Raw genomic sequence first — 115343 nt, forward strand, 5'->3', positions numbered from 1 at the left:
GCTCGCACTGGCGTGATCATTTCAATATCAGCTCTCTTCATTTCTTGTTTAAATTCAGTGCCTAAATAGCCTTTGTCACCGAGTAAATAGCCAGTGATTGGCGCGACCAAATCCCAGGCCGCTTCACGCTCACTGACGCTCGCAGGTGTTAACGTGAGCCCCGTGACTACGCCGGTTTCATCTATCATCAGATGCCCCTTAAAGCCGTAGTATGTTTCGTTCTTGGCGGCACAATATCCATAATCCGCTTGCCCTTTAAAGTTGGCGCTGCCTTTCGCTCTTTTGAATCCACAGACGGGCAGGGGAAATCCGTCGATAATATGCACCGGTCTGTCGAGCGCGCCCAATAACGTCGCCAGCTGCTCTTGCAGCTTTTGTTTGACAACCCAAAGATTCGCCGCCTGTTTAGCAAAATTGGCGCGTGAGCCCAGTCCCGGAAACCACTCGCGCCAGTGGTCAAAAAAGTATTTCCAAATCCCTTTATCTGTTGAAAACCCTAAGAATTCACCAATCACTTCCATCGTGATGACTTCGGCATCGCTCATCTTAGGTGGGGGGCCCCGGCTTCGTAATCGTGTGCCTTGCTGTAACGCCGTTAAATTATCGTCTACCCAACAAAACACCCAAATGATAAAATCTTGCTGTGACATAGCCTTTTGTTCCTTTATTTCTCTATTTTTGGCGATTTAAAGTTATAAAGGAGCGGCTATGTATTTCAACTCAACTCATCTAAAAGTCGAGCATCTCGTTAAAGTATTTAAAAAATTCGATGGTGATTTGAAGGTGGATAATAACATCCCGCATATAAAATCGATTCCAGCACCATTCCCTGACAGTGAGCTAAATAAACAACATTACAATAAACCTCCTAAAAAAACACTACCACAAATAATACTTACTCAAACAGATAGCAATGAAACAGATATTAAAATCAGCTAAATGAAAATACTGGTCACGTATTCAAAATGTTGATTGGTCTTAAATATAATATTCTCTTTCGATAAAAGTCCCGATGACTTTGTCATGCATTTCCGGTGATTTTGAATAGCCTAATGTTTTACGATTCAGCCGCTTAATTCGGTTTCTAAGGGTGAGGTTTTCACGTTCAATACGCTGCGTAAAACTTTTTCCGATGAGGTGTTTATCCGTGGGCAACAAGATGTAAGCCTTGAATTTATCGGTACACCAAAAAGCGACGTTAAAGTGCGATAATTTTTTGAGCAGTTTCTTCAACGTCTTTTTGCTTCGTCGGCCGAAAGTATGGGCAATAATACGCTTCAGACGAGGCTCCCAAGCATACCATAACCAACGTTGTTGCTTTTTATTCCCAACAAATGACCACATCTCATCGACTTCACAGATGAGCTCAATTTCCACCTGTTCCAGCGGTAATGTGGTTACACATCGTGGGGACAATTTTTTAAAGTGCGAACGACAGCATTAATACTGATATGTAGTGCCCGTGCAGTGTCACGGATACCGGCATTATTCATGGCAAGATCCACAACTTGTTCTTTTATGCCCGTCCGGCAAGCACGATAAGCATATTCAAGCTGAAAAGTACGGCGACAAGACAGGCAACGATAACGCTGACGTTCACCTTGACCCGTGCCATGTTTTCTTACCGATTCGGTTTGTTGACAAAATCGACATTTCACTTCTACCGTTGCCATCTGATTTCCTGAAAAAGTGAGGAGTATACATGAGAAACAACAAATTGAATACGTGACCTAATTTTTATGTTAAGCCCTGGGCGCGAAATTGCAGCCGAATTTGACCATTTTTAACCCTCACGGCTTTTTTGCTTTAAGTGATAATAAACAGTTCCTCCGAAAATTAGGCTTAATCCCATCATTTATTGTGGTAAATAATCACATTATTTATTATAAAGTAACCAGAATAGCCATAAAATTGAAATCTGAAAATCCTCTACTATCATTTCTTAAAACGGAATGGAGAGTGGAAAGTGGCGAAAAGAGAAGCGCAAACAGATTTATGGGTTCATGGTTTACTAAAAGAAGCTGGAATTAAACACGATGCTCAGGGAAGCACAATACTTGAGATTAACAGCGCTTTGAAAACCGCTTCCAAAAACGGGTCTGGAAAAGTTGGTTTTCCTGAATTTGTTGGTGTTGTTAAAGATTTTATTCTTGTTATAGAGAATAAAGCGGATATATCCAAACACGTAAAACTAAATGCGAAAGGCCTAATAAGTCTTGATCCGAAAAACGTTAAAGACTTTGCTGTGAACGGAGCCTTGTTCTATGGCCGCCATTTAGCCCAAAACACATCCTACAAAAAAATCATTGCTTTTGGCATTTCAGGCGATGAAAAAAAACACAAAATCACTCCTTACTTTATTGATGAAACCGAGTATTACCGAGAGCTATCGGAAGTCGAATCTTTTATCTCATTCAATGAGAATAATATTCTCGAATATTACATCAGAGAGATTCTGCAAGAAAATACTGATCAAGAAAAAGAACTGGCTGAAATTCTAAAGGATGCTGCTGAACTTCATGAAGATTTACGTAATTATGGTAACTTAAAAGATATTGATAAGCCCCTTATCGTTTCGGGAATTCTGCTGGCACTACGAGAAGAAGAATTTGGTGGTTTTGATGTGTCCCATTTAACCGGCGATAGTATTGATATAGATGGCGATAAGATTTATAACGCTATTGAAAAAAATTTAAAACGTTCAAAAGTCGCCCCAGATGTTAAACGTGACAAAATCTTAAATCAGTTCTCTATCATTAAAGATACACACATTCTTAATGAAATTAATACTACTCTCAATAAAACACCTCTGAAACATTTCACCGAATTTCTGCACTATAAAATTTACAAAAGCATCAAGTATACCAGTTCGTCAGAAGATTATTTGGGCCGTTTTTACGGTGAATTTATGTCTTATTCTGGTGGTGATGGTCAAACACTTGGGATTGTTTTAACGCCCAAGCATATTACCGATCTATTTTGCGATTTGGTAGATATTCAACCATATGATGTCGTGTTAGACCCATGTGCAGGTACAGCAGGCTTTCTAATTGCTGCTATGCACCACATGCTGGCTCAAACTGACAGTGAAAATACAAGAAAAAATATTCGTCAAAAACAACTACATGGTTTTGAATTGCAGCCCTATATGTTCACCATTGCTACTACAAATATGATTTTGCGGGGTGACGGTAAAAGTAACCTGATTAATCATAACTTCTTGAACGAAGATCCAAACAAGCTTCAATTAAAAGGCGCTACAGTCGGGATGATGAATCCACCATATTCACAGGGTTCAAAGAAAAACCCTGATCTTTATGAGATTGCTTTTACTGAACACCTGCTTGATTCTTTGGTCAAAGATGGGAGTGTGATTGTCATTATTCCTCAGTCTTCCGTTACGGGTAAAACCAAAGAAGAGCAAGCTATCAAGGCAAACATATTCAAAAAACATACCCTAGAAGGCGTCATTACGCTCAATAAAGACACCTTCTATGGAGTGGGAACCATGCCTTGTATTGCTATTTTTACCGCAGGAGAACCCCACCCTGTTAATAAAGAATGCAAGTTTATTGATTTCCGTGAAGATGGTTTTAAAGTACGCCCTCATGTTGGTTTGATTGAAACGGAGCAGGCAAAAGATAGAAAACAGCATTTATTAGATGTTTGGTTTGATCGTATTGAAGCCGAAAGCAAGTTCTGCGTAAAAACCACTGTTGAAGCCGATGATGAATGGCTTCATAGCTTCTATTACTTCAATGATGAAATACCAACTGATTCAGAATTTGAAAAGACTATTAGTGATTATCTGACTTTTGAATTTTCAATGATTATGCAGAATCGAGGATACTTGTTTGAATCGAATGATTCCAAAGAGGTAGATGATGCTTCTAAAGCCTGAAGATAAAGAGTGGAATGAATTCTTTATTGAAGATATAGCTGAAATTGTTTCAGGTAAAGATATTTACGATGCGGAACGTTTTTTTGGAAGCATACCTTACATATCTTCAACAGCCAAAAACAATGGTGTTGGTCATTTTGTAGGAAATAAAAACAATACATTAGAAGATAACTGTCTTTCAGTTAATCGAAATGGCTCTGTGGGATATTCCTTTTACCACCCTTATAAAGGCCTTTTCTCGAACGACTGTCGTAAATTACGTCCTAAATTCAAATCTGAATATGTTGGTTTGTTCTTATCCAACCAAATTAGTTGTCAGCGTGAAAAATACAACTACGGATACAAAATGGGAACGGGAAGATTAAAACGCCAAAAAATAATGCTTCCCATCGCCGAAAACGGTAAGCCGGACTATCCATTCATGGAGAAACATGTTAATGAATTGATAAATAATAAAAAAACTGAATACCTTGAGTATTGTCGTAAGGAATTGGCAAAGCTTGAATATAAAGAGATTGATGGACTTGAGGATAAAGAATGGCGTGAATTCTTTCTTAAAGATATTTTTGGAGCCATTCAGCGTGGAAAACGTTTGACAAAGACCAATCAAATTGATGGAGAACATCCCTATATCTCATCAACAGCATTAAGCAATGGCATTGATAACTTTATAGGAAATGAGACGGGTGTTCGTATATTTTCAAACTGTTTGACTATCGCTAATAGCGGTAGTGTTGGATCCAGTTTTTATCATCCATATTGTTTTGTGGCTAGCGACCATGTTACCAGCTTTCAACGTTTTGATTTTAATAAATTTGTTTATCTATTTATTGCTAATCAGACCAGAAGATTGTCGGAGAAATACAACTTTAATCGTGAAATTAACGACAAGCGCATATCAAGAGATAAAATCATGCTCCCTGTTGCAGAAGATGAAACACCAGATTATGAATACATGGCACAATATACTTTGAATTTGGAGTATCAGAAACGTAAACAGTATCTTGAGTATTTGGATTCTCAAGCCAAGGGTTATGATAAGTGAATGATGTTAATTTTGTGATAAATCTCATAAAAATAATAACTTTCAATATAAGGCTATGAGAATAAAACGGCATCTTAATGTGATCATTTTTGAACTTCATATTTGCTTTTCTTTAACATAATGATAAAACAAATAAAGTAATTAAAATCAGTAAGATATGTAACATAAGAAAGAGAAAATCTTGGGGGCATTAATAGGGGCATAAAAGTGACATATAAAAATAAATAATGCATATTCAATAAGTTATATATATTTACCAGTCCCCCCGCACCAAATAAAAACTTACTGGTAAAACAGAAAGTTAGGGAATAAAAAGGCCACCTTTACGGTGGCTTTTTTTCTGCGATTGCATGAAATTTCGAAATTGGCAGCACCTTGGCACCACTGGTTTTTTATCCAATAACATTGGATTGCCCTTCCTCCTTTTTAGAAAAATATTTTTTGCATTGAAAAATGAAATCAGCAAATCTATAAATTTGCATCAGTAAGCAGGAAGGTGAGGAATAGCCCTCTTGATATCCGAGGGCTTTAGACTAAAAATTATCGAAGCACAACGCCGTTTGCTGTCCATCCGTAGGGTGAGGCTGGGCGAATTCAATCAAGTTGGATTTAGCCACCCGACGGACAAAGGTTTCATGGCTGACAAACGTTGTACCACAATTGATATTCTGGCACTGGTTGTAACGTTCCTTGGTTTCGGGGTCATGCTTCCAAAAATTAGATCATCCGGCCAGATAGTTTTCTCGCTCAATGAACGTTCCGATGACTTTGTCGTGCATCTCTTCGAATTTGGAATAGCCTATTGTTTTCCGATTAAGCCTTTTGATGTGGGTACGCAGAGTCAGATTGGTTCTCTCAATACGCTGGGTAAATTTCTTTCCTCTGAGGGGCTCCTCCTCAGGAAGGCAGTCATAAACCACATAATTATCGGTACAGTAAAACTGGATTTTAAAAGGTGCCAGTAGCGCTAACAGTTTGTTCAGCGTTTTTTTACTACGGTCACCAAATACATGCGCGATAACAGTCTTTCGTTCAGAATCCCAAGCATACCAGAGCCAACGTGGGTTTTTCTTGTTACCGACAAACGACCATTGTTCATCAACTTCACAGATAATGTCGATGTCGTTTCCCGTGAACGGGAGTGTGGTCACCTGTCTGGGCTCGAGCTTTTTAATGTTCGGAGTACCGTGTTGATGCTGACCTTTAGAGTTCGAGGATGTCTCTGATACCCCCATTATTTATCACCATATCAACGATCTGTGCTTTTACTCCGGGGTTGCAGGCTTGATAGGTGTAATTTAATTGAAAGGTTTTATGGCAGGCATAGCAGTGATAACGCTGATGACTACTGCTGCCTTTTCCATGTCTTTCGCCATATCTCACCTACCATAAAAAACGGGGATCTGACCACAACATCTAATTATTGGGTGCATGACCGCCAGACCCAACGCAAAGATCTGATGGCGGTGAATTGGCTGAGCACCAGCCGGATTTGTGCGATGAGGGCTTTTAACTTTTGTCGTTTAGCCCTGGCCTGAGGCGTATCGCTGGACGGAGAGCGCGATGAATTACGCGAATCCTGCTTCTGCGCTAGCCGATCTTCGTATTCACGGAATTTGGCCCAGCGTTCGCGGATAAGTACGTTGGTTTCACTGATGTTGTTCAGCTCAGGTGGCTCGGCGGTAAACTGTTTTTTTTCATGAACGGAGAAATTACCGGACTGGCAGGATCAAGTGACAGGCAAAAGCGGATCAAGAGATACGCGTCACACTTTTGTGCCAATAGGGAGCTGGTGAAGGGTTACTTCTAGACGGCATTTATTTTTAGTAACATTCTGAATGAAAAAACTAACTCATGGTCAGGATAAGATGCTCAATATTGAGCATCTTATCCTGACCATACAAATTACCTTTATAAGAAAGTTAAGTAAAGATTAAGGGTTTTTATATTTATAGCTATTTTTTCAAAAATAACGAATTAATTAAAATAACAGTAAGGAAGGCATGAGTTTTTATTTATTGCCAAAGGATTAAATGTGAAATTATTTTTTTACTAAACTAATCCACTGGGTTTGTTTTATTGGTTACAATAACATATTACAATAATTTTAATTACTCATGTTTTCCTTATGAAAATAATGGGGTGATACTAATGTGTAGCAGTGCTAAAAGTTTCAATGATAGCATTATTGACTTTATTTATAAAAATGGCATGTATGTTAAGAATATAAAGTTTAACAAGGGAGAGTGTATATATGTTAGTGGGGGGCGAGGAAGCTTCTATTTTATAGAAAAAGGATGTGTGAGAATTTCTACTCAAACAAAAGATGGGAGGATATGTAATATTGGTTTTTATAAAGAAGGTGATTTTTTTGGTGAAAGTGGATTCTCTGGGGATATTATTCCAGAAACAGCAACAGCGTTAATGGGCTGTATCATAAAAAAAATTAATTTTACTTCGTTTTTAGAAGAAATGAAAGGAAAAGATATTTTGTATGATTTTATCATTTACATGGCAAATAAAATTATGGAACATCAAAGAACCATTTCTAGCTTTGTTATTTTTAATAGTGAGAAAAGATTAGCCTATACATTAATGAGAATGTCTTCAGAAGTTAATAGTGAGAATATATCTTCAATTAAAAACAAAGTTTCTTATCAAGATTTATCTTATATGATAGGTACAACCCGCTCTCGAGTTGGGTATTTTATGAGTAACTTAATTAAGCTAGGGATTATTAAGGAGTCCAAAGAACGTTTTCTAATTGTTGATAAAAAAAGGATTGAAGAGTATTTAATGGAATAATAAAGTATATTATTTAACTGGTTAGATTGATTATTAAAAATAACATTCCTTTTGAATGAAAGCTTCTATCACTTTGTCGTACACTTTTCTGATTTGGAATGCTATAACATTTTTCGATTTAACCTTTTTAAAAAAAAAGTATTTTTAATAAAAATATTATAACTATCTTGAATGCCTGCAATTTTCTTTTCCATGCTCTTTCATATCTTCTGTTTTGTGATAGTAACGACAAACCACATTAACCAATAATAAAAAGTAAAGGTATACAAAAAAATATAATTATTGGATTCATGAATTTTAACCAAAATTTTAATTTATCAGCTGGGTATAAATAATTTTATAATATGCTCACTTTTGAGCGTTTTTATTTTAAATAGAGCTTATAGTCTCCTATAGATAGATGGCTTTTTATATTTGAGAGAGAAAAAGTTAAAGAGAGAGGGATACGCGCATGCACGACAGAGAAAAAATTGCTATTGTGGGGATATCTTGCCGTTTCCCTGGGTGTTATAACCAAGAAGCATTTTGGAAATTATATCAAGAAAAAAAGTCAGCGATTGTTGAAATACCTGAATCCAGATGGTCTGTTAGTCAATATTACTCGCCACATTCTGAAAAAAATAAATCTACAAGTCGTTGGGCGGGCTTAGTGGAAAATTTTGACCGTTTTGATGCACCTTATTTTAATATTACGCCTCGTGAAGCGGAGTTAATGGATCCCCAGCAGCGCATCTCTTTGGAATTAGCGATTGAATGTTTAGAAGATGCGGGATATGGCGTTTCTGATGTGAAATCTGCTGATATTGGTGTTTTTCTGGGAGTGTGTAACTTTGATTATAAAGAACGGCTGGAAAAATCCATAACGAATATTCAAGGGCATCTTTCAACCGGAACTTATACTACGCTAATTCCCAATAGAATCTCCTTCTATTTGGATCTAAAAGGTCCCAGTGTTCCTATTGATACCGCATGCTCAAGTTCTTTGGTGGCGCTTTCTTACGCCTTGCAATCTATTCAGGCGGGTGATTGTGAAGCGGCTTTTGTCGGGGGAGTAAGTTACCTATTTAGCCACACTTACTTTGTAGCCTTTTCCCAGGCAGGGATGTTGTCCAGAACCGGAAGTTTAAAAACGTTTGATAAACAAGCGGATGGCTATGTTCGCGGAGAAGGGGCAGGCATGATCCTGATAAAACCGCTTGAAAAAGCATTAGCGGATAATGATCGGATTTATGGTGTGATTGATGCAGTAGCTGTCAATCATGGTGGGAGTGTTACGACGATCACTTCCCCCAATGCTTATGCTCAGGCGAATGTAATAAAAAAAGCGCTTCAGAAAGCCAATATTTCTGCCAATTCAATTTCCTACATTGAATCTCACGGTACGGGAACCCCAAAAGGAGATCCTATTGAGGTTAACGGTTTAAAACGTGCATTCCGTGCCCATGCTAAAGAATGTGGAGAAACATTAGGCACCGCTTATTGTGCATTATCGGGTTCTAAAGCGAATGTTGGACATCTTGAGTCGGCTTCAGGCATGGTAGGTTTGATTAAGGGCTTGCTTTCTATTCAGAAAAAACGCCTGTTACCGATGCTGAATTTCACTGAATTAAACCCAAAAATTGCTTTGGAGGAAAGCCCCTTCCATATACTTACGGAAGAGTGTGACTGGCAGCCAGCAGAAGGAGAAGCACGGCGCTTTGGTGTCAGTAGTTTTGGGTTTGGTGGTGTCAATGCTCATGCAATTATTGCTGAATATCAGGATCGAAAGGTCTTTAAGCCTGAACCGGCTACACATGTGTTTGCATTTTCAGCATCCTCAGATAAGGCATTAAGAGACTATGCTTTGTTGATTTCTACGTTTCTTCAAAACACACTTACCGCCTCAGTAAGTGATTGTGCTTACACCTTAGCCAGAAGAACAAATCTGCCACACCGTGTCGCTTTTATCTATCACACCCGGCAAGAGTTATTGGGGAAAATGATCTCTTTTGCCAATGGATTAGCGGCTGAAAAACTCCCTGTCAGCGAATATCCAGAATATGAAAGAGTGACTGCTTGGCTGAGTGGAGAACAGGATAGCCTGAGAGATTTATTTTCGGCAGGAAATGACCGTATTACTTACGTTCCGCCTTATCCTTTTCAGCACAATACCTATTTTCCTGATGAGCTTAAAACGAAACAAAATGAAATAGTTGAAAATAAAATCATCAGGGATAAAAAACAGAATAACGTTACTGACCTGTACCAGATTGAACCATTATTTTCTTCTATTACCTCCTCATATGATGAGTTAAATCATGAAAAAAACAGAGCACCTATTATTTTTTCTATGCTGGATGAAAAGCAATCTTCAGTATTGAGAAAACAGGTTTCACCTGAGCGATATTTTGAACTGCCCAAATTACCCAATGATGCGTCAGGGAGTGATTGGATTAACTGGTATTTACATTTTCTAGGACAATTTATCAGAGCCATCGAATTAACCAGACCCGGCTCATGGATATTATTATCTGACCGAGAAAACATCTGGGCAAATACACTTTATGCACATGCACTATCACTTGAAAAAGAATTCGGTTTGCCTTGTGGTTGGTATCAATTCCACCATGTTATGGTTTCACAACATATAGAACAATGCTTAAAACTGTTTCAAATGCCAGTATCGGGTTCTTTCTGCCAGCGTTTAAATCATGATGAAAAAGGATCACAGGCTCTCCTATTAGAAGCTTTACATTATCACGTCAGTGTATTTCCGGTAGAAGCAGCACAACAATCAATACAACACCGTGAAACGCTCTTGGGTTTTAAACCGACTGTATTAATCAGCGGAGGCACCGGCGGTCTCGGGCAAGTATTTGCCAAATATTTAGCCAATACGTTTGATGCAAATGTTGTGATCATGGGTCGTCGAAAGTGCGCTGAACTGCCTGCGGATTATAAAACATCAGAAAAAGGCACGATTGAATATATTCAGGCGAATTGTTGTGATCGTCAGGCACTCACCGCTGCCATTGAACACATCGTCACACAATATAAAAACATCGATCTCATCATACACAGTGCAGGAAGTATTGATGATCGCAGTATGTTTTTAAAGACGGAACAACATGTCAGAAACATTGTTGAAAGTAAGGTCATTGGGTGTCAATTGTTGGATGAACTTACCGCTTCACTTCCTGTTAAACAATTTATTGTGTTCTCCTCAATAACGGCGCTGTTCGGAAACCCCGGGCAAACGGATTATGCTGCTGCAAATCATTACCTCACCGCGTTTGCGCATAACCGCAATAAGAAACAATCGGTAGGGTTGCGAGCCGGGCGAACGACGGTGATTTACTGGCCTTACTGGTTGGATGGCGGCATGAGAATCAATCAATCAGCCTTGTCCATGTTACAGGAAACGACGGGTACAGATCCTTTGTTAACCAATGATGGCATCCGAATTTTTAATCACGCGCTGATTCATCAGCCCGCAGAACTCTGTGTTGTGGCGGGAACGGGGAAGAAAATCGATGAAGTGCTTAATCGTCGGCCTGTACATCAATTAAAATTAAAAGACAGGCAAGATTGGGTTCCCGCCATTTTGTCGGTTATTACGGAGATAACCGGGTTACAGCCAGAAAATAGGGATTTCAAAACACGTTTTTCTGATATGGGGATTGATTCTATTGCGGTGCAGGGGATTTCGCGGGAACTCAGTCAGTTAACGGGGTTGACGATAAACAGCGTAGTTTTGGCGCAAAACCCTAGCATACATGCTTTGGCAGAATATCTGAGTCAATACGCTGAAAAACCGCATAATGACGACGATCGTCTACAGAAGAAGCCTGAACTTCATACATCGTCACAAATAGATGTGGATAAAAAGGATGTGGGAGTCATTGGCATTGATTTACGTCTGTGTGGCGCTGAACACTGGCGTGATGCGTGGCCATTGTTCAGCCAGAAAATCCTGATGCCTGAAATTTACCCTGAATCACGCTGGCAGATGTTACCGGATGAATTAACCAGAAACATCGAAAGAGAAAAGATACAGGGATATTTCATGAAGGACAGTCTGGCCTTCGACTATAAATTTTTTAGCCTATCCCGCCGGGAAGCCATGTTGATGGATCCCCAGCATAGAACGCTGATAGAAAGTGTCTGGTCTGCCATCACTGATGCGGGTTATTCACCTGAACAATTTAACCAACGAAAGACGGCGGTTTTTGTTTGTATTGATGCGAATGATTACGCAGTAATCGCTGAATTTGATTCATCAATCGATGAGTTCTCAGTGGGCGCATCAACACCTTATTTGTCTGCCAATCGGTTATCCCATTTGTTTGATTTCAAAGGGCCAAGTGAAACGCTGAACGTTGCTTGTGCGAGTGTTTATTCCGCTGTCGAAAAAGCGAAAGCATTAATCAATTCAGGCGTTGTGGATCAAGCGGTTGTTGCCGCTGCGCAAATCAACTTATTACCTTCTCGTTTTACCGCATTGCAGAAAAGAAACCTGCTGAGTGTGGACGGTATAGTTAAGCCTTTTGATAAAGATGCGCACGGGTTTGTTCGTAGTGAAGGGGTTGGCTGTATCCTGCTAAAAAATCTGAAATTAGCGGTGGCGGATGGCGACGAAGTCTTGGCCAACGTAAAAAGTGCAGCAAGCTGGCACGGAGGACAGGGAGATTCCTTTACTGCACCAAACGCTTCTACCCATATGAATGTCATGGAAAGCGCGTTTAGAGCGGCACAGGCGGATATCGAAAAACTGCAATATGTTGAAGCGCATGGTATTGCATCTCATGTCGGTGATCTCAGTGAAGCCGATGCCATTGCCGCGTTTTTATCACAGTCAGCACGTGCCTCCTGTGTGGTCAGTTCAATGAAGTCGAACGTGGGGCATCTTGAGGTCTGTTCCGGTATTGCAGGATTTGTACGGACAATACTAGCGATGAAACATCAACAAATACCGGGTATTTCTGAATTACATGAGTTGAGTGAAAATATTGATAGCAACCGGCTACACATCAAAAATACCCGTCAGCCCTTTAATCAGCCTGAAGGATTAGTGGGTTTACTCTCATATGGATTAGGCGGCGTTTCAGCATTTGTTCTTTTAGAACCGGTTACCGATCATGCTGAAAATCGAATGATTGAAGATAAAAAACAAGAACATTGGTTCTGTCTGTCGGCCAATAATATTGAGTCATTAAAACGGTATGTGAATTCAGTCATAGAACAGATTCACCAGTATCGTCATATCACACCATTACCTCAGCTAATATCGACATTACGGTTTTATCGTAAACATTTAGATGTGCGATTGGTGGTGAAAGTCAGCAGTTATGAGGAACTGCTTGATAAATTGGCGGCATTTTTGGCAGGGCAGAGAGTAGATGAATTACAGACCTCTGTGAACGGTCAGGATGATGTCATGCAGACAGCATTGCCTGAAACATTACATAGGTGGTTAACGAAAAAAAGCGGTGATGAAGCGATCAACCCCCCCATGAATAAACGGTGTTTCTGGCCGAAATATCCGTTCGATCACTCATCACCGCTTTATATTGTGCCAACGAGGGAAAATGCCGGACTGAATGAAAAATAAAATGATTCAGAAGGGCATATGATTATGCAATAAATAACTGTGGAGAATATAAGTTATGGATAAAATTGAAGATTCAGTCATAAATGCACTAAAAGAGATGATGGCAAAAGCCGTGATGTTCGGTTTGTCATGCTCTGAAAATAAAATGCAGGTCAGCATTCTGGATGATCAGAATGTCGATATTGTATCGAAATTAATGTCGTTATATGAATCGACAAATCACTTTCTGGCCGTCTCGGGAATAGATAAATCAGTCGATGAAATACTCCCGTTGTATAAAGAAATCATATCTCAACTTCCTGAAGCGAGACTCTGATATGACGAAGTTAGAAGAAATTAAAGATTTTCTCAGCAGTGAAGTGATGACTGCGATGTATATGGCAGCCGATGAGTTAGATCAGGATGCTTTATTTTCAAGCTATGGTTTGGAGTCAATTACGTTGGCAAAAATAGTGGTGAATATAAATAAACAATTTCTGACCCACCTCTCTGTACAAGATATTTTACCGTATCAGAGCGTTAATAAGTCAGCTAACTTTATTCACTCCATACTTGAGGAGAAAGTATCATGACAACATCATATTCAAATTATGATTATGTGGATCTGCCTGAAAAAGAACGTCTGGAATATGAACGCATCTTTTTCTTAAGAAACTTTTTTTCAAAGCCGGATTTGTTTCAGAACGAGTTGAAGCAAGCTGAACAAAATATGGCATTTGCATTACCGGCTTTAGAATCCGGCTATTCAGAAATAGAAACCTATGAGCCAGGAGAACTGACCTGGCAGAAACTGGCGCAGATCTATGCGGAAGATATTCGTCCTATTGTCATTAAAGGGTTTGCCTCCTCTTTCCCTTGTGGTCAGCTTTGGACACCTGAGTATTTCCGGGATAACTTCGGCGATTTTCAACTATGGTATTCGACAACAGAAAAACTGTTTGAAGAAGATGGAACCTCGCTACGTGATTATATCAATGGTGTATTAAAGGGAGACATCAGCCGAGCCTATCTTGAAAACTTAAGCGATATCTTTAATAAATACCCGATCCTGCATCAACAAATTGGTATTGACCGTATTGATAACTTCTTAGGTGATTTTGCCTCATATCACAAAATTGCCCAGCTTTTCATCGGCGGCCCGGGTACTGGTGCGGTTTACCATTGTGCTAATGAGCTGAATTGCTTCCTGAATATTTATGGTCGTAAAGAGTGGATATTTGTTCACCCTAAATATTCTGCGGCTATGTATAGTTCCATGTTTAATAAAGGGATTTTTGTGGGTTCATTTGTCAAACACAATGCACCAGTCAGATATTTAGAAGAACATCAGCCGCTTTATAATCGAATACCTAAACTGAGAATTACGTTAGAGCCGGGGGATATGTTAATTAATCCGCCGTGGTGGTGGCATGCAATTAATAATCAACCGCCTGTATCCATTGCTATTGCTTCCCGCTGGAAGATTGAAATGCCTTACCAACATCAGAATCCGCTCTATGAATTTGTTCAATCTCAAAGAATGGAAAGACTGACGCTGGAAGGGAAAAAAATGGCTGATAATGATGTTGTTGTCCCTGACAGTGAATTACGTAAAAAGTATGTCTCTTATAAAGAGATGGGATGGGTTGGAAATTGATTGCTAAAATTGACCTGTCTTTTGGATAAAATGCATAAACCGTAATATCATAAGGTTTATTTTTAATCTAAAGACCGTGTTGTGTGAGATAGCCACAACGTACAAATTAACGAATAAGGTAGCAATCTTATGAAAGAATTTCAGAATCAAGAAGTTCACTCAGTATTTGATAATTATCCTGAACGATATCAAAAATTATTATTAACGATAAGAGAATTAATATTTGACGTCGCAGCAAAAACGGAAGGCGTAGGTTCAATTACTGAGACTCTGAAATGGGGGCAACCCAGCTACCTGACGCTTGAAACGGGATCGGGAACCACCATCCGGTTAGATCGTTTCGGTCATTCGCATGTGGCTATCTTTTTTCACTGCCAGACCACACTGGTTGATACATTCAGAACCCTTTTTCCTGAACTGACTTATTCAAAGAATCGGGCAATTGTTTTAGACCCGGAAGACGATTTACCAACAAATGAGTTGAGTATATGTATTGAAATGTCACTCACTTATAAGTTGAGGAAAAAAAGATAACCACTGCATTTAGAAAACAGGATGTGAACGATGAAAACATATACTGTCGCAATGTTTCCCGGACAGGGGGCCCAGTTTCAAGGCATGGGACGCAACCTGTTTGATAAATATGAATATCACATGAGGCTCGCACAACAGGTATTGGGATATTCACTCGTTCAGGTATGTGAAGGTGAACCCCACGTGCTTAACAGAACTGAATTCACCCAGCCTGCTCTGTTTGTCATTAACATTCTGCATTACTTAGACAACCTGGAAAAACCCGGGACAAACGCTGACATCTTTGTGGGCCATAGTTTGGGTGAATATTGTGCTTTGTTGGCGGCGGGGGCTTTTAGTTTTGAAACGGCGTTATCGATTGTTCAGGAACGAGGCCGGTGTATGGCCCTGTGCTCGGAAGGAGCGATGGCTGCCGTTATTGGCCTTAAATTAGCGCAGGTAGAATCTTTATTAGCGGATTCTGAATTGCATGATTTAACCATAGCCAATTTTAATTCACCCACTCAATTTATTATTTCAGGTGATCAATCTGAATTATCTCAATTTCAGGAAAAGGTATTAAAAGCGAAAGGTATTTTTCATCCTTTGCAGGTTAATGGTGCATTTCATTCGAAAAGAATGGCTAGTATTGCCAGAAAATTTAAAGACTTTCTTGAACGTGTTGAAATTTATTCACTGAAAGCTCCGGTGTTATCGAATGTGACAGCGGATTATTATCCAGTAAATAATCGGGAGCAATTCATCGATTTATTAGTTAAACAATTATCGTACCCTGTGCGCTGGCAACAATGTATGGAAAAGCTCTATTCCGATACACCTATTTCTGATAAACCTATTATTGGTTTTGAATATGGCCCAAAACCGGTGGTAGGGCCATTAGCCAAGAAAACATTAGGTGAACATATTACATTGATGAATTAATGCATTGTTTTTTAAATTAAATAAAATCAACTGAATTTAATTTCATCTGTGATAACCAATTAATTTGTTATCACGGTGACCGCTATTCTTAAATCGCTTATTTGCACAGGGAATTATATTTTCACTCTGTGCGAATGGGTTGGCTTTGTTCATTTAAAAAATATTTCTTTTAAAAGAAATTATTTTTTATTGTTTGCCAGAATACAAATAGGAGAGTTATTGATGGAATATTCTATCATCGGCGTAGCTGCACAATTCTGTGGAGGTTTGTCATTGTCTCATTATTGGCAGACGTTGGTTGAAGGTGGCTCTTTGATGGGGATTATCAACGAAGAACGCTATCAACTTAATAATCGCCAAACGCCGGTTAAATGGGGGCTTAGGGAAAAGATACGCGGTATGTTTCTTGAAGATATTGATAGCTTCGACAGGCATATTTTTCCTCTCTCGGGTTCTGCCATTATGTTTGCAGACCCACGGCAGAGATTGTTTCTACAAACCTGCTGGCAACTTCTTGAAGATGCAGGGTTAGCCGCATCAACGCTAGCAGGCAAGAAAGTGGGGGTATTTGTTGCTCAGGATGGCTGGTATTTAAATTCTTATGTCGACAGAATTCCAGATGAGTACAGGGAAAGTCAGGAGTTCATTGTTCCGGGGAATGATCCCTGTTTTCTGGCAAATCGGGTTTCTTTCTTTTTCAACTTCCATGGCCCATCCATTGTTGTTGATACAACCTGTTCGAGTGCTTTTGTCGCTTTGAATATGGCTTGTCAGGCACTGGAAGACGGCGATTGTGACTACGCTATCGTGGGAGGCGTATCGCTGTTTTTAAATCCCTGGAAAGCGGGAGAAACCACGGCGACACCGTTTGAAACCGGCGGAGAGGATATCCACAGTTTTTCTGAAAAGGCTTCAGGATACAGAACCTCAGAAGGGTGCGCGGCTTTACTTTTGCAAAGAAACAGCGATGAAGTCAACCAGCGCCACCATGTTTATGGTGTGGTGCAGGCCAGCGGCCATAATTCGGGCGGTAAAACCAATTCCTTTGCCCAACCCAATAAAGAACAACAAATCAACCTGTTTCAGACCGTATTAAAACGGGCGAACCTTTTACCTGAGCAGATTCACTATGTGGAAGCTCACGGCGTTGCATCTCAAATGGGAGATGCGATTGAAGCGAATGCGTTGATGGATGTTTTCGCCCGCCCGCAGAATGCTGCACCTTGCTATGTGAGTACGGTCAAACCCAATATTGGCCATAACCATGCCAGCTCCGGGTTTTACGCCATCATCAAGGGGGTTATGGCGTTCAGGTATAACCAAATCCCCCTGATTCGCGGACTGGATAAAGCGGAGTTGAATGCCGGCATTCCATCCGATACTCAGGGAATTCAGTTCCTGACAGAGACGGTTGACTGGCCGCAATCTCAGGAAGGGACCCCCCGACATATATTTTTCAGCAGTTATGGGTTCAGTAACGTCAATGCGGCCATAGTCCTGCGGGAACCCGATAACCCGCCTACCGCCAAAATAAGCCCTTTAGCGGAAACGGTAACAGAAAAGCCGGTATTGGTTTGTCTGTCTGCAAAAAGTGATGAGCAGCTTTACCAACAGGTAGTCAATCTGTGTAAAACAATCAGTGAGCCGGATTTTATCGAGAATTTTAATCTGCATGAACTTGCCTGGACACTCAGCACAGGGCGAGAAGCGTTTACGCATCGTTGGGCTACTCTGGTTTCGTCAATAGAACAGCTCCGGTGTGTATTAGATGTGTTTATTGCATCACCGGAAAAACAATAGCCCAAAAACAACATACAACCATTTATCTGGGACAAAATGCACGGGAAGCGATATTAACGGCTCAACACGCTGAACTTGACGTGGCTGCAAATAATGGGTTTCCGACAGAGTCATTAGAAACTGTCGCGAAATGTTGGGTTGCCGGTGTTGATATTGACTGGACGCAGTATTGGGGGGGCGCGGAATGGCGGCGTATTCCTTTATCTGCCTATCCGCTTGCCAAAGCGCGTTATTGGATACCTAAAGGTGAAATTAGCAAGCTATCGTCACAGGGTATATCGTCTGATACAGGAGCCAACCCATTTATCCATCCGTTTGTCCACCAAAATACCTCTGATTTTGCGGAACAGCGTTTTAGCACCACATTTTCCGGTGAGGAATTTTGCCTGAAGGGACATGTGATTCACGGTATTCGCGTGTTGCCGGGAGTCGGGCATTTAGAACTGGCCCGCGTGGCTGCACATCACTCTTTCGGCACAACCCCGAATTCCTCGTTAGCAGAGCAGGAAAAAACCGGGCTGACGCTGAAAAATGTCGTCTGGGCGCAGATTATCGGCGTCATTGATGAACCTCAGCGGGTACATATTCGTTTTATCAATCATGGCAATGGTGAAGCCGGATATCAGTTATACAGTCGTGCAGAAAAAGAGACGATCCATAACACCGGCGTCGCGACACGAAAAGCACTCACACCGGCACCGGGCTATGATATCGACAGCCTGAAATCCCGCTATCTGCAAAACGCATACTCTCCTAAGCAATACTATGACATGTATTACGCGCTGGGCTTATACATGGCACCAGACTATCAGGGCATTGAAGAGCTTTATGTGGGAATGGACCACGTCCTGGCTAAACTGTCACTGCCTGAATCTCTGGCACCAACCAGAGAGCAGTTTGTTTTGCATCCTTGTTTAATGGATGGCGCTCTTCTTTCATCCGTCGGGCTTTTAATGCGTTTTGGCGATCTTAATCGTCCCATTCCACCTAAATGTTTAATCCCTTTTGCGCTTGATGAAATCGAATTTCATGATGAAGAATCCCAATTACACTGGGCGTGGATCAGTTATAGCGCGGACAGCAGCGCCTCAGATCCTTTCCCGAAAGTGGATGTCGATTGTTGTGATATTAACGGAAAGGTGTGTATCCGGTTTAAAGGTTTCAGTTGTCGGGGATTGGGGGCGCAGTCTGCGCCACCGGCAGAGACTGAACCTTATTTATTACAGCCTCAGTGGAAAAGTCAGGCATTGCCTTCGGATACTGCGTTACGTGCTTTCACAAAACGCATCGTGTTCCTGTGTGAATTAGAGCGTCTTCAATCTGAGTCGTTTATGTCAGATACCGACACATGTGAATATATTGTGTTACCAAAACTGAGTCGTGATGAAGTGCCGTTAAACAGGCAACAGAACGTCATCACACTCTGCAAAAAAATTGATGAGATTGTTAACCATCCTCCCGCAGAACCCATGTTTATTCAGCTGGTATTGCCGGAAGCCCTTCCTGAATATGCCATCGTGACCGCGCTATTAAAAACAGCCTATCAAGACAATGCCAATCTGCTTAGCCAGACGATTTATTGTGATGATAAAGAGAGACTGGCTGAGAAACTGTCAGGGGAAACTTCACAGATAAAATATGACACAGTCCTGTGGCAATCGGGGGAACGTTGGGTTCCTCATTGGACTGTCTGGACGCCTGAAAACGGCTCTGCTGAAAAGTTAACTCCCCCGTGGAAAGAAAAGTCGGTTTACCTAATTGTTGATGAAGACGGCAGTATGGGGCGCGTGATTGCCAGAGATATCACAACGCACACCGATTCAGCCATTGCCCTTGTTTTAAATGAAATTGTCTTAAGTGAAACAGATTTAAGTGAAACAGGTTTAAGTGAAAAGAACCAATACCAAATCACAATAGCATCAAAGACAACCACGATTAATGACGGCGTTATTTGCCTTGATGCGGCCACATTAGCGGCACTTGTTAGCCGAATTGAGCAAAATTTTGGTGCACTACGGGGGGTATTTTTCTGTGTGGGTAAACGTTCGCAGCACGCAGAAAACGAAACTTTAAGTTCAATACTTGAACGTTATCAGGGACTGTCGCTGCTGGAGAACGCGATTCAGGATGCGTTGCTTGATTTCTTTACGGTACTGACTTACCGGGATGGCGTATTAGGCTGTGCTGAACATCCTCTGTTTTCTGCCTATTGCGCCGTGGTCAATAACTTTGTTCGTCACCGTCAACAAAGTCCTGAACCAGCACAGGCTCAAAAGCAAATACTGTCATTGATCCTGCCTCAATCTCACGGAGCAAATGAGGCGGAATTTATTCGCCATCGGGCGCTTCAATCTTTGTATCAGGCTCTGCATGAGAAATTCAGTGGTGAATTGATGCTGATGGAAGGGGGCGCGATAGAGCGTTTCAGAGCAGAAATGTTGGGCATTCGTCCCTATTATGAGCCTACTTTCCCGTCGAATGCAGAAAATAACGTCAATTCATTCGTCACTCAGGCTAGTCAGTCTCAGGCATCATCCGATCTGGATTCTACCGCGGTGGATTTGATTAAGCGGGTTGTGAGCAAGGCAGTAAGCCTGCCCTTAGCCGAAATTGATGAAGACGCTGGCATGGAGAAGTATGGAATAGATTCCATTTTATCCATCAGGATGACGGAAGCACTGGAACAGGATTTCGGTGTCTTGCCGAAAACTCTGTTTTTTGAATATCTCACCATTCGGGAACTGGCGGCTTATTTTGTTAAGCATCATCACTCTGTTTTACTGGAGCGGTCGCAAAACGATCCACAAAACATGCAACCAACATCGACGGCAGCGGGTTCCCGCCTGCCAGTGCAGCCGGTTACCGGCAGAACAGAAGGCCTTGCTGTTTCTCAGACAGGCAAAGTGACGCCTGCCACAACTGAATCAGACGATATCGCCATTGTTGGCTTGGCTGGACGTTTTCCTCAGTCAAGAAATATGCGTGATTTTTGGCAGCGCTTGAGAGAAGGACAGGATTGCATTACCGAGATCCCGTCTGAACGCTGGGATCATTCTCGCTATTTCGACACGGATAAAACCAAATGCGGCAAAACCTACGGCAAATGGGGCGGTTTTATTGAGGGTGTTGATGAATTTGATCCGCTGTTTTTTAACCTGTCACCCCGCGATGCGCGTGTGATGAACCCGCAGGAACGGCTCTTTTTACAATGCGCCTACGAAACTATTGAGGATGCGGGATACAGCCACAGAACATTAGGCTCCCGTGACTGGACACGGCTACCGAAAAAGATGGGCGTGTATGTGGGGGTCATGTATGGAGAATATGAGTTTTATAGCATAGAGGAATTGGCAAAAGGGAATGTGCTTGAGCAGTCTATTGTGACCGGCAGTTTTGGCTCAATCGCCAATCGGGTATCGCATTTCTTTAATATCAATGGTCCCAGCCTTGCGGTCGATACCATGTGTTCTTCCTCACTGACGTCAATTTACCTTGCCTGTCAGGCACTCAGACAGGGGGATATTGAGATGGCTCTGGCGGGGGGCGTCAATGTTTCTATTCACCCGAATAAATACTTAATTCTGGGGCAGTCTAAATTTTTGTCTGACGAGGGACGATGCCAGAGTTTTGGTGAGGGAGGAACCGGGTATGTTCCGTCAGAAGGGGTGGGTGCGATTTTACTGAAACCGTTGACGAAGGCGATTGAAGATGGCGACCACATTTATGGCGTTATCAAGGGCATCGCCGTTAATCACGGGGGTAAAACCAACGGTTACACTGTTCCGAATCCTATCGCGCAAGCCGACGTGATTGCTCAGGCCATCCAGTCTTCCGGGGTACATCCGCGGGCCATTAGCTATATTGAAGCGCATGGAACAGGAACTTCACTGGGCGATCCTATTGAAATAGCCGGTCTCAATCGGGCATTCCAGCCATTTTTACAAGGGAACGATACACAGGAGAACGCATTCTGCGCCATCGGCTCAGTAAAATCCAATATGGGTCACTGTGAAAGTGCGGCGGGTATTGCGGGCGTCGCCAAAGTACTCATGCAAATCAAGCACCGTCAGTTAGTGCCTTCTTTACACAGCCGTGAATTAAACCCCAATATCGATTTTGACGCCTCACCGTTTTATGTGCAGCGTGAACTTGCAGATTGGAAAAGGCCGCTGTTGGGTGACAAACAGGAACAATCGGAGCATCCCAGAACGGCAGGGATTTCATCATTCGGTGCCGGAGGAACCAATGCTCACTTGGTTGTGCAGGAATACATTCCGGCTAACGACTTAAATTCCATCAAGAATACCGATTGGCCAAAATGGGCTGTTATCCCTCTATCAGCAAAAAATCACGAACAGCATCGTGAATTGGCGCAAACCTTATCACAGTACCTTAGAGAGCAGGCGAAATGGTGCTCAGAAACGTCCAAAGCAGAATACCTGCATCGTCTTGCCTATACCTTGCAGACAGGGCGGGAAGAAATGGAAGAGAGAGCCACCTTTATGGTCGATTCCCTTTCTGCCCTGATTGATAGCTTAAAGGCATTTTCCCTGTCCTGTTTACCCTCAGCGCATTTCTGGATGGGACGAGTAGAAAAATCTAAGTCCACAAAACAGTTAATGACGCCCGTTTATGCCGGGAAAGATCAGCAGGAAGAGGAATATGAGCAGTTAAAACAGATCGCCAGCGCCTGGACCCAGGGGCATGACATTGATTGGCTGGGGTATTATCACTCCCTTCCTGTACGGCCAAACCGCTTAAGTTTACCGACTTATCCTTTTGCCCGAGAAAGATACTGGATACCTGAATCAGAAGCTCAGGCGGCGGTTTTGCCCGCCGCAGTGGAAGAAACTGGCTCAACGGTGTTCTATACATCGGGTTGGGAACGATGCGATATCCGTCAGAATACGGCATACGCAATGAAGTCCAAGCGCACTGACTTATTTGTTATTGGGAATGTTAATGAAACCTCACTGACGGAACTGGCTTCGTTAGCAGGTGTGGAGAACATACATTATCTCCGTGCAGAGCCTGATCTTCATCCCGATAGCCTGTGTTCAGCCTCTTTATCTGACCTTGTTTTGCGATTAGTTGATTATTGCCAGCAGCGCATTCGTTCCGGTCAGGCATTACCGGTCTTCATTGTGGTTTTCGCCCCGTGGAAAGATAACGGATTGCCTTATCGTGCTTTATTGGGCGCACTCAGAACCCTCAGCATGGAATTTCCGGCGGTACAGACGAAACTTATTTTAGATGCCGCACTGGGCAATGCAGATGGTGAAACCTTCTGCCGACATGCGGAAAAAGAACTTCTTTCTTCAGATCAATTTTCGTCAGCGGTGTGCTATCAGGAAACAGGGCAGCGCTTTGTCTGGCGTCAAAAAGCGGTAGAACCGACCGCCTTAATGCATCTCCCGTCTTTGTTTAATCATGCATGCCGGACGGTTTGGATTACGGGTGGTCTGGGCGGATTGGGATACCAGATTGCGCAATATATCGGTACAAAAACGGGCGTACAGCTGGTGTTATCAGGGCGTTTTGTCCTCGATGCCGATAAAGCAGCGCGACTGAATGCGCTAAGAAAACGCGGAATAAAAGCCGAATATGTGCCATGCGATGTGAATAACCGCGCAGCACTGGAAAAAACCATGCAGCTTATTCGCCAGCGTTTTGGTGCTCTGCATGGTGTTATCCATTGTGCCGGCGTTATCCATGATGCGCTGGCGGTCAATAAAACAGAGGAAGAGATTGACCGAGTGATCGCCACTAAGGCCTCAGCGGCCTGTTTGCTGGATGAAGTGACCCAACACGAACCGCTGAAATTTTTTGTCATGTTCTCTTCACTTGCCTCTTTGGGGAATATCGGCCAGATAGACTATGCGGCGGCAAACGCCTTTCTGGATACATTTGCTGAGTATCGTGAAGATTTAGTTCAGCAGAAACAAAGAAGTGGGAAAAGTCTGTCAATTAACTGGCCTCTTTGGCAGGAAGGCGGCATGAACGTAACGCCGAGGGTAGAAAAACACATGTTTGATACCTTTGGTATCGTCCCGCTGGATACAAAAACCGCGTTGGAAACACTGGAAATCGCGCTTCGTTCACCGTTCTCTCAGTTTGGCGTGATGAAGGGCGATGGGCAAAAGATTGGGGATTACCTGAAATTCTCTGACGATCCTTCACCTGTCACTCCGTTGTCTGCACCAGATAACGAAGATCTGGATTCTGTCAGCGCGAATGCATCAGATAACAGTGAGTCAGATAACTCGGCAGATACCATTGCGAAGACTATTGCAGATATTGTTGCTGATATTACTGCCGGCAAATTATCCGAACTATTGGGTATGCGTAGCGAGGCCATCGATATTCACCGGCAGTTTGGCGATTATGGCATGGACTCTGTCGGGCTGATTGAGCTGGCTGAGTATATTAATGCCCGTTTTGGGGTAACGCTGTCACAGGCGAGTTTTTTAGAGTTCAGTACATTACACCGTGTGGCAGAACACCTGATACAGATGTTGCCAGAGCCGACCCTTTCAGCCACGCCTGACATTTTGCCTTCTGGCTCGTCATCTTCCGACATGATATCACCGACAATGCCTGCTTTTGCCATTGTGGGCTATGACTGTACGTTTCCGGGGGCTAAAAATGCGGAAGCGTATTGGCAGAACATTGTGCAAAAAACCATTTCTATTCAGGGGATCACGCTGGAAGCGTGGCAACAACGCCATATTCTCACCCCTTCCGATAAAGACGATGCAGTAAAACGCATGCAGTCATCCGGTTTTTTACAGGATATCGATCAGTTTGATGCGGAATTCTGGGGCATTGATGCCGAAACGGCAAAACAGATAGATCCGCAGCAACGCCTGCTGATGCAGTGTATCTGGCGATGTGTTGAACATGCGGGTTATGACCTGGAAGACCTCACACAGCGTAAAGTCGGGTTATTTGTTGCCGTTGATGCCACGGATTACAAGTCCCTGATTAAAGACCATGTTCTGATCAAAAACCTCGGCGAAAGTGGCGGATTACAGTCGGGTCTCAGTCTGGGCATGATGGTGAATCAGATCTCCTATTTCTTCAATTTTACCGGCCCGAGTGAAGTGGTAGATAACGCCTGCGCCAGTGTGTTCGTCGCGCTGCAAAAAGCCCAACAGGCGATTCTACAGGGCGATTGCGATGTGGCGATTGTCGCAGGCGTTAAAGTTATCCTTGATTTTATGGAGTTCTATATCCGGGATCAGGGCGGCATTCTCAGCCAGTCAGGAAAAATGGCGCCTTTTGATTACACGGCAGATGGCTATATCCGGGGTGAAGGCGTAGGCGCCGTCATGATTAAGCCGCTGGAACAGGCGCATCTGGCACATGATCCTGTTCGGGCCATCATCCGGGGGGTCGGAATTTCTCATAATGGCCGGAGTGCCTTCTCGTCGATGGCACCGAGTGTTGAGAAACAGGAAGAAAATATCAGAAAAACCTACCAATCCGCGGGGATCGATCCTTGCTCCGTTGACTACATTGAAGCTCACGGCTCTGCGACGCAATTTAATGATGTCAGTGAAGTGGCGGCGTTTAAAAAGGTTTTTTCAGAAAATCAGGCCGTTTCACATCGTTGTGTCGTCAGCGCAGTGAAAGGCAACATTGGTCATCTGGAAGCTGCTTCCGGCATGGCCTCCCTGATTAAAGTGATTCTGGCGATGAAGCATGGGGTCATTCCACCGATTGCCTCTTTCTCTCAATTACCCCCCTCGATTTTTATTGAGAATACGCCCTTGTTCTTTCCGTGTGAGCCGATTCTGTGGCAACAGGCCAGCTCAGACAAAATACGGCCAAGACGAGCTGGATTGAACTCGATTGGGATCACGGGAGTCAATGCTCATGTCATTTTGGAAGCCCCTGATCAACCCGCAGTGCCGATTCTCTCCCAAAGGAAAGAGCACGTTCTCATTCCTATCTCGGCGAAATCCGAAAAAACCTTAAAAGCATATCTGAATCAGTGGCTGAATTATGTACGTCAGGAAAAATCAGCCTGCCATGATAACGCCAGGACGTTAAGTAATCTGGCTTACAGCGCCCAGACAGGTCGCGCGGATATGCCATTCCGCACGGCGATCATTGTCAATGATTTAGAAAAACTCATCGCGACGCTGGAGTGGATTATTGCAGGGGAAAACGGAACACCGCCAGCGGGGGCGGTTGCGACGGGCGTCGTTCCTCCAAAAAGCCGCTCTGCCAAAAAACAAGTTGCATTTTCCACCACATTACCCGTGTTGAAACAACTGGCGGACGATTGGGTCGCTGGCGCCTGTATAGACTGGCGGGCTTTTGCTCAGGGGGACGGGGTCTACGTTGATATTCCCGGCTACCCGTTTGATGAACAGCGATATTGGTTCCTTTGATGAATCTGTTTTTAGAACCACAAACACGCAAATTGACGCCGTTATCCCGGATAACGGCACAACGTATGGCATTGAAAAAGGAAGTAAAGAGATGAATGAAGTCAATGAAAAAAATAAGTTATTGGAATCACTGAAAACCATAGCGAAAGAAATATTGCCGCAGAGCGGCGATATTAGTACTGAGGCACATATTCAGGATCTGGGATTTGATTCTAAATCGCTGGTTATCTTTACGGATAAGATTTCCGATGTTCTGGATGAAGAGATACATCCCGGTGTGTTATTTGAGTTCACCACGCTGGATAAATTTGCTGATTATCTCATGACCTATCAGGCATCAGCAGTGAAACGGTTTCTGACCGCTTTATCCTCATCCACCTTATCCTCACCCACATTAACAGAGGAAACATTAACCGCGGGAAAGGCGGGGGTTTCTCAAGGGAATGAGAACACCTGTCAGAAAACTTGTTGCGCCAAAAACACAGACGATCCCGCCTATATGACGGGAATGACCGGGGGCATAGAACAAAACCTCCCGGTGATTATGGGGAGTGGCATTGCCGGTATGCTCATCAGCTATCAGCTTATTCAGGAGAAGATCCCGCATATCATCGTCGGTAAGCCGGAAATCGGTGATATGCCAAAACTGGGTGAATCGATGACGGAAGTTGTGAGCATTGAATTTGCCCGCCGTTTTAAAAATCTGTCCCGCCATTTTTATCCCAAAGAGTTCACGCCATTTTTTATGGGGGAATTAGTGGCCGGGCTGCGGTTCCATTTTTTCGAGTCGCTGGCTTCGCTTTTCATGGAAGAAGATATTCCTGAGCATTTTATTCATATCGACAGGCTCGGATTTGATAAGGCGCTGTATGAGGAAATTATTGCGGCCCCTGAATGTACCTGGGTTGAAGCTTTAGTCGAACATGTTGAATATTCTGAGGACAGTGACAAAGTGTCATTACTTCATCTGTCCAATGGACAGATTATTCAACCTTCTTATGTGTGGGATTGTACCAACCACATCCGCTTATTAGGGCGCAAAATCGGGCTGCCCTATACCGAGCTGGACAGCCGTCGGCAAGTGATTTTTACCCACTATTATCAAAAAGCGGGCAGCAAGCTTTGTGACTCCAATGAACTTCCCTGGATGCACGCAACCTCATTGCTGAGTGCAGATGAAGAGTTCGATCAGCTGAAAGGCGTTTCCTGGCTGATACCGCTGGGCGATTATGTTTCCGTCGGTATCAGCATGCTGCCGAAAGATGTAAGAGATCGCACGGCGGAAGAAATTATTGCTTTGCTGACAAAAGCCTACCAGAGACGGGGATTAGATTACTCAACCCATTTCACCTGCCGTCGGGAAATCGTCAGTCTCCCGACCCAACATTTCATGTATGAACGCTTTACCGGCAAAAACTGGGCGCTGGTTGGCGGAAGTGGAATCAGTACGTGGTTTACCTCCGGCTCAAATTTAAGTATCGCGACTTTGATGTCCTCCATCGCATCAAAAATCATTCAATCACCGGAACTCTACGGTGACTATTACACCACGCATGTCCGTGGCTTTGCGAAAACACAGACGATTTACGACGCGTTCATGGAGTCGAACATTGGCGCTGTGGATGCGCTTAAGTTTCTAAGCGGCGTGGTTGAACAGGCAAGAAGTCGCATCACGTCTTTTTTCCTGCTCGATGAGATAGAGGGAAAAAACAGCGGCAAAGTGGCCCGTGAGCTTTGGCAGGAGAATACCGCCATTGATAAGGAGTATTTCGATTTTCTGAGACAGATCGCCACCCATGCCCGTCCCGAAGATCGTCAGCAACAAACGGATTTGATCTTCCAGAAGCTTATGCAGTTGAAGTCAATGGAACATCAGGTTCGGCTGCCTTACTTAAAAGACAGCAAAGTAAGACAGGAAAAACCTCAATTATTCATATGATTATGTAATGGATGGCATTTCTATGACCGATAAAACGACTTGGCTATTGCAACATCCGTACGCGGAATTTGTTCTGGGATTGAAAGCAGCATGGGAAGATGATTCATCTTCTGATGAATCGTCTTCTGACGCTTTTAATAATCTGTTTGCTCAAACCTGTGTGTGCCATATGCAGGGTCATGAGTTAAACAGCGCACCGGCGTATCAGGCCTTTATTCAGTCTGTCAGGCTGAACACAGCCAACTTAAAACTGATCCCGGAACGGGTGATTGTTCAGGATGATATTCTGCATCTCTTTCATCGTTGGAAAGCGGACCGTTGGCATAATGAGGTAATTTCCGGTGGCGAATATTCGAACTTTTGTCATATCGCAATCCGTATCAGTGATGGCAAAATTGTTGAATTATGGCAACAGGCGCAGGACTTTCTTTTTCTGCTCGGCACGCCGCTTTCTGAAGAATGTCTGTCTTACCCGGCCTGGCAACAGCGTGTGCTGGTTAACGAAGAAAATGCGGGTTTGCATGTCGCCTGTGATGAACAGTCCGTACAAATGAGTGAACGGGCTAAACAGCTTGTTGATTGTGTCTTTAGTCAGGGTTCGTTACGCCAAATTGACAGCCTGCTCCACCCAGAGCTGGTATTTCATAATGGCGATATCACCGGTCATGGCCTTGCTGAATGGAAAAGTTTTATTTACGCATTACGGACGGCGATAGGAAAGGAGGGAGTCGCGCTATTTGATGAGTTATTTATTCGCGACAAAAATACCGTAACGTTATTTGTCCGAATGGAATTAACCCAGGCGTCTCCCTTTGTTTTATCCCGCCTGAATGGCATGTTCTGTGTGTTAAAGCTGGAGATGGACGAGCATCGCATTACGAAAATTCAAACGTATCCTGAGAATTATCTGTTTTTCTTAGGCGTTGATTTTCCTCAGCATGAAACGCGTCTTAAGCAGCTTTTTCGCGGAAATCGGTTGCCATTAGAGACAAAACTTCCGCTGAAACACGATGCAGAGGTAAAAACTCCGTCATCTCCCAAATCTGTTCAGAATGAGCAAGTGGCTATTGTTGGGATTGCAGGGCGTTTTCCGCAGGCGGATTCTGTGGATCAGTTCTGGAAAAACCTGCTGGAAGGAAAGTCGGGGTTTTCTGCCTTTCCGGAGGATCGCCCGTGGTTATCGGCGGGAACCCTCATTCGTTCCGCCGGGTTTATGAATGATATTTTCCGGTTTGATGAACAGTACTTCCAGATCCCGCCCGCCGTCGCTCAGTACATGGACCCCCAGCATCGTTTGCTGCTGGAAGTCATTACTCAAAGTATTGAAGACAGCGGTCATGCTAATCAGGACGTGAGCGGCGATCGTACCGCACTGTTTGTTTCGGCCTTAGCGAATGACTATGAAAAGCTGCTGAGAGACAAGGACGTAGAAGCAAATTTCTATTATTGGGCTGGTAATGAACCGGCCATGTCATCAGGCAGGATAGCCCGATTTCTTGATATTCAAGGCCCCACCCAATTTATTAATACCGAATGCACGGGAGGCACAACGGCATTGCTTGGGGCGTGTGATTTGATTCGTTCAGGGCAGGTCGATCAGGCCATTGTCAGTGCAACCAGCCTTTTCCTACATCCTTACGGCTTTATTGCGCGTGAGGATGGCATTCTGTCGCCAGCGGCGGCACCTGAATTGTTTAGCAAGCGAAGCTGGGGCAGCTCAGGGGAGAAGCTGTCGTTTCTGTGGTTGTTAAATCGCTGTCAAAAGCGCAGCAGGATGGGGATGATATCTATGCCATTATTGCTGGCGGCGCGGCAAATAATAGCGGCAGGACATTTTCTCTCATCTCAGCCAATGTCGAACAACAGGCTAAAACAATCAGCAAGGCCTGGAAAAATGCGGGGGTATCAGCAGATGATTTCTCTGTGATTGAGTGTAATGCATCCGGTGTCAGAGCCGGGGATTTCACAGAAATCACCGCCCTGAAAAAAGTTTTCCTGCCCGATCAGCATATTCATTTATCCACGGTAAAAGGCGCTATCGGGCACACCGAGGCCGTTTCCGGTCTGGTGGCACTGGTGAAGGTTCTGCTGCAATTGCGCCATCAGACCATTATAGGTACTCAGGGACTCAGCGAAATTGATGACAATTTAGGCATCGAGGGTTCCGGGCTTTATCTCAATCATCATCATCAAAAATGGGAATCCACCACGCGGGAAGGGGACACGTTACCCAGAATTGCTGGCATTAATTCATTTGCCGGCGGTGGGTATAACACCCATGTTGTGGTTAAGGAGTTTATCGGGCAAAAAAACACCGATATTAATCAAACAACGATGCCGAAAACAGAAATTCCGGTGTTAATCCCGCTGTCATCGCACTCGGAAGCCTCATTACGTGACCATATCGTGCAGATAAAATGCTATTTACAGGAACAGGATTTACAGAAACAATCTGTTGATTTAGCGCGTTTGGCCTTCACGTTGCAGTCCCGTGAGGCACGGCAATATCGGGTCATTTTGGGGGCTTCCCATTTATCTGAGCTGATATCACAGCTGGACAGCATACTTAATGGCGATATCGGTATTCAGAATGTCGAGGAACCTCAACAGGCAGAGACATTAAGATCGGCATTACCTTCCTCACCGTCCTTCCTGATGGATGGAATGACCACGGAATTGATGCAGCGCTGGTTAAGCGGTGAGCAACCAGACTGGTCCCGTTTATGGGAAAATAAACATCCGGTTCGTCTATCCGGTTTGCCGGTTCGTGCATTTTTAGGCGCTATCCATCACCCACCATTTTCCATTGATAAATCGGCTCCGCCATCAAATCCATCAAATGACGCACTGAAATCCTATCAATTCCGGGTTAGTGCGGCTGAGCCTTATTTGCGTGAACATGTGGTCAATGGGCAAATGATGCTTCCGGGGGTGGTTCATCTTGAGTTTGTACGGCATGCCGCCATGTTATTGCTGTCAGACCGCGCCGCAACAAAACCGTTGAGTTTACGCAACGTAGGTTGGGCGAAGCCGGTTATTAAGGTGGAAGCAGAAACTGCATTAACGCTGATGGTGAATATTCAACCCGAGACGTCACCGGCAGAAGAAAACGCTTTTCGTTTTGATATTGTTTTTGATAGCGCTTTAGGAACAGAAACGCGTGAAGAAGCCGATAACAGTCATTCGGATTCGTTGACCGTTGGCAGTATCGGTTTCTCGTCATTACAACAAAGCCTTTCTCTGGATATAGAACAGTGTCAGCGATCCTGTCAGGAACGTCGGTTAACCGCCGAACAATGCTACAGCGTGCTTGAGCTGCTTGGCATTCAGATCGGCAAGAACATCGGGCGATTCAGGAAATCGCAATAGGGAAAAACAGTCACGGAAACACCGTTGCATTCGCGAAGCTGGCATTTGTCGCCGATAACGCTCCGGTTTACGAGTTCGCTCATCAATCGACGTCGTTTAAATCAACATCGTTTACGCTCTGTCCTGCCATGATGGATGGCGCACTACAGGCGGCTTATTTGGGGTTACTGACATCCGAAGATCTCAAACAGGGAGCTGTCACACCGATTCCTTTTGCTATTGATGAAATCCGGGTTATTCGGCCGGTTAAAGATGAAGCCTGGGCATGGGTGACAGGCGCTGCTTCGTCTGCATCACCTTCGACTATTAGGAAGAGGGATATCGTCATCTGTGACAACAATGGTGACGTTTGTGTTGAGATTAAAGGATTTTCAACCCGGGAACAGCGGACATCGGTAACACCTCCTGCCGGGGTACAGACTGACGTTTTGCAAACCGGCTTTTTGCAAACAGAACATGCGCAACCAGAGACCCTAATCGGACAGTTAAAAGCGCTGATAGGTAAAGAATTAGGCATAGCCCCCACACAGTTGCGGGCTGCTGAACCTTTGGATAAATACGGCATTGATTCAGCGATTGCCGTACAACTGGTTGCGGTATTGGAAAAAACATTTGGTTCGCTGCCTAAAACCTTATTTTATGAGTACAAATGTATTGCCGATCTCGCTCAGTATCTGGCTCAAACGGTCACGCATCATGCAGAGCAATCCCTGCTTTCTTTAGATCAGAAAAAAGAATCTGACGCTGCCAATCAAGGGCAGAATACCGCTGATCATCGACTGAACATTGCCATCATCGGGATAAGTGCAAAATATCCGCAATCAGAGAATATCGCCCAAATTTGGGACAACCTGAAACAGGGTAAGCGCTGTATTAGCGAGGTTCCTCAGAATCGCTGGGATTGGCAGCGTTATTATCATGGAGACCGTCAACATACACACCTCAGCAAATGGGGCGGTTTTCTGGACGGCGTTGATGAATTTGATTTTGCGTTTTTCGATATCTCTGAAAGCGAAGCCGCGGCAATGGACCCACAGGAACGATTATTCTTGCAGGAAGCGTGGAAAGCGATTGAAGATGCCGGCTACACGCCTGAGACACTGGCTGCTGACGGGAAGAGCGAAAAAAATGGCATAAACGCGGTCGGGGTTTATGCCGGTTCAATGTACAGCGAGTATCAACTACATGACGTGACATCCGATGAACTGAAACAACCGGTTGGACTCGTCAGCAGTCAGGCCAGTATTGCTAATCGGCTTTCTTACTTCATGGATTTTCACGGACCCAGCATGACGCTGGATGCCATGTGCACCTCTTCCATGGTTGCGATGCAACTTGCGTGTCAGGATCTGAAACAAAAGCGTACCCACGCCGCTATCGTCGGCGGCGTTAATCTGACGCTTCATCCCAATAAATATTTAACCCTTAGCCGCCGGAAAATGCTGTCTTCATCGCCTGAACTTAACAGTTTTGGTGAAAGCAGTAATGGTTACATTCCGGGAGAAGGGATTGGTGTTCTGGTATTAAAACGGTTAGAGGATGCATTGAATGAAGGGGCGCACATTTATGGTGTGATTCAGGGCTGTGCAGTGAATCAAAATGGCCGATCGAATGGATTTGGTGCTCCGAGCCCGAAAGCCCAGCAGAGGGTGATTGAGCAGGCCATGACAGAAGCAAAGGTTAATGCAGATGAAATCAGTTACGTCGAAGCACACAGTACAGGCACGCGATATGGCGATCTGATTGAAGTTGGCGCATTAACAAAAGTCTTTCAAAAACGCGCAGATAATCGTCACCCTGCATGTCTGATGGGTTCGGGAAAGCCGAATTTCGGTCATTGTGAAGCGGCGGCAGGGGTGGGCAGTGTGATTAAAGTTCTGCTCCAAATGCAGCATAAGGCGATTGCCCCAACACTTTACGGTGAAAGGCTGAACCCCGATATTATTTTCGAACAGACACCTTTCTCCGTAAGTTCAACGTTAATGGAATGGAAACAGCCCAACAGGGAAGGGACAGACATAGCAAGAATCGCTGGCATCTCTTGTTTTGGCGCTGGCGGAACCAATGCCCATCTTATCCTGGAAGAGGGCAAACAGCCGGAACCGCCAGAAACCGGGATAAATCTCCCCTGCGCCATTCTGCTTTCGGCGAAAACCGTTAGTGCATTGCAGGAGCGCGTGCAACAGCTGTATGACTTTTTATCGCTCTATCAATCTGAAAACCGCAGTCATGAAACTGCGCTTTTGCTGACGCGTTTGGCGTTGACCTTACAGGTTGGCAGGGAAAATATGCCGGTACGTGCCGGTTTTCTGGTGCAAAATCTGGAGAATTTGTGCCAGCAGCTTAAACAGTGTGAGTGCAATAATGAGAACATCATCGCGCTCAGCAGTATCGATCAGTTTGAAGAACGCGGGTGGCAGGAGAAAATTCATGGCTGGCTGGCAGAAAATAATCAGCGTGAGTTACTCAATGTCTGGCGAAAAGGCGCAAACATCGACTGGCGTCGGCTGTATCGGAATCGGCTGCCTGAACGTATAAGCCTGCCCACTTACCCTTTTGAACGCCATAAAGTCGAATTAAAGGCGATGGAAACCGTACCGTCATTGCTGGCCAGCGTACAGACCGCCCATCTATCCGGTGAAGATGGATTTGTTTTTCTTGCCAATCGGACGATGGCGTTTCGGGAAAAAGCTGAGAGATTTGTTATCAGGACACTGGAAAATATTATCGGTCATGAAGTCCCGTCGGCGAACACGCCCTTTTCAGCCCTGCATCTGACATCACTGCATATCGTCCGTTTTCTGGATTTTTGGCAGGTTGTTTTCGGGGTATCTCTCCCATTTACGATTTTTTATGAACAACGAAATGTGAGAGCACTGGTTGATGATTTGATGACCAGTGAGCGACTGACAGAAGAACAACTGTCCGCCGCCGCAGCGTTTTTGCTCCCTTCAGCAGCAGAAAATGCAGCACAAACCTTCCCACTTTCTGAACTGCAAGAGTCATTTGTGATTGGACGGGCACTCTCTACCTACGGTCAACGTGTGGGCAGCACACTGTATTTTGAACTGCATATCGCACAAGCCATCCCCCTTAAACACATTGAATCAGCCTGGAATCATTTAGTTGATCATCATGAGGCGCTGCATACGGTTGTTAACAACGATTTTCAGCAACAGGTGCTGGAAGATTATGCCTATTATTCCTTCTCAGTCACTGATTTATCGGAATATTCAGATTCAGAAAAAGCCGATTATCTGACAAACAGCCGGGCAACGCTGAATTGTAAAGTGTTTGACTTAGCGTGTTGGCCGTATTTCGACATCAACGCATTAATATTGGATGCGGAACATATCGTTGTGCAAATTGCACTGGATGAAGTGATCGCCGATGCCGCCAGTGTCTTTTTGTTGGTCGAACAGTTACGTCACCTGTCAGAAGATCCTGATTATCCATTGCCAGCAACCTATTCTTTGAGGAAATACCTCACCTTAGTTGAGCAGATCCGCACCGGTGAGCATTTTCAGCAGAGCATGCAGTATTGGGTTGATAAATTAGGAAATATCCCGCCCGGACCGGATCTGAAACCTCTTCCGGTGCAATACCCTGTGCCGCAGACGGTGCATTGTTTGAGTGCGGAACTGGCGCCCGAATGGTGGTCAGCCATAAAAACTCAGGCCAATATGTTGTCCTGTTCAACCGGCGCGGTGTTGCTGACTATTTTTTGTGAAGTGCTTCATCAGGTGACGGAACAGGCGCGTTTTAGTCTCAATCTGACAAACTTCAATCGATTAGCCATCAATCCGCAGATCAGCGGGCTGGTGGGATTGCTCGCCAATAGCAATATTTTTGTTTCGGAATGGGAACCGGAAAACACGTTTCAGTCCCGGGTCATTGCCTGCCAGCAACAGCTGGATAGGGATGCCAGTCATCGCTTTGTCGGGGCGGTTAATGTACTCAGAAAGTTGCGACAGAATCCGGCTAAACGTGCAGACATACGCTTGCCGGTGGTTTTTACGAATTTAATCTCTGCTGCATTTCAACAACCCAATCCCGAGGCGGGCTGGTCTGTTCAACACATGATGAATACAACGCCTCAAGTAGCGCTGGATCATCATGTCTCCGAGGTTAACGGACGGTTGGTCTACCGTTGGTATGTCGCCCATGCGGTACTGGAACAAGGTTCGGTCGTTGCTTTGTTTGACGCTTATCGTCAAAAACTGATTGCCCGGGCGCAGTCTGTTTCAGAGAATCTCTTTCAAACCAATCTCTTTCAGAACCCGCTGTTTCAGACGGTCAGCAAGGGCGCAGTTTAGAGAGAGAAAAAGAGAAAGCGCAGTACGCCTCTTTTCCCCTGCTTGGTATTCAAAAAGCCTTATATGCGGGGCAAATGATGCCCGTAAAACTGGGCGGGAAAACTTGTTGCTGCCATCTTGAGTTTGATATTGATGTGCTCGATATCTCCCGGTTAACCCGAGCCTGGCATGAGGTTGTTGCTTATCATCCGGTGCTGAGAACGCGTTATCTGGCTTCATTGCATCAGGACGTGCTGGATAACGTACCGGATTATCCTATCCTGACTGACAATGTGAGCGGGACAGAAGAAGCATTTCATCAGCGGTGTCATGCAATACGCAATGAAATGTTGCTGGCGCGTTATTCAGCGGGGGAATATCCCGGATATCGCATTCGGGTGTGTACGCTTGAAGGGCAGAAAAACCACCTGTTTGTCAATTTTGATTTTGTCCTGATTGATGGAAAAAGTATTTTTCTGATACTTAACCAATGGTTTAATACCTATAAATCAGAAGCCTATCGATTACCGGCACAGAACATCACTTTTCAGGATGTCGTCCTGCATTATAAGCATCAGCAGAAGATCTCAGACTGCGTAACGGCGAGGGATTACTGGCATGATAAATTCTCCCGGATGCAGCAGGGGCTTAATGGATTAACGCCATTAGCTCATCAGGCGTCACTTCCCGCACCACTGACGCAGGTCTTGCCTTATTATCGCCAGATACAGGCGCTGGCTGAAAAGCTGGGTGTTTCTGTTGACAGTATCCTGCTGGCGGCTTTCGGTTTAACGCTTTTAAACTGGAACCGATTAAAAACCGGGAAGCATGAACCTATTACCATCGCGGTGGTTTCCTGGGACAGATATGCTGGCGTGCCTGAAACCACCACCGGGGTATTTACCCGTCTTAGCTGGGTCAGTTTTTCTGAGACAGACCCAACTCCAGAACCGCTTATTCGCCGGGTTCAGGCGCAGCTGGATAACGATCGACATCATGATTCCGTTGATGAGCTGGAAATGGCCGCGCATTATCCTGATTTACATTTCCCGATTGTTTACACCTGCCTGCTGGTTTACGGCAAGGATTTCCCTGAACCCGCATACAGCGTTTCCCAAACACCGGGGGTTGTCCTGGACAATATTCCCACCGTACTCAATACCTCCTCCCTCCGCCTCCAGTGGGACGTACTGGAATGCGGGCGGAATGAATTTTCCGCTGTCTTTCAACAATATTGTTCCTGTCTCAAAAAATGGTTTTTTACGGATGAAATGCTCAATTTTGGGCATCAGGGGAAAGACCTTGCTGACTATGATGTGCGGAACTCTGCAACCGTGGACGGAATGCCATCATGATGAGGAGAAACAGGGGAACTTCTATGGGCGGAAAATGTAATGTTAGCGATCTGAATGAATTCATTGAGATATTAATGGTTGAGCATTCGGTTGATTTCAGTCATGACCTGTTTGATCAGGGAATGACATCGAAATCAATCATGCAGGTACTGATTCGTATTCGGGAACGTTTTGACGTTGATCTTGACCTTGATGAGTTTTTGCATACCCCCACAATGGCGCACCTGCGCCATTTAATTAGCCGGCAGATTGAAAACAAGCAGCAGGATACCGGGGAGACTGTCATAGCAGGCGGCACTTTACAGTGGCTTGAGCAACTGATGGAAGGCAAGGTGCTCAAGCCAGATCAGGATTTGTTTGAACATGGCTTTAATTCGCTGAATGTCATGGAGCTGGTTTTGGCCGTGAAGAAACAGTTTGATGTCGATATTGAACTGGAAGCGTTACTGTCAAAGCCCACGTTAGAAACGCTGACCGCGCTGATTGACCAACAGCGCGATCAACAACCTGTTTTGCCGGTGACGGATGAAGAAAAAGCATTGTCTGTACTGTCATCGTTATCAGAAAAACAGGCATTCAAAGAAAAACAATTCAACATCCGTCACTTGGACAGCAATTTTGACACGGTTCGTGCCAAAACACGCTCACCTGAACAGTTCCAGCAGCTCTATAACGCTCGCCGCACTTTCAGGGTATTTGATGATGCGCCCATGCCAAAAGACAGTGTCTTGGGCTGGCTGAGCGCACTCAACGCCATGCTGATTGATGGCAGCCATCGATATCTCTATCCATCGGCGGGCGGAACCTACAGTGTTCAGATTTATGTCGAGATAAAACCCGGCAGAGTCGGTGGGTTTTCAACCGGCTTTTATTACTATAATCCGGTTGCACACAAACTGGATAAAATTTCATCGGATGAATTGCCTCATAACAGCCATTTTTACTATAACCGCCCCTATTACGACAATGCGCATTGCTGCTTATATTTTGTGGTGGAGTACGACGGGATTCGCCCTCTGTATAAAGAGAAAAGTGACTTTTTTGCGGCGATTGAAATCGGTGCCATTGTCCAGCTGCTTGCCCAAAAACAGGCGTACCACCCGATTGGTTCCTGCCCGTTATCCGGCGTTGATGAAACCGCGTTAGCTGGCGTACTGAAGCTCAAGGCGAGCCAGCGAACACTGTTAGGCATGGCTTTCGGGCTGGTGGAGAAAACGCAGATTCAGGAACCTGAGATCAGCAATGCTGAGGCGCTGGGGCAGGATATTGCCATTATTGGCGTACAGGGAAAATACCCTGATGCGCCGGATATTGAAACCTTCTGGCATAACCTCAACGATCAGAAAAATTGCTTCTCCCGCGTGCCTGATAACCGTTGGGGAACACCGGAACGTTTTGAACATTGGGGAGGTTTTGCGCATTCGATTACGGATTTTGATGCTGACTTTTTTGGCATTTCAGCGACGGAACGGGAACGGGTCTCGGCTCAGGAAGCCTGTTTTTTAACGAGTGTTTACGAGCTGCTGGACAGTGCCGGATACAACGGTGACAATTCGCAGCGTCTGGGGCCGCGTGTGGGCGTTTTCACCGGCGTGATGTGGAATGATCCTGCCGGTTCAGCCGGGGAAACCGGGATACCTACGGAGTCAGTCGCTCGCTCGACCTTCTCATCCATCGTGAACCGGGTATCCTGGTTTTTCAACTGGACAGGGCCAAGTCTGGCCGTAGATACGAGTTGTTCATCTTCATTAACGTCGATCTATCTTGCCTGTCAGGCGATTGCGCAGGGTGACTGCGATGTGGCGGTGGCCGGTGGCATCAATCTTTTTGCCCACGCGACCCATTTTACGAACCTCAAACGATTTAACATGATTTCCGAATGTTGCGATGCTCAGGTGTTTGGAGAAGACGCGGCGGGAATTATTCCGGGAGAGGGCGTTGGCGTTGTGCTGTTAAAACCGCTTTCTCAGGCGGAAGCCGACAACGATCATATTTGGGGAGTGATCAAAGGCGGCAGTATTGCCCATAGCGGCAGAGTATCGGGCTATGGTGTTCCTTCCACAAAACAGCAGAGTGAACTGCTCAAAAACACACTGCAAAAAACAGGCTATGATGTAGACGCTGTCGATTATATCGAAGCCGCCGCGGCTGGCACGGTATTCGGCGATGCTTCAGAAATCCGCGCGATACAGATCGCCTTTGCGGGGCGCCATTCTCCGCTGTTTGTCGGTACACTCAAGCCGAATATCGGGCATCTTGAATCCGCCTCCGGGATATCACAAGTAACGAAAGTGCTGCTGCAAATGAAGCACGGGTATTTATTGCCCGTTATGCCTTATAACACCCTGAGTCCGTTGATAAAACTGGATGACAGCCCGGTCAGTATTGTGGCTGAACCCCGTCAATGGCAGGGAACCCGGCAACAACCCAAACTGGCGATGGTGAATAGCTTTGGCAGTACTGGCTCATATGCCAATCTCCTGCTGCAAAGCTATCATCCGTCAACACAATGTTTGCAGAAGAGCGCGAATATCAGCCTGCCGGAATTGTTTGTTCTGTCAGCGAAATCACCGGATGGACTGCGACGCTATGCGGAACTCTGGGGGCATTTTTTTGAATCGGCATTGAAAGATAACCGGGAAATACCGCTGCAACACCTATTTGCTGTGGCCCAGTCAGGACGGGAGCACTTTAATCAGCGTTTAGCTATTCCCGCCAGCTCAGTATCCGCGCTGCTCACAAAACTGAAACAATGGCTTGCAGACGGCGCCGGAGCCGGTATTTATCAGGGGCGCGTTGCGGGTTCTGACACCGCCGGGCAAGAGAGTTTGGTCTTCAATGCCGAGCAGAATCACGAGATTGCGGAAGCCTGGGTAAAAGGACAATGGCAAAACTGGCGGCATTTTCACAGGGATGAACCGCTTCCCAAAATGCCACTGCCTGTTTATCCGCTTTATCAATCGCAGCAAGATTTATCCCCTATGAATCCGCAACCGCGTGAGTCTGCGATTAGCCATCGCCTGCCAGCGGACACTCTTTCACCCGCACAGGCCGCCGATGAGCGTTCACTGAGTATAAAAGAACTTTTGCTTTCTCTGATTGCGCGCATCTTGCAACAGCCTTTAGCGCAAATTGATAGCAGCATGAGCCTGTTTGCATTGGGAATGTCATCATCTCAGGCGGTCAAATTCGTGCGGATGGTGGAATCACATACGGGCATGGTTCTTCCGATTGCGATCCTGCTGGAGAAAAATTCAGTGACTGAACTGTCGGATTATCTGACAGAACAATATGGTGAAAAACAATATGGTGAAAAACAATATGGTGAAAAACAGTATGGTGAAAAACAGTATGGTGAAAAACAGTATGGCGAAATAAGGGGGAATGACAACGAGACATCCGAACTTCAGGAACTCATTCAGATCGTACAGACTCAGGCGAACAATACTTTTACTTCTGCTAAACAGGCAAAAAAACCGGAAACCTATCCGCTATCCGAAGGCCAGAAAGGATTATGGGTTCTCCATAAACGCGCGCCTCAAAATAGTGCCTACAACTGTCCGGTCTGTTTCCGGGTCAACGGCCGGATAGATCCGCCATTATTTCAACAGGCGTTGGATTTACTGGTTAAACGCTATCCCATACTGGCAACAACGGTGTGCGAAGAGGAAGGACTTCCCTATTTATTCAATAACCCCCGAAGTGCATTAAGGGTAAATGTTGAAACAGCACGGTCATTGACGGAGAAGGAACTTGAAGCCTATCTGTCGGAGAAGATAAACCAGCCTTTTGATTTTGATAACGATGCCTTATTACGGGTCAATTTGCTGTATCTGTCTGAAAAAGAAACCATCATTTTATTGTGTGCACACCATATTGTTGTGGATGCCATGTCTGTTAATCCAATGGTTTCTGCATTATTCAGCTTTTATCACCAATTATCAGTGAATCAGCCACCTGTTGTTGAGGCAGGAAAAGACAATTGGCATGACTTTGTGATGCATGAGCAGGCGCTTTTGCAAAGTGACGAAGGAAAACGTCGGTTAGATTATTGGAAGAAGACACTGGCGGGCGCGCCTGTTTCCACCAAATTACTGGCGGACAGCTCATACCTGAATGTTGAGAAATATAAAGGTGAAACACTGACACGGACGTTATCCACCCATTTCTCCGCAAAATTAAAAGCCTTCGCCGACACGCATTCTGTTTACCTGTCATCCGTTTTTTTAAGCCTGTTTCAGTTAGTGATCCATCGTTTTACCCGACAGGACGATATCGTCATTGGTATGCCGACGGATGCCAGAACGGAAGAACATCAGCGGGAAAAGGTGGGCTATTATGTTTATCCTGTCCCTGTTCGCAGCCAGCTCTCGCAGGATATCGGCTATCTGGAATATCTGAGAACATTACAACAGACAGTACTGGATGGTTTAGCCCATGCCTTGCCTTTTCCGGTGGTGGTAAGAACCTTAAATCTGTCTCAGAGCATGGACGATTTCCCTCTGTTTCAGATGGCTTTTGTCTATCAACAGGCCATGCCGTCAAAGGAATCTCAGGCTTTAGGCAAGCTGATATCGGCAGAACATTTAACCCAATATTCTCAGACCGGGGAATATGAGTTTATGTTGGAAGTCGTTGAAGCGGCAGAAAACTTCACATTAAACATCAAATACAACCCTTCTTTATATCGCCAATCCACCGTACTGAGTGTGATTGAACACTTAACGCGGTTATTGCAGGAAGTCGTTGAACAGCCTGAACGGAAGCTGATTGATTTTCCACTGATGGATCAAAAAGAGTCTGTTCAAATCCTTGAGGAATGGAACCGTACCGCCGTCAATCTGGGGGCGGCGTGTTGCGTTCATGAACTGTTTGAACAACAGGCTGCAAAAACGCCGGAAGCCGTGGCCGTGGTATTTGAAGATATCACCCTGACCTATCAGGCACTCAATGCGAAAGCAAACCAACTGGCGTACTGCTTGCAGGAACTTGGCGTTCAGGCGGGAACACGGGTCGGTATCTGCCTGGAGCGTTCCGTGGAAATGATTGTGGGTTTATTGGGTATCTTAAAAGCCGGAGGAGCTTATGTGCCGCTTGAACCTAGCTATCCTACCCAGCGGCTGGCTTATATCCTGAAAGATTCGGGGGTTCCCGTTGTATTAACGCAGAAGCATCACCAATCGATTTTTACCCATTTCGACGGGAAGCTGGTGTTTTTAAATGCCCGGCGTTGCGAGTTGCATTCTCACCATGTTTTGCCGAATCCTGTGGGGAACACGCCGGATAACCTTTGTTATGTCTTGTATACATCAGGTTCGACAGGCACGCCTAAAGGATGCATGTTACCGCATTCCGCTATCGTCAACCGGCTTCGCTGGATGCAGGATAAATATCGGCTGAATATCACGGATAACGTCCTGCAAAAAACCCCCTATAGCTTTGATGTCTCGGTATGGGAGTTTTTCTGGCCATTGATGGCTGGAGCAACGCTGGTCTTTGCCGTTCCGGAAGGCCATAAAGATCCTGATTATCTTATCCGGCTGATTGGTGAACAGCAGATCACCACCTGCCATTTTGTTCCTTCCATGCTGAATGTTTTCATCAACACGCGTGGCAGCGAGAAATGTGTTTCATTAGCGCGTATTTTTACCAGCGGAGAAGCATTGCCGTATAGCGTTCTGGAGCGCGTCGACCAAAAATTGCAGGTCAAACTCCATAATCTTTATGGCCCAACCGAAGCCGCCATTGATGTCAGTTATTGGGAAGCCGAAAAAAGGGAAGATAAAAAAACGCTGATAGGCAAACCTATTGCCAATACGCAACTTTATATCGTCGATGATCGCATGAATCTTTTACCGGTTGGCGCGCCGGGAGAGTTATTAATCGGCGGTGCTGGTCTGGCAAAAGGGTATTTGAATTTACCGGAACTGACGGCGAAGTGTTTCATTCCCCATCCGTTCTCCTGTGATCCGGCAGAGAAAGTCTACCGCACAGGCGACCTTGCCAGATGGTCAGCGGATGGCAATATTGAATTTTTGGGCAGGATTGACACTCAGGTCAAGGTCAGAGGATTCCGTATTGAATTAGGTGAGATCGAAGAATGCCTGAAAAGCTGTGATGGCGTTAAAGCCTGCGCCGTTCTTTTAAAGGAAGATGCGCACGTCGGTCATTTCATTAGCGCTTATGTGGTATTGCACCAAAACATGACGCTCTCCATCAAGGAACTGAATGCTTTTCTGAAACAGCGCGTACCGGATTTTATGGTTCCTGCGCAGATGAATATATTGGATGAGTTGCCAGTCACAAGTAATGGAAAGCTTGACAGAAAAGCACTGTCTGCATTAGAGACAACCCCACTATCCGATAAAGCGTTTGTGGCGCCATCTTCTGCCATTGAGCAACAACTGGCGGATATCTGGAAAGAGGTTCTCAATCAGAAACAAATTGGTATTAACGATAATTTCTTTGAAATAGGCGGGCACTCGTTAACCGCAATCACACTCCTGTCCCGCATTCAGGACCTCTTTCCTGAAAATAAACTGTCTTTAATCCCGTTTTATCAGGAACCCACGATCACAGGCATGATCCCCTATTTATCCGGTACGGGAAGCGCAGGAGCTGAAAACGTCGAAAAGGGGTTTTTGTCGTTGCTGCATCGCAGTCAGGAAGAGAATCAGATAACGCTGGTTTGTGTGCCTTATGCGGGCGCGGCCGCCACGGTCTATCAGCCATTGGCACAGGCATTAGCGAAAAAGAACGCCGGCTATTCAGTCTATGGCGTCACTGTCCCCGGTAATGCATTTGGCAGCAGGCATGAAGAAACTGGCATGGACTACAACATGCTTGCTGAATTATGTGCCAGAGAGATAGTGGAACACGTTTCAGGGAAAGTCGCCATTTATGGTCATTGCGTTGGCAGTTATCTGGCTCTGGAAATTACCCGGAGACTGGAATTAAAGGGAAAACCGGTCGAATTTTTAGTGACGGCGGCAGCATTCCCGTTACCCCGAATTATTCGCTATCTGCCCCTCAATGACCGATGGAAACATAAAAGCGATGGATCCTTATTACAGCTACTCAAAAAATGGGGCATTCCCGCTGATGGGAAGCTGGAGGATTCTGTGGCCCGCTTTTTAATCTCCCGTTTCAGGAAAGATGCAAAGATGGCCTATCAATACGAGAAGCAACGGGGCAATTGGCGGATAACAACGCCGTTGGTGAATTTAGTGAGTAAACAAGATCCTCTAACCAAAAAATACGCCTCTCAGTATCTGAAATGGAAACAGTGTGCTCATGACGTCAGTTTGATCACGCTAGACGAGGGCCATCACTATTTCATTACCACCTATTCAGAACGGGTAGCCGATGTGATTGAGCAGCTCACACTCAACGCCAACGCCCTGTAACTGTGGGTCATTGGCAAAACGTAAGAAGGAATCGATATGAAATTACACAACAAGATACTGGTTCGATTTTGCTGGTCATGGATCGCGCTGGTGTGTGTGGGAACGATCATCCACGGCATCTATCGAACCTGGTGGATTGCAGAAGGGGTAAGCGGCAATCTACAGCCCAACCTGTTAAACCCGAATCAGGCGAATGATATGGGGTATATAAAACATCACCTTATGTCCTATATGCATCTGGTTACCGGCATAGTGCTCTATATCTTAGGGCCTCTTCAGTTTGTTGATCGCATCAGACGAAAATGGCCAAAAGTCCATAAATGGTCAGGATATTGCTTCTTCACCACCGTTATGGTGGTGGGAATAACCGGGATTTTAATGGGAATTCTGTTTCCCGTCGGCGGGACATCAGAAACGTCTTCATCGATTTTATTTTCTCTGGTCATGATCTTCTGCGTCTTAAGATCTATCGTGATGATTTTAAAGAGGAAGGTCGAGCTTCATCGCCAATGGATGATCCGCAGTTATATGATTTCAATGGGTCCCGCCACAATGCATGCCCTTATTCCGCTGTTTATCCAGATCGGAGGAAAAGACATTGGTGAAGCGCTGTCGTTGTCGCTGTGGATTGGATTCACGATTCATCTCATTTTGGCCGAGGTTTGGATCCATAACTCACGACCGCCAGAAAAATGGCAGCCTGCCGAATCGAAAAAACAGAAGGCCGTGGCTGCCGTTTCGACCCCGACATCTCAGGAAAGATACGAAATTACGCTTTAGGTAGTCGTTATTAACTTGCTGTTATCCCTGGGGGCAGATTGCTTACAGGGAAAGCAGTGACGATTTCGTTGTGTGACGATTTATTAACCTTTGTGTTTATAAAAGGACAGGGCATGAAATCTTCTAACTGGGTAGATAACGTTGCATCAGGCTATGCACGTTGGGTAGTAAAAAGACGTTATCTCAATCTTATTTTGGTCTGCATTGCGGTGTTTTTTACCTTCAAGGGAATGGAAAACTTGGCATTTACCAGTAGTTATAAAGTTTTTTTTAGCCGGGAAAACCCATTTTTGAATGCGTATGAGTCAATGCAGAAGACTTATAGTAATGGTGATAGTGCTTTGATTGTACTGGCACCAAAGGATGGCAATGTTTTCAGTAAACAGTTTCTTTCTATAGTTGAAAAGTTAACAGAAGATGCCTGGCAAGTTCCAAATGCGTATCGTGTTGACTCTATAACTAATTTTCAGGTCACTAAAGCAGATGATGACAATCTGGAAATCAGGAAACTGGTTCCTGATGCGGCAAAGTTAACAAAACATGACTTGGTGGAGATCAAAAAGACAGCGCTGGATGAGCCTTTGTTGGTCAAACGCATCATTTCTGAAAATGGTGATGTGACCGCAGTAAATGTATCTGTACGCTTGCCAGATGGAGACGACAAAATTGTTGCTGAAGTCGCGGGGTATGTGCGTCAACTGAAAAACCAGTACACACAAATGTATCCGAATATTGATATCCACCTAACGGGTGTGGCAATGATGTCAAATGCCTTTCCTGAAATCAGCATTAAGGAAATGTCAACAACAATACCTATTGTATTTCTGATTGTACTTATTCTGACTTTTATGGTGCTGAGATCGTTTAGCGCAACTTTTGTCGTATGTTTGGTGATTATTTTTTCCATCATTGCAGCCTTGGGGGCAGCCGGATACATAGGCATAAAACTGACTCAGGTTTCCGCCAATGTGCCGATCATTGTCATGACGCTGGCGGTTGTTGACAGTATTCACATTTTAGTGACTGTGATCCACCGTATGAAGCAGGGGGATAGCAAACATGACGCAATCAGGGAAAGTTTGCGGGTTAATTTCTCTCCGGTTGTGATTACCAGTGTGACCACTGCTGTTGGATTTTTAGGTCTGAACCTGAGTGATGCGCCACCTTTTCATGATTTGGGTAATATGACGGCAATAGGTATGGGAGCCGCACTGTTTTATGCCTTATTTTTACTGCCCTCACTGATTGCTGTTTTACCTGTCAGAGTGAAACCCGGTATCCAGAAAACGCAGTTCTCCATTGCATTTCTGGCGGATTGGATTATCAATAACAGGCGAAAACTACAGTTTGGTACGGTGGCGTTCGGGCTTGTCATGCTGGCCTTTATACCCAGACTGACGGTTGATGAAAACTTTGTTAAAAACTTTGCTAAAGGACTTGAAATCAGAGATGACTCTGACTTTACCCAGGATCATTTAACGGGACTTTTCAATATGGAGTTTTCGTTAGGTGCAGGAAAAGAAGGCGGAATCAATGAGCCTGAATATATGGCAAAAGTGGATGAGTTTGCGAATTGGTCACGTACTCAGCCGGGTGTCATGAATGTCAATGTGATCACTGACACTGTGAAACGCATCAACCGAAGTATGAATGGGGATAATACCGCTTACTATAAGTTACCGACAGACAGAGAGGCCATTGCTCAGTACCTCTTGCTTTATGAAATGTCTCTTCCTTTGGGGCTGGATCTTAACGACCAGATTGATGTCAGACGTTCCGCAACCAAAATGACGGTGACTTTCTCTGATTTAAGTACCTTTGAAATGCAAAGGACAAAAGAGGCTCATGAAAAATGGCTGATCAATAATGCGCCTTCATCCATGCATACCCATGCTGCCAGCGCATCTTTAATGTACACCTACCTGATGAACACCAATATTAAAGGGCTATTAGTGGGTACCGTGATCTCGTTTCTGATTATTACTCTCTGTTTAGGCATTGTTTTCCGTAGTGCGAAATATGCATTGATTAGCATGCTACCGAATATGTTGCCCATTTTTATGGCCTTCGGCTTATGGAGCATTATTGACGGGGTGGTGGGACTTGCAGCGGCAACCATCGCAACCATGACGTTAGGTATTGTTGTCGATGACACGGTTTACTTTGTTTACAAATACCTTCGCGCACGTCGTGAACACAATATGACGCCAGAGGATGCCGTTCGTTATTCCTTCTCAACGGTGGGTATTGCTCTGCTATCAACCAGCATCATTTTTATCTGTGGTTTCGGCTCGATGGTGCACTCAGATTTCTTAATGAATGCACAAATGGGGATTTTTACCGTGATGACGGTGATTTTTGCCCTCTTGCTTGATTTCTTTTTATTACCAACGTTGTTAATAGCAATAGACAGTAAGAGTAAGAAAAATAAACCTTCCGTTCCTGATGAACCCCTGATGATAAAAATATAACGATATGGTGTTGTTGGTATTAAACGAATAATTAGAATGTTTTTAGGAGAAAATATAATGAAAAAATGCGTTATCGGAATAAAAGGATTATCGTTGATCTCTCTATTTATTTTAGGTTTATTCAGTTTCCCTACATTAGCTTCGCAAGAACGGGGAAAAAAAATTCTGCAAGAGGCTATCGCCAGAGATAACGGTTTCGGTGATACGATCACTGATCTTAAAATGACGCTACTGAATGCAGAAGGACAGGAAAGTCATCGCTATCTAAAGATTAATACGCTGGAAATGGCAGGAGATGGTGACAAATTATTAACTTTTTTTGAGCAACCCAGAGATATAAAAGGAACCGCCTTATTGGCCTTTACACATTTAAACCGGGATGATGAACAATGGATATATTTGCCTGCGACACGACGGGTAAAACGTATTTCTTCCAGTAATAAATCAGGATCTTTTATGGGAAGCGAATTTGCCTATGAAGATTTGGTTTCTGAAGAGATAGAAAAATACAAAATGTACAACTATCTGGGCGAAAAGCCGTGTGGACAGCAAACCTGCTTTATTGTTGAGAGAAAGCCCGTTGATAAAGAATCAGGATATGCCAGGCAAATCGTATGGATAGACAAAGATTTTTACCGGTTTATCAGAATTGATTATTACGATCGTCGTAATGCGCTGTTGAAAACAAGAACATTCGACGACTATCAGCTGTATATGGATAAGTACTGGCGTTCTTTAAATATTACGATGAAGAACCATCAATCGAACAAAATAACGAAATTGTCTGTGAGAAATATCCAATTTCAGGCTGGCTTAACCGATCGGGATTTTGATATTGCTGCCTTGAAGAGAACGAGATAGCGCCCGGAGGTACATTTTGATGCGGTCAATAATAAGGACGAAGAGGCACGTTATTTCACAGCTGGTCAGTGCGCTGGTCATGTTCGTTTGTTGGAATGCATCCGCCGGAAAACTCGATATCTCTGTCGGATGGGAACAGCGGGTTTTCTTTGAGAAGGGCTTATCTGATAAGCAGGAAAGGGAAAGCCATTCCTTTCAGGCTGGAGGCAAATACTTTACGCAATGGGATGACGATAAACAGCATATCGTGATGGATGTGCTGTATCGAAAAGACTCCAGCAGCAATAACCGAGCACCTTTTGAGCCACGAGATTTATATTGGGGATATATCCATAATTCGTGGGAACTTTATGCGGGGTTCAGGAAAGTATTTTGGGGCGTGACAGAGTTTAGTCACCCGGTAGATATTATTAATCAGTCAGATTTAGTCGATGATCCTTTTGGCAACGAAAAGCTTGGTCAGCCAATGATTAATTTAACCAAAGTGAATGACTGGGGTATCTTTGATCTGTTTCTGCTTACCGGATTCAGGGAGAGAACGTTTCCCGGTCATAAAGCAAGGTTACGTGCCGAATTAGATGTTGACACGCGCAATGCCGCTTATCAGCATGCGAATAAAAAATCAAAGCTGGACTTTGCTGTACACAGCCATCATACATTCGGTAATGTTGATTTAGGATTATCCTACTTTAATGGTACTGAACGTACGCCGGAATTTGTTTTAAATAACAATCATCAATTGGTTCCCTATTATGGGCAGATTCAGCAAATTGGTTTGGAATATCAATGGAACATGAATAATTGGATTGTTAAATGGGAAGGTGCTTACCGGGAAAAAGACCGTCATTTTTCGAAAAGCCCTAAAACATCATTTTTAGTTTATTCGGGCGGTTTGGAATATACCCATTATGGTGTTTTAGGAAGCAGTGCTAATTTGACTTTTTTTCTGGAATATATGAAAGATACCCGTAATAAATTTTCAGATACGCCTTTTGAAAATGATGTTTTTGCTGGTATTCAATTTTCTGCAAATGATGAACAGGACTCAGTGTTGTTTTTAGGCGTGACTCAGGATATGCACTACGGTTCCAGGGCATGGACATTTAATGGCAGCCGCCGGCTGGGAGATAATTTCAAATTGTCCTTGAATGGTGCCATTTTTGAAAATTTAAATGCCGAAGAACTCTTATATGGCTTCCGTAATGAAAGTTATATTGGAATGAAATTCACCTATTTCTTCGGTATTTAGCATTCATTAAAAGGTTAAAAATGGATAAAGAAAACTTTCTGAATATGTCTGAACGACATCAACAGAAAATATTATCGGAATTACTTGGTTTAAGTTCTGCCCGGAATGATTATGAGGGTTTTGACGAACTATTAACCCAGCATAATTTGGATAATATTTCCCTGATTTCATGGTTTGAATCCATCGTTGAACACCATGATGAAAAAACAGCACTGGTATTGAATCAGGAGAAAATGTGTTATGGCGAACTGAATAGGCGAGCAAATCAAGTTGCCCATTATTTACTTGAAAAAGCACCGGAAAGCAAATGTATAGGCATCTTTTTAGAACCCTCCTTTGAAATGGTGGTCAGTATTATAGGGATATTAAAAGCAGGTTACGCCTATTTGCCAGTGGATATTAATAATGCGGGTGAGAGAATAAAATCTATCCTTAATGATGCAAAACCGGACATTGTCATCACAAAGTGTTTATATCTGAAAACGTTATCCTACTTTTCGGTTGAGACTTTTTGTTTTGATCGTGATTATCCGGCACTTTTACCTTCATGGGCAGTAAATCCAAAGAAAGAAGTTAAAGGTAAACAATGGGCTTATGTTATTTATACCTCGGGTTCAACGGGAGAACCCAAAGGTGTGCCAATCGCACATTACAATGTAATTCATCTATTTCGTGCGGCAGAAGAACGGTTTGATTTTTCGGATAAAGATGTCTGGAGCTGTTTTCACTCGATAGCATTTGATTTTTCCGTTTGGGAAATTTGGGGCGCACTTTTGAAAGGAGGAACGCTGGTGTTGGTGCCTTATAATATCAGTCGGAATCCGCCAAAATTTTATGAGTTATTGGTACGCGAAAAAGTCACGGTATTAAATCAAACACCAACGGCATTTAGGTTACTGATTCAAACTGATGATTATATGTCAAACAAAACAGAATCTCTTAGCTTGCGATACGTTATCTTTGGTGGAGAAATGTTGAATGTATCGAGCCTCCGTCAATGGACAGATAAGTATGGGTATGAACAGCCTGCATTAATTAATATGTATGGTATTACCGAAACTACAGTGCATGTGACTTTTCATCAGATTAAACCCGATGATTTGGTCAGTAATATAAGTCCGATTGGTTTGCCCTTACCAGGTGTGATCATCCATTTATTAAATGAAGCCGGTCAACCAGTACAAGAAAATCAAGCTGGAGAGATGTATATTGCAGGTTTAGGTGTTGCCAATGGCTATTTAAATCGGCCAAAGTTAAGTCGTCAGAGATTCATTCCTAATACCTTTGATAAATCATCTTTAAATTTATATCGTACTGGTGACCTTGCTCGATATAAGGAAAATGGGGAGTTATATTATCTGGGGCGTATCGATAATCAGATTCAAATTAGAGGTTTTCGGGTTGAATTGGGTGACATCGAATCCGCAATGCGAAAATTAAGTTTTGTAAAAGATGCTATTGCCACAACCTATCGACAAACCCCCGATGACTTAAAAATTGTTGTGGTATATCAATCTAATATAGATGATAAGATTCAGCATAAAGAGATCAGACAGTTATTAAAAGAATATCTTCCTGACTATATGCTGCCTGATTTTACAGAAAGCGTTGCGGAGTTTCCGATGAATAAAAACGGAAAGCTGGACTTAAATCAGATTGGATGGGGTAAAAATGATATAAATGACAATAGGTAATTTAAACTGATAGTGATTATATCAATCAGATATTACATGAAATTTATCTTTGTTCTATTTTCATCATCAATTTATAGAGTGGAGTAATTAATTGCGGTTTTTGCTTGCCTCTAATAAAATAAATTTTGATATGTGTAAAAATAGAACATGGGGGAGTAAAAATGATTGGTTATATCACATTGGGTACGAATGATTTTTCCCGTGCAGCCGCATTCTACGATGAGCTGCTTGCCGAGTTCGGCGCCCAGCGTGTAATGGAAACACCGTCTTTTATCGCCTGGGGGCCGAATTTTAATATGACGAATTTGTGCATTATTAAGCCCTTTGATGCTAATCCGGCCACGGTGAGTAATGGGGCAATGATCGCGCTCAATATTGATAGTCATGAGAAGGTCGATAAAGTGTATAACAAAGCGATTGCTCTTGGAGCAACAGATGAAGGAAAACCGGGTTTTCGTGGCGATCATGGTTTTTATGCCGCCTATTTTAGAGATCTCGACGGTAATAAATTGAATGTCTTCTGTATGTTACAGGGATAATCTCTATTACTAGTATGTACACAGGCAACTATTATAAAGTTGCCTGAGATAATTAACTTAAAAGTAAATAGTCAAATATTATTTATTCTTAGTTATCAAAATTGAAATATATTAAACACGCCTCAATGTGCTTTTTTATGGCTAAATTAAGTTGATTGGGAAGAAAGGAAACTTTTAAGAAATAAAAATCAGAAGTCATTATATCGATAAGAAGTGATAATGCTGAAAACAATACAATTATATATTTAAACAGGGTTTATTTTTCAACACCAAATTAATTTTATTTATTAGGTGTTGATATATACCTTAGTCTCTGTTTATTTAAAAAAGAGAGGCGAACAATGACAGTTACACGCGTTGGCTGGGTTTTTCTATATGAAAATTTATCACCACTATTTCTAGTGGGGGTTATTTATATATCTTCAATAATAATTTATTTGTAAATGAATGGTTCTGGTCTTTCATTACATTTAACATTAAACGGAATTTATTGATATGAATGAAAAAAACAATATACTCATTACCTCATTGGTCAATGAGGGGACATCGGCGGTTCCTTCTTCAGCTGAAGATATCTTATTAAGATTGCTCTATCAGTTAATCATTATTTTTATTGTTACACGGCTCTTTGTTTGGATTAGCCGCACTTTTTTAGGGCAAACCGCCGTTGCAGGAGAAATATTGGCGGGTCTGGTTTTAGGGCCAAGTGTGGTAGGCGCATTCTTTCCGGAACTGATGGGAAGCCTCTTTCCAAAAGAAAGTTCCACTATTTTTATCGGTATCGCCCAAATTGGACTTATTTTATTAATGTTTGAAATAGGGCTTGAATTTGAATTCGGAGAGAAACTAAAGAAAAGTAGATTTTCGGTCGCTGTAATCAGTATTGCGGGTATTTTCCTGCCCTTTACCGTCGGTTTCTTTTCTGCTGAATGGATATGGAACTCGATTACAGCACCTCGTCCGGATAAAACGGTTTTCCAATTATTTTTTGCTTTAGCACTATCGATTACGGCTATTCCCGTACTGGGAAGGATTTTTATGGAGCTGGGACTAGCTCACACACGAACAGCCGCTTTAATAATCGGTGCTGCCGCAATTGATGATATTATTGGCTGGATATTATTGGGCGCTATACTGACGCTCTTTATCTCCAATTATCAATTTGATCAATTTATATTTAACTTATTTGGCATAGTTATTTATATCATACTGATATTTTTGATTGTCAGACCACTTCTACGTCGTTGGCTTGCTTCGAGATTAAAAAAAGAAAAGCGGCTCAGTCATCCCGTTATGGCTTACATGATCATTGTTCTGTTTTTATCTGCCTCTGTAACAAGTTACCTTGGGATCTTTGCTCTAATCGGTAGCTTTATTATTGGTATCATATTACATGACAACAGAGAGTTTGTTGTACGCTGGAAAGAAAGCATTGGTAGCTTGGTACATGTATTTTTTCTCCCTATATTTTTTACGTACACAGGACTTCGTACAGACATTGGCAGCCTGAACGGCCCCGATGAATGGATGATATGTCTATTGGTCTGTTTAGTGGCATTTGCGACAAAGTTTGGCGGAACCTACATGGCAAGTAGATTATTAGGTGAAAATCGTCGTATTGCGGCGACTATTGGTGTTTCAATGAATACAAGAGCGCTTATGGAACTTATTGTTCTCAATATTGGTTATGATTTGGGAATTTTACCGCCTAATATTTTTACCATGCTCGTTATTATGGCTATTTTGAGTACGTTTATTACAACGCCTCTGATCCGTTGGTTAATGGGGAAACAAAAAGTATAAAAAATTAAGCTGTGTTTTTTTAATTTCAGGTCTAAATAGTTTTTAAAAATGGTAGGGGAATCAAAGAATCTATGGTTCCCCTCCTCTTTGCAATATTTATTCTTCCATATGAAAGGTTAAAACCACCGACTTTAGTCGGTCAGCTTTAGCTGCAATACTGTGTTGTACTGGAGGTGCAACATGGATTACAGATACGGCAGTCACACAGTATTCCAGATTGAATATCATTTTGTGTGGGTAACAAAATACAGGTACAAAGTGCTGACAGGTGAAGTGGCTATACGGGTACGGGAATTAGTCCGTCAGACATGTGAAACGTTTGAAATCAGGATATTAAAGGGCGTAGTAAGCAAAGACCATATTCACATACTGGTGAGTAGTCCTCCGACATTAGCGCCCTCAGAAATCATGAGGAGACTGAAGGGAAGGACAGCGAGTAAGTTGTTTGAAGAATTTTCGCATCTGAAAAAGCGATACTGGGGTCAACATTTTTGGGGTAGAGGCTATTTTTGTGCCACGGTGGGTCAATTAACGGATGAGATGATAAGGGCCTATCTGGAGCATCATTTTGAACCGAACCCGGATGATAATTTCAGAATGGACGATTGACGCGTCGTTTAGCCGACGCGTATCCGGACTTTCAGTCCGTTAATCACTAACCCACCGACTTTAGTCGGTGGTTGTTCAGTTTTGATGAATTTTTGGCTTGATCCGGATTCAAAGGGTCATGCACCCAATAATTAGATGTTGTGGTCAGATCCCCGTTTTTTATGGTAGGTGAGATATGGCGAAAGACATGGAAAAGGCAGCAGTAGTCATCAGTGTTATCACTGCTATGCCTGCCATAAAACCTTTCAATTAAATTACACCTATCAAGCCTGCAACCCCGGAGTAAAAGCACAGATCGTTGATATGGTGATAAATAATGGGGGTATCAGAGACACCCTCGAACTCTAAAGATCAGCATCAACACGGTACTCCGAACATTAAAAAGCTCGAACCCAGACAGGTGACCACACTTCCGTTTACGGGAAACAACATCGACATTATCTGTGAAATTTATGAACAATGGTCGTTTGTCGGTAACAAGAAAAACCCACGTTGGCTCTGGTATGCTTGGGATTCTGAACGAAAGACTGTTATCGCGCATGTATGGCTATTCCAAATCCGAAGAGATGCACGACAACGTCATCGGAACGTTCATTGAGCGAGAATACTATCTTGCCGGATGATCTAATTTTTGGAAGCATGACCACTCGCTAATATGCAATATCTTGAGCCGATGGATATTGAGGATGTGGCAACGGGCGAACGTTTTGATCCTGGTCGAAAAGGTCATGTCGCATTAACCCACGCATCACATTAACGCCAAAAGAAGAAGCGTTATTACCAGAGGTGATGCGTTTACCGCCTCGATATGCCCTGGCGAGTATTACGCAATTATGCTGACAGAAAAGAGTAAACTAAGCCCCGTCCCTCGGACTGAGGGACGGGGCGAAGACTGAATGAAGATCGCACTGACCTACAAAAAGGCATTATGCGCGTATTGGGTTCGTGTAGAGGCTAACATTCTGACCGATTGCCACCTCAGAGCAAATGATTCTGGGGTGGCAGAACTAACACTGTATCATTACGAGAAGACGGTAATATTCTACCGTCCTATTTGATTTTAATAACAGGGTAAGATGGCTATTGGCGAATAGTCTGTCCCTCCTATGCACTGCATACACAGTCGTGCCATTCTTGGCTATCTGGAGGATATATCGCGCACTCTAGGGCGTAAGTTTGCATTGAAGCCAAAAGTGTAGTGCCTGCCAACAAGCAAAGAAGAAGATATTTTTTCATTTTACTGACAACAAAAACCAATTACCCCATTAAACCTATTTTCACCCAATAACAAGTGAATAGTGCTTAACAATTCGTGACTCTCTGAAACTCAATGAAATATTTCTGTGCTCATTTTCCCTGAGTGGCAACAGGAATAACCCATGCGATCACATCCTGTAGTGGTTTTTGTATCTGAATTCCGTGCACGCACAGCGTATATCAATAAAACGCAACATTATAGAAATACCTAAGAAATCAGTTGATGGGTATTTCTGCGAGTGGCTCTTCACATCCATATTGATCTCGAATATGTAATAACCGTTCAGGGGGAGAATATCACCGTCATGTAAGCGGGGTAGCGGTATTAAATTGTCTATGTCTTGCCACGTGAGCGGCCTTGCAGGTCAGCATAGTGTTTATCAAAACTTTCTTTGGCATAAACATAGATGGTAATTTGAGTATTTTTGAGTTGTGTCTTCATAGCAATGCCTGATATATTGTTACTGGTCAATGAGGAATCATTGGTCTTGCCTTTAACGGTGGATTGGTCTCCGCCGTTAGAACCCTTCCTGATAGCTGTGGTGGTGATTCGGGGTAAAAGAACCCACTTTGGTGGGTTTTTTTACGTCTATTGTGAAGTGTCGGGCTGTCAGGTTTATTGCTACCTCTTATGTACAACGAACTGATTACGCTATCCAACGCCATTTTGCCCTGGTTAAGGTTATTGGTTTTTCTTTAACTTGAGCATACCTTACATCAGAATGAAAAGGCAGCAGCACTCAATGCTGGATTATTTGACTCTGATGAAAAAATATGTATGCTTCATCACGAAAAATATCAAAGATACATAAAAAAATAAAAACCACAATTTTGTACTATACTATTAGTATAGTCATTATGACTATACCAATCGCCTTTCAAGGTTCGTCTTATATCTCCCCGCGTAGCGGGGAGATATAAATAATCACATTGATTTGTAAGCTGCAACTTGAAGTTGGATTGGTATATAACTCACATCTCTATCGATTCAATCATTGATAAAATCAATTGTGGCGATTCATAATATAATTAAATTTTAAGGTAAATCGTTTTAAGTCCACAATTGGAAACGACTTTATCGAAGTAATATTTATAACCAAATAGCATAGGAGAATTCATTATGTCTGATATAAGAAAAGGAAGAGTTTTCCTTTCTACTTATTGGAAGGATGATATTGACTCAGTGATAATACGTCACCGCAGAGCGAATGATTCTAGCAAAGAAGAGCATATGCGTTTAGAGAACGTTGGTATGTCTGAACCACATAGATTTGTCATGAATATTGTTTATGATGTAAGCTTCTTTTTTCCTGATTTTGATTATTGGTGGATAATGTTAACGACAAAAAATCTGCGTGTATATACAATAAAAAGTAATTTCTATTGTAACATCTCCCCAAACGATAATGGGGATGTGTTGCTAACACTTAGTAGTGATACCATGTATCTTTATGTAGAATTGTCATACTCTACTAATTGTTTGCAGTCTATTTATGAATTATGAGTTTAGTTAATAAATATTTCAGTAATAGTGTTAATTTTTATTTAATAATCGTTATATTAAAACTAAAAATCAAACAAGCTAACGAATAAGGCAGTTAATATATCTGCCTTATTCGATAAAAGTATATTACATTTGCTAATTATTATTTTGAATTAAGATTGGTTTAATACCACTTTTTCGTCTTGTTCAAACACCTCTTTATTAGTTTTTCTCATCAATTGACTGGTGATTGTACCTGCTGCCATAGCGCCATTAACATTTAATGCTGTACGTCCCATATCGATCAGAGGCTCAACAGAAATAAGCAGCGCCACTAAGGTGACAGGTAGGCCCATAGCAGGTAAAACAATCAATGCTGCAAATGTTGCGCCACCACCAACACCAGCAACTCCCGCAGAACTGATAGTTACAATTCCCACAAGCGTTGCAATCCATACTGGATCAAAGGGATCAATACCTACGGTTGGAGCCACCATCACTGCCAACATAGCTGGATAAATGCCTGCACAGCCATTTTGCCCAATGGTCGCGCCAAAAGAAGCGGAGAAGCTGGCAATAGACTCAGGCACACCAAGGCGGCGAGTTTGTGTTTCGATATTCAAGGGAATGCTTGCAGCGCTTGAACGGCTGGTAAATGCAAATGTCAGTACGGGGCCTGCTTTTTTAAAGAATTTCAGAGGATTGATCCCCGTGAATGCCAAAAGCCCGCCATGTACTACAAACATCAGGCCAAGGGCGATGTAAGAAGCAACAACAAAACTACCTAATTGCGTAATGTCATGGATATTGGAGCTAGCAACAACTTTGGTCATCAAAGCCATTACGCCGTATGGAGTGAGACGCATCACTAACCTAACCAGCTTCATTGCCCATGCTTGCATAGTATCAATGGCAACGAGAGCCAGTTTACCGTGTTCATGATCATCTTTAAGCATTTGTAGCGCAGCGATACCTAAAAATGTTGCAAAAATTACCACACTAATGATGGAAGTAGGGCGTGCTCCCGTCAAATCAGCAAAGGGATTTTTAGGGATAAAAGAGAGAATGATCTGAGGCACACTCATATCTGCAACTTTGCCAATAAAATTGCTTTCAATTGCTAATAAACGAGCAGTTTCTTGCGTGCCTTGAATAAGTCCTGCTGCACTTAGCCCAAACAAATTGGCAATGACAATGCCAATTAAAGCGGAAATCGCTGTAGTAAACAGTAAAGTACCAATGGTAAAAAAACTGATCTTTCCTAGGGAAGATGCTTTATGTAAGCGAGTAACGGCGCTTAGGATAGAAGCAAAAACCAACGGCATGATAACCATTTGTAGTAATTGTACATAACCATTACCAATAATATTGAACCATTTAATTGATTCTTTTACGGTAAGATTATCTGTTCCATAAATGATGTTTAATGCCAGCCCAAAAACAACACCTACGACTAGAGCCACAAGAACTTTTTTGGACAAACTCCATTTATTTGAGCTCGTTTTTGCTAATAGAATAAGCAGTGCTACAAAAACGAGCACGTTGATGATGAGTGGTAAATTCATCTCTAGTCTCCAAAACTTATATACCCTGTATATTTGAGTTGCTGTATGTAGCTTGAATATAGATTTGTCAGTTGTATTTCAATTTGTAATCTATCGTCTACATACCATGAAATGCTTAAGATAGGATATTATCAGTATAATAAGTCCCTTTCTTATAATTAAATGGAATTTAATATAATTACTTTCACTAATTAGTTTAATTGGTTATATATCCTAATCTATTTCTTTTTTTTTGTTCAATTATAACTGTTAACTTTGTATCTTATTGAGTTCAAGGTCTTTTTGAAGGCGACAGGAAGTGAGTAAAAAATGGTTTATATTTTGCAGATAACCCCATTTTAAAATGGGGCTACGATATTTGCTGTATGTGAATATTGAGCAGTTACTTGTAGAGATTCTGTAGCTTATCGATAGGTAATTTATCAAACTGTATTTTGTTAAATTGTAAGCTGTCGAAATAGCGAGCGAATGAGAAATTGATGTGTTGTGGAAGGATAATAGCGATCACTACTACCAGTACGGCAATAAAACGTTCGGCTTTTTTACGTTCCTTACCTCTAAGAATAGGTAAGCAAAAACGTATTCTTAGCGGCCATAACAGTGGAATACCAGCGGGAGTAAGCATATCAGCAATAAGATGGCTGATATAACCGATAACCATTGCATGGACAAAGTCAGTTGGAATGGGCCAATTAGACGGTATTTCAGTCTGGAATAGAGTAACCCCTACGAGCAGCGCTAATAAACTATGTGTAAATCCACGATGTCCACATAATCGCGCGATTGGAATGGATACAAAGCGGAACAATCTGCCTAAAGTTGAGCTTGGATGGTCGATATCTGGCAACAATGAAGCCAGAAGTACGCCGGGAAGCATGTGTAACCAGTCTCCCTGTGCTATTTCTGGTGTGATTTCTAGCTGGTGAGCCAATACAAGGCTGGCAACGGAAAAAAGAAGATGCCCTTCTGCTGTCATAACGATTTATACTAATTATTTATGCTAATTGCTGTTTATACATACAGTGAGGGAGTATAGAGGGTTTTGCCTGAGGAAGATAGAGGGTAACCAGGAAAATTTTTACACTATGGCTTTGTAGGTTGAGGGGCAGGTTGATATTTGCGCTGCCTTATACGAAAAATAGGGCAGCGCCGTGGCTATTAAGTAATATTTTCTATTGTTAATTTTTCCAGAGAATTCAGTTTAATGTCAGCCAATGACCAGCGTGGATCATCAAAATGGTGAGAGGCTGGGACGATAATTGAGCGCATTCTTGCTGCTTTGGTTGCTATCATACCGTTAAATGAGTCTTCTAATGTAAGACAGTTAGTTGGGTTGACGCCAAGTTGACTGGCTGCCAGTAAATAAACTTCGGGATGTGGTTTGCTGTAAGGTAAGTGTGCAGCAGAAACGACAACATCAAAGTAATGTTCTAGGTTAAACAATTCGAGCACTTTTTTGATCATTTCATAGGGTGAGGCGGAGGCCAGGCCAATTTTCAACCCACGTTCACGACAGAGATTTAAAGCATGTTCTACTCCGGGCAGTAAGGGACGGTTTTTTTCAACCGATTGAACTACGTAATCGATGATGCGTTGCCCAACTTCACTTTTAGAGGCGCCTTGCCAGGGGGATGCTTGATACCATAGCTCAACAGCGTGATCGATTCGTAGCCCCAATGTGTCAGGTAGGTTTTTTGCTAAATTTAAATCTAGCCCTAATTCACTGAATACGCTTTTTTCTCCCTGTTTCCAATAAGGTTCAGAATCAATCAGCAAACCATCCATATCAAAAATAGCGGCTTCCATAGATAAACAAAATGACATCTCAAATCTCTCCGCGATGATAACAGTGATTAAAGAGATTTGATTGTAACAATTCCAATAAATTAAATCTTGTTATGGGTGATGGCAAAGAAAGAGATAGTTTCATCGGTAAAATAAGATAATGACTCCGTAAATAGGATTAAAGTTGTTCGTTATGAGCTATTATTGTGTAAAAAATAAAATTATTTATGCCAATGGAGAATGTAATGACGTATCAAGAAGCCAGATATGTTGCTATCGTTAAGCGAATCTTGGGCTGGATTATTTTTATACCCTCCCTGTTGTCGACATTTGTCTCAGTGATTAATCTAGCCGCGGGGCAGCAGGGTATTAAAGGTGATGGTGCTAAAGGTAACGGTGTTGGAGATGCTGGTATTAACGCCGTATTGAATGATTTTCTTCAGATGATGACAGAAATGATTAAATTCAATACACCATTTTTGGATTTTTTTTGGAAGCATTCTCCAATCCCTGAGCGTGTTGCTGGAATTACTGGGGAAAATATCAGTTTTTTTGTCATTTATATGCTGATATTTGTGGGGTTGGCAATGAGTGCGTCTGGTTTGAGAATGTATCGTCAATTTAAATTCATCAAAGAACGTATTGAAGATCAAATGGTCTTTGAATTCGTGCAGGAAAGTGGAATAACCAAGGAACAATTGAAAGCTAAAATTGCGTTCCCCTCTCATTCTTTATTCAGCCAGATTTTTATTCTTTACATATCACCAATCATTATCGGTGCAATTGCTTTTTTCTTATTCAAATTTTTAGGATGGTAAGGTGATGGTTAATAACAGCGCAAGGATGCCCAATGTCGCGTTTGGTTTAAAAGGAATTGATATTCTTAATATAATAAATTTTTGAGTGATTGGGCTAAAATCAATAATTAAATATCATATTAATTTAAGTTATCTTATACCTATTCAGATAAAAGTTTATCAATCATCTTTTGTATTAGAATAAAATTCTCCCCACCGAAAAGATTACATCTATTTAATAAATAGTAAAGTTGGTAAATAGGTTGACGCTCAAGGAAATCTTTAGGTAATGGCCAGATACTCTGATAACCGTCAAATATTTGCAAAGGAAGATCTGGGTAAAGTGGCAGCATTGCCAGATCACATTCGCGATCTCCCCAATAGCAGGCAGGATCAAAAGTGACGGCACAATTATCGTTCAATGATGCACAGTTCATGGGCCATAGATCGCCATGCAGGAGAGAGGGTTGGGGATGATGATTGTGTAGTCTATCGCTGATTACTTGAACAATTTGGTTAATATCTCCAAATACCATTCCTTTATCAGCGGCAAGCTGCAACTGCCATCCGATGCGTTTTTCGGCATAAAAATAATTCCAGCGCTTTTGCCATCCGTTAGGTTGTATGGTAGTTGCCAGCATGTTATCAAAATCAAAACCAAATTTAGGTTGTTCACTCCATTGATGTAACTTCGCAAGGTGTTGACCAAAAAGATATGCACTGTGTGGGTTAAATAGTTTTATGGGTAAATGCTCCAGCAACAGGAAGCTATAGTTGCGGTCGTGACCTACACCATAAACATCGGGGACACGGGTTGTTTTGCTGCGAGCCAATAATTCCAGTTGTTCAGCTTCTGCTTTAAAAATTGGCAGCATTTCTTTCATATTGGATTTGATAAAGATATGTTGTTCACCATATTTAATGTGCCAGGCACGGTGAATCTCTCCTCCGGCCAATTCCTCTTTATCGTGAATTTCAGCGTCACCAAAATGCTCACTTAATAGACGGTTCACTGTTTGCCACATGCTTCACCTCATTAAGTTGACAGTTGCTATGTTTATACTACAGACAGATGTAACATTTGAACAGGATAAAAGGAATTTTAATAGGAATTAATAAGGCCATATCTCAAATTTGATATGGCACTCTATTATTTTTTTAATTTGATTTTTCTGGAATTGATGTCTTTTAGTGTGAGATTTTTTCAAACGATCCTTTGTTTGCTTTCTTATAAGCTAATTTTATTTGGTCATAAGTAAGTGCAATAGTGAAGAAAATTGCCTGAATGATTACGATGCAGGGGCCTGTTTCACCATCAATATGGAAGCTGATGATTGTTCCAAGTACGCTGGATGATATAGAAGCAACCGTTGCCACAATCAGCATGCGATCAAAACTCCGGCAAAGTATAAAAGCAATAATGCCGGGGGAGATTAACATCGCAATGACCAGAATGATGCCGACGGCCTGCAAAGAGGCAACAATTGTCAGGGCCAGCAGCGATAATAACCCGTAATGGAGAAGTTTCACAGGAAGACCAACGACTCGTGCCTGATTGGGATCGAAGCAGTAGAGCATGAAATCTTTCCTCTTTAGCAGCACAATAGCCAGCGTGATCCCTGCAATGCACAGGGTTTGGAGTAATTCATGCTGGGTAATGCCGAGTATGCTGCCGAATAAAATGTGTGTCAGGTGTTGATCCGTATCTATACGTGTAAACAGTACTAACCCAAATGCAAACATACCTGAGAAAACAATTCCCATGACAGTATCTTCTTTGATTCGGCTATGTTCTTTTAGATAGCCGGTGGCAAATGCACAAGATATACCAGAAAGGAAAGCACCTATTGCAAGTGGTATACCTGTTACAAAAGCGAGCACTATACCTGGCAAAACAGCATGGGAAATGGCATCGCCCATCAATGACCAACCCTTTAAGACTAAGTAACAGGAAAGTACAGCACAAACAGCCCCCACCATAATGGCAGCATAGATAGCTCGTCGCATAAACTCATGCATGAAAGGTTCAGTAATTAATTCAATAAATGTGTTCATGAGCGTTGTTCCTGAATCAATGCCAGAGATTCCTTTCTGGCTCGTCTGCGAGAGGCTAACGTGCCATGTTTAGGGGCAAAGAAGAACGCGAGTAAGAAAATCACTGTTTGTATGGTGACAATGACTCCCCCAGTGGCACCGTTGAGGAAATAACTCACATATGCACCGATACCACTCGAGAGTGAACCGATGGCGACGGCAATAATCAACAAATATTTAAATCTATCTGTTAATAAATAGGCGGTTGCACCAGGCGTTACAACCATTGCGATAACCAAGATAGCGCCTACTGTTTGTAATGCAGCAACGGTACAGGCACTTAATAAAGTGAAGAAAATGATTTTCAACCGAAATGGTGATAATCCGATAGAGCGAGCATGGGTTTCATCAAAGAAAACAACCAACAGATCTTTCCAAAGTACCATTAAGATGATGAAGGAAACTGCAATAATGATTTCAACTTGTAAAACATCTTCATCAGCGATTCCCAGAATATTGCCTAAAATAATGGTTTGTACATTTACGGATGTGGGGTTTAAAGAAACGATCAATAATCCGACGGCAAAAAAAGTGGAGAATATAAAACCGATCACCGCATCTTCACGTAATCGAGTGATATGACGTACCAATGTCATTGATAATGCAGCGAGCATCCCTGTAAAAAAAGCACCACCTGCATAAGGTAAACCGAGAGCATATGCACCTGCGACACCGGGCACAACAGAGTGGGAGAGGGCGTCTCCCATTAGCGACCAACCTTTTAGCATCAGATAAGCGGATAAGAAAGCACAGACACCCCCAACAATGGTGCTTACCCACATGGCTTTCACCATGTAGTTGTAACTGAATGGTTGTAAAAGCAGTTCCATCATGGTTGATTTTCCTTTTGTTTGGGGTTTTGCCGCGGTGGAATATGATGATCATGTCCGTAAAAGACGGCAGCACGTTCATCATCGGTTATGACTGTCAGTGAGCGTGGATCATCATCTTTATGCAGTTCAGGAGCGGAAAGATTAATATGACGCAAGACACCACCGAAGGTAATTTCCAGATTTTTTTGAGTAAACGTGTTTTCAGTTTGGCCACTTGCGAGTACGGTGCGATTGATCAAAATAACGTGATCACAAAATTCAGGCACACTACCAAGGTTATGCGTTGATACTAAGACTAAATGTCCTTCGTCACGTAAGTCACGAAGTAAGTCAATAATGGCATTTTCTGTTTTAACATCTACCCCAGTAAAAGGTTCATCCAGTAACAAAACTTTCCCTTCTTGAGCCAATGCTCGGGCTAAAAATGCGCGTTTTTTCTGCCCGCCAGAAAGCTCACCAATTTGGCGATCACGCAATTCTGTCAGCCCGACACGTTCAAGGGCTTTATTGACGATTTCATGATCACGCTTGCTGGGGCGGCGCAAAAACCCCATTTTTCCATAGCGTCCCATCATTACAACATCAGAAACCAGAACCGGAAAATTCCAGTCTACATCCTCAGTTTGAGGGACATATGCGATGATATTTTGTTTTAATGCCGCTCTGATAGGTTGATTGTTGAGTGTTACTTTTCCATGTGAAGGCGTTACTAATCCCATGATTGTTTTGAACAAAGTGGATTTACCGCTGCCATTCATGCCTACCAGCGCACAAATTGTGCCGCCAGTAATGTCAAAACTGGCATCATAAATAGCAGTGTGTCCATTGTTGTAAGTGACAGTGGCATTATCCACAATTAAATGAGGGTGCTCAAATAACGGCTGGTGGTTTAATGATGAGCGTTTCATTGATTAAATCCTTTTGCGATAGTGTCTACCGTGGTGTTAAGTAGATCAATATAAGTTGGAACCGGTCCTTTTTGAGTGGAAAGGGAGTCTACATAAAGTACCCCGCCGTAACGTGCTCCCGTTTCTTTACTGACTTGTCTTGATGGTTTATCTGAAACCGTACTTTCGCTAAAGACTACTGGGATCTTATTAGCCCTTACTGTGTCAATGACACGGCGAACCTGCTGTGGGGAACCTTGTTCCTCAGCATTAATTGGCCACAAGTAAACTTCTTTGAAACCATAATCTTGTGTGAGGTAGCTGAAGGCGCCTTCACTGGTGGCCAGCCAGCGTTGCTCTTCAGGAATACGAGAAAGACGTTCTCTAAGAGGCGTATCCAATCGAGTCATTTTTTCTGCATAAGCTTTGGCATTACGATTGTAAATTTCGGCATTATCAGGATCGTATTTGACAAAAGCTTTACGAATATTTTCGATATAGATCAGCGCATTTTTTGGTGACATCCAAGCGTGTGGGTTAGGGTTTTTATTGTAAGGTCCTTCGCGAATTGGTAAAGGAGAAATACCTTCGGTTATAACCGCAGCAGGTATGTCTTGCATGTTTTCAAAGAAGCGTTCGAACCAGCGTTCTAAATTTAAGCCATTCCAGAGGATAAGGTCTGCACGTTGTGCTTTGATGATATCTTTGGGAGTGGGTTGATAATCATGGATTTCTGCACCAGGTTTAGTGATTGACTCGACAATTGCTGCGTCTCCTGCGACATTTTGAGCCATATCTTGAATAATAGTAAATGTTGTAACCACTCTGAATTTTTTCTCGGCATGAACTTGCTGGCTGAATAACGCCATTATGAATAGAACAAGGATCAGATTGAATATCGGAAAAGCAGAAAGAGAATATTTTTTATTCATTATGGTAAACCTTACTTGTTGTACATATTATTATTGATAATGATTATCAGTATCATTTGTGTAAAGTCAAGGCGATAGAGAACAAAATTGATGATAAATTTGATAGATGCTCCTTAAATTCTTACTGATTGATATGACAACGACATACCTTATGCGAACAAAAAAACAACATGATGTCTAGCGTTACCCACGAGCAATAAAGAGATTTACTTTGATAAGCAATAGAAAAATATTTTTGGTTTATCAGTAAAATTATATATCCTTTATAGGATTAATTTTATTTAGGGGAAGCAGCGTGAAATTAAAACTCTGTTACATTGCGATAGCATTGCTATTGTCAGGATGTGTAAGCCAACAAGTACACCAATCAGACAGTAATAGACAAACAACGGTAAAACGTATGCTTGATGGTAATAAGGCTGCTTTTGATACCCGTAAATTAACTAATAGGTTTAAATCTACCCCATTTGATGGTTTGATTGCGCAATCCGCAAAACGTTATGGTGTTGATGAAACGCTTATCAAAGCGATTATTCAGGTGGAATCAGGTTTTCGTCCAGAGGTTGTTAGTAAATCGAATGCAGTTGGACTCATGCAGATTAAGGCATCTACGGCTGGACGAGATGCTTACAGAGTGAAAGGAAAATCTGGGCAACCAACGGTGCGTGAATTGAAAGATCCTGAAACCAACATTGATCTTGGTACAGCTTATATCAGCATCTTGAAAAAACAGCATCTGGAAGGTATTTCCAATCCAGAAACGCTGTACTATGCAACGATAGTTGCTTATGTAAATGGTGCAGGGGCATTATTGCGAACGTTTGATGCAAACCGAGTTTCGGCAATTAATAAAATTAATAGAATGACTCCGAATGAGTTCTATCAATATGTTCAAAATAATCATCCTGCACCACAGGCTTCTCGTTATTTATGGAAAGTCCAAAATGCGTATCATGCTTTAGGTGTAATTCATTAATCGCAATTCGTAAATTTACAAAAATAGGTCTGATAGCCTATTTTTTTATTTCTGAATACTATTTGACAATCCATTGCCACTTTAAATGTAAATGTCACATAGAACAGTTTCTTATAAATTATAGATGTTACAATTTTCAGTGAATGTACGCATTAAACTTCAAGTTGCAATTTACAACACGATATGAAACCTGATTTTTCCCCGCTTAGTGGGGAGAAATCACACGTGTCTTAAAGTTAGATTGGTATAGTTTACAAGTAATATTACTTATTGAGTTTTAATTGAAAATATTCGTGATAATTTATAGTTCTAATTGTTTTCTGAATCAAATGATCTGACTGATAAAAAATAATTATTAGCTGATAAATAAAAGTGATTTGAATTAACTGGATGAAAATGACATTTTATGTAGTAATTAACAATTACCTTTTGCTTTTACCCATGGCCCAGAAGATAAAGTTATTTATCATTAAAACCAATACATGCTATGGCTATAAATGGACAATAATGTAAAGTCACGGTGACTCTTTAAAAATTAACATATTAATGGAATGTCTATACCAATCGCCTTTCAAGATGCGTCTTATATCTCCCCCGCTACGCGGGGAGATATAAACAGGCACATTGATTTACAAGCTGTAATTTGAAGTTGGATTGGTATAGATAGATAATTAAAATGAGTATTTCTATAAATATTATTGTCAATAAATGAAAAAATCAAGTGACTATGTTTGAAGTTAATATATTAAGAATGCTTAATTAAGGAACAATAAATGAATAATATAAACAGTATAGAATTATCTCCTCCTACATTTCCACAGGCACATGGAACCGATACCATTAACATACACGATCTGCGCATCACGAATACTGAATATATATTAATGGAAGTGCCAAAATATAATGATGCTATGACTGGCGATAAAATAGAGGGATATCTTTGTTTAAGAGATAATGATGAGGTAGTTATAAAAAATAGACCATATTATATTACACCCGATAAATTGCATACATCCCCATATAATTTGCTATTTCCTGTGGATGAGGTTTCTCAATATGGTGCCTATCAAGCTAAATATAAGATAATAAGTCATGGCAATGAACGTGAGTCACCAACAGTGAATATAAATCTTATATTTTTTGATTCATCTGAATTATCTGATTATATTCCTAGTGTTCCAGAGGCTACTGGTAAGCAAGGTACCTTGCTGACAAGAGATGATTATTATCGGTTGGATCAGTTGAAAGTTATTGTGCCAGTTTATGAGGGGATGGCTCCTGGCCATACTGTCAAAGTTTTATGGAAAGGGCGTCGTAGTGATATTACATATATGCCACCTACTCAGACAGTAAATAGTGTAACACCGATGACATTCTATATTCCTCGTATGGAGTTTATTGACACGATAGGCGATACTGCTACGTTGCGTTTTTCAGTCACAAGAACACCTGGTGATGTTGTTGAATACTCAGGCGGTTTACAGCTTGAGATTGAAGGGCAAGTACTTAATTTACCTGCACCCAACCTTGAATACAATGATGATTCTATTCAAGTCATAATACGCTATCCTGATATGAGATTAAATCAGACAGTAAACATCCGGTTGGTAGGTCAGACAATGTGGCAAACTAATTATCAAATACTTGACAATGTAGAACGGATAGCAATAGATATCCCCTATGATTGGGAACAGGAAAACCGCGGGAAACTGGTTCTGATTGACTATGCTGTAGGTGATATATATGGAAGTAAAGATAATTTTTCCCATATATTAAGACGAGTCTTATAACATCTTCCAAAAAATATAAAAAATTTTTCTAATCTCTAATAAGCCTCGTTTAAATAGGTTTTCATAATACTGAGAGTATCAGATGTTGGAGTTCCTTACCCCGCGCAGTGCGCGGGGTAAGGAGTACTCCTATTATTTTGAAACGCTATTTAACTTAACGAGGTTTATTTTTTTACTTGGTAAACATTTGGCTAAGATCATCAGTGTGTTGAATTATTATGTCATTAAAAATAGTTATCATGTGATAACTATTTTTAATGATGCAAAAATAAAATATGCAACTAATATCATATCAAGAGTAGATCCGAGTCATTTTATGAGTAAGTGTGAACGTAACTAAAAATCCGGGTTAATATCAGAACTTATAAGGTGTTTGTATATGTTATCATATATTGGTAAGGGTATTGTCTTCTTTCTCTTTCTTTATACGTTAATAGTACCCTATACGATAACGAGCCCCTTTGCAGAGAGTCATCTGGCATCTGAGAAAATAGACACGCAAAAAACGGATAACAAAGATAATGTAAATGCTCAGGTTAATGAATCAAGTAAAAAAAATTTGAATTCAAATATTCGTGAAAAAAATAGAATTAAAAAAAACGATCACACCGCTGATTCTAATACACCAGGCATTATTGCTAAAAACATCCAGATGGCAGGAAAAATCCTGTCATCTTCACCTTCTGAGCTGGCAGAGCAAGCAAAATCCTATGCGTTGGGTAAATTTAATAGCACCCTATCCTCAGACTCAAAAATGGTTATCACAGTTTGGCACTGCCAGAATTAACCTTGGGCTAGATAGGAAATGGACGCTGAAAGATAACTCGCTCGATATACTATTACCCCTTTACGATAACAAAGCAGATTGGTTGTTCTTTTCCCAATTGGGTTATCGTAACAAAGATAGCCGAAATACCCTGAATCTGGGTTTAGGTGGCCGCTATTTTGATCAGAACTGGATGTATGGCTTAAATACTTTTTATGATCATGACTTTACTGGAAAAAACCAACGTTTGGGACTAGGAGGAGAACTTTGGGGCGACTATATTAAACTTTCCGCTAATACCTATTATCGTTTAAGTGACTGGCAAAAATCACGAAACTTTCAGGATTATTATGAACGCCCCGCCAATGGTTATGACATTAATGGAGAATTTTTCTTGCCGGCTTACCCCAATTTGGGAATGAAACTGACCTATGAGCAATATTTTGGTGATAACGTTACTTTATTCAACCGTGATACTAAACAGAAAAACCCTAGCCTGGCCAAATTAGGCCTGACATATACCCCAATCCCACTAGTTACTATGGGCGTTGACTATAAGCAGGGGGAAAGTGGCCACACTGAAACACAGTTTTTGGCAAACTTAAATTATAAATTTGGGGTTCCCTTTAGTATTCAATTGTCACCCACTAATGTGGCTTCAATGCGGACATTAGCAGGTAGCCGTTATGATTTGGTAGAAAGAAATAATCATATTGTGCTTGAACACCAGAAAAAGCCGATTGCCCAATTATCGTTACCGGAAACGATTGTGGGATACAGTCATGAGCAGCACGAGATTACCGTCAAATTATCGTCTAATGATTTTGTTAAGCAGATTCATTGGACAACGAACGAAGATTTTGAAAAAAACGGCGGGAAACTCTCTTCCCGCGTCGGCCACACCATAAAAATCACCCTGCCAACTTATTTATCCGGCGATAACCAGAATAACAATTACCCCATTTATGCCCTGGCTGAATTGGAAGATGGCCTAAAATCAGCGCCAGTTGCAATGCGTGTGATTGTCAGGCCCTTTATACTGAAAAAACAGGAAAGGGCTTATTTTACTCCTGCCGGGCCATTGCCTGCGACGGGGGATAAAAAGGATGGCTATACATTTAATCCGGTGATTACCTTTGATACGGCTCATGGGACACCGATAAAAAATACCACTATCAGCCACGTTCAGTGGATAACCGATCCTAAAATCGGTACAGATACGGGATTGCAATTGCTTGACTGGGAAACATCAGACGCTGTGGCATTGGATGAAAAGGGTCATTTCAAACGCAAACCGGTCTTAATAAGTAGCCGGCCACATAAAGACGTCAAAGTGTACCTGCAACTGAATAGCCAACCACCGCAGTTAGTGGGGGAGGTCAGTTTTGATAAACATTCTGCCAGTTTCCACGTGGATAAAGTTGAAGTTTTACCGGCAGTACCGTCACAGGTAGCCAATGGTTCCCAGACTTATACCTACAGCGCTGTGGTATTAGATAGTGATAACCATCCAGTGAGAAATCAGAAAATCGCCAATGTGAATTGGAGTAAGGACAAAAACCATGATGGGCTTATTTGGACTCCATTAAATGGTGAAGTCACAACGGACGGGGATGGAAAATTAACGGCAACCCTGGCGAGTACAGTGGAAATAAAGGATGTCACGGTTTCACTGTCCATTGGAGGCCAACAGCCTGTTCCGGCACAATCTCCGGTGACCTTTACTGCGGATACCCAAGATTATAAGGTTAAAGGGGATATTCATATCGACTCGTCAGGGACAGTCACGGCAGATGGTCACCAAAAATATACCTATAGGGCGATAATCGTAGGTATTGATGGAATCCCTGTTTTCAAGAAAAACATTTCGAATGCGACGTGGAAGATAGAACATCCCGACAATATGCCAGAACTCACGCTAGATCAATCAGATAAGACAACCGATGACAAAGGACAATTAACGGCAACCTTAACCAGTATTAAGGCAGTCAAGGGGGTTGTCGTTTCACTTACGGTGGGAAAACAACCGCCGGTTAAGGCAAAGCCGCCAGTAGATTTCAAATCGGAACAAGTGTCAATAACACCGACACCACCAAGCCCAATATTGGTGGGTGAAAATTATACCCTGACCGTTCACGTTAAGGATGCTACGGGTAACAATTCGGAGCCTAATAAGCAAGTTAACTGGACCTTAAAAAATCCCAATCAAAAAGGAGTAACACTGAGTCCAACAAGCAGCACAACTCAGGGTGATGGGAGTGCTACCACAACATTGACCAGTACGCAGGCGCAAACAGTGACGGTAGAGGCTTCCGTCGAAGGCGTTGAAACAGCGGCGTCGGTGGATGTGGAATTCAAATGGCCAACTATTCAGAAACCCACCGTTACCGAAAAAACCGGCACCGTTCCGGCGGATGGAGATAAAGATCCGCAACACGCTTATCACTATACTGCGCATGTGGTTGGTGCTGATGGTAAAACACCTTATACCGGGCAAGATATTAAGTTTAAGTGGCGGTTAAAATCGCAGGCGGGTGGTACTCCACAAAATACCTGGCTATCAGAGAAGGGAGAAGTGACTGCTCAATCTGATGGCACATTAAAAGTTCAACTGCTTAGCAGTGAGAAAAATCCGGTAGTGACAGGTGCCATCGTGTGTCTTGCTGCTGTTGATGAAAAATCTGTTGAGATCTCTGAAACAGAACAATGTGCTGCTCCTGTGGATTTTAAAAAGCCATCGGAGTTTTTTGAAATAACACACCTTAAGGTTGATGGTTTTAATTCCAACAATCCTCTCTTGGGAGATGGTAAGAATTCTTATACCTATACGGCAACGATTATTCAGAAGAAGGGAAATCAGATACAAATACCACATGATGGATATCAGATAGATGCTAAATGGGAGACAAACTTTAAAGCCGAAATGTATAATAATAATCCGGAGTGGGAAATTAAGAGTAATAACATCGTACAGAATGGTCAAATTACAGCCATTTTGACCAGTAATGTTGGTATTGGAAATATTACGAATAATCAGGTGAGTAATGGTTTGATAGTAATCTTATCAGTTCCAGATGGAGAAAAAACTTTTTCCAAAAAAGCGGATGCGGTTGTTTTCGAGCCTGTTACTCAGAAAGAAGCGTGGCTCCATGTATACAGTGACAAAAAACCTGGCGGGAATTTATATAAAGAACAAAATAGACCTCATAATACTTTCCAGGGGCTAAAAGGACAATTAGTAGATAAGTTGACAGGAAAGCCAATTTCCCAAAGTAACGATACAGTTGAGATTACAGGTGGTCAGATTAGTGACCTTGGTGAGCAAGATCCTAATAATAAAGGCGTAATACATTTTGATTTTTCATCAGGAAAAACGACTTTGGAAATGACAGTTGAAAAACCCAATTATGCCAAGTATAGATATAATTATCATTTTGATATAAAAAGATTTTTTGTCAGTTCTGCTAATATCGATTTGATTGGAACTGATTCTGACGCAGACTGTACTGGTGGTGCTTCAATTAATGGAATTAAAAATATTACTAATATGGACTTGGTTGATGAAGATGATTCTTTAACGAAGGAATTTCCCCGTAGCTTTGATTGGGGAATACTTGATCAGTTTGATTCTGCTGGAAAAGTTTCAGTGATTGTGCCAAGTTATAATGGTTCTACGAAGTATTTATTTGACCTTCGCACTGACAAGAGCCCCCAAGATCAATATGGACAGGGATATTTATTGTGTGTATATAAACCCTACTAGTTGATATTAATGGCTTATTTATATTTTTTAATTATTAACCGATTCTGAAAAAGGCGATCAGTTGCTATAGTAGGCACCTTTCTCGCCAAAGGAAAGTGCACTATGGCCTATAAACAACTGACCGAATCAGAAAGATATCAGATTTTCAGCTTAAAAGAAGCAGGTTTTACACAACGTTTTATTAGGAACATCCATAGTAATCATCATCAGCACCTATTATTGTAGAGTAGGTGGAAATGTAACCATTCCAAACTTTACTTGCTAATTGTTTATTTGTTGTATTATCTTTGATTATATAATCAATATATAATCTTGTTGGTTGGTCCTCTCCTATTGGTTTGATATCTTTAAGAAAACAGAATGGAATAGTGACTACTTGGAACTTAGACTTACTATTATTATCTGTTTTTAAATTACTATCAGTTAGATCCAGAGTATATGACTTTTGTTTCACATCGCCTGTGTAAGATTCTATAGTTACTCTGACTTGTCCTGTGTGATTAGGAGATGGTAAATTTCCTGTAATTCCATTACCTAAAACTTGCACTGCAACATATAATCCCGCTTTTGCTTTATTATCGGTACCATCACCAAAATCAAGTCCTACGCTTATCATATCAAAAGTAACATAAGATGATTCATTAACTCTACCATCGCCACTACTAGGATTAATAGAATCTCTCGGAATATAAGTAGAATATATTTGAGGTTTATCAAAAAATCTATCTTTATCCGGCTCAGGAGAATCATCATGATTAACATAGTTCATATATAAAGCGTCAGAGTACATAATCTCATTTTGTTCAGATATCACAGCATAATATATTCCACCAGGTTTATTAGGTTCTAATTGATCGTACGGGAAAGAAAATATCCTATCTTCTATTCTTTCTACCTTATTATTAATCCTATATGTTGGGGATAATAGGGTTTTTGGTGTTGTGTCATCATCTTTAGTCATTATTCCATCATATAAAGTAAAAAATGCGATAACATCTTTTGAACCGGGTGTCATATACCCATCATAGGAGTTAACACTCACAGTAAAATCTGTTTGTCCAGGCAGCTTTTTAAGTGTCCCTCCCTCTTCCATTTCATTGATAAAAGGATTATCTAAAGGATGATTTTGGGAATAGGCTGGGTATATACACATCGCTGCCGTATAATCATCCATGGTTAAATTTTGGATTTTAGCCACAAAATCCACTCTTCCTTCTGCTCCTGCTGTTGGATAGGCACGAAAACTGATTTCCCCCTGTGGATCGCTTGTTAGTACAAAGAAACCTCGCCCGTCGGGAAGCGTCATAATATCAATGGGTTCATTAGCGCCTGTAGCCCGGTCGTGGGTTATTTTTATCAATCCAGCAGAAGGTGACAATTGATTATGTCTTTGGGCTGCAATAACCACCTGAATATTACCGATTGGCTTAGCTTTATTATCACTAATAATACCAGAGTATAGGTTATAAATGCTGTTTGGATCACTGATTGAATTAACCGTGGTCGGTGTTGCTATAAACTCATTTTTGGTTTTTAAAACAATCGAATCTGCTAGAATATTATTTATTACAGTATATTTAACCGGCCTGTCGTTAAACCCGGGGATAGGTCTTTTATGTTTATCCTGAACAGAGATTGAAAGATTAAGTTGATTATTATCATTAGGTTTGTGAATGGTTAATGCTAATATGGCCTCGCCATAACTATCAGCTTTATTTTGAGGAATTACAGCAGAATAACTTTCATATATCTTGTAGCTAATGGATTTTTTACCTGTTGGATCTTTTATTATTACTGAACCGATATTATTAAGGGAGGAAACATCATTTGTAGTTGATTTTATAGTAACTTTAAGATAAATCTCTTGGCCGATAAAAACATTAGTGCCACTTTCTAATGATAGAGTAACTTGATAATCATCTTTTGCAGCCGCAGGTTGAGGTGGTTGATTATTTGGGGATGCACCTTGTTTTTCGAATATTTCTTTGTTTTTATTCATTTCTATTTCCTTATGTAATAAAGTTATTTTAATATTTCTTACTGAGATAAAATAATGAACGCAACTAATAATAATTTATTAAAAATGATATCAATGAATCTATCTTTTCCATATGGTTAAATAAAAACGAATTTATTTCCAATGAAAAAAAGTTATCACATTATAATAATATTATTAACATTGCAAATAAATTATTTTGATGTAAAAACAGAGTGAATTATATTTAATATAGACTCAAAATAAAAATTTTCACCAAATAAAATATAAGAAATCAGATTTTTTGACTAAAAACAGATAATTAATGAACTCACATAGTGAAATTGATGGAGTTTTAACCTGTGTCGAAATGTATCTCTAAAAAGATTATACAAACTTACTAATTTATATCTGTTTTATCGATATTATATCTTCGGCTTTAGTTTTGGGTTTCAGCTATTTTCTTTATTTAAAAAGGAAAGATGACATAGCTCGCTTCCATTTATGAATGTAGATTTCTATATTTGGAACTATATTTTATAATATTAATGTAATTTATTTATTATATTGATAATATCATAATGTGATAACTTTTTTTCATTGGAAAGTTTAATTTTTTTATTTAACGATATGTGGAAAATAGCTTCATGGGTGGTTTTTTCAATAACGTTTTCTTTTGGTTATATTTGACAATGCATTTTAGTAGGCTGAAATAATTATTTTATTACATAAGGAAATAGAAATGAATAAAAACAAAGAAATATTCGAAAAACAAGGTGCATCCCCAAATAATCAACCACCTCAACCTGCGGCTGCAAAAGATGATTATCAAGTTACTCTATCATTAGAAAGTGGCACTAATGTTTTTATCGGCCAAGAGATTTATCTTAAAGTTACTATAAAATCAACTACAAATGATGTTTCCTCCCTTAATAATATCGGTTCAGTAATAATAAAAGATCCAACAGGTAAAAAATCCATTAGCTACAAGATATATGAAAGTTATTCTGCTGTAATTCCTCAAAATAAAGCTGATAGTTATGGCGAGGCCATATTAGCATTAACCATTCACAAACCTAATGATAATAATCAACTTAATCTTTCAATTTCTGTTCAGGATAAACATAAAAGACCTATCCCCGGGTTTAACGACAGGCCGGTTAAATATACTGTAATAAATAATATTCTAGCAGATTCGGTTGTTTTAAAAACCAAAAATGAGTTTATAGCAACACCGACCACGGTTAATTCAATCAGTGATCCAAACAGCATTTATAACCTATACTCTGGTATTATTAGCGATAATAATATTAATCCAATCGGTAATATTCAGGTGGTTATTGCAGCCCAAAGACATAATCAATTGTCACCTTCTGCTGGATTGGTAAAAATAACCCACGATCGTGCTACAGGCGCTAATGAACCCATTGATATTATGACGCTTCCCGACGGGCGAGATTTCTTTGTACTAACAAGCGATCCACAGGGGGAAATCAGTTTTCGTGCCTATCCAACAGCAGGTGCGGAAGGAAGAGTGGATTTTGTGGCTAAAATCCAAAATTTAACCATGGATGATTATACGGCAGCGATGTGTATATACCCAGCCTATTCCCAAAATCATCCTTTAGATAATCCTTTTATCAATGAAATGGAAGAGGGAGGGACACTTAAAAAGCTGCCTGGACAAACAGATTTTACTGTGAGTGTTAACTCCTATGATGGGTATATGACACCCGGTTCAAAAGATGTTATTGCATTCTTTACTGAGTATGATGGAACAACTCAAAAAACTTTATTATCCCCAACATACAGAGTTAATAATAAGGTAGATAGAATAGAAGATCGGGTATTTTCTTTCCCATACGATCAATTGGAACCTAATAAACCTGGTGGGATATATTATGCCATAATATCTGGAAATAATAACATTATGTATTCTGAGTCTTTAAACTTTAAATATGTGCTTGATCTTGACTCACCAGATGATAATAATAAAGGAATTTATGATAAAGTAACAGTATATACTACTTATGCAGATCTTCCCATTAAACCTAGTAATACCAATGGCATAATTTCTGAATCATCTGCCGTAATTTTTGACCTAATAAGCCAAGGTCTTGTTTTCGGTGAAGGTAAGAATAATAGCAATAGTGCAGGGTTATATGTGTTGATAAAAGCTGCGGGTACTTCTACTATAGAAAATTCACCTCAACCTAATCAGAATGGTAAAGTGAGAGTGAGAATAAAATCTTCTAAAGGACTTGTATCTAAAGAGTATGATTTTGATTTAAAAAATTTAAAAAAAGATGGTTCGGTTAAATATCAAGTGGTTACTATTCCATTTTGTTTCCTTAAAGGAATATTGCCTATAGATGGTTATAATCCATCAAGATTATATATTGATTATTATATTATAACAGATAATTTAACTGGAGAGAAAACATACAGTAAAACTTGGGGGGTTGATATTAATACTATGGGGCCAGATGAAAATGATAATTATGACTATTATGGCTGTTCGTCTTAATTTATAGATAAATAAATACAGATAAAAATTAATTATATGTTAATGTTTTCAGTGTCATATATTCCAATTCAATATCATGGATTGGAATATTATCAAAAATAAATATTCAACTGTTTTAAAAATATCATTTTTAATGAATTAAAGTTGTTATTAATACAGTATCCACTTAGCGCAGTATCATGTATCTGTTAAATAAATTATTTTTTTATTGGCGTTAAATGTATTTTAATATTAATTGGTGTGCCTGATTAGAGTTATATATCAAGTGCCTATAATGATGATGGGTATATATGTTTGGCTAAATTATATGGATTCCAAGGTGAAAAAATGAATATTGAAAATAATATGATAAAATTATCAGCCTCTTGCCTGCCAGGAAAACTTTGTGTATCTATACCGGATAATTCAGATATTATTATTGGCCAATCTGTTTATCTGACAGTGTCACTTATAGCAGATCCGAAAATAATAGAAAATATTCAAAGTATTTCAATAAAAAATGATCCAACGGTGATTGAAGTGATGCGTCATGTTGATTGGACACCCACAAAAGATAAAACAGGAGGTAGTGCGATATTTCTGCTGAATGTTAAGAGTAATATTTTGCCAAAAAAATTAATAAATTATAATGTTCATGCGGTTTCATATTCAGGCTTAGATGTACCAGAGGTGACATCATTAAATATCACCTATACAGCAAAGACATTTAGCCCTTATAAAACCATCTCACTTGAACATAATAAAAATTATTTGGTAACACCAACCATTGATAATAATATTGATGATCCCAGTAGTGAATATATTTTAATGAGTTCGATAATTACTGGAGATGATGGTGAACCATTGAAAAATGTTGCCGTGACTATTTCTTCTTCACAACCCAAGAAATTAAATCTAGTTGTTTTTGCTACAGATGATAAATCACCTCAACCTATTGCGCTTCAATCCTATAATAAAATTGATTTTATTACTGTCTATTCTGATTCAAAAGGAGAAATTAGATTCCGTATCTATCCCATAAAATATACACAAATCAGGCTTGATTTGACAACAGCAATACTTAATGTTACTGGATTTACGCAAGCTTATACTCTGTATGTTATTAATTCTCCTCATAATCTCCCATTTGAACTAGGTAGTCCAACGATACAAGAAATGGGAGAAGGTAATATAATTAAGCAGGATTTAACTTCTTCTTCAAAATATTTTCATGCGCAAATACCAGCTTATCAACCTATTTATGCGACAGATGGGATCCTGTTTTTTATAAGAAGTGGCTCACACGATGAACCAAAGTTACTTGAACCTATATATAAGGTTAATAATGTTAATGAGTTGCCAGGTAAGGCTTTTAGCTTGTCATACAGTGACTTACCCATTAACGAACGGGGCGAATTTTATTATCTTATTTCTCCTATAGAAGGTAGAGTAAGGAAGTCTTATCCAATTACATTAGAATATGTTGGTAACGACTCATCTAACAACGAAGTCTACGATAAAGTTAAAGTATATACCAGCCATGCAACACTTCCCATTGATGTATATAGTGAAGAAAATGAAACCTTTGAGTGGCATGGCATTATCCTAAGTATGATAAATCGTAACAAAAAATCTGGTCAAAGTGCTAAGGGGGTGACAGGGTTATATGTAGTGATTATGGGAACGAATGATCAAAATAATAAAAATCTACCACAACTCGGTAGCACGGGATATTTGAATGTTTATATCAAAACCCCAACATCCAGAAATACTCATAAAAGTTATCAGTTTTCGTTATCTACTGCTGATTCTGGAAAACAAACCGGCCATGTTGTAGTTAATATCCCATACTGTGACATTAACCGCGCTGGGCCTTCATTCTCCAAAGGGTTAGGGACACTTTCTTTTGATTACTATATCGAAAATAGCGATGGTTCTAAAACGTATAGTAAAAAATGGACTACTCAAATTAATACCGTATTACCAAACCAGGCTCATGATGATAATGATGGATGTGATCCTTTATAAAAAAACTGTCAACTATTGTATTTTGATATAATAAAAAATCTTTGAGATAAGGAAATGATATGAAAAATAATCTATCAATCGATGAAAGATCTATATCAATATATTTTGAAAAAGAATTCTTGCAAATATTAGATTATGATAGCACTCCACCTAATGGTGATTGTATTAAGGCAATTGCATTAGTCAGAAATAAAGAAGGAAAACCATTACCGAATGTTTCCGTTGATATCCTTGAGAAAAAAGGTGCTTATTTTGGATTGGTTAGTATTTATCATTCCGATAAAGAAAAACCTGTCGAAATTAAAAGCCTTTCTTCTGATCAGAAATACTTTTCTATCACTTCAGATAAAAATGGAGAGTTAATTTTTTATATTTATCCTAAAAAATCAACTTCAGTAATATTTCAAGTTGATTCTATAATATTGGATATAACAGAGCGTATATCTTCAAAAAATAAAGTATATATTATAGATAACAATAAAGAAGACTTGAATCTCTCTCCTCTTATCATAAGCGAGGATAATAGCAGTCTTTTGGTAGATCCTAATTCGAATGTCTTTAACGTTTTAATTCAGAATTATCCTGGTGCTAAGAGAAATGATACAATACTGTTTTTCATTAACAAACAATATGTGCAAAAATCATTTCTTGTTCAAGAGGTTAATGAATTAGGCAATAATAGCTATGTGATATTCCCTTATAATATTCTTAGAGTGAATGAACTTGCTAATTTTTCTTATACTGTTGTGGACAGATTGAGAACAGTACGATCTTCATATCCACAGGGTATAATATATCCTGGAGGCGGGTATAATCAGCCAATTGACAATTTAACAAGAATATATGATGGTTGTATAGTTTACAATAGTTATGGTTATCATGATGATAAAAACATTATTCATGATACAATTCACGAAAAAGATATAGATAATAAATGTAATAATTCACATCATGAAGCGTTATTCGTTAAAATAATTGGAACGAGTGATTATAAAGATAAAACAAAAGTTCCACTTGGTGCTGAAGTGACATTAAACTTATATGTTAATAATTATCCCAATACCATTTACCAGTCTAAAGTAAAGATAATGCCAACTCAACCAGATAATGGTAATACAGCAACATTATTGTTTGGTATTCCTTTTAGTTATGTTAGCCATATAGAAAATGGAGATATTTATCTTGATTTTCAAGTTAATTATTATGGCGATATTTCTTATGGCAAGATTTGGCAAGCCAATGTTTATACAGTAAGGCCGGGAGGAGAAGTTAGCGGAGATGCTTGTCCTGACGGTAAAACTTGGTCTGGTATATACTAACTCTTCATCAAGAAAGAATTATAAAAGAGGTGAAATATGTTGGAAAGTGATAAAGATCTGATTTTGTCAAATGACGATTTAATTTTATCTGTTAAAAATGGAGCTGATGTTGCTATTGGTCAAAAATTTTACCTTGATATCGGAATACCAAAAGGAAAAATTTCTCAATCCCTTAATATAGGAATAAAGGATTCTAAGGGTTTTGAAAGTATAAAGATAATTAAAACAATTAATACCCAACAAAATCGTGAATCATATAACATGGTTCTTTCATGTACTGTTAAAGGAAGCGATTCAATAACAATGGGAGAAGAAATACATTTTACACTCACAGGTATTGATAAGGTAATAAAATATTATGCAAAGGATTTAGTTCAAAGCTCAATCCAATTGAAGAAAAATAAAAGTATTTGTGCAACACCAAATAACAACGATATAGATGATAATGAGGAACATTATATAAGTTATGATACGATATTATTTGATACTAATGGTCAATTACTTAAAAATACTCCCATCAATATTTATTCTGAAATTAATGAGGATATAGAAAGAAAAATCATAATTACTTCCGAGCCTGATGGAGTAGGTCAAAAATACCAAATTATCAAACCAACGAAATATGAGGGGAAAACTCAATTAATTATTAATAGTGATAAAGATGGGAAAGTCAATTTCCGTGTTTATCCTGTTATGGATACACCTGTTATTATAGATTTAATTAGTCAAGTCGAAGGAGTTGCTGAATATCATTCTGGTAACATATATATGATTTCTGTTGTCCCGCCTAATCGTGATAACTCACTTAATCCGCCAGATGTTCCTGAACTAGAAGGAGATTCATTAGAAGGCGATGGACGTCAATTATTTGAAGCAGAGATTGATTCTTATCCTAATGCATCCAGGACCGATAATATTTTATTTTTCAACAAAAAAAAGAAAGATGGTTCTTTTGATTCAGAAGGATTAATATTTCCTGTCAAAAAGATTTCCGATGTTTTGGGGGATATGGATTCAGAAGATTATAATTATACATTTTTGATGCGAAGAGATATTTTCCCATATGGGAAAGATTCAATGCTTTATTATATAATAGCACCAAGTTTTGGTAATAGCATGTATTCAGATGTTAGAGGTGTTACATATATAGGTGGTGAGCTCACCAGGCCTAATGAGAATGTCAAAAGAATATATAATATGCCGATGATTTTCTCAAGTTTTGCTGATATAAAGCAAGATCCTAAACTTGAACATTCAGATGATGAAGAAAAGCCAAATAATGAGGATATCATTCAAAGAGATGTATCTAATTATGCTGTAAGTGGGTGTCAGTTATATGTGAAATTTTTGTGTACTAATGATGAAAATGATCTCTCTTATCCTCTTTGGGGTAAAAAAATATATTTAAGGATGTATGTTAGTTCAGCAAATCAGAATTTTAATAAAATATTTCCAGTTATTGCTCCTCATACTCCAGATAAACCAGAAGGGAAATTTTCGACTGTCATTATTAAAATTGATTCACCAGAACTTAATGATGTGAAGGGATATGTGACTGGAGGGGCAGGAAAGATTTACTTTGAATATTATATCATTGATCCAGTTACCAATGAAAAGATATATAGTAATTATTAGGGAAATGAAATCATGACAAGTGATTAATACCGACAATTATATTAGTCTGTATCTATGTTAGCAATATTTAATACAATATATAGAAACAGCCATTTTACTTATTATTGTCATTTTAAATTTCCGTTAAGTTATGTACTTGCATGGAAGTCGTTTAAATATATTCTCACAAAACTATTTTAACACCTACTCTGTGTGCTAGTATGTCGGCTGAGTTAGGCAAATGTACCGGATACATTTCGAAAATGTGGCCTTAAATCTGTACACATCTTGCGGAGTGAAGCAAGGATTTGTTTCTAACGTACTAATTAATAATGAATTTGATTTAATGCAAGTGATCTTTCGTGTGGGTCACCACTGTATATAAGGATTTTAAATGCCTGTAATTACTCTTCCTGATGGTAGTCAACGTCAATTTGAGCATGCTGTTTCCGTAATGGACGTAGCTCGTGATATCGGTGCTGGTTTGGCAAAAGCGTGTATCGCTGGTCGCGTTAATGGTGAATTGGTTGATGCCTGTGAATTAATTGAAACCGATGCCAATCTTGCTATTATCACCAGCAAGAATGAAGAAGGTTTGGAAATTATCCGCCATTCATGCGCACACTTGTTGGGTCATGCAATTAAACAATTGTGGCCTGATACGAAAATGGCTATCGGCCCTATCATTGACAATGGTTTCTATTACGATATCGATTTAGATCGCTCTTTGACGCAGGAAGATATCGAGCGGCTTGAAAAACGCATGCTGGAGCTTGCCAAGAAAGACTACGATGTCATTAAGAAAAAAGTTAGCTGGCAGGAAGCACGCGACGCATTTGCGGCTCGTGGCGAAGAGTATAAAATCCAGATTTTGGATGAAAATATCAGCCATGATGATCGTCCGGGTCTGTATCACCATGAAGAATATGTTGATATGTGTCGTGGGCCACATGTTCCTAACATGCGTTTTTGTCATCACTTTAAACTGCAAAAAGTTGCAGGAGCATACTGGCGCGGTAACAGTGACAACAAAATGTTGCAGCGTATTTATGGTACTGCATGGGCTGATAAGAAACAGCTTAATGCCTATTTACAGCGTTTGGAAGAAGCAGCAAAACGCGATCACCGTAAAATTGGTAAGCAGCTTGACCTGTATCATATGCAGGAAGAAGCACCAGGCATGGCATTTTGGCATAATGATGGCTGGACAATTTTCCGTGAATTAGAAACTTTCGTCCGCACAAAGCTTAAAGATTACCAATATCAGGAAGTAAAAGGCCCATTCATGATGGATCGTGTCCTGTGGGAAAAAACCGGGCATTGGGAAAACTATAAAGAGAACATGTTCACAACTTCATCGGAAAACCGCGAATATTGCGTAAAACCGATGAACTGCCCAGGCCATGTTCAGATTTTCAACCAAGGGTTGAAATCTTATCGTGACTTGCCGTTGCGTATGGCTGAATTTGGTAGCTGTCATCGTAATGAACCATCTGGTGCTTTACATGGTTTGATGCGTGTACGCGGTTTTACTCAAGATGATGCGCATATTTTCTGTACTGAAGATCAAATCCTTCAAGAAGTCAGTAGCTGTATCAAAATGATTTATGATGTGTACGGCACATTTGGCTTTGAGAAGATTGTTGTTAAATTATCAACACGCCCGGAAAAACGGATTGGTACGGAAAAACAGTGGGATGAAGCAGAAGCGGATCTTACTGAAGCATTAATCCAAAATGGTATTGAATTTGAATACCAGCCGGGTGAAGGGGCATTTTATGGCCCTAAAATTGAATTTACTCTCTATGATTGTTTGGATCGTGCGTGGCAATGTGGTACTGTGCAACTCGATTTTTCACTGCCAGCACGCCTGAGTGCGTCATATGTAGGTGAAAATAATGAACGCAAGGTTCCTGTGATGATTCACCGTGCGGTTCTGGGATCACTGGAACGGTTTATTGGTATCCTGACAGAAGAGTATGCTGGGTTTTTCCCAACATGGTTGGCACCTCAGCAGGTCGTCGTGATGAATATTACTGATGGCCAGTCAGATTATGTACAGGAATTGGTTAAAAAACTTCAAGATGCAGGCATTCGTGCAAAAGCAGACTTGAGAAACGAGAAGATTGGTTTTAAAATCCGTGAACACACTCTGCGTCGTGTGCCTTACATGTTTGTTTGTGGTGACAAAGAAGTCGAATCAGGAAAAGTATCCGTTCGTACTCGCCGCGGCAAAGATTTAGGTAGCATTGAACTCAGTGAGTTTACAGAAAAACTGCTGACAGAAATACGCAGTCGTAATCTTCACCAATTGGAGGTATAAGGTATTAAAGGCGGAAAAAGAATTCAACCGGCGCGCCCAAATCGCATTAATGAAGAGATTCGCGCCTCTGAAGTTCGTTTAACTGGATTAGATGGCGAACAGATTGGTATTGTCAGTCTGAGAGAAGCTCTCGAAAAAGCTGAGGAAGCTGGTGTTGATTTAGTTGAAATCAGCCCAAATGCCGAACCGCCGGTTTGTCGTATTATGGATTACGGCAAGTTCCTCTATGAAAAGAGTAAGTCAGTCAAAGAACAGAAAAAGAAACAAAAAGTTATTCAGGTCAAGGAAATTAAATTCCGTCCTGGTACAGATGAAGGCGACTATCAGGTCAAACTACGCAACCTGATTCGTTTTCTGGAAGATGGCGATAAAGCCAAAATCACCCTGCGTTTCCGTGGGCGTGAAATGGCACACCAGCAGATCGGTATTGAGATGCTTAACCGTATCCGTGACGATCTGAGTGAACTGGCTGTGGTCGAATCCTTCCCAACGAAGGTTGAAGGCCGCCAGATGATCATGGTGCTCGCTCCTAAGAAGAAATAGTCAGGCAAACAAGTAATGGACTCCAGCTAATTCTGGCTGGAGTCTATTCGCCTTACTAGTTCGTTGTAATTAACAATGCGAAGTGGAAATTAAAATGCCAAAGATTAAAACAGTACGCGGCGCAGCTAAACGCTTCAAAAAAACTGCAAGTGGCGGTTTCAAGCGTAAGCACGCTAACCTTCGTCATATTCTGACTAAAAAATCAACCAAGCGTAAGCGTCACTTACGTCCAAAAGGCATGGTCTCCAAAGGTGATCTGGGCCTGGTTGTTGCTTGTCTGCCATACGCATAAGCAAATTTTTTAGATTAGAACTCAGAGACGATAGGAGAAGTATATGGCTCGCGTAAAACGTGGTGTTATTGCCCGTGCACGTCACAAGAAAATTTTAAAACAAGCGAAAGGTTACTACGGTGCTCGTTCGCGCGTTTATCGTGTTGCTTTCCAGGCTGTTATCAAAGCTGGTCAGTACGCTTACCGTGACCGCCGTCAGCGTAAACGTCAATTCCGCCAACTGTGGATTGCACGTATCAACGCTGCTGCACGTCAGAACGGCATGTCTTACAGCCGTTTCATCAATGGCCTGAAAAAGGCTTCGATTGAAATCGACCGTAAGATCCTGGCTGACATCGCTGTATTCGACAAAGTAGCATTCGCTGCTTTGGTTGAAAAAGCGAAGGGCGCTCTGGCATAAGTCAGGTTAAAAGAGGGAGCTTGCTCCCTCTTTTACTTTTTTCCAAGAGATTAGATAATATCTGCGATCAGATAGTAGGTTAAGAACGTTAGTGAGTGCAAGAAGGTACAGGAGAAAGAACACAAATGATAAAGTTAGCCTTTTTTCGTTTCTTTTTTTACTTTAGCACCTGAAATCAGGGGGCTTCGCGCGTAAGAAAAGAAACGAAAAATAGCGCTTGAGCCTCCAGTGTGGAGGCTTTTTTATTTTTATGGCCTCATTAATTGATAACATGAGGACATAGTCGATAACAACTAAAGGGCCATCAGGCCAAAGGAAGAGGAAAACGATGTCACATCTTACTGAGCTGGTTGCAAAGGCAAAAACAGCCGTGGAAGAAGCCCAGGATGTTGCCGCGTTGGATTTGGTGCGAGTTGAATACCTGGGAAAAAAAGGCCATTTAACCCTCCAGATGTCATCACTGCGTGACTTACCAGCCGAGGAACGTCCAGCGGCAGGGGCTGTTATTAATCAGGCGAAACAAGAAGTTCAAGAAGCTTTGAATGCGCGTAAGGCAAAGCTGGAAGCTGATATTCTGAATGCGCGTTTGTCAGCAGAAAAAATTGATGTTTCATTGCCTGGTCGTCGTATGGAAAATGGTGGCTTGCACCCTGTTACCCGCACGATTGAACGTATTGAAACTTTCTTTGGCGAGTTGGGCTTTTCGGTTGAATCAGGCCCGGAAATCGAAGATGACTATCATAACTTTGATGCTCTGAACATTCCTGCACACCATCCTGCGCGTGCTGATCACGATACTTTCTGGTTTGATGCGACGCGTTTGCTACGTACCCAGACTTCTGGGGTACAGATCCGTACCATGAAAGAGCGCCAGCCACCAATCCGTATTATTGCGCCAGGACGTGTATACCGTAATGATTACGATCAGACACATACCCCGATGTTTCATCAGGTAGAAGGGCTGATCGTTGATAAAAATATCAGTTTTACCAACCTGAAAGGTACATTGCATGACTTTTTGAATAACTTCTTTGAAGAGGATATGCAGATACGTTTCCGTCCTTCTTATTTTCCATTTACAGAACCTTCCGCAGAAGTTGATGTGATGGGAAAAAATGGGAAATGGTTAGAAGTTTTGGGTTGCGGTATGGTGCATCCTAACGTATTACGCAATGTGGGTATTGATCCTGAAATCTATTCTGGTTTTGCCTTTGGCATGGGAATGGAGCGTCTGACCATGCTGCGTTATGGTGTTACAGATTTGCGTGCATTCTTCGAAAATGATTTACGTTTCCTCAAACAATTTAAATAAGGCGGGTATATCTCATGAAATTCAGTGAACTCTGGTTACGCGAGTGGGCAAACCCAGCCATTAATAGTGAAGCATTGTCTGATCAAATCACCATGGCGGGTTTGGAAGTTGATGGTGTTGAAAAAGTGGCAGGTCAATTCCACGGTGTATTTGTTGGTGAAGTTGTTGAGTGTGGACAACATCCAAATGCAGATAAGTTACGTGTCACAAAAGTTAATGTCGGCGGCGAACGTCTGTTGGACATTGTCTGTGGCGCACCTAATTGTCGTCAAGGGCTGCGTGTAGCTGTCGCTACAGTTGGTGCTGTGCTGCCAGATGATTTCAAAATTAAGCCCGCGAAATTGCGGGGCGAGCCGTCAGAAGGCATGCTGTGTTCATTTGCTGAACTAGGTATTGCTGACGATCAGGATGGCATTATTGAATTGCCAGCAGAAGCTCCGATAGGTGTTGATCTGCGTGATTACATGAAATTGGACGATAATGCGATTGAAATCAGCATTACACCAAACCGTGCTGACTGCCTGAGTATAATGGGAGTTGCCCGTGACGTTGCGGTTATCAATAAATTGCCCATGACAGAGCCGAAAATCGAAGCGGTTAAACCAACTACAGATGCAACATTCCCTATTCGTGTTGATGCTCCTGAAGCTTGTCCGCGCTATTTGGGGCGAGTGATCAAGAATGTGAACGTCAAGGCAATCACCCCATTGTGGATGCGTGAAAAACTGCGTCGTGGTGGTGTTCGTTCCATTGATCCGGTTGTTGATATCACCAACTATGTTTTGCTCGAATTGGGCCAACCATTACACGCGTTCGATTTGGAACGTTTGAATGGTTCAATTATCGTTCGCTTTGCTGAACAAGGTGAAAAACTTACTCTGCTAGATGGTAATGAAGTAGAACTTTCTGCTGAAACACTGATTATTTCTGATGAAAAACAATCAGTTGCTATGGCGGGAATTTTTGGCGGGGAATATTCTGGTGTTAATGCAGAAACACAGCATATTATGCTAGAATGTGCATACTTTTCACCGCTGGCAATTGCTGGTCGTGCTCGTCGTTATGGTTTGCATACTGATGCTTCCCACCGTTTTGAACGTGGTGTTGATCCACAGCTTCAGCATAAAGCGATGGAATATGCTACCCAGTTGTTGATCGACATCTGTGGTGGAGAGGCTGGGGAACTCGTTGATGTTACTAGCGAATCTCACTTACCAAAACCAGCAACGATTACGCTTAATCGCCATAAATTGGATCGCTTGATCGGTCATCATGTTGCTGATGAACAAGTAACAGATATCCTGACGCGTTTAGGTTGTCAGGTCACTGTCCAGAATGAAAGCTGGCAAGCGGTTGCCCCTGGCTGGCGTTTTGATATGCAAATCGAGGAAGATCTTGTTGAAGAGGTCGCCCGCATTTACGGTTATAACAACATTCCTGACGTTCCAGTGCGTGCAGATCTGATTATGACTTCACATCGTGAAGCTGATTTGCCATTGAAACGGGTTAAAACCATGCTGGTGGACAGAGGTTATCAAGAAGCGATTACTTATAGTTTCGTTGATCCTAAGATTCAGAAACATCTTCACCCGCAGGAAGAAGCGTTAATTTTGCCTAATCCAATTTCGGCGGATATGTCTGTAATGCGTTTGTCCTTGTTGACAGGATTATTGACAACTGTCGCCTATAATCAGAACCGTCAGCAAAACCGTGTCCGTTTATTCGAAACAGGGTTGCGTTTTGTGCCGGATGGAAATGCGGAACATGGCATCCGTCAGGAATTAATGCTTGGTGGTGTTATTGCGGGCAACCGTTTCGAAGAACACTGGTCGATTGAAAAACAATCAGTTGATTTCTTTGATTTGAAGGGTGATTTAGAATCTGTTTTAGAACTGACAGGTAAACTATCTGGTATTTCCTTTAAGGCAGAAGAACATCCTGCTTTACATCCTGGGCAAAGCGCTGGGATTTATCTGGAAAATAATTACATTGGCTATATCGGTGTTGTTCATCCAGAACTGGAGCGTAAACTTGACTTAAACGGCCGTACCGTGGTATTCGAGTTATTATGGACTGGTTTGGTAGACCGCGTGATCCCTGAGATAAAGGAAGTTTCTCGCTTCCCATCTAACCGCCGCGATATCGCCATCGTTGTGCCTGAAAATGTAGCCGCAGAAGATGTTCTGGCTGAATGTAAGAAAGTTGGCGTAAATCATATAGTTGGCATAAACTTATTTGACGTGTATTGTGGTAAAGGTGTCGCGGAAGGTTACAAGAGCCTTGCTATTAGCTTAATCTTGCAGGATACCATGCGTACACTGGAAGAAGAAGAAATTGCTGCGACCGTCAACACATGCGTTGCTGCACTAGAACAGCGATTCCAAGCATCCTTGAGGGACTGAACTTATGGCGCTTACTAAAGCTGAAATGTCAGAAAATCTGTTTGAAAAACTGGGTATTAGCAAGCGTGACGCTAAAGATCTGGTAGAAATGTTCTTTGAAGAAGTTCGTCGTTCTTTGGAGAATGGGGAACAAGTGAAATTATCTGGATTTGGCAACTTTGATTTGCGAGACAAAAATCAACGTCCAGGCCGTAATCCAAAAACAGGTGAAGATATTCCGATTACGGCTCGCCGTGTTGTCACTTTTCGCCCTGGTCAAAAATTGAAAAACAGAGTGGAAAAAGCGTTACCCAAAGAATAAATACATAAAAAGGCCGCGTCTTGCGGTCTTTTCTCTTACCTCTATTTTCATTGTACCCAATGGAAAGCGTATTTATTTTCTAAATGGCCTCACACATGCGCTCTGTTTATGAGTTGATCACCTATCAGAGAAAACGTAACCATCGCGTGATGGTGGTTTTGTCTGTTCTATTCGTTATTCTGTTTATCTTGTCATTATGTGCCGGTGAAATCTGGTTTTGGCCTGATCAATGGTTATCGGAGTCTGCTCGGTTATTTATTTGGCAGTTGAGATTGCCCAGGGCGATTGCCGTTATGGTGGTTGGTGCAAGTTTAGCCCTGTCAGGAGCAATTATGCAGGCTCTGTTCGAAAATCCGTTGGCGGAGCCGGGATTGCTTGGGATCAGTAATGGTGCCGGTGTTGTCGTAGTATGTTTAATACTGATCTTTCATGGTATTGCCCCATTGTGGTTATTAAGTGTTGGTGCAGTATTTGGGGCATTTTTCATGACCGCTATTTTGCTGGGATTTTCCAGAAAACATCAAGTGACCAATACCCGTCTGTTATTGATTGGTGTTGCTTTTGGGGTGGTCTTTGGTGCGTTGATGACATGGATGGTTTATTTCAGTACAAGTCTGGATCTCCGGCAATTGATGTATTGGATGATGGGAAGTTTCAGCGGTGTTGATTGGCGTCAAAAATGGCTGATTGTTGCATTGCTTCCTGCCATCTTATGGCTAAGCAGCAAAGGTAACATTTTGAATTACCTCTCTCTTGGGGAGTTACAGGCTCGGCAACTAGGGATCTCCCATCATAAATGGCGTAACGTATTTGTATCGGTCATTGGATTATTAGTTGGTTTGAGTGTTGCCCTTGCGGGAGCAATCAGTTTTATCGGTTTGGTTATTCCCCATATATTGAGATTGATTGGTTTGACTGATCATAAGGCATTACTTCCGGCCAGTGCATTGGCGGGAGGCAGTGGTTTACTGTTGGCAGATTTAATTTCCCGTCTGTCATTATCCCACGCAGAAGTGCCGATAGGCGTTGTCACCGTAACTTTAGGCTCCCCCATTTTTATATGGCTGTTATTAAGAACACGTCACTATTAAAAAATATCGAACTTACCCGCTAATGCAAGATAAGGAGATGAGGGTAACAACATGATCAGTCAGTCGATTTTGGAATTGGATGATATTACTGTTAACAACAGATTGAGTTCATTGTCTGAGTCTGTTACGGCGGGGAAACAGATTCATTTGGTGGGGCTTAATGGCTCAGGGAAAAGTACGTTGCTTGCAGTAATTGCGGGAGTTTTATCCTATAGCGGCACTATTTGTTTGCATGGCCGAAACTTGCAGGATTACCACCCGCCCGAATTGGCAAAGCGTCGGGCCTGGTTCTCTCAATCTTCTTCTGTTCCTATCATGCCGGTTTTTCAGTATTTAGATATGTTCCGCCCTGAGTGTGCACCATTGGCTCAAAGTGAATATGTGTTGTATGCACTTTGCCAGCAAATGAAGCTTCTGCCATTGCTTACTTCATCAATTGATCAACTCTCAGGCGGAGAGTGGCAGCGTGTCAGATTGGCGGGCACGTTTTTTCAGATATGGCCGGATCTGAATCCCGATGGAAGCTTACTCTTACTTGACGAGCCGACAAATAATCTTGATATCACCCAACAAGCCGTTTTAGATAAGTTAATAAAAAGATTCTGTGCACTGGGGGGAACGGTATTATTGAGTAGTCATGATCTAAACCACACGTATGAACAGGCAACAGAGGTATGGCTGCTCTCGCATGGAAAATTGCTAGTATCGGGTATACCAGAGAATGTAATGACAGAACGAAATTTATCAGAAGTTTTTGAGGTAAATATTGGACATATCAGAAATGCCAGCTATAAATTATGGAGGGTTAACCACGTATAATTTCTGTCAGTGAAATCCACCATAATCATTACCTACTATCTGTTTTTGGTGCTTGGTTGACCACAATTTGCTTTTCGTTGATGTTTCGTTAAAAAATCATCATCTAGAATCGATTGATTATAAAACAATTTGGGATAGACAAGGCATAAGGCGGTTATGGATAATTTTTTGCCATTTTCTCGTCCTGCAATTGGCGGCGAAGAGATAGAAGCGATAGAGAAAGTTTTACACTCAGGTTGGATTACTACAGGCCCACAAAACCATCAGTTAGAGCAAGATTTTTCTCTCATGTTTGGCTGCAAACATGCAATTGCTCTGTGTTCTGCGACGGCGGGAATGCATTTGGCTTTGTTGGCACTAGGCATAGGCCCAGGTGATGAAGTCATTACACCTTCCCAAACTTGGGTTTCCACTATCAATATAATTTGTTTGTTGGGCGCTGAACCTGTCATGGTTGATGTTGATCGTGATACCTTGATGGTCAGCGCAGAAACAATCAAAAAAGCGATTACCCCCAAAACCAAAGCAATTATTCCTGTCCATTATGCAGGAGCGCCTTGTGACCTTGACGCTCTCCGCGCGGTAGCTCAAAAAGCGAATATTCCCCTGATTGAAGATGCTGCCCATGCTGTCGGCACCTGTTATAAAAATGAATGGGTCGGAGAGCGGGGTACTGCAATCTTTTCTTTCCATGCGATTAAAAACATGACCTGCGCCGAAGGCGGCATGTTGGTCACAGATGATGATGAACTTGCCCAACGGATCCGTTGCTTAAAATTTCATGGTTTAGCTGTTGATGCTTTTGACAGACAAATTCAGGGTAGGAAACCTCAAGCGGAAGTGATTGAGCCGGGTTTTAAATACAACCTATCGGATATTCATGCAGCGATGGCAGTTGTGCAACTAGGCAAACTGGCATCAATGAATGCACGTCGTCGGGAGTTGGTGGCTCGCTATTCTGCCGCTCTTATCAACTCACCATTGCAAATGCTGAAAGTTCCCGAATATACGCATTTGCATTCTCATCATCTTTTTATGGTACGTGTTGACAAAGATATCTGTGGCATTGACCGCGATACTTTTATGGCACGACTAAAGGATAGAAATATTGGCACAGGTCTGCATTTCAGAGCCGCGCATACACAAAAATATTATCGTGAGCGTTATCCACAACTCTCCCTGCCGGTATCTGAGTGGAATTCATCAACACTGTGTTCATTACCTCTTTTTCCAGATATGAGTAATGACGATGTAGATCGTGTCGTGAATGTGATAACTGAAATTCTTTCGGAGCATAAGTAAGTGACATTTGAGAAGATCAAAAAAGTTTCAGTCGTTATTCCTGTTTACAACGAAGAAGATAGTTTACCCCAGTTATTGGAAAGAACGCTCGCAGCGTGTCAAAAATTAGAACAGAAATACGAATTAATCTTGGTCGATGATGGTAGCCGTGATAGTTCTGTCGAGATCTTAACTCAGACGGCTGAATCTCCAGAAAACCATGTGATTGCGATTTTGCTTAACCGTAATTATGGGCAACATTCAGCAATTATGGCCGGTTTCCATCAAGCTGACGGTGATCTGATTATTACACTTGATGCTGATTTGCAAAACCCGCCAGAAGAAATTCCTCGTTTGGTTAAAACAGCGGAAGAGGGATATGACGTCGTGGGTACACGTCGTCTTCATCGGCAGGACTCTTGGTTCCGTAAAACCGCTTCTAAAATAATCAATGCGATGATAACTAAGGCGACGGGGCGTTCAATGGGGGATTATGGTTGCATGTTACGCGCCTATCGACGTCATATTGTACAAGCAATGCTTCAATGCCATGAACGCAGCACGTTTATTCCCATCCTTGCTAACACCTTTGCCCGCAGAACAATAGAAATTGACGTAGCCCATGCAGAGCGTGAGTTTGGGGATTCTAAGTACAGTTTTATGAAACTGATAAACCTGATGTATGACCTTCTAACGTGCTTAACAACTGCACCATTGCGGTTACTGAGTGTCGCGGGAAGTATCATTGCCATAACAGGTTTCTTGTTGGCGGTGTTATTGATTGTTCTACGCCTTATATTTGGCTCAATGTGGGCTGCTGAAGGGGTGTTTACCCTGTTTGCTATTCTTTTCATGTTCCTTGGAGCACAATTCGTCGCCATGGGACTGTTGGGTGAATACATTGGTCGAATATATAACGATGTTCGTGCTCGCCCGCGCTATTTTATTCAAAAAGTGGTCGGAGTTAAGAAGACTAACGACAATCAGGAAGAAAGCTAATGAAAGCAGTTATTTTTGCCTATCACGATATTGGTTGTGTCGGACTTAATGCATTAGTTAAAGCGGGTTTTGATGTTCAGGCCGTATTCACTCACACTGATAATCCAAATGAAAATCACTTTTTCTCTTCTGTTGCACGTATCGGCGCTGATTTGGGTTTACCTGTGTTTGCGCCAGAAAATGTGAATCACCCACTTTGGGTTGAACGCATTCGTGAGATGAAACCAGATGTTATTTTCTCTTTTTACTATCGCAACATGCTTAACCAGAAAATTCTGTCACTGGCGGAAAAAGGGGCATTTAACCTTCATGGCTCCTTGTTGCCGAAATATCGTGGCCGTGCTCCTGTTAACTGGGTAGTACTCAATGGAGAGACCGAAACCGGTGTAACATTACATAAAATGCTGGAGAAGCCAGATGCGGGAGATATTATCGCGCAACAGGTTGTACAGATTGCTGAAAATGATACCTCCTTGATAATTCATGGAAAAATACGTGAAGCGGCAGTTGAATTATTGGATGGTATTCTGCCTCAAATAAAATCCGGTCATTATCCATCAATTCCACAGGATGAAAGCCAGGCTACTTATTTTGGCCGTCGCACCGCTGAAGATGGTGAAATAGTATGGAATAAGTCTGCTAGAGAAATTAATAACTTAGTTAGGGCAGTGACAGAACCCTACCCAGGGGCATTTACTTTTCTCGGTGAGCGTAAGATGACGATTTGGCGTTCACGGCCGCTTAATCAATCCCACGGGAAACGCCCAGGAACCGTAATCTCGACTGATCCATTTGTGATTGTTTGTGGTGAAGGTACGCTGGAAATTATTAGCGGGCAAGGAGAGTCAGGGCTTTATGTTCAAGGTAATCGATTAGCTCTTGATATGGGCGTTGTGGCTGGGGTTTATGTTGGCCCTAAAGCAACCGCTCAAATCAGTCATCGTAAGCGCGTACTCATTTTAGGCGTCAATGGATTCATTGGTAATCATCTGACTGAACGCTTGTTGAGTGATGGCAATTATGACATTTACGGGATGGATATTGGCTCTTCGGCGATTGAGCGATTTATTGGTAATCCTCGCTTTCACTTTATTGAAGGTGATATCAGCATTCATACTGAATGGATTGAATATCACATCAAAAAATGTGATGTCATCCTGCCATTAGTGGCAATCGCAACGCCGATTGAATATACCCGTAATCCTTTGCGAGTCTTTGAACTGGATTTTGAAGAGAACCTTAAAATTGTTCGGTATTGTGTTAAATACAATAAACGGATTATTTTCCCATCAACATCCGAAGTTTATGGTATGTGTGATGATAAAGAATTTGATGAAGATACTTCGCGTCTGATTGTTGGACCTATTAATAAACAGCGTTGGATCTATTCAGTTTCAAAACAACTACTTGATCGAGTTATTTGGGCATATGGCACACAACAGGGCCTGAAATTTACCTTATTCCGTCCATTTAACTGGATGGGGCCAAGACTGGATAACTTAAATTCAGCGCGCATTGGTAGTTCAAGAGCTATTACCCAATTGATTTTGAACTTGGTGGAAGGCTCGCCGATTAAACTGGTGGATGGGGGAGAACAAAAACGCTGTTTCACTGATATCCATGATGGTATCGAAGCCCTGTTTAGGATCATTGAAAACCGTGACGGGCTATGTGATAGCCAAATAATCAATATCGGTAATCCAATAAATGAAGCGAGCATCCGCCAGTTGGCTGAAATGTTATTAGACAGCTTCGAAAAACATGATTTGCGAGGCTACTTTCCCCCATTTGCTGGATTTAAGAAGATCGAAAGCAGCAGCTATTATGGACGAGGCTATCAGGATGTCGCACACCGCAAACCCAGTATTAAAAATGCAGAGCGTCTGTTAGGTTGGAAACCCACGATTGATATGCAGCAAACCATTGATGAAACATTGGATTTTTTTCTGCGTGGCGCAGTTGAAGAATCCAAAGGGAAAAACTAAAAAGTCAATTGGAAAACAGAGGAAGAGAGCGGGAATAACGTAATGAAAAAAGTGGGTTTGAGAATTGATGTGGACACTTATCAAGGCACTAAGGAAGGTGTACCACGGTTGCTTGAAGTTTTACAAAAGCACCATATTCAAGCCAGCTTTTTCTTTAGTGTTGGCCCGGACAATATGGGGCGTCATTTATGGCGCCTGTTGCGTCCGAAATTTCTCTGGAAGATGCTGAGATCAAATGCGGTGTCTCTTTATGGCCTGGATATTTTATTGGCGGGTACAGCCTGGCCGGGGAAAAAAATCGCAAAAGATTTAGGACATTTGATGAAACAAACAATGGATGCAGGCCATGAAGTTGGTTTACATGCATGGGATCATCAAGGTTGGCAGGCAAAAGCAGGGCGTTGGTCGGAGAATAAATTAACAGAACAAGTGAAGTTAGGTGTTGGCGCTTTGGAAAAGGCAACAGGAAAAGCCGTTACATGCTCAGCCGTTGCGGGTTGGCGAGCCGATGAACGTGTGCTGGCTGTTAAACAATATTTTGGTTTTGATTACAACAGTGATTGCCGCGGAACACATCCATTCAGGCCACTCTTGCCCAATGGACAAACGGGAACTGTACAAATTCCTGTCACATTACCTACCTATGATGAAGTTGTTGGAACACAAGTCAGCGATGCAGATTTTAATCACTTTATCCTTGAAGCGATTAAAAATGATCATGGGGTTCCTGTTTATACGATCCATACCGAAGTCGAAGGGATGTCGAAATCTTCACAATTTGAGACATTGCTGGACATGCTTCATCAACAAGATATTCAGTTCTGTAAATTAAGCCATTTGTTACCAGAAAATAGGGATACGCTCCCTGTTGGGAAAATTGTTCGTTCGGATTTTCCTGGTCGTGAAGGCTGGTTAGGTTGCCAACAAGAGGTATAACATAAGATGTTGAACACACGAACGAGTAAAGCAGGAGCCGTTCTGATGGTTCTTTTTTTTGTTCTTACTTACTTATTGCCTCTGGAGAGTCGTTTATTATGGCAGCCGGATGAAACTCGGTATGCTGAAATTAGCCGGGAAATGCTGCAACGTGGGGATTGGATCGTACCTTACTTCTTGGATATTCGCTATTTTGAAAAACCAGTAGCAGGGTATTGGATCAACAACATTAGCCAGTGGATTTTTGGTGACAATAATTTTGCTGTTCGTTTTGGTTCAGTATTCAGTATCCTAATCAGCGTATTTCTTCTTTATCGTTTGGCGATGATGATGTGGCAATGTCGTCAGACTGCTTTCGTTTCCAGCCTGATTTACATTTCCATGTTTATTGTTTTTTCCATTGGTACTTACAGTGTCCTGGATCCTCTGTTTTCTTTATGGATTACAGCGGGGATCGTGAGCTGTTATTGGGCGCTTAAGGCGGTGGCGATCCGAGAACGAATTTTGGCATGGTCTGTTCTGGGGTTGACCTGTGGGATGGCTTTTATGACAAAAGGATTTCTGGCATTGGCGTTACCCGTGATTGCCATGCTACCCATTACGATATACCAAAGACGCTTTTGGGAAATGATTCGTTTTGGGCCTCTTGCCGTGATTTTTGCTGTTTTAATCAGCCTGCCATGGGTGATTGCGATTGCTGCGCGTGAGCCGGATTACTGGCATTATTTCTTTTGGGTAGAGCATATACAGCGTTTTGCTTCTGAGAAAGCTCAGCATATTGCACCTGTTTGGTATTACTTACCCATATTGATCTTAGGCGTGATCCCGTGGTTAGGATTACTACCAGGTGCTTTAATCAAAAGCTGGAAAGAGAAAAAAAGTCACCCGGAAATGTTTTTCTTGTTTTGCTGGTTTGTTGTTCCATTTGTATTTTTCAGCATCGCAAAAGGGAAACTGCCAACTTACGTTTTACCCTTTATCGGCCCCTTAGCAATGATGATGGCAAAATATGCTGTTGATTGTGTCAAAAATGGCAACATGAAAATTTTGAAAATAAATGGATTGGTAAATGTCTTCATTGGATTGCTTGCCATTTTGGTACTTTTTATCCTGGAAACCTTAAAAAATCCCCCACTTTATCAACCCGACGAATGGCTAAAATGGATTGTGGGAATTATTGCCTTTGGTGTTTGGAGTGGGATTGGTTATTTTTGTTTTATTCGCGATGGTAAATATTGGTTATGGGCTGCCGCTTGTTCAATTATGCTCAACTTATCGATAGGGAGTGCTTTGCCTGATAAAACGATAAATTCGAAACTTCCCCAGCATTTCATTCAGCAAAACGAAAAAGAGTTGTCTGACAGTAAATATATTTTGACTCAATCTGTTGGAGTGGGAGCAGCAATTGCATGGGAATTGAAACGTAGTGATATTTATATGGTTGATCGTCCTGGGGAGTTAGAATATGGCCTTGCTTACCCTGATAGCCAATATCGATATATCACGGAGCAAGAATTTCCTGCGTGGCTAGTGAAAGCACGTAAAAAAGGCCAAGTCGCTATTGTTTTTCTATTACCCTCAGAAGGTGAATTGTCTGAATTACCGGAACCAGATTTTGTGCGTCGTAACCATAGATTTGTACTTGTGATTTATAAGAAACAGCCATGAGCAGCAATATAATATTATTGATTTTGGTTAGTTTGCTGACTTGTGCGGGGCAATTATGCCAGAAGCAGGCAGTTATTTGTTGGCAGAAAAAAGATACTCCGCATAAAGTGGTATCGATGGCGATATGGCTGTCCAGTGCTATTCTTCTGCTAGGAATAGGGATGATATTTTGGTTGCGATTATTGCAATTTTTTCCACTGAGCATTGCTTACCCTATGCTTAGTATAAATTTTGTCATAGTGACTTTGATTGGGCAATTTCTGTATCAGGAAAAGGTGGGGTTAAAGCACTGGATGGGGGTTTTTGCCATTATGTTCGGGATCTTATTGATGAGTTTCAGTCAATGAAAGGTTATCTTTGGGGGATGGCGAGTGTCTTGCTGATCACTGTAGCGCAATTGTTATTGAAGTGGGGAGTTGCTCATCTGCCGGAACTTTCGTTATCAATGCATTGGCTGGATATCAACTGGCTTTGGGCAAATCACAATCCTTTGTTGATGATTACGGCAGGATTGGCGGGTTATATACTCTCCATGTTATGTTGGTTTTTCACATTGAAATATCTGCCATTGAATAAAGCGTACCCTATTATTAGCTTGAGTTATGCCTTTGTTTATTTAATGGTGGTTTTATTACCTTGGTTTAGTGAAACTATCTCACTGTTAAAAACGTTGGGGATTTTTTTCATCTTATTGGGCGTTTGGTTAATCAGCAGACCGGAAACAAAATAGATAAAGTTTGTCGTTTCTACGTGGTGATTGAGGAAAGAGTGATGACAGAGGGAAAGCGGATGGTAATAAAAGTAAGACATTTATGCTTGATATTGAGTTTCTTTCTTATTGGTTGTACCAACCCAGCTTCCAAACCTAATTCGTCTCCGTTGAAGGCCGCTCTCTCTGATCCGATAATGGTCATTGCTCAGTTAAAAGATCAACTTGAGCAATGGCAGAATACGCCGTATCGCTATGGTGGCATGGATAGGCATGGTATTGACTGTTCCGGCTTTGTGTACCGGACTTTTTCTGATCGTTTTAATATTCAGCTTCCCCGGACAACAAATGAACAAACTCAAATAGGTACACGGATAAACCAAGATGATCTGATGCCAGGGGATCTGGTTTTTTTCAAAACTGGCAGTGGAAAGAGTGGGTTGCATGTAGGTATTTACGATACTAACAATGCGTTTATTCATGCATCCACAAGTAAAGGCGTAATACGTTCTTCTCTTGATAATGTGTATTGGCGTCGTGTTTTTTGGCAAGCTCGTAGGATTTAACGCCACTTTATTCCTCACAATACAAGAATGTCTTGAACTCCGGCAAATATCCATTTTCCCGGAATTTAGCGGGCGTAGTATTAAAATGTTTTTTAAATATTCGGGTAAATGTAGCTTGAGAGTTAAAGCCATTAAGAATTTCTTTCTTATCTGCTTCTCATCATTAAAAGGGAATAAACGATAACCTTTTATTGGCGAAGATAGATCTGTGGCTGATGTGTTTCAGGATGCTGCATAACGCCCAAATCGGCTTGATACCATTGCTTAAGAATATCGTCACGCAGTACTTCTTGCGGCGTGCCGGATGCCACTAAGCGACCTTTGTGCAACAGGATAATTTTATCTGCGTAAAGTGAAGCCAGGTTTAAATCATGAAGTACACAACAGGCAGCAATGGGATGTTGTCGTGTCAGTCGGTGAACCAATCGCAATGTATGTTGTTGGTGATAAAGATCCAATGCTGACGTGGGTTCATCTAAAAACAGACAAGATTCGGTAGGTTCAGGATGCCAAAGTTGAGCTAAAACTCTTGCCAGTTGCACCCGTTGTTGTTCCCCCCCAGATAATTGCTGATAATTCCTGTTTCTCAGTTCTTCACACTCTGTCAAAGCAATCGCTTCATCAATGGCGGTTCTTTTGTGGGTATTTTCATGGGGAACACGTCCCATAGCGATGACTTCCTCTACACTAAATGGAAAGGAGAGGGCGCTATATTGCCGCATGACTGCACGAATTCGAGCCAGTTGCTGAGTTGGCCAGCGAGAAATGGGAATTCCTTTTAACAGACAGTCTCCCGAACTGGGTAGGATATAGCCGGTCAATAGACGTAACAGTGTTGATTTCCCTGCCCCGTTTGGGCCAATAATTGCGACAACTTCTCCTTGTCGCAGGGAAAGGGAAACATCTTTGATTATTTGACGCTGCCCGATGAAATAATTTAAATTTTGTGCTTCAAGTAAATGAGTTGACATGATCGGTTCCATTATGAACGGTCTTTTGATGGCTTAAGAATGAGCCATAAAAAATAGGGGGCACCGATCAAACCAGTGATAAGACCTACTGGCATTTCAGCAGGAGAAACTAATGTTCTGGCTAATGTGTCGGCTTTTAACAGAAGACAGGCACCACCCAGGGCAGATATCGGCAGTAACCAGATATGATCCCCTCCAAATCGTTGTCTGGCAAGGTGTGGGATAACTAAGCCGATGAAACCAATGACACCGGTCAAAGCAACGGCACATCCAACTAACAAGGCACTTAACAGCAATAATTGATATTTGGTGCGTTGGACATTAATGCCTAAATAGTGCGCTTCTTCATCACCCAGTTGCAGCAAATTGAGTTTACGTGACTGACTGATTGTCAGCATACAAACAGGGATAATGAGTGATGCAGCAATCGCCAGTGTTGGCCACTCTATTTGACTGAGTGAACCCATCATCCAAATGGAAAATTGGCGTAATTGTTGGTCGTTACTGATATAGCTCAATACACCAATAAATGACGAACATAGTGCATTAATGGCGATGCCTGCAAGGAGTAGCTTTGACAAGTTGCCTTGGTTATATTTGTTGAGCATGAATATCAGGGATGATACCAATAAACTGCCAATAAAAGCGGCAATAATATGTCCGTACAACGCAATGCTGGCAGGTAGGGCGAAAGGCAACACAATAAACATTGCGACGGTAAGTGCTGCACCACTACTGATCCCTAATAATCCAGGATCGGCCAGAGGGTTACGAAATAACCCTTGCATTACGGCACCAGATATCGCCAGCGCTCCTCCAACGAGGATTGCCAGCAAAATACGTGGCAGGCGAATATTTAACCATATTTGCCACTGTGGGTCGTCCAAAGAGGATTCCCACAGTGTTTTAAAAGAGAGTGGCAATGCCCCCATATTTGCTGAACTAATAGCCAGAAGGAACAGCAACAAACTCAGTACTATCACACCGAGACTGGGGGAGCGGGAATGGCTCATTGCACCTTCTCCGCAGCATTACGGACTTGTTTCATCACAGCAGGCGTTTGCAGACCAAACCCAAGCAGACCCATTTCATCAACAACCACGACCTGTTTTTTCTTTCCTGCCGGTGTGAAACTTAACCCGGGAAGCTGCCAAACTTTATCCATCCCGCCCAACGTTTTTAGCCCTTCGGTGCTGACCAGCAGTAAGTCCGGCTTGCTGGCAATAACACCTTCTTGAGATAAGGGCCGATATCCCTGGAAGCCTTGCATCGCATTTTTTGCACCAATGGCACGAATAATTTGATCGGCTGCTGTTTTCTGACCAGCTGCCATTGGCATGATGCCACCATGACTCATGATAAAGACTATTTTGGTGGAAATATCTGACGTGGCGATATCTGCGAGTTGTTGCCGATATTGGGCAATCAATGCTTCACCACGTTTTTCCTGGTTGACCGCCCTGGCGACGGTCATGATTTTTGCAGGAACGGCTTCTAACGAGGTTTCGCTGGTTACTTTAATGACTTTTACACCGGAATCTTCGACTTGCTTGAGTACCAGGGAAGGTTGAGCCGACTCACTTGCAATCACCAGTGATGGGCGCATAGATAGAATCCCTTCTGAATTCAACATCCTCATATACCCGATATCGGGTAAGGAAAGCAGTTCCTTGGGATTTTGGCTGGTACTGTCCCTTGCGACAACATGCTGTCCTTCGCCAAGTGCAAAAATAATTTCAGACACATCGCCACCAATGGTAACAATGCGTTCAGCAGAGAACACATTGAAAGAGATGGCAAGCATAAATGTTAGAAGCCATTTTTTCATGCTACACAAGTTTCCTGTTCTGGTTGCAGTTTAGGTAAAGCAGCAATTTGTTCACGCCATTGGGCTTGCTCAGGGGTACCTTCAGTGCGTTGGCCGTATAACTGTGCGATTTGGTTGCCATCGGCATCAAACAACTCAAGACTGGTAACGAAACCACAATCGGTTGGTTTACGGGTAACCCAGCTTTCTGCAACGGCACTTTCAATCAGGTGCAGAGTGAAATTGCGATTGAAAATGTTGAGCCATTTCTGGGAAGAGTTTTCTTCCTGATAAGGCATCAGACGTTCCAGTTTACCTGTGAAAATCTGGACACAACCACGGTTTCCGACAAAGATCATGATTTCGTTTTGATCTTGATGGGCAACTTCAACAAGTTGAGTGAGTGCTGAATTATCCACGCGATAAGCCAAATCATCTTTCACTGCGTTGAAAATCTGCTGGCGGTTAAGATTGTGGCGTTTCATCATGATAAAAAACTGATGAACATCCGTCATGGCACGCCATTCTTCATCTAACTGTACTTTCAGTTGTTCCGTAACTTCTGCATGTTCAGGCACGTCTTCCGGTTGAATTTCCAGCGTTGGGTTTTCACTAGTCTGATATTTTTCGATCAGTGCACCCCATGCAACCATATCGGTGTTACTGGTGGCATAGACTTTATGTAACGCATCGCCTTGGTGGTCAAAGAATTGAATGCTGTGACGCACGCCATTCCTGGCGGGTTCAACCAAAGAGAAAACGCTGCTCCAGTGTTCGAAGAATAGACGCAAGTCAAGCTCACGTGGATTAAGGATCAAACCAACATGTGGGCTAAATTTGGTATTTTCGTAGCGGCCAATATGTTCATGAACGGCAAAATCATTACGGGTAATCGCCTTGGTTTCGCCAACTGCTGCCAGTTCTTGAAGCAGGGTAGGAGCGTCAATATTCAAACGTTCTGCGTCGATACCGACACGGCTATGCAATAACTCTCCTTCGCTGACGTTAAGATAAGCCGCCAGATCGCGTGCATATTTAGCTTTGTTTTCTGCCTTGGCTTGTAGGTAACGTTCATAAAGTGACTGATTCACAGTTGCTGGCTCCTTAAAAAACGGTGTTTAAAAACAATTTTATTCTAAAATCGGGATAATAATTTGTTTATTCTTTTACCACTGGTAGCTTACAAACAGTTTGGCATTACGACCATACTGTGGTGCTCCCAGCGATGAGTAGTAGGCTTTATCAAAAGCGTTACCCAGTACAACGGAGGTCGTTAGCCCTTTTAATGTTCCAGTGCCATGATAGCTAACGTAGAAGTCATTGACGCCATAGCCTGCATATTGAGAAACCTTCCGACCGTATTCATCCCTATTGGTGCCATATACTCCTTTAACTTGGGTATGCTGGGTGAATTTACCGATCCATCCAATAGAGAAATCTGTGTCAGATAATGGAATATCTAAAGTGCTGGTTAGGGTATCAGGGCTGAGTGCTCCTATAGATACCCCAGTTTTTTCGTTCTTACCCGTTGTTCGGTTATAAGCAAGGTTCCAGGAGAACCAGTCAGAATCATACGTCATAGAAATATCCCAACCCCAAATTTTAGCTTTTGGAATATTGAAAGATGTCGTAAATCTCCTATCAGGTGTCACAGTGGAAGATATGTAATCTTTTGCCTGAGTATCAAAATAACTGGCTTTAAATTTCAGACCATCATTATTGGTTAAAACATCATCGAAACGTAGTCCGAAGCCATATTCCTGGGTTTCATTACTTTCAGGGCGTAGGTTTGGATTGGGTTTCCAGTAGTTTCCAGGAAAGTGTCTAGAATCGTTATACATTTCGCCCATAGTCGGGGAACGGAATGCCTGGGAATAAGAAGCAAATAGCATTGACCAATCTGTAGGGGTAATACTAATGGCGCCTTTTGATGACCATTTGTCGGCACTGATATCATCATATTTGCTATTTGTGGCTTTGTAATTGTCGTAACGTGTACCCACAATAAATGAAACAGGTAAATCACGCAGGGTCATTTCATCTTGAACCCAGCCAGATGCAAAACGGATATCGGCGTTGGGAAAACCTTCTACAATACGGCTACTTGGTTTTTGTTTTTGTTGATAGGCTTCACCACCATAGGTAAATTGGTGTGCAGCAAAGGCAGTACTTCCCAAATGGGAACGGTTTTCAAGTTTTATACCATAAGTTTCTTGTTTACGGCCTTCAAAGGCCTTGTCTTTGCTTCTGTTATTAATATTTATATCGGAATAATAAATATCTGCTCTGGCATTTAACCAGCTATATTTGGCTGGGTTTAATTGATAAGACAATTGAGCATCACGTTGTGTTGTGGTGCGGTCTAATCGTTCGTTTCCCTTGCCATAGATGGTTTGTGGATTTTTAGGCTCATGTGCCTCATTGCGGTAATAACGCAAGTTGCCGCTGAACTTTTGGTTGTCATCTATTTTCCAGACGCCTTTTACCAACGCATTACCGATGGATTCATCGTTATTTTCTGTTATGCCCTTTCCGAAACGGATATTGCCCGCATCACGGGTGCCAAATGCAACTAAACCATCAAGCTGTTCGGTTTTACCGAATGCAGCTCCCCCAAATCCCAGACTGTGGTCACCGCTCCCTGCGCGGCTAAAAACACGAAAACCCGTATTTTTGCCTTCTTCCAATAAATCAGCGGCATCTACTGTTTGATAGGCAATAACACCACCCAGGGCACCACTGCCATATAATAGTGCTGATGGACCACGGACAACTTCCACCTGCTTAATCAAAGCGGGATCGAGAAATACACCATTGAGGTGTCCGGTATTGCTCCCTTGCCGAATACCATCAACAAGAGTCAAAACCCCTTTTTGGGTATAACCCCGAATACTGATATCTTGTCCATTGGCACGACCAATACCAGCGATATCAACGCCCGGAATATTGCGCAGTAAATCATTTGCGTTGTCTGCAACCTGACTGCTGGCTGAATTGCCTTCAATGACTGTAACCATCATAGGGGCTTCAAAGCTGTCACGTTGGTTGCCAGTGGCGTAGACAGTTACAGTATCTTTGGAAGATTTCTCTTTCTTGGAATGTACTGTTTCCGAAGGTACTGTTGTGGCATACGCAGAAGATAAACTCGCGAAGATGAGTACACTTAATGTAGACAGTTTCAGGTTTAGTGATTTAATTAAAGTCATGCAAGTCAATTTCCATGGTGAAATAGCGTGTTCCTGTGGACACAATTTACTGATATATCACTGTTATTCAGCAGTGGGTTTGTTAGATTTTTTATTGCGTCAGAGTTGACCATCAATGCAATTGATTCATTGAATAACAATTATTCCGATATTGAGAATAATTATCGTTTCAATGGTGGTTAACTTCAAGTTATTTTTTCTATACCTGAAATTTTGAAGTAATATTTTGATTTAAAAAATTTTTTTTCGGATTATTGGCTCCCGAGAGTTGGGGGAGCCAAAATAAGGAAAGGATTCAGGAACGATTTCTCATGGCTTCGTCAAGAATATTGATAAATTCTTCCGTATCTTGCCAGCCGAGGCATGGATCAGTAATAGATTGGCCGTATGTTAACGTTCCTCCCTGGATAACTTTTTGAGTTCCTTCAACCAAAAAGCTTTCAGCCATAACACCAGCAATCGCTGTTGAGCCGGATTGGATCTGTTCACCAATATTTTTTGCTATATCCAATTGACGACGATGAATTTTCTGACAATTAGCGTGGCTGCAATCTACAATCAAACGTTCAGGTAAGTGAAATTCACGTAATTTATGGCAGGTTGCTGCAATATCTTCAGCACTGTAATTCGGTTTTTTCCCACCACGCATAATAATATGTCCATAGGGGTTGCCACTGGTTTGATAAATAGTCATCTGGCCGTTTTTATCTGGAGACAAAAACATATGCCTGGCTCGTACTGCACGTATTGCATCAATAGCGATAAGCGTATTACCATCCGTCCCGTTTTTAAAACCCACTGGGCATGACAAGGCAGAAGCCATTTCCCGGTGAATTTGGCTCTCTGTTGTTCTGGCGCCAATCGCTCCCCAACTGATTAAATCGGCAATGTATTGACCAGTGACCATATCCAGAAATTCTGTCGCCGTCGGGATACCTAATTCATTGATATCAATTAACAGCTTACGGGCAAGGGAGATCCCTCTATTAACCTGGCAAGAGCCGTCCAACATGGGATCTGAAATCAAGCCCTTCCAACCAACAACAGTTCTCGGTTTTTCGAAGTAAGTTCGCATCACGATTTCTAGATTTTGCTGGTATTTTTTGCGTAGGGTGCGTAAGCGAGAGGCATAATTAAGGGCGGCATCAGCATCATGAATGGAGCAGGGACCAATAATGACCAATAGACGTTGATCCTCGCCTGTTAGGATGGATTCAATGCGCTTTCGTGACAATGTCACATTTTGTAAGATTTTGTCTGATATAGGATATTGTTCTGCAAGTGCTTTAGGTGTGATCAGGCTATCAATGCGGTGGGTTCTTAACTCATCTGTTTTGTACATATACTTTCTTTCTCGGATTCTACTTCGTATTGTGACAGAGTCTGGAATAACTGGGGAATCACAATAACTCAACCCCCAGTAAATTCAACAGACAATCATGATATTTACGCGAGAAAGTGTCGTGAATAAATATTGTTAAACATGTTATGTTTTGAAATCAGAACATACGACGTTTTAATCCCATGCTGTCAATAATTTTGGCTGAAATCTCTTCGACAGAATAATTAGTGGTATTCAGGTAATTGATCTTATTTTTTCGAAATAAAGCCTCAACTTCAGCAATTTCAACCCGACATTGTCGTAATGAAGCATAACGGCTATTTTCACGCCGTTCTCCACGGATAGTAGCAAGCCTTTCTGGGCTGATCGTCAGACCAAATAATTTATGCTGAAAGGATTTTAAAGCAGCGGGTAACTGCAAATTATCCATATCATCTGCGGTAAAAGGATAGTTTGCAGCCTGAATACCAAATTGCATGGCAAGATAGAGGCTGGTGGGTGTTTTTCCACACCGAGAGACGCCAAGTATAATGACTTGAGCCTGATCAAGATTACGTAATGAAATACCATCATCATGGGCGAGAGTGTAATCAATGGCAGCAATACGTGCATCATATTGCCCCAGATTTTTTTTCGATAAGCCGTGAGTTCGGTGTAATTCGGGTTTGGGTTCCAGGCCAATTTCTTGCTGTAATGGTGCAACTAATGTTTGAACAATATCCTGACAAAATCCGTTACTGCGGGTAATAATGCTTTTCACTTCATCCGAGATGATGGAATAAAAAACTAATGGTTTGATTTGGGTTTGCTGATATATCGCGTTTATTTGATCTCTGACTTCCTCTGCTCTGGCTTTGCTCGTCACGAAAGGTAAGGTATAGGAAGTAATAGTAATTGGAAATTGGGATAACACAGCATGGCCTAAAATTTCTGCGGTGATTGCCGTTCCATCAGAAATAAAAAATACGCTGCGTTCCAGTATTTCATTTTCCGCTGTTTGGGAAGGATGGATTTCTATCATTGTCTCTCTTCTTTTATCGTTATGCCCTTGGATTTTTTCCAGAATTATACCCGTAAAAAAATAATATTGTTGGGTTGATCGATTCACCTTTCTATATCTGGCAAGACAATGTGCTAGGCTATTTCCTGCTGTGAAGTGCAGCTTTAATTTTCCGATTTGTACCTCCGAATGTAAAAAAGGATAGTTTCTAATGTCCAATAGTGGCCTCACCCCAAGCAATGTGCTCTGGTATAACCAATTAGGTATGAATGACGTTAATCGGGTTGGTGGTAAAAACGCCTCGCTGGGCGAGATGATCACCAATCTGGCTGAACTTGGCGTGTCTGTTCCCAATGGTTTTGCTACAACTGCACAGGCATTTAATGATTTTCTGGAACAAAGTGGTGTGAACCAGCGTATTTATCAATTGCTGGATGAAACCAATGTTGATGATGTCAATCAGTTGGCTAAAACTGGCGCACAGATCCGTCAGTGGGTGATTGATACGCCATTTACGGCTCAACTTGAAAAAGATATTCGTGATGCCTATCTGCAATTGTCTGAAGGCGAGCCTGATGCCTCTTTCGCTGTGCGCTCTTCTGCAACTGCGGAAGATATGCCGGATGCTTCTTTTGCTGGACAGCAAGAAACTTTCTTGAATGTGCAAGGCATTGATGCGGTGATGGTGGCTATCAAGCATGTCTTTGCATCACTTTTTAATGATCGTGCCATTTCTTACCGTGTCCATCAAGGTTATGACCACCGAGGTGTTGCACTTTCTGCGGGTATACAGCGCATGGTGCGTTCTGATTTGGCTTCGTCTGGGGTGATGTTCACGATTGATACTGAATCAGGTTTTGATCAGGTTGTGTTCATTACATCAGCTTATGGTTTGGGGGAGATGGTTGTGCAGGGGGCAGTAAACCCTGATGAATTTTATGTCCACAAACCGACGTTGAAGAACAATCGCCCGGCAATAGTGCGCCGTAATCTTGGCTCTAAAAAAATACGTATGATTTATGCAGATAGCAAAGAGCATGGCAAGCAAGTGCGTACGGAAGCTGTATCAGAGGAATTGCGCAATCGTTTCTCTTTGGTTGACAGTGAAGTGGAAGCGTTGGCCAGACAGGCTTTGTTGATTGAGAAGCATTATGGTCGTCCGATGGATATCGAGTGGGCGAAAGATGGGCGTAATGGCAAGTTATATATTGTGCAAGCCCGTCCTGAAACTGTCCGATCAAATCAGCAGGTAATGGAACGTTACCAACTCAATGAGCAAGGTAATGTATTGGTAGAAGGTCGAGCAATTGGGCATCGTATCGGCGTTGGAACAGTCAAAGTTATCCACAATCTGAGTGAAATGGATCGCATTCAAGTGGGAGATGTATTGGTCACTGACATGACTGATCCGGATTGGGAACCGATCATGAAAAGAGCAGCAGCTATTGTCACTAATCGTGGAGGACGTACCTGTCATGCCGCCATTATTGCTCGTGAGCTGGGTATTCCTGCCGTTGTTGGTTGTGGTGATGCGACTGAACGTCTACAAGAAGGTCAACAGGTAACGGTTTCTTGTTCGGAGGGTGATACAGGTTACGTTTATCAGCATAAACTAGATTTCAGTGTTCAGAGTTCCCAAATTGATAAACTGCCGGAATTGGATGTGAAGATCATGATGAATATAGGCAATCCTGATCGCGCATTTGATTTCGCTTGTTTGCCAAATGAAGGGATTGGCTTGGCTCGACTGGAGTTTATTATTAACCGAATGATCGGTGTACATCCTCGTGCTCTGCTTGAATATTCCAAACAGTCTTCTGAGCTGCAAGAGCAAATTAAATCGTTGATGGTTGGTTATGATGATCCTATTGAGTTTTATGTAGGAAAATTAACCGAAGGGATTGCAACGCTAGCGGCAGCATTCTGGCCCAAACGGGTGATCGTTCGCTTGTCAGATTTCAAATCCAATGAATATGCGAATTTAGTGGGTGGAGACATGTATGAGCCACATGAAGAAAACCCAATGCTGGGTTTCCGTGGGGCAGGGCGCTACGTTTCTGACAGCTTCCGTCAATGTTTTGCGTTGGAGTGCGAGGCGATCAAGCGGGTACGTAATGTGATGGGATTAACTAACGTTGAGGTGATGATCCCGTTTGTGCGTACCGTTGCTCAAGCGGAAGCGGTAATAGCGGAATTGGCATCTCAGGGTTTGAAGCGCGGTGAGAATGGCTTGAAAGTTATCATGATGTGTGAAATTCCATCGAATGCGTTGTTAGCAGAGCAATTCCTTCAATATTTTGACGGCTTCTCAATTGGCTCAAATGATATGACGCAATTAGCTCTGGGATTAGATCGCGATTCTGGTGTGGTATCCGAATTATTCGATGAACGTAATGACGCGGTGAAACAATTACTTTCTATGGCAATTCAGGCGGCTAAACGGCAGGGGAAATATGTTGGTATCTGTGGACAAGGGCCTTCGGATCATGAAGATTTTGCTCAATGGTTAATGGAGGAAGGAATTGACAGTTTATCATTGAATCCTGATACAGTCGTGAAAACGTGGATTGCTTTGGCTGAGAATAATTAACTGGAAATCACTCATAGCATTTAATTCAAATATAAATATAAGAGCCTGTTAAGATACTTTCAGGCTTTTATATTCTATGTTACATGTTTTTTGGAATACAAAAAAAAGCCTATCATAGGCTGACAGGCAAAGACTACACACAGCAATATATATACTTCATTGACCCCAGCCTATGGCGTTATAAGCTGAGATGGCAATACTCTGGGAAACATTTGTTTCGATGAATTGAATACTAATTTAATAGGTGAGTTTATTCATTAAGAATCCTCTTAATAAATAGAGATTAGGAAAAAAACTTTATAAAAATAACTTTTTTGCAACAATTTTTCTGGTGGGTTTTCTTTTTTACGAAAAAATAATTTTATATTTTAGATGGAGGTTTTGATGATATATCCATCAATTTTATAATCGCGCGAAAATACTATTTTTTCGCGCAATTATTTAATTATTTGACGTGCTTTTCCCCGAAATGTTTTTCCATATCTGTCATTCTTCCTTCGGGTTTAGGAACTTCATTCATCCATGCCAATAATAAACTGTAAGAAACAGCCAATACAACAGGCCCAATAAATAGCCCAATGACACCTAATGACAGGATCCCACCGATGACACCAGTAAGAATTAATACCATAGGTAAGTCAGCACCAAGACGGATCAGGAAAGGGCGTAGGACACCATCCATAGTGGTTAATACCAGGCTCCAGATAATTAAAATTGTTCCCCAGGTTGTTTCTCCCGTCCAATAAAGCCATGCGATAGATGGAACGAGAACAAGCAGAGGCCCTAACTGGGCAACACAGCATACAAACATGAGTACTGTCAATATCATTGGATACGGAATGCCGGCAATTGCTAACCCAATTCCGCCCGCAATGGCTTGAACCAACGCCGTTACCACCACGCCAAGAGCTACAGCCCGGATCGATTGGGCAGCCAGCAACACTACGGCATCACCTCGTTTATCTGCCAGCCGGATGGCAAAATGGCGGATACTCAGCATAACCTGATCACCTTTCCAATAAAGTAATACACTGAACATAACCATCAGTACCAGATGGAAAAGAAAGCGTCCTGCATTAGCGGCTTGGGTAAAAAACCAAGTTGCTGCTTTACCGATGTAAGGGGGAATTTTGTTGAGAAGCATGTTACTACCATCAGCAATCAAATCCTGCCATTTAAGATATAAATCTTTGCCAATGACAGGTACTCGATTGAGCCATTCCAGTTGTGGAAGTTGAAAAGAGGAAGGTGATTTTGCCCATTCAATCAATGGCGCACTGTTTTCTACCAAGCTGCTGACAAGTAACGCAATAGGGATAACAAATAACAAAACTAACAGTAACGTCATGATAGAAACTGCAATCCAGCGTTTTCCCCATAATCGTTGTTGTAACTTCTCCAATAATGGCCAGGTTGCGATAACCACCATTCCTGACCAAATAAATCCCAAAATAAAGGGACTTAAAACCCAAAAGCTGGTGGTAATGAGCAATAAAATGAAGAATAGAGCGAATAACAACTTAGGTAAATCTTGGTGTGATTGTGATTTTTCCATGAAATCATTTCTCAGGTAATTAAATAGTGTTGGCGGTAACAACGGTAATTAAATATAACGTTACTTCATTGGTTGCTCAAAATCGATAAATATTGTGATATGGTTGAAAGCCTGCTCAGAAACCAGAAAATTGTCTGAGTTACGTTACCCAAGATAGTATATAGATAAAGCAATGTGGATATTTATTAGAATAAGGGGCAATTAGCCAATGATCCCACGTATATCACAAGCCCCCCATGTCAGTGAACTGGCACAGAACTATTTGATTGCACTGAAAGAAGCGGGTTTTACCGGAGACACTGCCAGTAGCTATGCCGACAGACTGACTATGGCGACAGATAACAGTATTTATCAACTGTTACCACAAGCTATTGTATTTCCTCGTTCCAGCGCCGATGTTGTATTGCTGACAAGAATAGCAGAAGAGGCGCGTTTTAAGGTCCTGACATTTACCCCCCGCGGTGGGGGAACGGGTACAAATGGGCAATCACTTAACAGTGGTATTGTGGTGGATATGTCCCGTTATATGAACCGCATTCTGGAAATCAACCCAGAGCAGGGATGGGTAAGGGTAGAAGCCGGTGTTATCAAAGATCAGCTTAATCAATATCTAAAACCTTTCGGTTATTTTTTCTCTCCAGAACTTTCAACCAGTAACCGTGCTACGTTGGGCGGCATGATCAATACGGATGCTTCCGGTCAGGGATCGTTGGTTTATGGCAAAACCTCGGATCATGTCCTGGGTATACGTGCTGTTTTATTGGGAGGGGAAATGTTAGATACCCGTCCTGTGAGCACAGCATTAGCGGAATCGATTGCTCAAGAAGAGAGTATAGCTGGTCGTGTTTATAAAACGGTATTGGAACGTTGCCGTGAACAACGGAAACTCATTATTGAGAAGTTCCCTAAACTCAATCGATTTCTGACGGGATACGATTTACGCCATGTATTCAGCGACGATATGCAGTCTTTTGATCTCACCCGTATTTTGACGGGTTCTGAAGGTACTCTGGCCTTCATTACCGAGGCGACACTGGATATCACGCCGTTACCTAAAGTCAGGCGACTGGTGAATGTCAAATATAACTCCTTTGATTCTGCCCTACGTAATGCTCCCTTTATGGTCGAAGCCGAAGCACTTTCGGTTGAAACGGTAGACTCTAAGGTACTGAACCTGGCGCGCGAAGATATCATCTGGCATTCAGTGAAAGAATTGATTACTGACGTGCCTGATAAGGATATGCAAGGTCTGAATATTGTCGAATTCAGTGGTAATGATGAACAGAAGATTGATCAGCAGTTGCAGGAACTTTGCTTACGCCTTGATGAATTGATGAAAAAAAATCAGGCGGGCATTATTGGTTATCAAATATGCCATGATTTGATGGATATTGAGCGCATTTATGCCATGCGGAAAAAATCCGTCGGATTGTTAGGCAACAGTAAAGGCCCTGCTAAACCCATTCCCTTTGTCGAAGATACCTGTGTTCCTCCTCAACATCTTGCCGATTATATCGCTGAATTTCGCCAGCTTTTGGATAATCACAAACTGAATTATGGTATGTTTGGGCATGTCGATGCAGGTGTTTTGCACGTGCGTCCTGCGTTGGATATGTGTGATCCTCAGCAGGAAATCTTGATGAAACAGATTTCTGATGAAGTTGTTCATTTGACGGCCAAATATGGTGGTTTGTTATGGGGAGAACATGGAAAGGGTTTTCGGGCAGAATATAGCCCTGCCTTTTTTGGTGAGGCCTTGTATAACGAACTGCGCCGAATAAAGACGGTATTTGATCCACTCAATCGACTCAATCCGGGGAAAATTTGTCCACCAATTGGTGTCGATGCTCCCATGATGAAAGTTGATGCAGCCA

At 41.8% G+C, this 115343-nt stretch carries 76 protein-coding genes, 4 pseudogenes and 1 other annotated feature (2 of these 81 running past the window's edge); of the genes and pseudogenes, 57 read left to right on the forward strand and 23 right to left on the reverse strand.

Annotated elements, in window-relative coordinates; translation table 11 throughout:
* Positions 1 to 650, reverse strand: partial view of an IS982 family transposase gene (locus ACSJJG_RS08675; protein WP_481089086.1) — the 5' portion only. Its footprint begins 250 nt before the window's first position; the window shows 650 of its 900 coding nt (coding positions 1–650); the start codon lies at positions 648 to 650; the stop codon falls past the left edge of the window.
* A gap of 58 nt (positions 651 to 708) precedes the next feature.
* On the opposite strand from ACSJJG_RS08675, the gene ACSJJG_RS08680 reads away from it, so the two are divergent.
* Positions 709 to 939, forward strand: coding sequence for a hypothetical protein (locus tag ACSJJG_RS08680; protein ID WP_481089087.1), 231 nt, complete (start codon positions 709 to 711; stop codon positions 937 to 939).
* A gap of 39 nt (positions 940 to 978) precedes the next feature.
* On the opposite strand, the gene ACSJJG_RS08685 is transcribed toward ACSJJG_RS08680, so the two are convergent.
* Positions 979 to 1673 (reverse strand): IS1 family transposase gene (locus ACSJJG_RS08685; protein WP_282885640.1). Its coding sequence is split into 2 segments (ribosomal slippage): positions 979 to 1424 and positions 1424 to 1673, totalling 696 coding nucleotides; the frame shifts between segments, so codons are not numbered across the junction.
* 293 nt (positions 1674 to 1966) lie between these two features.
* Between ACSJJG_RS08685 and ACSJJG_RS08690 the strand changes: the two genes are divergently transcribed.
* Together ACSJJG_RS08690 and ACSJJG_RS08695 are read left to right on the forward strand one after the other, a co-directional pair.
* Positions 1967 to 3901, forward strand: a complete 1935-nt coding sequence (locus ACSJJG_RS08690) for an HsdM family class I SAM-dependent methyltransferase (protein ID WP_189759029.1) — start codon at positions 1967 to 1969, stop codon at positions 3899 to 3901.
* On the forward strand, positions 3882 to 4946 hold the full coding sequence (locus ACSJJG_RS08695) for a restriction endonuclease subunit S (RefSeq protein WP_189759028.1): 1065 nt from the start codon (positions 3882 to 3884) through the stop codon (positions 4944 to 4946). Before ACSJJG_RS08690 ends, ACSJJG_RS08695 begins: the two co-directional genes overlap by 20 nt.
* Positions 4947 to 5479: 533 nt before the next feature.
* Here ACSJJG_RS08695 and ACSJJG_RS08700 read toward each other — a convergent pair.
* The 3 genes and pseudogenes from ACSJJG_RS08700 to ACSJJG_RS08710 all read right to left on the reverse strand — a co-directional run.
* Positions 5480 to 5641, reverse strand: a pseudogene (locus tag ACSJJG_RS08700) (ogr/Delta-like zinc finger family protein); the annotation flags it as partial.
* Positions 5642 to 5668: 27 nt separating this feature from the next.
* A pseudogene (locus ACSJJG_RS08705) lies at positions 5669 to 6329 on the reverse strand (IS1 family transposase).
* 37 nt (positions 6330 to 6366) lie between these two features.
* Positions 6367 to 6612 (reverse strand): DUF6444 domain-containing protein, encoded by a 246-nt coding sequence (locus ACSJJG_RS08710; RefSeq protein WP_481090410.1) that lies wholly within the window; start codon positions 6610 to 6612, stop codon positions 6367 to 6369.
* Between the two features lie 485 nt (positions 6613 to 7097).
* Here ACSJJG_RS08710 and ACSJJG_RS08715 point away from each other — a divergent pair, with 485 nt between their 5' ends.
* The 25 genes and pseudogenes from ACSJJG_RS08715 to ACSJJG_RS08835 all read left to right on the forward strand — a co-directional run bounded on the left by ACSJJG_RS08715 (position 7098) and on the right by ACSJJG_RS08835 (position 57762).
* Positions 7098 to 7751 carry a Crp/Fnr family transcriptional regulator gene (locus tag ACSJJG_RS08715; RefSeq protein ID WP_481089088.1) on the forward strand — a complete coding sequence of 218 codons (654 nt, stop codon included), beginning with the start codon at positions 7098 to 7100 and terminating at the stop codon, positions 7749 to 7751.
* Positions 7752 to 8202: 451 nt separating this feature from the next.
* Positions 8203 to 13341 (forward strand): SDR family NAD(P)-dependent oxidoreductase, encoded by a 5139-nt coding sequence (locus ACSJJG_RS08720; RefSeq protein ID WP_481089089.1) that lies wholly within the window; start codon positions 8203 to 8205, stop codon positions 13339 to 13341.
* 55 nt (positions 13342 to 13396) lie between these two features.
* On the forward strand, positions 13397 to 13657 hold the full coding sequence (locus ACSJJG_RS08725; RefSeq protein WP_481089090.1) for a hypothetical protein: 261 nt from the start codon (positions 13397 to 13399) through the stop codon (positions 13655 to 13657).
* A 1-nt stretch (position 13658) separates the two neighbouring features.
* The gene (locus ACSJJG_RS08730; RefSeq protein ID WP_481089091.1) at positions 13659 to 13913 is read left to right on the forward strand and encodes an acyl carrier protein; all 255 of its coding nucleotides are present in this window, start codon (positions 13659 to 13661) and stop codon (positions 13911 to 13913) included.
* On the forward strand, positions 13910 to 14977 hold the full coding sequence (locus ACSJJG_RS08735; protein ID WP_481089092.1) for a cupin-like domain-containing protein: 1068 nt from the start codon (positions 13910 to 13912) through the stop codon (positions 14975 to 14977). Before ACSJJG_RS08730 ends, ACSJJG_RS08735 begins: the two co-directional genes overlap by 4 nt.
* Before the next feature lie 129 nt (positions 14978 to 15106).
* Complete coding sequence (locus ACSJJG_RS08740) at positions 15107 to 15511, forward strand: DUF1801 domain-containing protein (protein WP_481089093.1); 405 nt, start codon at positions 15107 to 15109, stop codon at positions 15509 to 15511.
* 30 nt (positions 15512 to 15541) lie between these two features.
* Entirely contained in the window at positions 15542 to 16432 is an 891-nt protein-coding gene (locus ACSJJG_RS08745; RefSeq protein ID WP_481089094.1) for an ACP S-malonyltransferase, read from the forward strand.
* Positions 16433 to 16654: 222 nt separating this feature from the next.
* The gene (locus tag ACSJJG_RS08750) at positions 16655 to 18232 is read left to right on the forward strand and encodes a beta-ketoacyl synthase N-terminal-like domain-containing protein (RefSeq protein ID WP_481089095.1); all 1578 of its coding nucleotides are present in this window, start codon (positions 16655 to 16657) and stop codon (positions 18230 to 18232) included.
* Positions 18190 to 26631 (forward strand): SDR family NAD(P)-dependent oxidoreductase, encoded by an 8442-nt coding sequence (locus ACSJJG_RS08755; protein WP_481089096.1) that lies wholly within the window; start codon positions 18190 to 18192, stop codon positions 26629 to 26631. The genes ACSJJG_RS08750 and ACSJJG_RS08755 overlap by 43 nt, the downstream gene beginning before the upstream one ends.
* A complete protein-coding gene (locus tag ACSJJG_RS08760) occupies positions 26582 to 28570 on the forward strand; it encodes a phosphopantetheine-binding protein (protein WP_481089097.1) in 1989 nt (662 codons plus the stop codon). The genes ACSJJG_RS08755 and ACSJJG_RS08760 overlap by 50 nt, the downstream gene beginning before the upstream one ends.
* A gap of 22 nt (positions 28571 to 28592) precedes the next feature.
* Positions 28593 to 30497, forward strand: a complete 1905-nt coding sequence (locus ACSJJG_RS08765) for a beta-ketoacyl synthase N-terminal-like domain-containing protein (protein ID WP_481089098.1) — start codon at positions 28593 to 28595, stop codon at positions 30495 to 30497.
* Positions 30413 to 31939: a ketoacyl-synthetase C-terminal extension domain-containing protein gene (locus tag ACSJJG_RS08770; protein WP_481090411.1), complete on the forward strand. Its 1527-nt coding sequence runs from the start codon at positions 30413 to 30415 to the stop codon at positions 31937 to 31939. Before ACSJJG_RS08765 ends, ACSJJG_RS08770 begins: the two co-directional genes overlap by 85 nt.
* 38 nt (positions 31940 to 31977) lie before the next feature.
* A complete protein-coding gene (locus tag ACSJJG_RS08775) occupies positions 31978 to 36255 on the forward strand; it encodes a beta-ketoacyl synthase N-terminal-like domain-containing protein (RefSeq protein ID WP_481090412.1) in 4278 nt (1425 codons plus the stop codon).
* Positions 36256 to 36329: 74 nt separating this feature from the next.
* Positions 36330 to 37589 (forward strand): condensation domain-containing protein, encoded by a 1260-nt coding sequence (locus ACSJJG_RS08780; protein ID WP_481089099.1) that lies wholly within the window; start codon positions 36330 to 36332, stop codon positions 37587 to 37589.
* A gap of 23 nt (positions 37590 to 37612) precedes the next feature.
* Positions 37613 to 44995: an amino acid adenylation domain-containing protein gene (locus tag ACSJJG_RS08785; protein ID WP_481089100.1), complete on the forward strand. Its 7383-nt coding sequence runs from the start codon at positions 37613 to 37615 to the stop codon at positions 44993 to 44995.
* Between the two features lie 36 nt (positions 44996 to 45031).
* On the forward strand, positions 45032 to 45775 hold the full coding sequence (locus tag ACSJJG_RS08790; protein ID WP_481089101.1) for a DUF2306 domain-containing protein: 744 nt from the start codon (positions 45032 to 45034) through the stop codon (positions 45773 to 45775).
* 113 nt (positions 45776 to 45888) lie between these two features.
* Positions 45889 to 48246: an efflux RND transporter permease subunit gene (locus tag ACSJJG_RS08795; protein ID WP_481089102.1), complete on the forward strand. Its 2358-nt coding sequence runs from the start codon at positions 45889 to 45891 to the stop codon at positions 48244 to 48246.
* A 36-nt stretch (positions 48247 to 48282) separates the two neighbouring features.
* On the forward strand, positions 48283 to 49107 hold the full coding sequence (locus tag ACSJJG_RS08800) for an outer membrane lipoprotein-sorting protein (RefSeq protein WP_481089103.1): 825 nt from the start codon (positions 48283 to 48285) through the stop codon (positions 49105 to 49107).
* Between the two features lie 19 nt (positions 49108 to 49126).
* Positions 49127 to 50356 carry a hypothetical protein gene (locus tag ACSJJG_RS08805; protein ID WP_481089104.1) on the forward strand — a complete coding sequence of 410 codons (1230 nt, stop codon included), beginning with the start codon at positions 49127 to 49129 and terminating at the stop codon, positions 50354 to 50356.
* 20 nt (positions 50357 to 50376) lie between these two features.
* Positions 50377 to 52050 (forward strand): amino acid adenylation domain-containing protein, encoded by a 1674-nt coding sequence (locus tag ACSJJG_RS08810; RefSeq protein ID WP_481089105.1) that lies wholly within the window; start codon positions 50377 to 50379, stop codon positions 52048 to 52050.
* 161 nt (positions 52051 to 52211) lie between these two features.
* On the forward strand, positions 52212 to 52589 hold the full coding sequence (locus ACSJJG_RS08815; protein ID WP_481089106.1) for a VOC family protein: 378 nt from the start codon (positions 52212 to 52214) through the stop codon (positions 52587 to 52589).
* 495 nt (positions 52590 to 53084) lie between these two features.
* The gene (locus ACSJJG_RS08820) at positions 53085 to 54392 is read left to right on the forward strand and encodes a cation:proton antiporter (protein WP_481089107.1); all 1308 of its coding nucleotides are present in this window, start codon (positions 53085 to 53087) and stop codon (positions 54390 to 54392) included.
* Between the two features lie 180 nt (positions 54393 to 54572).
* Complete coding sequence (gene tnpA / locus ACSJJG_RS08825; protein WP_189761458.1) at positions 54573 to 55001, forward strand: IS200/IS605 family transposase; 429 nt, start codon at positions 54573 to 54575, stop codon at positions 54999 to 55001.
* Between the two features lie 168 nt (positions 55002 to 55169).
* Positions 55170 to 55624, forward strand: a pseudogene (locus tag ACSJJG_RS08830) (IS1 family transposase).
* 1754 nt (positions 55625 to 57378) lie between these two features.
* Positions 57379 to 57762, forward strand: a complete 384-nt coding sequence (locus ACSJJG_RS08835; RefSeq protein ID WP_189760967.1) for a hypothetical protein — start codon at positions 57379 to 57381, stop codon at positions 57760 to 57762.
* Positions 57763 to 57914: 152 nt separating this feature from the next.
* Here ACSJJG_RS08835 and ACSJJG_RS08840 read toward each other — a convergent pair whose 3' ends face one another.
* From ACSJJG_RS08840 to hxpB, 3 genes are all read right to left on the reverse strand, one after another.
* The gene (locus ACSJJG_RS08840) at positions 57915 to 59306 is read right to left on the reverse strand and encodes an L-cystine transporter (protein ID WP_481089108.1); all 1392 of its coding nucleotides are present in this window, start codon (positions 59304 to 59306) and stop codon (positions 57915 to 57917) included.
* Between the two features lie 382 nt (positions 59307 to 59688).
* Complete coding sequence (locus ACSJJG_RS08845) at positions 59689 to 60282, reverse strand: metal-dependent hydrolase (RefSeq protein WP_481089109.1); 594 nt, start codon at positions 60280 to 60282, stop codon at positions 59689 to 59691.
* A 182-nt stretch (positions 60283 to 60464) separates the two neighbouring features.
* Entirely contained in the window at positions 60465 to 61130 is a 666-nt protein-coding gene (gene hxpB, locus ACSJJG_RS08850) for a hexitol phosphatase HxpB (protein WP_481089110.1), read from the reverse strand.
* 206 nt (positions 61131 to 61336) lie between these two features.
* Here hxpB and ACSJJG_RS08855 point away from each other — a divergent pair, with 206 nt between their 5' ends.
* Complete coding sequence (locus ACSJJG_RS08855) at positions 61337 to 61909, forward strand: YniB family protein (RefSeq protein ID WP_481089111.1); 573 nt, start codon at positions 61337 to 61339, stop codon at positions 61907 to 61909.
* 140 nt (positions 61910 to 62049) lie between these two features.
* On the opposite strand, the gene ACSJJG_RS08860 is transcribed toward ACSJJG_RS08855, so the two are convergent.
* The 5 genes from ACSJJG_RS08860 to ACSJJG_RS08880 form a co-directional block, all read right to left on the reverse strand.
* On the reverse strand, positions 62050 to 62913 hold the full coding sequence (locus ACSJJG_RS08860; RefSeq protein ID WP_481089112.1) for a fructosamine kinase family protein: 864 nt from the start codon (positions 62911 to 62913) through the stop codon (positions 62050 to 62052).
* A 163-nt stretch (positions 62914 to 63076) separates the two neighbouring features.
* Positions 63077 to 63943: a metal ABC transporter permease gene (locus ACSJJG_RS08865; RefSeq protein ID WP_481089113.1), complete on the reverse strand. Its 867-nt coding sequence runs from the start codon at positions 63941 to 63943 to the stop codon at positions 63077 to 63079.
* On the reverse strand, positions 63940 to 64815 hold the full coding sequence (locus ACSJJG_RS08870) for a metal ABC transporter permease (protein WP_481089114.1): 876 nt from the start codon (positions 64813 to 64815) through the stop codon (positions 63940 to 63942). Before ACSJJG_RS08870 ends, ACSJJG_RS08865 begins: the two co-directional genes overlap by 4 nt.
* Positions 64812 to 65723, reverse strand: coding sequence for a manganese/iron ABC transporter ATP-binding protein (locus ACSJJG_RS08875; protein ID WP_481089115.1), 912 nt, complete (start codon positions 65721 to 65723; stop codon positions 64812 to 64814). Before ACSJJG_RS08875 ends, ACSJJG_RS08870 begins: the two co-directional genes overlap by 4 nt.
* Entirely contained in the window at positions 65720 to 66634 is a 915-nt protein-coding gene (locus ACSJJG_RS08880) for a metal ABC transporter substrate-binding protein (RefSeq protein ID WP_481089116.1), read from the reverse strand. Before ACSJJG_RS08880 ends, ACSJJG_RS08875 begins: the two co-directional genes overlap by 4 nt.
* A 295-nt stretch (positions 66635 to 66929) precedes the next feature.
* On the opposite strand from ACSJJG_RS08880, the gene ACSJJG_RS08885 reads away from it, so the two are divergent.
* The 4 genes from ACSJJG_RS08885 (at position 66930) to ACSJJG_RS08900 (ending at position 73929) form a co-directional block, all read left to right on the forward strand.
* Positions 66930 to 67610: a transglycosylase SLT domain-containing protein gene (locus ACSJJG_RS08885; protein ID WP_481089117.1), complete on the forward strand. Its 681-nt coding sequence runs from the start codon at positions 66930 to 66932 to the stop codon at positions 67608 to 67610.
* 773 nt (positions 67611 to 68383) lie between these two features.
* Complete coding sequence (locus ACSJJG_RS08890) at positions 68384 to 69400, forward strand: hypothetical protein (RefSeq protein ID WP_189761309.1); 1017 nt, start codon at positions 68384 to 68386, stop codon at positions 69398 to 69400.
* A 379-nt stretch (positions 69401 to 69779) separates the two neighbouring features.
* Positions 69780 to 70187, forward strand: coding sequence for a hypothetical protein (locus ACSJJG_RS08895; protein ID WP_481089118.1), 408 nt, complete (start codon positions 69780 to 69782; stop codon positions 70185 to 70187).
* On the forward strand, positions 70111 to 73929 hold the full coding sequence (locus ACSJJG_RS08900) for an inverse autotransporter beta domain-containing protein (protein ID WP_481089119.1): 3819 nt from the start codon (positions 70111 to 70113) through the stop codon (positions 73927 to 73929). The genes ACSJJG_RS08895 and ACSJJG_RS08900 overlap by 77 nt, the downstream gene beginning before the upstream one ends.
* Before the next feature lie 181 nt (positions 73930 to 74110).
* Here ACSJJG_RS08900 and ACSJJG_RS08905 read toward each other — a convergent pair whose 3' ends face one another.
* Positions 74111 to 75928, reverse strand: a complete 1818-nt coding sequence (locus tag ACSJJG_RS08905) for a hypothetical protein (protein ID WP_282885638.1) — start codon at positions 75926 to 75928, stop codon at positions 74111 to 74113.
* Positions 75929 to 76646: 718 nt separating this feature from the next.
* Between ACSJJG_RS08905 and ACSJJG_RS08910 the strand changes: the two genes are divergently transcribed.
* From ACSJJG_RS08910 to ACSJJG_RS09015, 22 genes are all read left to right on the forward strand, one after another.
* The gene (locus ACSJJG_RS08910) at positions 76647 to 78431 is read left to right on the forward strand and encodes a hypothetical protein (protein WP_282892755.1); all 1785 of its coding nucleotides are present in this window, start codon (positions 76647 to 76649) and stop codon (positions 78429 to 78431) included.
* A 327-nt stretch (positions 78432 to 78758) separates the two neighbouring features.
* On the forward strand, positions 78759 to 80438 hold the full coding sequence (locus tag ACSJJG_RS08915; protein ID WP_189760062.1) for a hypothetical protein: 1680 nt from the start codon (positions 78759 to 78761) through the stop codon (positions 80436 to 80438).
* 59 nt (positions 80439 to 80497) lie between these two features.
* The gene (locus ACSJJG_RS08920) at positions 80498 to 81757 is read left to right on the forward strand and encodes a hypothetical protein (protein ID WP_189760063.1); all 1260 of its coding nucleotides are present in this window, start codon (positions 80498 to 80500) and stop codon (positions 81755 to 81757) included.
* Between the two features lie 36 nt (positions 81758 to 81793).
* Entirely contained in the window at positions 81794 to 83392 is a 1599-nt protein-coding gene (locus ACSJJG_RS08925; RefSeq protein WP_481089120.1) for a hypothetical protein, read from the forward strand.
* A gap of 373 nt (positions 83393 to 83765) precedes the next feature.
* Entirely contained in the window at positions 83766 to 85694 is a 1929-nt protein-coding gene (gene thrS, locus ACSJJG_RS08930) for a threonine--tRNA ligase (RefSeq protein ID WP_481089121.1), read from the forward strand.
* A 3-nt stretch (positions 85695 to 85697) separates the two neighbouring features.
* Positions 85698 to 86237, forward strand: a complete 540-nt coding sequence (gene infC, locus ACSJJG_RS08935) for a translation initiation factor IF-3 (RefSeq protein WP_074019479.1) — start codon at positions 85698 to 85700, stop codon at positions 86235 to 86237.
* Positions 86238 to 86331: 94 nt separating this feature from the next.
* Positions 86332 to 86529, forward strand: a complete 198-nt coding sequence (rpmI, locus tag ACSJJG_RS08940; protein WP_006118955.1) for a 50S ribosomal protein L35 — start codon at positions 86332 to 86334, stop codon at positions 86527 to 86529.
* 43 nt (positions 86530 to 86572) lie between these two features.
* Positions 86573 to 86929, forward strand: coding sequence for a 50S ribosomal protein L20 (rplT, locus tag ACSJJG_RS08945; RefSeq protein ID WP_010847342.1), 357 nt, complete (start codon positions 86573 to 86575; stop codon positions 86927 to 86929).
* A gap of 122 nt (positions 86930 to 87051) precedes the next feature.
* Positions 87052 to 87176, forward strand: a sequence feature (Phe leader region).
* The gene (gene pheM, locus ACSJJG_RS08950) at positions 87055 to 87102 is read left to right on the forward strand and encodes a pheST operon leader peptide PheM (protein WP_152669842.1); all 48 of its coding nucleotides are present in this window, start codon (positions 87055 to 87057) and stop codon (positions 87100 to 87102) included. It overlaps the preceding feature by 48 nt.
* Positions 87177 to 87257: 81 nt before the next feature.
* Positions 87258 to 88241 carry a phenylalanine--tRNA ligase subunit alpha gene (pheS, locus tag ACSJJG_RS08955; RefSeq protein ID WP_187652122.1) on the forward strand — a complete coding sequence of 328 codons (984 nt, stop codon included), beginning with the start codon at positions 87258 to 87260 and terminating at the stop codon, positions 88239 to 88241.
* Between the two features lie 14 nt (positions 88242 to 88255).
* Positions 88256 to 90643 (forward strand): phenylalanine--tRNA ligase subunit beta, encoded by a 2388-nt coding sequence (gene pheT / locus ACSJJG_RS08960; RefSeq protein ID WP_481089122.1) that lies wholly within the window; start codon positions 88256 to 88258, stop codon positions 90641 to 90643.
* A gap of 4 nt (positions 90644 to 90647) precedes the next feature.
* The gene (ihfA, locus tag ACSJJG_RS08965; RefSeq protein ID WP_038233943.1) at positions 90648 to 90944 is read left to right on the forward strand and encodes an integration host factor subunit alpha; all 297 of its coding nucleotides are present in this window, start codon (positions 90648 to 90650) and stop codon (positions 90942 to 90944) included.
* A 95-nt stretch (positions 90945 to 91039) separates the two neighbouring features.
* Entirely contained in the window at positions 91040 to 92035 is a 996-nt protein-coding gene (gene btuC / locus ACSJJG_RS08970) for a vitamin B12 ABC transporter permease BtuC (protein WP_481089123.1), read from the forward strand.
* A 51-nt stretch (positions 92036 to 92086) separates the two neighbouring features.
* Complete coding sequence (btuD, locus tag ACSJJG_RS08975; protein WP_481089124.1) at positions 92087 to 92854, forward strand: vitamin B12 ABC transporter ATP-binding protein BtuD; 768 nt, start codon at positions 92087 to 92089, stop codon at positions 92852 to 92854.
* 156 nt (positions 92855 to 93010) lie between these two features.
* The gene (gene arnB, locus ACSJJG_RS08980; protein WP_481089125.1) at positions 93011 to 94156 is read left to right on the forward strand and encodes a UDP-4-amino-4-deoxy-L-arabinose aminotransferase; all 1146 of its coding nucleotides are present in this window, start codon (positions 93011 to 93013) and stop codon (positions 94154 to 94156) included.
* On the forward strand, positions 94157 to 95134 hold the full coding sequence (gene arnC, locus ACSJJG_RS08985; RefSeq protein ID WP_481089126.1) for an undecaprenyl-phosphate 4-deoxy-4-formamido-L-arabinose transferase: 978 nt from the start codon (positions 94157 to 94159) through the stop codon (positions 95132 to 95134).
* Positions 95134 to 97119, forward strand: coding sequence for a bifunctional UDP-4-amino-4-deoxy-L-arabinose formyltransferase/UDP-glucuronic acid oxidase ArnA (gene arnA / locus ACSJJG_RS08990; protein ID WP_481089127.1), 1986 nt, complete (start codon positions 95134 to 95136; stop codon positions 97117 to 97119). Before arnC ends, arnA begins: the two co-directional genes overlap by 1 nt.
* Positions 97120 to 97161: 42 nt before the next feature.
* Positions 97162 to 98055, forward strand: coding sequence for a 4-deoxy-4-formamido-L-arabinose-phosphoundecaprenol deformylase (arnD, locus tag ACSJJG_RS08995; RefSeq protein ID WP_481089128.1), 894 nt, complete (start codon positions 97162 to 97164; stop codon positions 98053 to 98055).
* A gap of 6 nt (positions 98056 to 98061) precedes the next feature.
* Positions 98062 to 99723: a lipid IV(A) 4-amino-4-deoxy-L-arabinosyltransferase gene (gene arnT, locus ACSJJG_RS09000; protein ID WP_481089129.1), complete on the forward strand. Its 1662-nt coding sequence runs from the start codon at positions 98062 to 98064 to the stop codon at positions 99721 to 99723.
* Positions 99720 to 100070, forward strand: a complete 351-nt coding sequence (gene arnE / locus ACSJJG_RS09005) for a 4-amino-4-deoxy-L-arabinose-phosphoundecaprenol flippase subunit ArnE (RefSeq protein ID WP_481089130.1) — start codon at positions 99720 to 99722, stop codon at positions 100068 to 100070. Before arnT ends, arnE begins: the two co-directional genes overlap by 4 nt.
* Positions 100067 to 100453, forward strand: a complete 387-nt coding sequence (gene arnF, locus ACSJJG_RS09010) for a 4-amino-4-deoxy-L-arabinose-phosphoundecaprenol flippase subunit ArnF (RefSeq protein ID WP_481089131.1) — start codon at positions 100067 to 100069, stop codon at positions 100451 to 100453. Before arnE ends, arnF begins: the two co-directional genes overlap by 4 nt.
* A gap of 59 nt (positions 100454 to 100512) precedes the next feature.
* A complete protein-coding gene (locus ACSJJG_RS09015) occupies positions 100513 to 100998 on the forward strand; it encodes a C40 family peptidase (protein WP_481090413.1) in 486 nt (161 codons plus the stop codon).
* A 7-nt stretch (positions 100999 to 101005) separates the two neighbouring features.
* Here ACSJJG_RS09015 and ACSJJG_RS09020 read toward each other — a convergent pair.
* The 8 genes and pseudogenes from ACSJJG_RS09020 to ppsR all read right to left on the reverse strand — a co-directional run.
* Positions 101006 to 101128: pseudogene (locus ACSJJG_RS09020) on the reverse strand (helix-turn-helix domain-containing protein); the annotation flags it as partial.
* 58 nt (positions 101129 to 101186) lie between these two features.
* Positions 101187 to 101981, reverse strand: coding sequence for a heme ABC transporter ATP-binding protein (locus ACSJJG_RS09025; RefSeq protein ID WP_481089132.1), 795 nt, complete (start codon positions 101979 to 101981; stop codon positions 101187 to 101189).
* On the reverse strand, positions 101981 to 102982 hold the full coding sequence (locus ACSJJG_RS09030; protein ID WP_481089133.1) for a FecCD family ABC transporter permease: 1002 nt from the start codon (positions 102980 to 102982) through the stop codon (positions 101981 to 101983). Before ACSJJG_RS09030 ends, ACSJJG_RS09025 begins: the two co-directional genes overlap by 1 nt.
* Complete coding sequence (locus ACSJJG_RS09035) at positions 102979 to 103797, reverse strand: heme/hemin ABC transporter substrate-binding protein (protein ID WP_481089134.1); 819 nt, start codon at positions 103795 to 103797, stop codon at positions 102979 to 102981. Before ACSJJG_RS09035 ends, ACSJJG_RS09030 begins: the two co-directional genes overlap by 4 nt.
* Positions 103794 to 104867, reverse strand: a complete 1074-nt coding sequence (locus tag ACSJJG_RS09040; protein WP_481089135.1) for a hemin-degrading factor — start codon at positions 104865 to 104867, stop codon at positions 103794 to 103796. The genes ACSJJG_RS09035 and ACSJJG_RS09040 overlap by 4 nt, the downstream gene beginning before the upstream one ends.
* Positions 104868 to 104942: 75 nt before the next feature.
* Positions 104943 to 106982, reverse strand: coding sequence for a TonB-dependent hemoglobin/transferrin/lactoferrin family receptor (locus ACSJJG_RS09045; RefSeq protein ID WP_481089136.1), 2040 nt, complete (start codon positions 106980 to 106982; stop codon positions 104943 to 104945).
* A 295-nt stretch (positions 106983 to 107277) separates the two neighbouring features.
* Positions 107278 to 108324 (reverse strand): 3-deoxy-7-phosphoheptulonate synthase, encoded by a 1047-nt coding sequence (locus ACSJJG_RS09050; protein WP_481089137.1) that lies wholly within the window; start codon positions 108322 to 108324, stop codon positions 107278 to 107280.
* A 157-nt stretch (positions 108325 to 108481) separates the two neighbouring features.
* A complete protein-coding gene (gene ppsR / locus ACSJJG_RS09055; RefSeq protein WP_481089138.1) occupies positions 108482 to 109345 on the reverse strand; it encodes a posphoenolpyruvate synthetase regulatory kinase/phosphorylase PpsR in 864 nt (287 codons plus the stop codon).
* 190 nt (positions 109346 to 109535) lie between these two features.
* On the opposite strand from ppsR, the gene ppsA reads away from it, so the two are divergent.
* Positions 109536 to 111914, forward strand: coding sequence for a phosphoenolpyruvate synthase (ppsA, locus tag ACSJJG_RS09060; protein WP_481089139.1), 2379 nt, complete (start codon positions 109536 to 109538; stop codon positions 111912 to 111914).
* A 445-nt stretch (positions 111915 to 112359) separates the two neighbouring features.
* Here ppsA and ydiK read toward each other — a convergent pair whose 3' ends face one another.
* Positions 112360 to 113469: an AI-2E family transporter YdiK gene (gene ydiK / locus ACSJJG_RS09065; protein WP_481089140.1), complete on the reverse strand. Its 1110-nt coding sequence runs from the start codon at positions 113467 to 113469 to the stop codon at positions 112360 to 112362.
* Positions 113470 to 113677: 208 nt separating this feature from the next.
* Between ydiK and ydiJ the strand changes: the two genes are divergently transcribed.
* On the forward strand, positions 113678 to 115343 hold the 5' portion of the coding sequence (ydiJ, locus tag ACSJJG_RS09070) for a D-2-hydroxyglutarate dehydrogenase YdiJ (protein WP_481089141.1). Its footprint extends 1406 nt past the window's final position; only the first 1666 of its 3072 coding nucleotides appear in the window; its start codon is at positions 113678 to 113680; its stop codon lies beyond the right edge, outside the window.

Source organism: Xenorhabdus sp. SGI 60, assembly GCF_056632175.1.

Coding starts and splice junctions, on each gene's coding strand:
- ACSJJG_RS08925 (WP_481089120.1), top strand. CDS start 81,794: ATGTTGGAAAGTGATAAAGATCTGATTTTGTCAAATGACGATTTAATT.
- pheT (WP_481089122.1), top strand. CDS start 88,256: ATGAAATTCAGTGAACTCTGGTTACGCGAGTGGGCAAACCCAGCCATT.
- arnD (WP_481089128.1), top strand. CDS start 97,162: ATGAAAAAAGTGGGTTTGAGAATTGATGTGGACACTTATCAAGGCACT.
- ACSJJG_RS08865 (WP_481089113.1), bottom strand. CDS start 63,943: ATGAACACATTTATTGAATTAATTACTGAACCTTTCATGCATGAGTTT.
- tnpA (WP_189761458.1), top strand. CDS start 54,573: ATGGATTACAGATACGGCAGTCACACAGTATTCCAGATTGAATATCAT.
- arnA (WP_481089127.1), top strand. CDS start 95,134: ATGAAAGCAGTTATTTTTGCCTATCACGATATTGGTTGTGTCGGACTT.
- ACSJJG_RS09030 (WP_481089133.1), bottom strand. CDS start 102,982: ATGAGCCATTCCCGCTCCCCCAGTCTCGGTGTGATAGTACTGAGTTTG.
- ACSJJG_RS08745 (WP_481089094.1), top strand. CDS start 15,542: ATGAAAACATATACTGTCGCAATGTTTCCCGGACAGGGGGCCCAGTTT.
- ppsR (WP_481089138.1), bottom strand. CDS start 109,345: ATGATAGAAATCCATCCTTCCCAAACAGCGGAAAATGAAATACTGGAA.
- ACSJJG_RS09015 (WP_481090413.1), top strand. CDS start 100,513: ATGGTAATAAAAGTAAGACATTTATGCTTGATATTGAGTTTCTTTCTT.
- ACSJJG_RS08810 (WP_481089105.1), top strand. CDS start 50,377: ATGGATAAAGAAAACTTTCTGAATATGTCTGAACGACATCAACAGAAA.
- ACSJJG_RS08780 (WP_481089099.1), top strand. CDS start 36,330: ATGATGCCCGTAAAACTGGGCGGGAAAACTTGTTGCTGCCATCTTGAG.
- thrS (WP_481089121.1), top strand. CDS start 83,766: ATGCCTGTAATTACTCTTCCTGATGGTAGTCAACGTCAATTTGAGCAT.
- arnF (WP_481089131.1), top strand. CDS start 100,067: ATGAAAGGTTATCTTTGGGGGATGGCGAGTGTCTTGCTGATCACTGTA.
- ACSJJG_RS08785 (WP_481089100.1), top strand. CDS start 37,613: ATGGGCGGAAAATGTAATGTTAGCGATCTGAATGAATTCATTGAGATA.
- ACSJJG_RS08815 (WP_481089106.1), top strand. CDS start 52,212: ATGATTGGTTATATCACATTGGGTACGAATGATTTTTCCCGTGCAGCC.
- ACSJJG_RS08765 (WP_481089098.1), top strand. CDS start 28,593: ATGACCGATAAAACGACTTGGCTATTGCAACATCCGTACGCGGAATTT.
- ACSJJG_RS08695 (WP_189759028.1), top strand. CDS start 3,882: ATGATGCTTCTAAAGCCTGAAGATAAAGAGTGGAATGAATTCTTTATT.
- btuC (WP_481089123.1), top strand. CDS start 91,040: ATGCGCTCTGTTTATGAGTTGATCACCTATCAGAGAAAACGTAACCAT.
- arnB (WP_481089125.1), top strand. CDS start 93,011: ATGGATAATTTTTTGCCATTTTCTCGTCCTGCAATTGGCGGCGAAGAG.
- ACSJJG_RS08680 (WP_481089087.1), top strand. CDS start 709: ATGTATTTCAACTCAACTCATCTAAAAGTCGAGCATCTCGTTAAAGTA.
- ihfA (WP_038233943.1), top strand. CDS start 90,648: ATGGCGCTTACTAAAGCTGAAATGTCAGAAAATCTGTTTGAAAAACTG.
- ACSJJG_RS08725 (WP_481089090.1), top strand. CDS start 13,397: ATGGATAAAATTGAAGATTCAGTCATAAATGCACTAAAAGAGATGATG.
- hxpB (WP_481089110.1), bottom strand. CDS start 61,130: ATGTCATTTTGTTTATCTATGGAAGCCGCTATTTTTGATATGGATGGT.
- ACSJJG_RS08805 (WP_481089104.1), top strand. CDS start 49,127: ATGCGGTCAATAATAAGGACGAAGAGGCACGTTATTTCACAGCTGGTC.
- ydiK (WP_481089140.1), bottom strand. CDS start 113,469: ATGGAAAAATCACAATCACACCAAGATTTACCTAAGTTGTTATTCGCT.
- ACSJJG_RS08790 (WP_481089101.1), top strand. CDS start 45,032: ATGAAATTACACAACAAGATACTGGTTCGATTTTGCTGGTCATGGATC.
- ACSJJG_RS09025 (WP_481089132.1), bottom strand. CDS start 101,981: ATGGAACCGATCATGTCAACTCATTTACTTGAAGCACAAAATTTAAAT.
- ACSJJG_RS09045 (WP_481089136.1), bottom strand. CDS start 106,982: ATGACTTTAATTAAATCACTAAACCTGAAACTGTCTACATTAAGTGTA.
- ACSJJG_RS08880 (WP_481089116.1), bottom strand. CDS start 66,634: ATGAATAAAAAATATTCTCTTTCTGCTTTTCCGATATTCAATCTGATC.
- ACSJJG_RS08800 (WP_481089103.1), top strand. CDS start 48,283: ATGTTTTTAGGAGAAAATATAATGAAAAAATGCGTTATCGGAATAAAA.
- ACSJJG_RS08895 (WP_481089118.1), top strand. CDS start 69,780: ATGTTATCATATATTGGTAAGGGTATTGTCTTCTTTCTCTTTCTTTAT.
- ACSJJG_RS08740 (WP_481089093.1), top strand. CDS start 15,107: ATGAAAGAATTTCAGAATCAAGAAGTTCACTCAGTATTTGATAATTAT.
- pheS (WP_187652122.1), top strand. CDS start 87,258: ATGTCACATCTTACTGAGCTGGTTGCAAAGGCAAAAACAGCCGTGGAA.
- ACSJJG_RS08915 (WP_189760062.1), top strand. CDS start 78,759: ATGAATATTGAAAATAATATGATAAAATTATCAGCCTCTTGCCTGCCA.
- ACSJJG_RS08715 (WP_481089088.1), top strand. CDS start 7,098: ATGTGTAGCAGTGCTAAAAGTTTCAATGATAGCATTATTGACTTTATT.
- ACSJJG_RS08860 (WP_481089112.1), bottom strand. CDS start 62,913: ATGTGGCAAACAGTGAACCGTCTATTAAGTGAGCATTTTGGTGACGCT.
- ACSJJG_RS09050 (WP_481089137.1), bottom strand. CDS start 108,324: ATGTACAAAACAGATGAGTTAAGAACCCACCGCATTGATAGCCTGATC.
- ACSJJG_RS08840 (WP_481089108.1), bottom strand. CDS start 59,306: ATGAATTTACCACTCATCATCAACGTGCTCGTTTTTGTAGCACTGCTT.
- ACSJJG_RS08820 (WP_481089107.1), top strand. CDS start 53,085: ATGAATGAAAAAAACAATATACTCATTACCTCATTGGTCAATGAGGGG.
- ACSJJG_RS08920 (WP_189760063.1), top strand. CDS start 80,498: ATGAAAAATAATCTATCAATCGATGAAAGATCTATATCAATATATTTT.
- ppsA (WP_481089139.1), top strand. CDS start 109,536: ATGTCCAATAGTGGCCTCACCCCAAGCAATGTGCTCTGGTATAACCAA.
- ACSJJG_RS08750 (WP_481089095.1), top strand. CDS start 16,655: ATGGAATATTCTATCATCGGCGTAGCTGCACAATTCTGTGGAGGTTTG.
- ACSJJG_RS08910 (WP_282892755.1), top strand. CDS start 76,647: ATGAATAAAAACAAAGAAATATTCGAAAAACAAGGTGCATCCCCAAAT.
- ACSJJG_RS08875 (WP_481089115.1), bottom strand. CDS start 65,723: ATGAAACGCTCATCATTAAACCACCAGCCGTTATTTGAGCACCCTCAT.
- ACSJJG_RS09035 (WP_481089134.1), bottom strand. CDS start 103,797: ATGAAAAAATGGCTTCTAACATTTATGCTTGCCATCTCTTTCAATGTG.
- ACSJJG_RS08735 (WP_481089092.1), top strand. CDS start 13,910: ATGACAACATCATATTCAAATTATGATTATGTGGATCTGCCTGAAAAA.
- rpmI (WP_006118955.1), top strand. CDS start 86,332: ATGCCAAAGATTAAAACAGTACGCGGCGCAGCTAAACGCTTCAAAAAA.
- ACSJJG_RS08890 (WP_189761309.1), top strand. CDS start 68,384: ATGAATAATATAAACAGTATAGAATTATCTCCTCCTACATTTCCACAG.
- ACSJJG_RS08730 (WP_481089091.1), top strand. CDS start 13,659: ATGACGAAGTTAGAAGAAATTAAAGATTTTCTCAGCAGTGAAGTGATG.
- rplT (WP_010847342.1), top strand. CDS start 86,573: ATGGCTCGCGTAAAACGTGGTGTTATTGCCCGTGCACGTCACAAGAAA.
- ACSJJG_RS08795 (WP_481089102.1), top strand. CDS start 45,889: ATGAAATCTTCTAACTGGGTAGATAACGTTGCATCAGGCTATGCACGT.
- ACSJJG_RS08835 (WP_189760967.1), top strand. CDS start 57,379: ATGTCTGATATAAGAAAAGGAAGAGTTTTCCTTTCTACTTATTGGAAG.
- arnT (WP_481089129.1), top strand. CDS start 98,062: ATGTTGAACACACGAACGAGTAAAGCAGGAGCCGTTCTGATGGTTCTT.
- ACSJJG_RS08855 (WP_481089111.1), top strand. CDS start 61,337: ATGACGTATCAAGAAGCCAGATATGTTGCTATCGTTAAGCGAATCTTG.
- arnE (WP_481089130.1), top strand. CDS start 99,720: ATGAGCAGCAATATAATATTATTGATTTTGGTTAGTTTGCTGACTTGT.
- btuD (WP_481089124.1), top strand. CDS start 92,087: ATGATCAGTCAGTCGATTTTGGAATTGGATGATATTACTGTTAACAAC.
- ACSJJG_RS08870 (WP_481089114.1), bottom strand. CDS start 64,815: ATGATGGAACTGCTTTTACAACCATTCAGTTACAACTACATGGTGAAA.
- ACSJJG_RS08900 (WP_481089119.1), top strand. CDS start 70,111: ATGCGTTGGGTAAATTTAATAGCACCCTATCCTCAGACTCAAAAATGG.
- ACSJJG_RS08845 (WP_481089109.1), bottom strand. CDS start 60,282: ATGACAGCAGAAGGGCATCTTCTTTTTTCCGTTGCCAGCCTTGTATTG.
- ACSJJG_RS08905 (WP_282885638.1), bottom strand. CDS start 75,928: ATGAATAAAAACAAAGAAATATTCGAAAAACAAGGTGCATCCCCAAAT.
- ACSJJG_RS08720 (WP_481089089.1), top strand. CDS start 8,203: ATGCACGACAGAGAAAAAATTGCTATTGTGGGGATATCTTGCCGTTTC.